Source organism: Agrobacterium albertimagni AOL15 (assembly GCF_000300855.1).
Classification (GTDB): domain Bacteria; phylum Pseudomonadota; class Alphaproteobacteria; order Rhizobiales; family Rhizobiaceae; genus Allorhizobium; species Allorhizobium albertimagni.
Genome location: NZ_ALJF01000019.1, coordinates 55,729 through 156,678, shown reverse-complemented (window position 1 = coordinate 156,678; position 100,950 = coordinate 55,729). Strand labels below are relative to the sequence as shown.

Below are 100,950 nucleotides of genomic sequence, written 5' to 3'. Positions count from 1 at the left end.
ATCCCATTCAGTCGCAAAACAAAGACGTGTTCACTTAAAGACAAACAGGCGAATGCCTGTGCCAGCTTCTCAACAACATTGCCCTTAGCCGACCTGGTGGTCATGGCGGGGTGGCTGCACCCGTTCCCATTCCGAACACGGCCGTGAAACGCCCCAGCGCCAATGGTACTTCGTCTCAAGACGCGGGAGAGTAGGTCGCTGCCAGGTCTGCTAAAGGCAATGTTGTCAGCTAAAAACGCTGAAAAACAATCTTCTCGACACAACATCGGCCCAAGCCGAAATCTTAGGGCCGCCAAAAGCGGCCCTTTCTGCTTGGTAACAACTCTCAAGCGCAACAAAGTTGCGCTCTTGGCGCGGGGTGGAGCAGCCCGGTAGCTCGTCAGGCTCATAACCTGAAGGCCGCAGGTTCAAATCCTGCCCCCGCAACCAAATCAGAGTGGTAACTAGCGCTATTCAAGTCGTTTCCCCGAAAGCTCCTCTGCGTAAGCCGCGAGGAGCTTTTGTTTTTTGCGCCCCATGTCGATGTCGCCGGACAACGGGCGCGCCAAAAAACCCTGATCAAGCATCATGCAGAGCAAAGCGTGAATAACCGAGCGGACGTTACATGCCGTCCTGAAGAATGATGCGCAATTCGTAGCAGGCCCCTTCAGAACGGCTTGAAGGGCTGCGTTTTGGTGGCGGTGCTGCATACGGCTGATCGGCTCTGGTGAATTTGTCGCCATCGTCGGTGCCTACTTGGCGGATGTTGTGCTCACCGTCATATCGGGGGCGAAATGCTGTCGATCTTCATACTATAACAGGAACGACAAGCAGCACATTCAATCGAGTTGGGACGTATGACATGGTAGATCCTGTTGAGGATGCGACAGAGTTGAAGGCAATTCTCAGCGATGTTGTCTCTCACGTGAGAACACGTGCGCCTGGAATTTACGACGAGGCCGTCGCGGAAGCCAAGGAGAAAGATAAGCCGACCCCGCGCAAGGCGGACTTTGAAAAGTTCGGCATCGCAGTGTTCACCAGGACCGGCGAGCTCGCATTCGCCGGCAATGCCAGCATCGGCTTTCCGATCCAATCCATATCCAAGGTCTTCGCCCTTGAGCTTGCGCTTGAAGCGCTCGGCGAGGCTTTGTGGAAACGGGTCGGGCGTGATCCATCGGGCGACCCCTTCAATTCCATCATCGATCTTGAACGCGCCAAGGGTGTTCCACGTAATCCGTTCATCAACGCCGGTGCATTGGTCGTATGCGATGTTCTCGCTGGTCTCGGAGGAAGCGCAGGTCCAAATCGTCACGTGGTTCGCTTTGTTGAAAGCATGCTCGATGGTGAGGCGGTGGCGCTCGACAAGGATGTTATGGCCAGCGACCGTACCGGCGGCGACCTCAATCGTTCGCTGATGTTCATGGCGAGACACCACGGCAATCTGAACCATGCGGTAGATAAGGTCATGGAAGCCTATATCCACCAATGCGCCATCACGCTGGATTGTCGCGGACTTGCCAAGGCAGGCCGCTTTCTCATCCTTGACGACCCCGAACAAGAGAATGATGTAACCCTGGCAGCGGCGCGGCGCGCTCGGCGGATCCTTTCGGTGATGATGCTGTGTGGCCAATATGATGGCTCAGGTGACTTCGCCTATCGGGTCGGATTGCCTGCCAAATCAGGCGTCGGCGGCGGAATTCTCGCCGTTGTACCCCATTGCGCCTCAATCGCCGTGTGGTCGCCAGCACTCGATTCAATGGGCAACAGTTGGCTCGGCACACTGGGGCTGGAGTTGGTCAGCTCCAAGACTGATTGGTCGGTCTTCGGCAGAGCGCGCCGGCGAATTGCCAGCTAACACGAATTTCTTTGAAAGAGCTCGCTCGTTTCGGTCGAAGAGCTTCGGGGGAGATCACCTCAGGAGCGCCGAGTTCAACGACAATGCTTGGCGTCCCCGCCACCGGCAGCGGAGAGGGGTGACCGCGTCTGCCAATGAGCCGGTCCAGCTGAGTGTCCCCTCTGAGGGCGCGGATTTCGTTGAAAGGCTCGAACCATCGTCCGGGCATCCGCACCGCATCCCACGGCAATCGTCCGAAGTGCGGCGATATAAAAGCCTTGATTAGCCCAAAACGGAAGTACTCGCGGGGCATGCAGCGGCGATGCACTTGAAAGTGCGAGGTTTCCGCGTCGGGCAGTTGGTCCTCCAACACGGACATACCGCGTGGAGCAGGGGTTGACGATGCGTTCCGAGGAGCCATTTCCCTCACTTGACGTTCCCAGCTGAAGGTATCCAATGGCTTTCCGTCGAAACTTCGCCAGCCTGCTGCTGCTCCTCGGCCTCCTTGTTTTTTCCTCTCAGGGCTTGGCGCAGGAGACGGGCGGGTCAGCGCCTTCGTCGGATTCGAGCATCAATGACCTGATCCGGATCCTCGAGAACGAGGATGCTCGAAATGCGCTGCTCACGCGGCTGAAAACCGCAGCCGCAGACCAACGCGACGAAGAAGCCGGGGAGGGCGATGCCACGATTGCGCGGCAGATTGCCGAGCAGACCAAATCGACGGCTGAGCGATTCATCGCGGGAGCCCAGGCGCTTTGGAACAGTTTGGCCGGGATCGCCTTGACGTTCACCGCATCCGGCACTGTCGACACGCAAGTCCTCCAGCCTCTGGTCTTGAACATCCTTCTGGTCGGCGCGGGGCTGTTCACCTCATTTTTCTTGCTGCGTCTGGCGGCCTATCCCGTCATGCGCGCTCTCGATCAGCGGGCCGCTCGTCACCATCGACTGGTACGGATCATATTCACCCTGTTCGCCACGCTTGTCGACTTGGTCGCCGTTCTGTTGGCCTGGGGCACCGGATATCTGATTGCGTTGCAGCTGGTCGGCGGAACGGGCGGAATGGACATCAATCAGACACTGCTTCTCAATGCTTTCCTTCTGGTCGAGATGCTGAAGGTGGTGATGCGGCTCGTCTTCCATCCACGCTTTGCGTCCTTGAGGCTCTTGCCTCTCTCCGACATGACAGCGGCCTATTGGTATTTCTGGTTGGCGCGTGCTGTATCGCTAGTCGGATACACCTTCATGTTCATCGCCCCCATTCTCGCGGCAAACATTTCTGAGGCTGCAGCACAGGCCGTCAGGGTGCTGGTGATGCTCACGGCACTGATCATCTCGATTGTTGTCATCCTTCAGAACCGCGATCGGGTTCGCCAGTTTCTGGCGGCACGCGCAGCGAGTGGTCGCTCCGATTTCATCGGCCGGAGCGGCGCGTTCCTTGCCGGGATCTGGCACCTGGTGGCGATCGCCTATCTCGTCGCCATTTTCGCGGTCTGGTTGGTCAATCCAACCGATGCTCTGCCGTTCATGCTGGCAGCAACGATCAGATCCGTCGTGGCAATAGTGGTCGGGGGATTGGTGATTGCATTCATCGGCCGGTTCGCCAATGCCGGCTTGCGACTGCCCGATGACGTTCGGGCGAGGTTGCCAGGCCTCGAGGCGAGGCTGCAAGCTTTCGTGCCGCGGGTCATGCAGATCGTTCGGACAGTGGTATCGGTCGGCGTGGTCATTGCCATTGCCCAGGCATGGGGGCTGATCGATTTTCTCGGCTGGCTGTCTTCTGAGGCCGGCCAGCAGGTGAGTGCGTCGGCCCTGGCCGCGCTCGTGATCCTCTTGCTCGGTTTTGTCGCCTATCTGACGATGTCGTCCTGGGTTGAATATCGCCTCAATCCGGCATTCGGCACGATCCCGACAAGTCGTGAAAAGACACTGCTCTCGCTGTTCTACAATGCGTTCACGATTGCACTGGTCGTGCTGGTGTCGATGCTGGCGCTGGCACAGATCGGTGTCAACATCGCCCCGTTGCTGGCCGGCGCCGGTGTTCTGGGCCTGGCTATCGGTTTTGGTGCCCAGAAACTGGTGCAGGATATCATCACGGGCGTCTTCATCCAGCTGGAAAACGTGATGAACGAGGGGGATGTCGTCAGCCTCGGGAGCGTCAGTGGCGTGGTGGAGAAACTGACGATCCGCTCGGTCTCGATCCGCTCTCTGGACGGCACGCTGCATCTCGTGCCGTTTTCCTCCGTCGACACTGTCTCCAACATGGTTAAGGGTTTCGGTTATCACGTCGCCGAAATCGGTGTTGCCTACCGCGAGAACATCGCCGAGGTGAAGGAGGCAATGCAGGAGGCCTTCGACCTTCTCATGCAGACAGAATGGGCCAGCACAATCATCGGTCCGCTCGACATGCATGGCGTTACCGCCTTCGGTGACAGTGCGATTATGGTGCGCGCCCGGATAAAGACCGCTCCCGGCGCACAGTGGGGAACGGGCCGCGCTTACAACGAATTCATCAAGCGGGTCTTCGACAGTCGAGGTATCGAGATCCCGTTTCCGCATGTCACGCTCTATATGGGCGAAGACAAGGCCGGGATGTCACCGCCACTTCGGGTCGAAGGCGGGTTGGCGTCGGGCTCGAGTGGCCAGGAGTGAGGCCAATCGTCAAGGGGCCGTGGTGTCGCCTCACTGTTCCGAGAAGGCACGCGACATGCTGTCTGTGACTGGTTTTGCGATATAGTTGAAGAAGGTTCTCTCGTTCGTCTGGATCATGACTTCGGCGGGCATGCCGGGCGTCGGGGCAAAGCCTTGTACCCGTGCCAGTTCCGACGGCGCTATGTTGATCCGGGCAAGATAGACGTCGTGAGGGGCGGAAGAGCCGCTGCTCGATTGCTGGAGCGCGTCGGCGGAGAGGTAAAAGACCTTTCCCATGATCACGGGTGTTGTTCTCTGATTGAGCGCCACCAGCCGGATCGTGGCTTGCTGGCCAAGCTTGACGCTGTCGATGTCGTTGCGCGAGATCTGCGCCTCGATAATTAGCGGCACGCCGGCCGGCAGGATTTCGAGGATTGCCTTGCCGCTTTCGATGACGCCGCCATTGGTGTGATAGTGTATGCGAACGACGGTGCCAGAGACCGGCGCATTGATCGTCGCGCGTTCGAGAATATTCGATGCCTCGCGCAGCTGCTCCCGCACCATGTCGCGCTCACCCTGAATGGCCTGCAGACGCTCCAGCGCATCTTCGCGATAGGCACTTTTTGCACGCAGAACTTCCTGCTCGCCCTTCGTGCGTTGAGTCTGGGTTTCGGCTATTTCCGCTTCCAGACGCCCGATCTGTCCTTCCGCCTCGGCTATGGCGCGCAAAAGTGCCTTGACCTCGTTGGCCCGGGCGACGCCCTTTTCCAGGAGCACCTTCTTTGCCGCATACTCGTCTCTTAAAAGGTCGAGTTGGCGGATCGAGGCATCGCGTTGCCGCGTGTATCCGATTTCGCGGAATTCGAGTGCGCGGATGTTCTGCTCGAGGAGGGACAGTTCACTCGACAGCTTTTGGCGTTGTGCCTTGAAGTTCAGTTGTTGCGTGACCAGAATTGCCCAGACATCGGCATCGCCCCGATGTTCGTCGATAAGGGCGGACAGATCGAGCTTTTCCATCGTCTCGAATTGCGCGGTCAGCCGGGCAGCCGTCACATCGAGGCGCATGCGGCGCAGGAATAGTTCCCGCTTTCTTGCCAGTGCCGCCGTCTTGTCCAACTGCACGAGCGCCTGTCCCTCGACAACCTGGTCTCCCTCGCTGACAAGGATCTGCTCGATGATACCGCCCTCCAGATGCTGGAGGATCTTGTTTTGTCCCGTCGCCACGAAGCTGCCCTGGGCGATGACCGCTGCAGCGAGTGGGGCTGTCGTCGCCCAGGTTCCGAACCCGCCGAATGCCACCACCAGCATGACCAGACCGATGATGGTCTGTTTGCCGATTGATCGGGGAACCTCGGAATACCATTCGATGTCTTGAACCCTGGCGATGTCTGCCATGTCAGTCGCCTCCTATTGCAACTGATGACCGAAGGATCCGCCTTCGATGTCGATTCCGCGGGTTTGCAGTGCCTTCAATACATCCATGCGCATGCCGAAAAGAGCGACAGTGCCATTCACCAGCAGGAGGATTTTGTCGACGCTCTGCAAGAGGGATGGGCGCTGGGTGACCGTGATCATGGTGATCTTCTGCTCTCGCGCGTGTTGCAAGGCACGCATCAGGGCAACGTCGCCGGCGCTGTCGAGGTTAGAATTTGGTTCGTCGAGGACGACGAGATGGGGATCGCCGAAAAAGGCGCGTGCCAGCGCGATCCGTTGTTTCTGGCCACCCGACAGCGGCGCACCGTCTGCGGCGACCATGGTTTCGTAGCCGTGCGGGAGGGTTGCGATCATTTCATGGACGTCGGCAAGCATGGCCGCGCGGTAGATCTGTTCGTCGTCCGCATCCAACCGCATGCGTGCGATATTGGCCTTGATCGTGCCCGGAAACAGTTGCACGTCCTGCGGCAGGTAGCCGATATTCTCGCCGAATTGCCGCTGGTCCCAATTGCGCAGGTCCATGAGGTCCAGACGCACATTTCCCGACGTGGGAAGGATGGAGCCGACCAGCATCTTGCCGAGGGTCGTCTTGCCGGCGCCGGAATTGCCGATCACGGCAAGGGACTCCCCCGGTTGGAGCGAAAAGGAAATGCCGTTCAGCACGACCCTCTTGGTGCCCTGCGGGACATAGAGCAGCCGTTCGACATCGAGGCGCCCTTCGGGTTTCGGCAGATTGAGGCGTTCAAAGTTGAGCGGCGAGGCTTTCAGTAAGGCTGAGATCCGGCCATAGGCGGCGCGGGACTGGCTGAACTGGTTCCAGCCCTCGATCGCACCTTCGATCGGCGCAAGCGCGCGGCCGGCGATGATGGAGGAGGCGATGACCATGCCGCCGGTCAATTCTCCCTTGAGCGCAAGATAGGCACCCCAGCCGAGCATTGTCACTTGGGTCAAGAGGCGCACGCCCTTGGACATGGCGGCGATTGCGATGTTCCGGTCCTGGGCGATGACCTGGGCTTTCAGCGAGGCGGCCGTGTCCTTGCCCCAGATCTGCACGGCCTCGGGGATCATGGCCAAGGCGTTGATGATCTGCGAATTGCGGGTCATCGAGTCGAGGTGAAGGTTCGCCTTTACCTGTGCCGCGTTCGCATCGGCGAATGGGACAGCCGTCATGCGTTGGTTGATCTGAGTGAAAATGAGCAACAGGATCGCCGTGACAACGACGATGTAGCCGAGATGGGGGTGAATGAGGAAGACCGCCAGCAGGAAGATCGGCGCGATCGGGGCATCGAGAAAGGCGAGGAGCGTTCGCGAGACGAGGAAGGAGCGAACCTGCTGCAGGTCGCCCAGCGTCTGGTATTCCCGACCGTTTCCCTGCAGCGACGCCCGCGCTGCAGCGCTGAGGATCGGCGCGCCGAGCTGCGCCGCGAACTCGACTGCTGTCCGCATCAGAATGAACCGGCGCAGTGCGTCGAAAGCCGCCTGAAGAATGATGGCACCGACGATCACAACCGTCAGCATGATCAGCGTATCCGTGGATCGGCTGGTGAGCACACGGTCGGAGATCTGGAACAGGTAGATCGGTATGGCCAGAACGAGCACGTTGCTCGCAACCGTGAACACCATGACGATCATGAGATTGCGTTTGACCGCATTGATGCCGGCCTTGAGGCTGGCATCGAAATCGACCTGTCCCAGACGCTTGTGAAACGTGCCGCCTCCGCCTCCGCCTTTTCCGCCACGACTGGTTTCCGACGTGCTGGATGCCGTTTTGTCGCTTCTGATGGGACCATAGTCCGCATCGATCACCTTCATGCCGTCGGCGACGCGCGATTCCGTCGGACGGTTCGCCGGTTCGTCAGAGGCCGGTGTTTGATCCTGGCGGACCTCCGCCACCGTTTCGCCTGGGGCCGCATCCGCAGTGGATGTCTGGCTGTAGGCGACCCGCAAGGGGTTGGGTGGACGGACCTGTTGAGCGGGGGCAACCAGTTGCGGCCTGACACTGGATCGGCCGGCCTTCAGATCTTCTTCCACGACGCGCTCGAGGTTCTTATAGGCGTCGTCGGTGTCGTTCGATGCCTCCAGGCGTGGTGCTCTGGGAGCCGGGGTCTGCGAAGGTTCGACCGGCTGTTCGAGATGCTTGCGGATTTCCGACATTGTTCTTCCCTTTAATGGCCAATGATGGAGTTCACACCATCACTTGCATGGCCGTCATAGTCGGAGGGCATGCAGGCGGCGCCAGATGCCGCCGAGTGGTCATCATGACCCAGCATGGAACCGTCCAGGAAAAGCACGGCCTCACTGACCAGTGCATCCGGATTCGGATTGCCGAAATCGGGGTGAGGCGAGATCAATTCAGCCTGGAAAAGCGTTTCCTGGGAGTATTGTTGTCCGCCGATGTAAGTCTTGCCGACGGAATCCAGATCGATGATCGTTGCATTGTTCACCAGCGTGTTCGATCCGGTTTCGAGCCTCCAGTCCGCCTGAAGGTTGGGTGCGATCGCATCCATGGCCAGCGCGATCTGATCGCTGTCACCGAGAATGTTCGTCTGGCGGATGTATTGCAGATTGATCAGGTCGCCGCTGACGTAGAGAACCCGCAGTCCTTGCAGGCCGGAAAAGGCTTCGTCGGAGAGAACGTCAGGCGCCAGACTACCCTCGCCACTGGCAAACAATGTCAGGGTGCTGATTTGCCCTTCAGACAAACTGTCGAAACGATCGGCATCGCCGACCGTGCCGATCCGCGCCTGGTTCCAGAGCAAATTCCCGGATGATGAATATGTCCCTTCGCCGAAGGTCTGAAAATCCGCTGTTGCGCCGATCACGTCATTGTCGAACAGGACATTCAACTGGTGAATGATGTTCGCGTCGAAGACAGAGCCACCGATGATGATCAGGTCATAGGTAAAGCCCAGTTCGAAGACCGAGGCATGGTTGATGCCGAAATTGTCGCCGGCGATCACGCGCGTGGTCACCCCTGAGGAGGAGAGAATGCCGACATCGTCGTCACTCATGAAAATGATCTGCTCAAGCCAGTTCAGGATCATGAGGTCACCCTCAATCTCCGTCACCGCCCAGAAAGCGGGGTAGCCTTCGCTGGCGCCACTGACTGGCTTGTTGCTACTCGACGTGTCCAAATGATCGAAGGTCGCTATGTTGAAGAGCTCGTTCGCGGCCGCCTGGTCTGTCCAGTTGCCGACCGCCGAGGAGATCGAGTCGGCGTCCCACAGAGCGTTGATCTGAACGATCGCGTTGACTTCGATGTGATCTCCGCCGACAAGCGTCACCGTCGCGCCAGTCCAGAAGTTCTGCAGCACGACGTTGTTGATCAGCGTGTTGCCGCCAGTCTCGACCGTTACCGAAACCTCGATGGCTGCCGATCCATCTTCTCTCATCCAGACATTGGAACCTGAAGCTTCTGTCGCCTCGTCCTCGGCATCGTCGAAGGAACGATAGTCCTCAAGTTGCGGTGCTTCGTCGACAAGCACGCCGTTGACATAGATGCCGTCGATCGATTCTGCGCGGATGTGAACCTGTACCGCTTCACCGTCTCCAGACGCCGTTTCCAGCTGGTCGATGACCGACTGGATGACGGCGATCATGTCGTTGCTTGAGCCCGGACGATCGAAGGTCCCGAGCGGCGATAACGCGGCTGCCGCTTCAAAGCCCTCCAGCACGGCAGAATCGTCGATCACTTGCGGATTGTATGCGAACCCATGTCCGCCAACACTGAAATAGTCATCGTCGGAAAGGGAGATCGCCTGGTTGAAATGATTGACCACGGATCCCGGCGCTTCGATCTCCGGGGAGATGTAGCGCACCGTGTTCGCAGGCGCGCTCGCATCGTCTTTGAACCCATCCGGGAGAGCGCGGCCATCGATGTAATAGCCGACTGATCTTGCAGCGATGATGATCTCGGGCGCGATCGCTTTCGCCGGGACGTACCAGTGATCAGGCGGTGATGCGCGATAGCCGAACCCTGGTTCGAAACCCAGCAGGTCGAAGGGCGCTGCGAAGTCGCTGGTGTGAACCGGTAACTTCTTGACGTCGATGTCGACCTTGGTGAAGGCGAACTCCGTATATGCGTCCCGAGCCCGCGCATTCTCGACGCTGATATGGAAGAAGCCGATAAAGTGACTGATCTCTTCGGTGAATTTATCCATCATCGTCAAGGCCGTAACTCCTTGTTGCCGAGCTGCCGACATGGACATGCGTCATGCGGCAAAAACGAACTGCGCAGGAAGCCTGCGCAGCTCCTTTTCGATTGATCTTGGTCGATGCGCCTCCCGGCTCAGATGCCGTCGTCGCCGTCCTCCCCGACGACCGTGCTGGTCAGGCTGCCGCCGACAATGGTCATGTCGATGGCGTTCTGTTGCAGGTTCGCACCCATCACGATGTGCTGGTTGAAGGCGCTGGTATCGATGCCGGCATCCGCACTCGCCGAGCTGTTGCCGGTGACAAAGCCGTCATCGCCATTGCCCGAGCCCCAGGAGCCGCCATCGCCTGCGCCCCCGAAGCCGTTTGTTGCGGTGCCGCCAGCGCCGCCGAATGCACCGTCGCCGCCATCGGCCCAGCCGCCGACCGCACCGCCACCGGTGCCGGTGGTCCAGGCGCCGCTAAGGGCTGCGCCACCATCACCGCCGCCTGCCCAGGCATGTCCGCCATAGGCATCACCGCTGATCGCACCGCCGGATACGCCACCCGCACCGCTGCCTGCACCGCCATCGCCACCATCGCCACCGGCGCCGAGGCCTGCTCCGTTGCCGGCTCCCGTGCCGATGCCCATGCCGCCGGCATCGCCACCGTCACCGCCATTGCCGGAATTGGTCGCACCACCGCTGGTGCCACCGGCCCCGCCGGGGCCACCGCCGTTCGCGCCGCCGCCAGTATTGCTGCCGCCTGTGCCACTGTTTCCGGCATTGCCCCCTTCATTGTCGATGAGGATCGGATTGATGAGCCCCAGCGAAAGGCCAAGACCATTGCCGCCGTCACCTCCGGTGGAGGAGCTGTTACCAGCATCATCGGCGTCGCCACCTTCAGCGTCACCGCCTGCACCGCCACTTCCGGTGCCCCCTGTGGTGCTGGCGCCACCAGCACCGTCGCCCGCCATTGCCAGGCCGGCGCCCAAGCCGAGACCAAGACCGAGGCCGAGGCCGATACCGGCAGCACCATTGCCACCAGTGCCGCCGACGCCGATGCCACCGAGAGCTGCTCCGGAGTCGGCCGAACCGCTATCCCCTTCTCCGCCTTCAGCCTCACCGCCATCGCCTTCGCCACCTTCGGCACCGCTCAAGGCAAGGCCACCAAGGCCGATACCCCCGAGGGCAGCACCGCCGAGCGCGAAGCCGCCATTGCCCCCGGCACCGCCGTCAGCGTCGGCATTGCTGCCGCCATTCCCGCCGCCGCCGCCGCCGCTGATGCCTTCTTCGGCCTCGGCCCTGCCTCCCGTGGCATTGGCATTCACCGTGAAGGCAGCATCGTTCTTGACCTCGGCATTATCCAGCCGGTCGTTGTCCTGGAGATTGGCGATCTGGTTGAAGACATTGCCGCTGTCATTGCCGGCGCCGTCGAGCGCATCGTTCATGATGTCCTTGAACTGGACGTTGAACAGGCCATCGACGGATGAGCCATTGGATACATCGATATCGGCGAAGTCATCATCCGATGGGAGATAGCCTTCCATTCCCGCATCGACCGTGACGCCGACGGTGACAGTGGTCGTGCTGATGTTCTCGTTGACGTTCAGATTGGCATTCAGGTTGCCGTTGCCATTCAGGTTCCCGTTACCATTGCCGTTCAGGTTCCCGTTTTCGTTGAGGCTTTCGGAGCTGCTGGACTGGTGTTGTCCTTGCCCCTGTCCTTGAGCTTGCGCCTCAAGCTGAGCCTGCGCCTGGGCCTGCAGCTCACTCTGCTGCTGCTCCTGTTCCTGCTCGTCGTGGTCGTAGTAATTGTGCTTCGATTTGCCTGACATAGTCGTATCCTCCGTGGTCGGAGTTCGCGACTGCTTGACCGCTATTCATCTTCTATACGGTCTTTACATGCGAATTCCGGACTTGTCTGCGGTTGAAGGTTGTTAATCCCGCGAAGGACCCTTCGATGTCGCCATCGCTGAAAGCGCGGATGCCGATGAAGTGTCCCCCTGGGAGTGGCTGTGAGGTGCGGATCTCTGTTCCAGGCGTTGACTGACAACAAGCTTGCCCGACGCGAACGACATGATCGCCGCCTCACCTCGAACTCTGTGCTTGTTGAGGGCCAAAGATAAGCTGATAGATGGAGCTAGTAGTGTGCAGCGCAGCAAGCGCAGACCGGGATCTAGACCATTGGTCGAAACATCATCCCAGGTGGGCGCCGACTGTCGTCCAGCATGCGGCTTCCTGTTTCGAAACGATGCAGCCCAGAGGCTCGCCTGCCTTCGAATTCTCCGTGCGAATTCTGTAAAGTGGAGGCGGGCATGGGTCAGATCGGGTCCGGATCGATCGGCTCCGGTTCCGGAATTTGACGTAGATCAGCATCGAAAGTTGTAGCGTTCCGCCCGGAAAACACCCAATTTGAGTAGGTCTCTCGTCTTGCGGGCGATAGATTCTTCCGCAGGAGCAGCCAGTTGCGATCTGCCGTTGCAAGGTACTGGCTCATGAAGTCTAGCCTGGCCTCAAGTAGATCGTTCGGACTATTCCAAACCGATGGCGTTTGGGTTACCGTTTTCTAAATAAGCGCAGATCGCATTTGTTTTTGCAATTTTTGGTTGCGTTTCCTCTGGGAGGCATGGCATGAGACAACTTGCGCCTCACGTCGCAGGTGATGGTGCGGTTTCGGCTGCCCCATTGCCAGTGTCGCCCAATCTTCGAACGTTGTTATATGTTGGGCCGCCGGAGGTCATCTCCGCCGCAATGGCGGCCGCGATAGAACGTGAATTCCCTTTCCTCACCGTTGCGCAAAGCATCAGTCTGAAATCGGCCCTCGAGGAATTTGAGGCGCCGCTGCGGCTCGTTCTCATCGATTTGCTGCAAGCCAGCGAGCTCAGCGAATGTGCGGCCGATCTGCTGGCGCAACATCCCTCAGCCTCGATCGCCATCGTCACTGACAGCGATCTGCGCGGCAGCGTCGAGCGGCTTCATCTGATCGATACCCGGAATGTCCAGGGTGTCTTGCCGCTCAACGTCAGCCTCGACGTCCTTCTCTCCATGCTGCGCATCATTTTGCGGGGCGGGACTTATTTCCCGTCCATCACTTCCCAAGGTCATGACGGCGTCAGCTGGCGAGCGGAGGCCGGCGGTCCGGAGGATCAGAAATCGCACCGCGTGCAAACAAACCAAGGCAAGATCATGCACCAGTTGACCAAACGTGAAAACGAGATCCTGGCCAGGATAGCCTTGGGCAACCAAAACAAGATCATCGCCGCGGCGCTCGGTCTGTCCGAGCATACGGTGAAGATCCACATCCACAACATCATCACCAAGCTTGGGGTGCACAATCGGACGGAAGCGGTCGCGCTATACTTCGAGCACCGAGATCGGGAAGGCAGGGGGGCGGACACCGGCTATGCGAACAGGCCTGGTGGCGATCCTGCCTCGGGCACCGATGCCTAGATTCCAAGATGTGCTGCTGCTGATCGGACAGCTGAACTATACCTGGACCAACACCGAAAGTCTTTTGATCCACATGATTGCGGGGCTCTCCCAGTCGGACAAGGAAACCGCAATTGTCATCTTTCTCACCCTCAACACGCCACGGGCACGCATCGATCTCGTCGAGCGTCTGGCCAAAATGCAGAAAACGCCCTCGGGTTGCCGCGCGGAGATCCTCGACACAACCAGGCGTCTCTCAGAGGAAGCCAAACTCCGCAACAAATACAACCACTGCATCTATTCCTTTGATCCCGACAGTGGGCGTGGACTGACCCAGTCGATGCGCATCTTTGAAGGAAGGGACGATATCAAATACGGCAAGATCGAGGAACTTGACGAGCAGGAGATCGCTCGGATCCGCGAAAGCATTCGCTCTCTCATCAAGATCAACCAGACGTTCTGGAGCATCACGGAAAAATACGGCTTTCCGAAATGATCGGGCTTCTAGTCATTAGGCCCCAACTACGGGATCGCAGCGGATAACGTTGGATCAAGCGAATGCAATAAGCGGCACAGCACCTCGAGTGCTGGCGCCCAACAAGAACGCCTCCCAAGGCATCCGAAAGCTTCGATGCTGTTAGGCTTCCGCTCCATCTCCCAGTCAGGACGCTATCGTGGCAATTCCAGCTATGACCGGTCCAATTGCGACTTCCTCACGGCATGACAGATTCTGGTTGATTGACGACTTGGAAGACGGATCGACGTGCGATTGGCCTCACCCACCTGCAGCACCGGGCGGCCCTGAAGGCCGCCCGGTGTCTTGGCTGGTTCGCAATCCTTACTTTGAAAGCGTGGCCTTGATCTCGGACACGGTCTCGGATTCCATCTGGCCCACGGTCGTCACCTCACCATCGGTGATCTTCCAGAGGCGGAAGGGGCCGGTGATGTCGCCGTATTGGTCGAAGCTGACGGGGCCAATGACGCCTTCATATTTGATCGGCTTGCCATCCTTGAGCAGTCCGAGGGCCTTTTCGAATTCCGCCTTGCCGGCATAGATCGGCGTGCCGCCGGGTGCTGTGACTTCCGAAATTGCCGTCTTGATCGCGTCCTTGTCAGCCTTGCCGGCCTTGGCGATGGCAAGGGCCGCGATCGCACCGGCATCATAGGATCGATCGGCCGCTGGCGCAGACGGCTCGATGCCACCGGAGAACTCGGCGTAATTGGCGTTGAAGTATTCGGTCGAGGTCGTCGGCGTTGTGCCCGACGATGTGCCATAGGCTTCGTTCAGATACTGCGCGCCAACGCTGGCGATGAAGTCCTTGGAGTTCATGCCGTCGTTGAACAGGAACTTCTGGACGCCGCCGCCGGAGATCCAGGCGCGGGCGATGGTTGCGCCGTCCACCGGCGTCGAGATGAGGTAAAGCGCATCCGGTTCGCCTTCCATGGCGACCGAAGCCTCGGAGGAATAGCTCGCCTGCTTCTCGTTATAGGGTGTCGTCGAGGTGATCGTTCCGCCGAGCTTGGTGTAGGCCGCCGTGAACTCTTGCTTCAGATTGTTGCCGAAGTCGTTGTTGACGTGGATGATGGCGATCTTCTTCATGCCCTGATCGAGCGCGTATTTTGCGGCCGCCGTGCCCTGCAGCGCGTCCGAGGTGATGGTGCGGAAGAAGACACCATTGGTCTTGCCCTCGCGTCCGAGTGCCGTCAGCGTCGGGGATGAGGATGCCGGAGAGACCTGTACGACACCGGCGGGCGCCGTGACGGAGGTGAGGATCGGGATCGAGACCGAGGAAATGATGCCGCCGATGATGACCGGCACCTTCTTGATGTTGACGAGCTGTGTGGCCTGGTCGACGGCGACATTGCCCTGGCTCTGGCTGTCGCGCGTGTCCATGACCAGCTTGCAGCCGTCGACGCCGCCCGCTTCGTTGAAGTCACGGAAGGCCATCTCGACGGATTTGGCGCCGGCCTTGCCGTATTCTCCGGCAGGGCCCGTCAGTTCCATGACCACGCCGACGGTGATGTCGCATTCTTGTGCCGAGGCAGGCGCTGCACCGATTGCGAAGCCCGCGAGCATGGTTGAAGCCAGGACGAGGCGTTTCAGATGATTTCCCTTGTTCATGTCATTCCCCTTTGTTGAGATTATATTTCATGATGCTGCCGTGACGCCCGGTGCGGTCCCGCTCGAGCGTATAGACGTCGCCTTCCAGTTCGCGGGCCCCGGCCATAGCGGCTTCGACCTCTGCGAGATCGGCGTCCGACAAAACGACATCGGCGATGGCGAGGTTGGAGGCGAGGTGATCGCGATTGCGCGCGCCGACAATGACTGCCGTCACACCCGGCCGACGGAGCATGGCCGCGCTCGCAATCGTTGCAATGTCGGTCGCGTGCCGGTCCGCCACTTTGCGAAGCGTCGACAGCAAGGACTGGAACAGATCCCAGCCACCGAGATCGTCGATGATCAGCTTGTATTTGGTCAGCGAGCGGTTTTCGAGCGGGTGCTCCGGTTCAGCCTTGCCGAGCCAGCGGTCGGACAGGAAGCCGCCGGCGACGGTGCCGTAGCAGAACAGCGCGAAGTCGTGGCGGGCGGCCAGGTCGACCATGCGCTTTTCCGGCCGGCGGTCGAGCAGCGAATATTGCAGCTGCAGCGAGGTCAGCGGGATCCCGCCATCGAGGATTGCCGTGACATGGTCGCTGTCGAAATTCGTGGCGCTGATCTTGTCGATCCGCCCATCCTGCTGCAGCTCTTTCAGCCAGCCGAGGGTGTCGAGCCAGGCCGGCATTTCGTAGTCCCACCAGTGAAACTGAACGAGATCCAGGCGCTCCATGGCGAGGCGCTTGCGCGACGTGTCGATCACGCCTTCGACATAGGCCTTGGTGATCGTCGGGAGCACGCCGAGATCGGGCACGAACTTCGTATGGACGCGGATGCGATCAAGCGCTGCCTGGCCCTGCAGATCGCGGTAGCGCAGCCGGAAGCGCCCGATCAGGTCTTCGACGCCGGTGTAGATGTCAGCGCAGTCGAAGGTGGTGATGCCGGCATCGGCGAAAGCCACCATGTCTTCGATGGCCATCTCTTCATCGATGGCACCATGGCCACCGGCAAGCTGCCATCCACCGCGGATGACGCGGGAGATCTCGTAACCGGGGGCGATGGAGATACGCTGCATATTACTCTTTTCCTTCGAGGGGCACGGCGGTCGTGGCGGCATGGCTGAAGCGGCGAAGGCCTGTGCGCTTAATTCGCAATCTGGTGGAGCAATTCGGGTCAGGGCAGGCGATGTCCGCATCCGTCGTCATCCAGTCATGCGCATGGGTCGGGCGCTGCTTGGCGGCGAGAAGCGGAAGCACGGAGGCCAGGGAGTAGATCGACAGTCCCTGTCCCGGCGGAAGATAGAGCATCTCACCCTGAAGCTCGAAATAATCACCGGGCTTGGCGCCGCAGTAGACCGCGCCGTTTTCGGGGATCACCACCTCGACGCGCAGGTCAAAGAGTTCGAATGTATCGTCCGTTCCGCTCATCTGTGCCTTCCCTCACGCCGCTTCTTCGCCGGCGTCGAGACGCCCTCGCACGAGATCGAACGAGCGACCGATATCATTGGAAAGCGCGTTAACGGCTGCGTCTTCATCGCGCGCTTCGAGTGCTTCGATGAGCGTCCAGTGGTGATTGGTGGCTGCAAGGCCGCCTTGTTCGTCGTGGATATGGGCGGCGGCGCGCACGACTGGACCGGACTGAAGCCAGAGGCTTTCGACCATCGGGATCAGCACGCGCGAGGAGGCGGCGCGATAGATATGGAAATGGAAACGATGGTTGATTTCAGAGGTCACCGGGCCAACGTCCTGGCCATGGCGCTCGAAAGCCGCCTCGCAATCCCGGTTGATCTGTTTCAGGCTTTCGATGTCTTCCGCCGTCAGCCTGTCACAGGCGAGCGCCACAAGACGCCCCTCGATCAGGATCCGCGCACGTTCCAGGTCATCCAGGCGTTCGCGGGTGATCAACGGCACGCGGATCGAGCGATTGGGCAAGGCTTCCAGGGCCTGTTCGGAGACAAGCCGGCCGAGCGCTTCCCTGACCGGCATGGTGCTCGTCTTCAGGCGATCCGCCATGTCGACGATCCGCAGCATGTCGCCTGCGGCAAAGCCGCCGTTGATCAAGGTGCGGCGCAGCTGGTCGTAGACGCGATCCTGTAGCGTCTCGCGGCCCACAGGCGTGAGGACGTCGTCCGACTGGCCTATCGTATCCGTCATGCCGCCTCCCAGAGCCTATCGGAAATATCGGTTGATTTTCGCGTCTGCGTAAAGTTTGATCAAACATCACCGATCAAATCAAGGCTCATTTTTGAAGATGAATGCCGCGCATTCCCCACCTTCTGCGTCGTTTCCGAAAGCCTCAGCAGCCGCCGCCATAGAGGCACGGCATCTGACGAAGCATTTCGATGGGCTGACCGTGGTCTCCGACATGTCGCTTCAGCTCGGCCAGGGCGAGATCCTGGGCCTGATCGGGCCGAATGGTGCTGGCAAGACCACCATGTTCAATCTGCTCGCGGGCAGCCTCAAGCCCAGTTCCGGCGAGATCTGGGTCGGAGGACGAGAAGTTTCCAGCGAAGCGCCGGAGAGGCGCATTGACCGCGGGGTCGCGCGAACGTTCCAGATCCCCCGCCCGTTTCTGGAGATGAGCGTGCTCGAAAATCTGCTGGTCGGCGCTCAGAGGCAGACGGGCGAAGGCCTGTTTGCCAATTTTCTGAAAGCCCGTCTGGTGCGGCGCGAAGAGAAGGCAGCACTTGAGAAAGCGCATGCGATCCTGGAGTTCGTCACGCTGTCTCGGCTGGTCCATGAGCCCGCACGCGTGCTGTCCGGTGGACAGCGCAAGCTTCTGGAACTCGCGCGCGTGCTCATGGCCGATCCGCAAGTGATCCTGCTCGATGAGCCAGCTGCAGGGGTGAACCCGGCTTTGCTCGAAGTGATTATGGAGCGGGTGGTGGCGTTGAACGCCGAGGGCAAGTCTATCCTGCTCATCGAGCACAACATGGACATGGTATCGAGGCTGTGCTCGAGGGTGGTGGCCATGGCGCTTGGCAAGCTGCTTGCCGAAGGTGCGCCAGCTGACGTGGCGGCTAATCCTGCAGTCGTCGAAGCCTATCTCGGCGGTGGCGCATGATCGATCCGGTTCTCACAACCTCGGCGCTGGTCGCGGGCTATGAGCCGGACCTTCCCATTGTTCGCGGCGTCGATTTTTCCGTCGCACAGGGCGAACTCGTGATCCTCTTGGGGCCGAACGGTGCTGGCAAATCCACTTTCGTCAAGGCGATCGCTGGCATGGTGCCGGTGCATTCGGGTCTGATACATCTGGCAGGCCGGGATATCACGGATGTCGCGCCGCACCGCAAATTGGCTGAGGGTCTCGCCTTCGTGCCGCAGACGGAGAATGTCTTTGCCAGCATGAGCATTTTGGAAAACCTCCAGATCGCGGTGTCGCTCCTGCCGAAATCGCAACGTAACCTCGCCATCGAGACGATGCTGACCCGCTTTCCGGATCTCGCCGTCAAGCCGAAACGGCTGGCGGGCGCGCTCTCCGGTGGTCAGCGGCAGATGCTGGCGGTGGCGCGCGCGCTGGCGCTCAATCCGCCCGTTCTTATCCTCGACGAGCCATCCGCTGGGCTCTCGCCAAAGATCGTCGGCGAGGTCTTTTCCATGCTCAAGCGCATCAATGGCGAGGGCGTGACGGTTGTTCTGGTCGAGCAGAACGTCAAGGCAGCCATGGCGATTGCCGATCGCGCCGTCATTCTGGCCGAAGGGCAGATCCGCCACGAGGGAACACCTGCCGATCTCGCCGATGATCCGCTCGTCGGACAGATCTATCTCGGCACGACGAGCCGCAGTGGCCTGGAGAGGACGCCATGAACCCGCAATTCCTGATGGACGGGCTGATTGCAGGGGCAATCATCGGGCTGGGCGCGGTCGGCGTCACGCTCACCTATTCGATCCTGCGCTTCTCCAATTTTGCCCATGGGGAACTTCTGTCCTGGGGTGCCTATCTCGCACTGGGCATCAGCAGTGCGCTTGGCGTGTTGGCAGCAGGGCTTACCACGCCGCTCGGGCCGTTCTCGTTCGGGTGGTCGCTTCCGATCGCAGCGGTGCTCGCCATCGCATTGACGGGGCTCCTGGCGCTTGCCTTGGATGCCGCGCTGTTTTCGAGCTTCCGGCGACGCGGCAGCGCCATCATCATCATGGTCATGGCAAGCTTTGGCGCGTCGCTGGCTTTGCGCAGTCTGCTCGAATTCCTGTTTACCTCGAAGCCCGCCTATTTCAGCCAGGCGCTGCAGATTGCCATGAAGCTCGGACTTGGTCTCAGAGCAACGCCGGACCAGTTGGCCATGCTGGCTGTGGCGCTGGTCTCTGTCATCATCGTGCATCTCGTCATGACGCGGACCGATATCGGCCGGGCCATGCGCGCGGTCAGCGAAAATCCCGGCCTTGCTGGTATCGCGGGCATCGATGTCCGCCGGGTTATCCGCACGGCCTGGTTTCTGGGCGCCGCACTCGCCTGTATCGCCGGCATTATGAGCGGGTTGATCATTCAGATCCGCCCCTATCTCGGGCACGACCTTCTGCTGCCCCTGTTTGCGGCCGCCATTCTCGGAGGGATCGGCTCGGTCCCGGGCGCCATGATTGCCGGCCTGTTCATCGGCCTTTCGGAAGCCTTTACGGTCCAGCTCATCGGGGCGGAATGGCGGGCGGCTGTGTCTTTTGCCATCCTGATTGCGGTTCTTCTCGTCCGCCCCCGCGGCCTGTTCGGAAAAGCGACATGAGCATCGATCTTATCGCCTATGGCGCCTTCTTCCTGACCATGGCTTTCACCTATGCGATCATCTGCCTGGGGCTGAATGTTCAGTGGGGCATGACGGGTTTGTTCAATGTCGGTATCGCCGCATTCGTCGCGGTCGGTGCCTATACCTCGGCCATTCTGACGACACCTGATACGGCAGAGCGCTTTGGCGGCTTCGGCATGCCGATCGCCGTTGGCTGGCTGGGGGCTGCCGTCGTTTCGGGAGCGCTTTCCTGGGCCGTCGGCGCGCTGACCATCCGTCTGAGAGCCGACTATCTGGCCATCGCAACCTTCGGGGTCGCTGTCACCGTCCAGCTCTGCATGCTCAACCTGCAGAGCGTCACCGGCGGATCCTTCGGGATCGGCTTCATTCCGCGGCCTTTTGCCGACCTGCAGGGCGACGCGCTGCTTTTCAGTCTGGCTAATTGTGGGCTCATGGCCCTTGTCGTGCTGGTGCTCTATCTCGGTCTGCAACATCTGTCGCGCAGCCCCTGGGGGCGCGTCTTGCGGGCGATCCGCGAAGATGAGACTGCCGCGCAGGCGCTCGGCAAGCGGCCTGTCCGCTTTCGCTTGCAGGCGTTTACCGTCGGCGGCGCCATCATGGGCCTTGCCGGGGCCGCCCAGGCACATTTCATCGGCTTCATCGCGCCCGACAATTACATGCCGGTTCTCACCTTTCAGGTCTGGGCCATGTTGATCGTTGGCGGCTCCGGCAACAATCGCGGTGCGATTGCCGGTGCCATTCTCGTCTGGGGGCTCTGGGCGCTGACGGCTGCTGCCGTCTCGGCCTTCGTGCCGCCAGAGGAACAGGCGCGGGCGGCCGCCTTGCAGATCGTCGCCATCGGCGTCGGGCTCTGCCTCATGCTTTTGCTGCGTCCGCGCGGCCTGTTCGGCGAGGTGAGCCCGCTCGCGCGCCTTAGCCGCAACAAACAATCCTGACCATCGAGGAATGATCTCCGTGTCCCAGCATCCCGAGCGCATCCATCTCACCCCGGACCTGTCGATCAGCCGGCTCGTCTGCGGCCTGTGGCAGGTTGCCGACATCGAAAAGAATGGTGCCACTGTCGATCCGGTGCAGGGGGCTGATGCACTTCAGGCCTATGCGGAGGCCGGGTTCGACAGTTTCGACATGGCCGATCACTATGGATCGGCGGAGATCATCACCGGCCATCTCCTGAAGCGCTATGCGGCTGGCGAGAAGCGTCCGGTTGCCTTCACCAAATGGTGCCCGGAGCCTGGTCCGATGACGCGCGATGTGGTGCGCCGGGGTGTGGAGGAGAGACTCGGCCGCCTTGGCGTCGACAAGGTCGATCTGTTGCAGTTTCATTGGTGGACTTTCGAACATCCGGCATGGCTCGATGCGCTGCATGAAATGCAGGCGATGAAGGAGGAGGGGCTGATCGGCGCCCTGGGCCTTACCAATTTCGATGCTGCGCATCTCAATCTCGCGCTGTCAGACGGGGTCGAGATCGCCAGTAACCAGGTCTCCTTCTCCCTGATCGACAGGCGCGCTGCCGGCAACTTGTCGGCGCTATGCCTCAGTCGCGGCGTGAAGCTTCTGGCCTATGGCACGCTCTGCGGCGGCTTCCTGTCGGAGAAGTGGCTTGGTAAGCCGGAGCCCGCGTCCATCCCCGACTGGAGCCGCTCGAAATACAAGCGTTTCATCGATACGGCCGGCGGATGGGCCGTCTATCAGGGTATTCTTCGGGCAGCATCGACGATCGCCCGCAAGCACGGGGTCTCGATCTCCAATGTGGCGAGCCGCTGGGTGCTCGAACATCCGGCCGTTGCCGCGACGATTATCGGTGCAAGATTGGGTGAGAACGAACATCGCAATGACAACCTGAAGGTCTTCAGTTTCGAACTGGATGTGGATGACAAGGCTCTGCTCGGCAGCGCCTTTGCAGAGAGCACCGCCATTCCGGGCGATTGCGGCGATGAGTATCGCAAGCCTCCGTTCCTCACGGCATCCGGCGACCTCAGCCATCATCTCGATGCGATCCCGTCCGTCTACAAGGCGGTTCCTGTGCCGGGGCGCGAGGATCGCATGCGGGTTTCCTCCGGCAGCATCTGGGAACCGCTGGCCGGCTACAGCCGGGCTGTGCGCATCGGTGACCGGATCCTGGTGTCGGGCACGACTGCGACCCACGGCAGTAACCGTTGTGTGGCACCCGGCGATCCGGGCGCCCAGGCAACCTATATTCTCGACAAGATCGCGGCTTCCATCTCCGCTCTCGGAGGCAAGATGGAGGATGTCGTCCGCACGCGCATCTATCTCAAAGATGCGTCACAATGGGAGCCCGTCTCTCGTGCCCATGGCCGCTTCTTCTCCGAGGTCCTTCCGGCGAACACCCTGATCGAAGCCGGTGCCCTTGTCGGTGACTATGAAGTCGAGATCGAAGCGGAAGCCGTGGTTTAGGTTCAATGGAAATCCGTTTCGCGCGGAAGTGGTTCTTCAATACTGCGGTCTCCGGCCCAGCGATCGGGCCGGAGACAGACGGTCCTATCTGATCAGACCGCCTTCGCCGTCGGAATAGTTCACGGGCATCCAGTCGAAGTGCCCGCCGTCCTGCAAGACATGGCCGATGCCGGGGAATGCGATATGGGCGCCGGCGACGAGATAGCCTTCAGCGACCGATTCCGTGAAGGCTTTACGGCGCGATTGCACGGCTGTCGGTCGATCGACGTCGAACTCGATCGTGACCTCCGGCTGCTCGAACTGGACGATGTCGCCATGGGTGATGTCGCCCCAGAAAACGAGCGTCCGTCCTCCGCCTTGGACCACGATAGAGCTATGGCCGGGGGTGTGTCCGGGTCGCAGGATCGAACGGAAGCCGGCAATGACCTCGCCGTCATCCGCAAAGGTTTCCAGTCGGCCCCGCTGCAGATAGGGGCGCAGGCACTCTTCTGCCTCCTTGAAGAGTTGCGGATTCAAGCCGTCCGGCCGCGCTTCCGGCTTGGTTTTCAGCCAGAACTGCAGCTCACGGTCGGGCACGTGCAGGACTGCATTTTCAAACAGGATCTCGCCGTCCTTGATCAGTCCGCCGGAGTGATCGGTATGCACATGGGTCAGGATGACATGATCGATCTGGGATGCGGTGTAGCCGGAGGCTTCGAGGTTTTTCAGAAGATGCCCGGCCTCCGGACCAAGATAGGCTCCCGTACCGGCGTCGATGAGGACGAGTTTTTCGCCGTCATTCACCAGGAATGCGTTCACGGAGGTGTCCGTCGGGATGTCGCGATGGGCGCCGCGCAGTAGCCGGGCAGCATCCTCGGCGATGACATCGCGGTACATCTCGGGAAGCGGCAGGGGCAGGGTGCCGTCGAGCAGGGCGGTGATCTCCAGATCACCCAACGCCGTCCTGTACAAGCCCGGCGCCTGGAAATGCTGCCTGGGAGCGGCCGCGAAGGCGAGGGAGGGCACAGTCGCCAGCGCTGCGACAGCCGCCAGTGTCGACGCGCCCTTGAGCACGTTTCGTCTTGTTATGTTGTTCATGGTTGTCCTTCATCCATCTGCACCGCGCTCGGACAGTCCGAGGCACGGCGCTTGCAAGGACGAAGGTAAGCAGATGGCCGCCATGCGATTAGGCCTCGAAACCGGATCGCGCCGTCAACGATCTGGCGACAATCAGTCCTATCTCGAATTGCTCCCGTCAGAGACCTGCAACACTTCGCCGAGGTGTTCGCTCAGGTAGTCGATGAAGGCTCTCACCTTGAGCGGCTGGACGCGTCCACCTGCTCTGACGGCGTACAAGGTTGCGCTCGGTCCGGACCATTCGGGCAGGATGCGGACCACCTCGCCGGAGGCAACCGCAGCATGGACAAGGTGGGGGTTGGTCAGTTGGATGCCCTGTCCGCGGACCAGGAATTCGAGCAGTGCGTCCGGGTCGGTGGAGACGACGGTCGGGTTGATCGGATAGTCCGTCACGTCGCTCTCTCTCGTCAGCGGCCATGCATGCTCCGGCCGGCCGTAGAACAGTTGCGTCACGAGGCTGGCATGGTCCTTCAATTGCGACGGGTGCTCCGGACGTCCATGTTTTCGAAGATACTGCCGAGAGGCATAAAGACCTGTCGGGATTTCTGCCAAGCGACGGGCAGCGAGATTGGAATCGGGCATCGGGCCGTTCCAGAGGCGGCAGGCCACATCGATATCCTCGTGCACGATGTTCTTGACATCGTGATCGAGCAGGAGCTGCAACTTGACCTCCGGATAGGCCTCGCGGAATCCGGCCAGGAGCGGCGCGAGGCATTTGGTGACGAGCCAGTGGGGTGCTGTCACCCGGAGCCAGCCGGACGGCTTTCCATGCACCTGTTCGACGGCGCTTTCGGCGTCGCCGATCAGCTTCGCGAGATCGCGGCATCGTTCGAAATAGATCGAGCCTGCCTCGGTCAATCGGATATTGCGCGTCGTTCGATGCAGCAGCTTGACGCCCAGTCGCTGCTCGAGCTCCTGGACCTTCTTGCTGACCCGAGCCTTCGACGTTCTCAAGGTCTCTGCAGCCGCCGTGAAACTTCCTCGCTGGACCACTTCGACAAAGGCCAGAGTGTCACTCATGTCTCGAAGCATCGGAACGGTTCCTCGGTTCTCTGGGCCGGCACATGGGCGATCGTGCCTGCTTTCGCCACGCCAAGTGGGATCAGCCGCCGGACATGTCCAGATAGGAAAGACACATCCTTATCAGTTGCTCGCGGATGGCCTCCTGCTCCGGCATGGGCAGGTTGCGCTCGAAGACGTTCTGGACAGTTCCGAAGATGACCGAGAGGAAGGTGATATTGACGAGAGCGATGTCGCCGTAACTGGCCGTCGGAGCGCTCTGCAGCATGGCCATGGTCGCCGCGTCCATGCGTCTGGCGAAAGCCTCGATCAGCGCCTCGTTGTCGAGCTCGACGGCAGAACTGTAGAGGGCCCGGGTGACGTCACGCCTTTCGATCTTTGCCTGCCAGTAGGCGGTCACCAGCGCTTCGATCATCTCCCTCGTCGATTTTCCATGCTGTGCGAGGCAGACCTGTTCCATCTTCTCGGCCAGGCGGTCGAGGTAGCGTTCGTTCAGTGCATAGAGCAGAGCCTGCTTGTGTGGGAAATACTGGTACATGGTGCCGACCGAAACACCGGCCCGCTCCGCTACTCGCGTGGTCGTCAAGCGGTGGGTTCCCTCCCGGATCAAAACCTGAATGGTCGCCTCGAATATGGCGTCGATCGTGGAGGCCGAACGGGCCTGCCGCGGCGTTTTCCGGGCTTTCAGGTGACGGGGCGGAGAGACATCCATATGCGAATCCCAAACGCGAATGATCCTTCATATATTTAGCGCTGCATGGTCCCTCTCTGCAAAGGTGAATTATGAAGGATATGAAAATCGCACTGGTGACCGGTGCCAACAAGGGCATCGGCTTCGAGATCGCAAAGCAGTTGGCGCAGGCCGGCGCTACGGTATTGCTGGGCGCCCGGGACAAGGCCCGCGGGCAGGCAGCCGTCGATGCCCTGACCGCTTCCGGGCTTGCCGTCGAGGCCGTGGTCATCGATCTGAACGACGAGATGACGATTGATGCCGCAGCGCGGGAGATTTCGGCCCGATATGGTCGGCTGGATATCCTCGTGAACAATGCGGGCATTGTCGATCCGGAAGATGGACCGCCCACGCGAGCAAGGATTGCGGCTGTCCGGAGGCTGATGGAGACCAATTTCCTCGGCGCGTTCTGCGTGACGCAAGCCATGCTGCCGCTGCTGCGTCACTCGAAGGCTGGCCGTATCGTCAACCTGTCCACGACACTGGGTTCGCTCTCCATCAACGGGGATCCGACATCGCCTTATTACGAGGCCCGGCTGATCGGCTACAACGCCTCCAAGGCGGCACTCAACATGCTGACGGTGCAGCTGGCGGCGGAGCTCAAAGGCACGTCGATCGCCGTCAACGCAGTGGCACCCGGCTATGTGAAGACGGATCTGACTGGCGGCAATGGCTATATGACGCCGACCGAGGGGGCCCGTCTTCCGGTGCAATACGCCTTGCTTGACGACAGTTCGGTGACCGGCCAGTTCGTCGCGCCGGAGGGGCCCGTTGCCTGGTGACGGCCGTCCAACCGAGCGGAGCATGCGGTCATGGCGAACGAGGATGGTTCTCTCTCCAGTTGCCTGCTTGCTGGAACATCTAGCCCCGACCGCGGCTTTGCACGGGTGTACCGCTTGACGAGCGGGAATGACAATTGCGGAGGTGTGCATGGAAAACCACCTGATCAACGAACAGGTTCTTGTGGATGGCCACCGGATTGCGGCAGGTGTTCAGGGGCATGGCGAACCTGTTGTCCTTCTCCATGGGACCCCTTCCTCGTCGCTGATCTGGCGTGATGTCGGGCGGCGTCTTGCGGAGGCCGGTTTGAAGATCCATGTGTTCGATCTCCTGGGCTTTGGCCTATCGGAGCGCCCGCATGACCCGCAGGTGGATACGTCGATCTCCGGTCAGGTGGCCATTCTTCAGGAAATGCTGAGGCATTGGGGCCTCGAACGCTTCCACCTGGTCGCCCACGATATCGGCGGGGGAGTGGCCCAGAGGTTTGCGGTCTTTCATCCGGACCGATTGAAGTCGCTGACAATGATCGATGTGGTCAGCTTCGACAGCTATCCTTCTGCGAGGACGAGGAAACAAATGGAGCAGGGCCTCGAAGCCCTGATCAAGGCATCGGATGCCGATCATCGTGCCCATTTCCGGAACTGGTTGCTGAGCGCCGTCCACTACACGCAGCGCTTCGAAGACGGTTCGCTCGAGACCTATCTCGATTATATTTCAGGGCCCATCGGCCAGGCGAGCCTCTTCCAGCATCAGGTCCGGCACTACGATTCCGTCCATACCCTCGAAACTGCCGACAAGCTTTCGGATTTGGGCCGGGTTCCGGTGCAATTGATCTGGGGCGCAGAGGATGCGTGGCAGGTTCCTGATTGGGCGCAGAAGCTTCAGGCGGCGATCCCGGGTGCAAAGCTGACCATCCTCGACGACTGCGGTCATTTTGCGCCGGAAGATCAACCAGAGTGGATTGCGGAGCTCATTCGGCAGTTTATCCAATCCGGTTGAGTTGAAGCGGATCCAGGGTCTGGCAGTCGGTGGCGGTCGTGTCGGCCGCCACCATTCTCCACGATCAGCCTGCCCAAGCGACTGCGTCAGCGCCGGCGGGCAGGAGCGGCGGGCAGTCGGTATCGGTCGCCGCCCGCCAGACGGCTTCTACGACGTCGGAAGTCTGGGTTTTCGGACCCTGGCTCTGCCGGTGTCCGTCGAGCACCCGGTTGACGAAGTCGGCGTAGGCCGGATGAAATCCGCCCATGGCCTCAATCTTCGCGCGTGCGGACGATCCGAAGCTGGTCGTCGGGGCTGACCCGGGCAGCACCGTCTTCACCCTGATCCCGAATGGCTCCAGTTCAATTGCGAGGGACGCGCCGAAGGCGTTCACGGCAGCCTTGGTCGCGGTGTAGACCGACAGGAGAGGGAGCGAGCGCAGGGTCACCGACGAACTGACGTTAACGACAACGCCGCCGCCGTTTTCGCGCATGTTCGGCAGGACCGCCTGCGTCACGCGCATCAGGCCAATTGTGTTCGTTTCAAACAGCTCCCTGGCGAGATCGATGGGCGTGCCTTCGAATGCGTTCATCCAGCCGATCCCGGCATTGTTGACGAGCACGTCGATCGGGCCGGCAGCCTCGACGGCGGCAGCGACGCTCTCGCCGTTCGTCACATCGAGCGGCAGGATACGGAGGTGTTCCGAATCGGGGAGCAGGGCCGGGTCCGGCTTTCGCATGGTGGCGACGACCTTCCAGCCGCGGTCGAGAAATTGCCGGGCGATCTCCAGCCCGAAGCCTGAAGATGAGCCGGTGATAAGAACAGTTTTCATGATCAATCCTTTTCAATGCACACCCAAACTCTATCCGTCACGCCAGAATTTTATATAATGTATTGTCTCAATATCGTTATCAGGAGTCCGGAATGGCCGACCCCTTGTCCGAAATGGTCGAGCTTCTGCAGCCGGAAGGGCTGCGGGCGAAGGTCGTCAGCGGCGCTGGCCGCTGGCGTGTCGAACGAGAAGACTATGGTCAGCCGTTCTACTGCGCGATGCTGGAAGGTTCGGCGCTTCTGGAGGTTCAGGGCCATGCGCCGATTACCCTGAGGACCGGTGACTTCGTCCTGATCCCTGCGGCTTTCGGCTTCACCATGTCGGATATGGCCGGGGACCAGGATGACGATGTGGACCCACTCACCGTCACGATGCTGCCCGGCGAAACACGGCACGGAAATCCGGAGGGTATCGTCAATGCCCGGCTTCTTGTCGGCCATTTCGGATTTGCCTCGCCGGATTCGGCATTGTTGATCCGCCTGCTGCCGCAACTTGTGCACCTGAGGAACGAGCGGCGGCTGACGACCCTCGTTCAGCTCGTGACGGAGGAGGCCTTGGCAGACAGGCCCGTGCGTGGGTCTATCCTTGCGCGACTGCTTGAAGTGATGCTCCTCGAAGCGCTGCGATCGGTGGCCGGGGAGGCGGCTCCGCTTGGCGTTTTGCGCGGTCTTGGCGACCCGCGGCTTTCGAGCACACTTCGCTTGTTGCATGCGGAGCCGACGAAAGACTGGACGGTTGACGAAATGGCCCGCGAAGCCGCGCTCTCCCGATCGGTTTTCTTCGATCGATTTCGCCGGACGATCGGCGTATCGCCCAGGGAATATCTGATCATCTGGCGCATGAGCCTTGCAAAACATCTGCTGATGCGTCGCGGCGATCTCGGGCTTCAGGAGGTTGCCGAGCGTGTTGGCTATCGCTCTGCGAGCGCCTTCAGCACGGCCTTCAGCCGCTTTGTCGGCATGGCGCCATCAGCCTATGCGGAAAATGCGACGCACCGGATGTCGCTTGCCGCAGTATCCGACTTCGGAACAGTGTGAAGAAGCAAGTTTACGATTACCCGCTCAGGCCCCGATCGGGGGCCGTCTTACTCCCGCAGTCCACTGCCAGAGCGGTGAGGCCTTCCGGCATCAACTGATCCAGCGTGACTTCACCAAATCGGTCCAGAAGCAGGGTTTCGGCGCGCTGCATGGCGCCCGCAAGTGTTGCGTTGACGGCTCTTTCGATCCTGCAGTCGGGGTGTTTGCTGCGAGAGCCGATGGCAAAGAGCGTCGGCTTGTCGAGAGCTTCATAAACGGCGAGCAAGGTGATCCTGTCGAGCGGGCGTGCAAGTTGCCAACCGCCGCCATGCCCCTTGCCAGATCTCACATGGCCGGCCCGGCGCAATCCAGCCATTGTCCTGCGCAGGACGGCCGGGTTTGTGCCCATGCTTCGCGCAAGAACCTCCGATGTCAGAGGGTCCTTCACCTGCGCCATGTGCAGCAGGACATGCAGCACGTCCGAGAGCCTCGTATCCCTGTTCATCGTCTTCTCTGCACTCCGCCGCCCAGCCTCTCTCATATCATGTATCACTAGTTGATACGTGATGCCATGACGTGTTATGCATCTTCAACTGATACATAATGGACAATCCATGACCGGCAATCACACTTCGTTCCAGGATCCTGCCGTCGCTGCCTACGTCCTGGAAACGCCGCGCAAGGTTCCGGGCCTGTCTGATCTCCACAAGATGACGACACAGCTCCTGTCTGAACAGGCGGCAGGGGCTGCGCGGGTTCTCGTCGTCGGTGCCGGGGGCGGCCTGGAGATCCAGGCCATGGCAGCGGCGCGACCGGACTGGCGATTTGCCGGCGTCGACCCTTCGGCGGCCATGCTCGACGTCGCCGGGCAGACGACCAGGGACTATGTCGATCGGACAGAGTTGATCGTTGGCACGGCGGTAGATGCACCAACCGGTCCGTTCGACGGGGCCGTGTGTCTCCTGACGCTGCATTTCCTGAACCGGTCTGAACGACTGCACACGCTGCAGCAGATCCGCGAAAGATTGAAGCCCGGCAGCCATTTCGTTGCGGCTCATCACGCGGCCGTTGGCAGACAAAAAGAGGTCTGGCTGGCGCGGTCCGCAGCCTTTGCAGGCGGGCCCGGCTGCACCGCCCCGCAAGCCGCAGCGTCGGCAAAAGCCATGGCAGAGCGGCTGCCGCTTTTCTCGATCGAGGAAGAGGTCGATTTGTACCGGCAGGCGGGTTTCAGAGAGCCGGCCCTATTCTATGCCGCCTTCTCATTTCGCGGCTGGGTCATGACTGCATGAAGGTCTCGACCTCACCCTTGAGAGGGTGGCCACTGATCTCTCCATTCCAGCGTGGCACTTGTCGCGCGCTTGTCGTTCCGACGAGCGGTGTTGAGGAGGCTCGAGCGAGGTGCACCCAGGCGCTGGGTGCGCGCCTGTTCCGAGACAGGTTTCAGACTCTGTTCCATGAGCCCGGAGTTGTTTGCCCGATCGCTGCCACTGGAACAAAGTAGGGCTGGGCGGCTTTTGCAGACTTGGGCCAGGCAAAAGCTGGTCGGGTTCGGCCCTATGGTGGCGGAAGGTCGGCCTCCTTTGTTTTCCAGTGCGCGGCATAGAATCAGCGGGTCGGATGGCCCAAACCGGTCCCTGCGGCAGGGCTCGACAACGAGGTGAGTTGATGAATGAGAGTAGCAAGGTTCGCCTGACTGTGAACCGGACATCGCGCGAGATCCACGTCGACAACCGGACAACGCTGCTCGATGCATTGCGGGAACACCTGAAGCTCACGGGAACGAAGAAGGGCTGCGACCATGGCCAGTGCGGCGCCTGCACCGTCATCGTTGACGGACGTCGGGTCAATTCATGCCTGACACTCGCCGTCATGAACGAGGGTGCTGAAGTCACCACGATCGAGGGGCTGGGCGCACCCGGCGATCTGCACCCGATGCAGGCCGCTTTCGTGAAGCATGACGGTTTCCAGTGTGGTTACTGCACGCCCGGCCAGATCTGTTCCTCCGTCGCGATGCTCGAAGAGATCGCGGCCGACATCCCCAGCCACGTTACCGATGACCTGATGAACAAGGCACGACCGACCGCCGAGGAGATCCGCGAGCGGATGAGTGGAAACATCTGTCGCTGCGGTGCCTATTCCAACATCGTCGATGCCATTACCGAGGTCGCGGAAACACGCTCATGAAAGCTTTCACTTACGAACGCGCGGCCTCGGCCGAAGCGGCAGCGCAGATTGCCGCCTCCAATCCTGACGCCAAGTTCATCGCCGGCGGCACCAATCTTCTGGATCTGATGAAGCTCGAAATCGAGACGCCGACGCATCTGATCGATGTCAACGGGCTTGAGTTTAACGAGATCGAACCGACGGCCGAAGGAGGTCTGCGGATCGGCGCCATGGTGCGCAATACCGATCTGGCCGCCCATGAGATTGTCCGTCGAGACTATCCGCTGCTGGCACGAGCGCTGCTTTCCGGAGCGTCCGGACAATTGCGCAATCGCGCCACGACCGGCGGAAACCTGCTGCAGCGGACCCGCTGTCCCTACTTCTACGACACCAATCAACCCTGCAACAAGCGGCAGCCGGGCAGCGGATGTTCCGCCATTGGCGGTTTCAGTCGGCAGCATGCGGTCCTCGGGGTGAGCGACGCCTGCATCGCGACCCATCCCAGCGACATGGCGGTTGCGATGCGCGCGCTTGATGCGGTCGTCGAGACTGTGAAGGCCGATGGCAGCCGCCGGGCCATTCCGCTGACCGATTTCCACCGTCTGCCGGGAGACACGCCGCATGTCGAAACGGTCCTGAAGCAGGGCGAGATCATCACGGCAGTCTGTCTGCCGCCACCGATTGGCGGCACCCAGATCTACCGCAAGGTCCGCGACCGCGCATCCTATGCCTTCGCGCTCGTGTCTGTCGCTGCCGTGGTCCAGCCCGATGGTACGGGCCGGATCGCTGTGGGGGGCGTCGCGCACAAACCGTGGCGGATCGAAGATGCGGAGGCAGAACTGCCGAACGGTGCTCGAGCAACGGCGGCAGTCTTGCTCGCTGACGCCCGACCGACTGATCAGAACCGTTTCAAGCTCGCTCTGGTGGAGCGCTTGCTGAGCGCTGTCATTGCGCAAGCCAAGGATAAAAGCTCATGAAGTTCGACAGGCCAGAAACGACCAACCCCATCGACAATCTGACGGTGGTCGGCCGACCCACCCGACGGATCGACGGCGAGCTCAAGACGACGGGTCGCGCCAACTATGCCTATGAGCATTGGGATCTCGGCTTTGACGTCGCCTATGGCTATCCGGTGGCGGCCGGCATTGCCAAGGGGCGTATCCTCTCCATCGACAGCGAGAGCGCCCGGCAGGCACCCGGCGTTCTTGCGGTGGTCACCACACTTGATGTCGGGGAGCACGAGAAGGGTGACCACAATACGGCGACGCTCTTCGGCGGAGATGTCGTGCAGCATTATCATCAGGCAATCGCGCTTGTCGTTGCCGAGACATTCGAACAGGCGCGGGCGGCGGCTTCGCTGATCGATGTGTCGTACGAGCGCGAGGAAGGGTCTTTCGATCTGGCCGAGGCCATCAAAACGGCAGAAAAGCCTTCGGAAGATGAGAAGTCGGACACTGCCTTCGGCGACTTCGATGACGCCTATGCTCGGGCGTCTGTGACGCTCGATGCCGACTACAGCACGCCAGACCAGTCGCATGCGGCGATGGAGCCGCATGCCTCGATGGCGGTCTGGGACGGCGACGAACTGAAGATCTGGACCTCGAGCCAGATGATCGACTGGTGGCGGACGGATCTTGCGACCTTCCTTGGCATGGACAAGGACAAGATCCGGCTGATGTCGCCCTTCATCGGCGGTGGCTTCGGCGGCAAGCTGTTTCTCAGGGCGGATGCGGTGCTTGCCGCGCTGGGTGCCAAGGCTGCCCGGTGCGCGGTCAAGGTTTCCCTGCCGAGGCCGTTGATCATGAACAACACCACCCACCGACCGGCGACGATCCAGCGCATCCGGATCGGTGCCGACACCGACGGCAAGATCGAGGCGATCGCGCATCAGAGCTGGTCCGGCAACCTGCCGGAGGGAAGTCTCGAAACGGCGGTCAACCAGACGCGACTTCTTTATGCGGGCGAAAACCGCATGACCGCCATGCGTCTGGCCTCGCTCGACCTGCCCGAGGGCAATGCGATGCGCGCGCCGGGCGAAGCGCCGGGTCTGATGGCGCTCGAAATTGCCATGGACGAGATGGCCGAAAAGCTCGGCATCGATCCTATCGACTTCAGGGTCATCAACGACACACAGGTCGATCCGGAAAACCCGGATCGTCCCTTCTCGAAACGCGATCTGATCGGCTGTTTGCGCCTCGGTGCGGAACGCTTCGGATGGAGCGATCGTGGCCAGCCGGGAGCCCGACGTGACGGTAACTGGCTTGTCGGAACCGGGGTTGCCGCAGCCTATCGCGACAATCTGCTGGTTGATTCCGGTGCCCGGGTTCGGCTCGAAAGCGATGGCCGGATTACCGTCGAGACCGACATGACCGACATCGGCACAGGCAGCTACACCATCATCGCGCAGACCGCTGCCGAAATGATGGGGGTGACGGTGGAGGACGTCGACGTCCGGCTCGGCGATTCCAGTTTTCCGGTATCCGCCGGCTCCGGCGGTCAGTTCGGTGCCAATTGTTCGACGGCCGGCGTCTATGCCGCCTGCGTCGAGCTGCGCGAGGCCGTTATCCAGAAACTCGGTCTCAATGCTCAGGACGTTCGATTCGAGGGTGGGCAGGTTCGCTCGGGCAATCATGCGATCCCGCTCTCGGACGCTGCCGGTCCGGATGGTCTCGTCGGCGAGGATACGATTGAATGGGGTGACCTCTCCAAGACCCATCAGCAATCGACCTTCGGCGCGCATTTCGTCGAGGTTGGGGTCGATGTCGTCACCGGGGAATGCCGCATTCGGCGCATGTTGGCCGTTTGCGCCGCCGGCCGCATTCTCAACCCGATCACGGCGCGGAGCCAGGTCATTGGTGCGATGACCATGGGCATTGGCGCCGCTCTTTCCGAGGAGCTTTTCGTCGATACGAAGAAGGGCTTTTTCGTCAATCACGATCTCGCCGGATATGAAGTGCCCGTGCATGCGGACATTCCGAGCCAAGAGGTGATCTTCCTCGACGAAACCGATCCAATGTCCTCGCCGATGAAGGCTAAGGGTGTCGGCGAACTGGGCTTGTGCGGCGTATCGGCGGCGATTGCGAACGCCATCTACAACGCTACGGGTGCCCGGGTTCGCGACTATCCGGTCACGCTGGACAAGTTGATCGGACATTTGCCCGCCGATTTCTGATCTTGGACTATCAAGGGACGCGTGGGGCATCGATGCCGGCCATGTATTTTCGAGCGTGCCTAATGAGGCGCCATTCACCAGGTCGCAAGGCTTGGTGAATGGCGTCGCTGCACGATGACGTTGCGTCCATCACTTCCGATTGTCGCCTCCTCGGTCTCCATTTTCCCAGCGGCAAACACTGTCATCACGCCTCCGTGAGAAAATGTCGTTTTATGGCCTCGTCCGGCAAGCTTAAGGCTTGCCGGAAATGCGGCTCTGAAAGGGGCGCGCAGCCAAAACCCAGTGCGGTGGGATTTCGCGCGAAGCGTTTCATATCGCCATCGCCAGATCGCCCCGCAGACAAGGACCGATAAGTAGATGAGTTTTCTTGACGTGATGCCGGCAGTCCGGATCCTGAAAAGCCTATGCGCGGCAGCGGGCCTTGCACTGTTGCTGACCGCCTGCTCGCAAACGACAGGTGTGCAGCGACAGCCGGCTGCGCCGCCGGTCGACCCCGCACTGCAGGCTATGTATGCCGAATTGCAGGACGGTGGACAGATCATTCCCGCGGTCGATGTGTCGAAGATGGATCCCCGCAATGTTCGTCAGGTCGTCAATTATCGCACATCCTATCTGCCCGGTACGATCGTGGTCGATCCGCATGCTCGCTTCCTCTATCTCGTTATGGAGGGCGACAAGGCGATGCGCTACGGCATCGGTGTCGCCAAGGCCGGTCTCGAATTCCAGGGCGTAGGCGATATCAAGCGCAAGGCCCGCTGGCCGGGTTGGGTGCCGACGCAGAACATGATTGCTCGCGAGCCGGATCGCTACGGCCCGCTCGCCCAGGGTCTGCCGGGTGGTATCGACAATCCGCTCGGTGCGCGCGCTCTCTATCTCTACCAGAACGGACGGGACACGCTTTACCGGATCCATGGGACCAACGAGGCATGGTCGATCGGTCAATCCGTGTCGTCTGGATGTATTCGCCTGCTTAATCAGGACATCATCGATCTCCACTCCCGTGTTCCGGTCGGATCGCAGATGGTGGTCCTGCCTCTCGAAGAATCCGGTAGAGGGGAGTTCTGATCAGCTAAGACCTTCTCCGTCCTGGGGCGTGATCTGTGACAGACAGAGCGTTGCGACCAGACGGAGTTTGGCGGTAGCATCGCAGCCTCAGAACCGGCGTGCCTAGCGGGACGCCGGCAAGAGGCGATGTCGACGTGGCGGAATCGCTATGTCGGGAAAGGCTTCGAGAGGGCCGGGTGCATGATCGAACGACCGGAAGTCTTCCTGCGGCAGCTGTTCGACCGTGCCGTCGAGGTGGCGGATCCCATGCGGTCGCTCAAGGATTTTCTGCCTGAAAAGCCGAAGGGGCGGGTGATCGTCGTCGGCGCGGGCAAGGCGAGCGCGCGGATGGCGGAAGCGGTCGAGGCGGTCTGGGGTCCTTGCGAAGGTCTCGTCATCACGCGCTATGGATATGGCCGGCCGGGTCGCGGCATCGAGATCGTCGAGGCGGCCCATCCGGTTCCAGACGAGGCGGGCCTCGATGCGACGGCGCGTCTGCTGGCTCTGGTTGAAAGTGCCGGCGAAGGCGATTTCGTGCTGGCGCTGATCTCGGGCGGTGCGTCGGCGCTGCTGGTTCAGCCGGTGCCGGGCGTTTCGCTTGCCGAAAAGCAGGCGGTCAACCAGGCGCTGCTCACGTCAGGGGCGCCGATCGACCGGATGAATACGGTCCGCAAGCATCTGAGCCGGGTGAAGGGCGGACAATTGGCCGCCGCAGCCTGGCCGGCGAACCTGCTTGCCTTGATGATCTCGGATGTGCCGGGAGACGATCCGGCCTTCATCGGCTCCGGTCCGACCGTTGGCGATCCATCGCGCCCGGATGACGCTCTTGCGGTCGTCGATCAATGGAAGGTCGCGCTTCCAGGCGGGGTTCGCGAGGCATTGGCGCGCGGCTCCGGGGTCGTCAGGCCCGACGATCCGCGCCTTGCCCGCGTGCAGAACGTCATCTACGCCGCCCCCCGGCAATCGCTGGAGGCGGCTGCGGAACTCGCCCGAGAGGCGGGTTGCGATGTTCGCATTCTCGGCGATGCCCTGGAAGGGGAGGCGAGGCTGGTGGCCGAGGTCCAGGCGAAAGAGGCTCTAACCTTGCAGCACTCCCTGCGTGCCGGGGATCCGCCGATCCTTCTCCTCTCCGGCGGCGAGTTGACGGTTACCCGAGGCGGCGATGGCATTGGCGGACCCAATGCGGAGTTCTGTCTGGCGCTTGCACTGGCTCTGGATGGCGCTGCAGGTATCCATGCGCTCGCTTGCGACACGGATGGCGTCGATGGTGCCGCCGAAGTCGCCGGCGCCGTCATCGGTCCCGAACTTCTGAAGAAGGCTGCCGAACTGCATTGCGACCCAGAGGTCGCTCTGCAACGAAATGACGCCCATTCGTTCTTCGCAGCGTTGGACGCGCAGGTTGTCACCGGCCCCACCCTGACCAACGTCAACGATTTCCGCGCGATCCTCGTGCAGCCGCGGCCGACCGCATAAGGGCTTAGGCCGAAATTTCCATTCACTGACGAAATCCGACGCGTGATGGTGGTCGCTGCATCGGTATGCTTGCGAGAACCCTGCGGTTGATATCTATCATGATAAATTATTGCAATTGGATTATCTATGTGAATTAATAGCGCGCATACAGGATGCCAAATCGAAAGGATTTCCCCATGAAGAGGCTGTTCCGGAGCGCATTTGCCGCTGCCGCCTTGAGTGCCGCCATGATTTCCGCCCAGCCGGCGAGCGCGCAGACCCCGCCCGATGTCCTCGTCGTCGGGCAGATTGCCGAGCCGAAATCTCTCGATCCGCACACGGTCACTGCCACCAATGATTTCCGCATTCTGGTGAATGTCTATGAGGGCCTGGTGCGCTTCAAGGACGGGACGCTGGAGATCGAGCCGGCACTTGCCGAGAGCTGGGATATCTCGGAGGACGGCAAGACCTATACGTTCAAGCTGCGTCAGGGCGTGAAGTTTCACGACGGTTCCGACTTCACCGCCGAGGCCGTCAAGTTCAACTTCGACCGGATGCTGAAAGAGGACCATCCCTTCTACAACACCGGTCCATTTCCCCTGTCGTTCAACTTTGCCTCCGTCGAGTCCGTCAACGTGATCGACGGCCAGACGGTCGAATTCAAGCTGAGTGAAGCCTTTGCACCCTTCCTGTCCAATCTCGCTTATCCCACAGGGCTGATCGTTTCTCCGGCTGCCGTGGAGCAGCATGGCGCCGATTATGGCCGGAACCCCTCGGGTACCGGACCTTTCAAGTTTGCCGAATGGCTGTCGAACCAGCGTGTCGTCGTCGAGCGCAATCCGGACTACTGGGGCGAGGCTGCGGCCCTCGAAGCCGTCGTCTTTCGGCCCGTGACGGATGCAAACACGCGTGTTGCCGAAATGCTTTCCGGAGGCATCGACGTGATGGTCGAGGTGCCGCCGGACAACCTCACCACCTTCCAGCAGGATGCCGCGTTCTCCGTCGCTGAGCAGGCGGGGCCGCATGTCTGGTTCGGCATCCTGAACACGAAGAGCGGTCCCTTCGCCGATAAGCGCGTTCGTCAGGCCGCCAACTACGCCGTCAACAAGGAGACGCTGGTCAACGATGTGCTCCAGGGCACGGCAACCGTGGCCGCTGGTCCCATTCCGCCTGCCTTCAACTGGGTGGAAAGCTCGGTCGAGCCCTATGCCTACGATCCAGAGAAGGCCAAGGCCTTGCTGGCCGAGGCGGGTGTCGAGACGCCGGAACTGACGTTCTATGTCACTGAAGGCGGCTCTGGCATGCTCGATCCAGTGACGATGGGCGCGGCCATCCAGGCCGATCTGCAGGCCGTCGGCTTTAATGTGAAGATCGAGACCTATGAGTGGAATACCTTCCTCGGCCGCGTCAATCAGGGTCTCGACGGTCAGGCTGACATGGCCGAAATGGCCTGGATGACGAATGATCCCGACACCGTTCCCTATCTCACGCTGCGCAGCGATGCGATGCCGGACAAGGGTGGCTTCAACTCGGGCTATTATTCGAACCCTGAGGTCGACGACTTGCTGGAGAAGGCGCGCACATCGACAGATCAGGCCGAACGCGGCAGGCTTTACGCCCAGGTCCAGGAGATCGTGCATGACGATGCCCCCTGGTTGTTCGTCGCCAACTGGAAGCAGAACGCGGTCACGACCGCTAATGTCCAGGGCTTCAAGCTGCAGCCCTCGTTCCTTCTCAACCTACACGGTGTGACGAAGCAGTAATCCTCCTGTGGCTGATGCCGGCGGGCATACTGCTCGCCGGCATCAGCCTGGGACACTCCCGGAGGTTGCCATGCCGGCCTATATTCTCAAACGTCTGATCGCAGTCGTGCCCGTCCTTTTCGGCCTGTCGATCATCGTCTTCCTGGTGATGGCTCTCATTCCCGGGGATACGGCGACAGCCATTCTCGGCGCCTATGCGACGCCCGAAAACGTCGAGCGCATCAATCGCGACCTCGGGCTCGACAAGCTTCTGGTTCAGCAATACCTGGTCTGGATCGGCAATGTGCTGCAGGGCGATTTCGGCCGCTCCTATGCGCTGAACCGGCCCGTGCTGGACGAGGTCCTCGAGCGTTTCGGCGCCACCCTCATCCTTGCCGGCGTCTCTCTCCTTCTGTGCACGGTCATCGGCCTCCTTGCCGGCGTCGTTTCGGCTGTCCGGCAGTTCGGATGGGCGGACCGTGCGATCACTTTCTTCGTGCTGGCCGGGATCTCCATGCCGTCCTTCTGGCTGGGTCTGCTGCTCATCTACCTCTTCGCCGTCAAGTGGCGCATGCTTCCGGCCTCGGGCATGTATGCCGTTTATGGGGGAGGGGACCTCAAGGACCTTCTGCTCCATCTGGTGCTGCCCGCCGTCACGCTGTCGGTCGTCGCGGCAGGCGTGATCGCACGCCTTACGCGGGGCGCCATGCTCGAAGTGCTGCGGCAGGACTTTGTCCGCACGGCCCGTGCCAAGGGACTTTCGGAACGGCGGGTCATCTATGGTCACGCGTTTCGGTCGGCACTGGTCAGCATCATTCCGGTGATCGGCATCCAGTCCGGCTTTGTGCTCGGCGGCGCCGTCTATATCGAGACTGTGTTCCAGTGGCCGGGCGTCGGGGCCATGCTGGTCAAGGCCATCTCCAGCCGCGACATCCTGCTGGTCCAAGGTGGAGTGCTCGTGGTTGCCGCGAGCTACGTGCTCTTCAACCTCGTCGCTGATGTTCTCCAATCCATGCTCGATCCGAGGATCCGCACGTGAGTACCGTTTCTGCTGTTACCCCGCCCAAGGTCGCTTCGGGACGGATCACGTCCTGGCGGCTTCTACTCAACAATCGTCTCGCGGCAGCGGGGCTCGTGCTCATCGGGCTGATCGCTCTCCTGATCCTGCTCGTGCCGATCCTCCCTCTGCCCGATCCCGATGCCACCGCGCCGGCAGAGCGGCTAAAGCCCGTGCTGACGGCCGGGCATATTCTCGGCACGGATCAACTCGGCCGCGATATCCTCAGCCGACTCTTGTGGGGCGCCCGTTTGTCCGTCACGGTCGGCTTCACGGCCACGCTGATCGCCGCGCTGATCGGGTCGGTGATCGGCATTGTCGCTGGCTATGTCGGTGGGCGCACGGATAATGCCATCATGCGTGGCATCGACATGCTGATGGCCTTTCCCTACATCCTTTTGGCGCTGGCGATCGTTGCTGCCTTGGGGCCGGGCCTGATGAACGCGCTCTATGCCATTGCCATCGTCAACATCCCCTTCTTCGCGCGTAATGTGCGCGGCGTGACGCTCGGATACGCCCATCGCGAATTCGTCGATGCTGCGCGCCTTTCCGGCAAGGGGCACCTGTCCGTCATGTTTACCGAGGTTTTGCCAAACGTGGCGCCGGTCATCGTCATCACCATGTCGACGACAGCCGGCTGGATGATCCTGGAGACGGCGGGCCTCAGCTTCCTCGGTCTCGGCGCACAGCCGCCGCAGGCCGATCTCGGGTCGATGCTGGGCGAGGGACGGGCGCAGCTCTTCACCGCTCCGCATGTGTCGATCGTGCCGGGCGTCATGATCTTTCTCATGGTCATCAGCCTAAATGTGCTGGGTGACGGCATTCGCGACGTTCTCGATCCGCGCCTGCGCTCCGGGGCGCTTGCGCGTCCGGGGCCTGTCACGGAAATTGCGACGGATCGAAACGTTCCGGAGAACTCTGCCCCGGATGCTGCTCTTTCCATCGAAGGTCTGGAGACCGGTTTCCGTAGCGGAGACGACATCATTCCGGCCGTGCGTGGAATTTCATTGCATGTGAAGCGCGGCGAATGCCTCGGGCTGATCGGCGAAAGCGGGTCGGGGAAGAGCGTTACGGCATTGTCGGTGATGGGACTGGTGGCGTCCCCACCGGGCATCATCCAGAGCGGTGCGATCTATGTGGACAATGAAGACGTGCTGGCGATGTCGCAGACACGGCTGATCTCCCTGCGTGGCAGCCGTGTCTCCTATGTGTTTCAGGATCCACTGACGACACTACACCCCATGTATCCCGTTGGACGGCAAGTCGAGGAAGCGATCGCCGCGCATCAGTCGCTCGGTGCAAATGAGCGCCGTGAAAGGGCGGTTGCATTGCTTGAGAAGGTTGGCATACCGGAGGCCCGGGAAAGGGCGAAACACTATCCGCATCAGCTTTCGGGTGGTCAGCGCCAGCGTATCGGCATTGCCATGGCGCTTGCCAACGATCCCGATGTGATCATTGCCGATGAGCCGACGACCGCTCTCGACGTCACCGTGCAGGCCCGTATCCTGGAGCTCTTGCGCGATCTGCAGCGCGAACGCGGGATGGCACTTCTCTTCATCACCCACGACTTCGGTGTCGTGTCGGAGATCTGTGACCGCGTCGCGGTGATGAAGGACGGCGAGATTGTCGAGACCGGAGAAACGCGCGCGGTTCTCGCCAACCCGCAGCATGATTACACGAAGCGGCTGATCGCCTGCGTGCCCGAGCTCGGGACTGGGGCGCAGTTCCTCAAGCGCGTCGCCGGGCTCTTCCCGAAGCAGCAAACGGAGGCGTCATGACGAAGTCTGCGATCCAGGTTCGTGAACTGACCAAGTCGTTCGGCGGCGGGCGGAGCCTGTTCGGCAAGGCGCGACACGAGGTCAAGGCCGTGAAGTCGGTGTCGCTGGATCTGATGCGCGGCGAAACGCTTGCCGTCGTCGGCGAAAGCGGATCTGGAAAGAGCACGCTTGCCCGCATGCTGGTCGGGCTCGAGACGCCGACCTCCGGCAGCATGCTGATCGGGGGCAAGGATGCCGACGCGCTGCGGCGCGAGGGACCGCGGGCCTTTGGCAAGACGGTTCAGTATGTCTTTCAGGACCCGGTTGCTTCGTTGAACCCGCGCAAGACAATCAGCAGCATCCTTGAGACCCCGCTCAAGCTGCTGTGCGGATACGAGGCGCCCAGGCGGCGCGAGCGGATGAACGAACTGCTGGACGCGGTCCAGATGCCGGCAAACACGCTCTCGCGCTATCCGCACGAATTTTCTGGCGGCCAGGCACAACGGATTGCGATCGCCCGGGCTCTGGCAGCGGAAGCGGAGATCCTGGTCTTCGACGAGCCGGTGAGCGCGCTCGACGTCGGCGTACAGGCGCAGGTCCTCTTGCTTCTCAGCGATCTGAAAACGCGTTTCGACTTGTCCTATCTGTTCATCAGTCATGACCTTGCCGTTGTCGAGGCAATCTGTGACCGCGTGGCCGTCATGTATTTCGGTGAGATTGTCGAGCTGGCACCCGCGGCAAGGCTTTTTGCCGATCCTGAACACGCTTATACAAGGCGGCTCGTGGCCAGTGCGCCCCGTATCAGGAGAGAATGACGCGCGATGACCTATACCGAGGAGAGGGCGAAACCAGGCAGTGAAGACGGCAAGCGGTTGTTCACCCCTGCCGGGAAGCCGAAGCGCCGGCCCGATGCCATTGCCGATCTGATGAAGGATTTCATCCGTTCGCAAGGGCTTCAGCCAGGCGATCGCCTGCCGCAGGAGCGCGATCTGATGGACCGCTTCAAGGCTGCCAAGGGCACGGTGCGCGAAGCGATGAAGGCCCTGGAAACCCAAGGCCTGATCTTCACGCGTAGCGGCCCCGGGGGCGGTGCGTTCGTCGCCGCTCCCTCCGCTCGGCACGCCATGGAGTTGTTGTCCACCCACTTCTTCTTCAATCCGCCGACCCTCTCCAACATCTATGCGATCCGCAAGGCGCTGGAGCCTGAAGTCGCCGCCTCGCTCTCAGGCAGGGTATCGGCCCAGCAACTGGCTTTGCTCGAGCGGACGATCCGGCTCTATGATCACCCGCCGGTCGATCCGGACGAACAGTATCGTCAACGCGTTGCGGAACTCGATTTTCACTCGCAGCTGGCTCAGTTCTGTCCCAACCCGCTGCTCGGGTTTCTCTGTGGGCTGATGCACAATCTGTTGCGCGATCTGCCACTGGCGAGGCAGATCTATGCTGATCCTGCGCCCAGCTCGCGGGAGGAGGGGCTCTCCTACCAGTACCGGCTCATGGCGGCGCTGAAGGATGGACGGACAGAGGATGCGCGCGCGATTGCGGCCGAGCACATGGCATTTGCCGAGGCCTATATGCTGGCGCGGGCAGGCGCGATCGGATAATTAGGACGGCACAATCGGTCGTCCTTTACGAGGTCGGCATTGCCGCCTCTGTCGATGTCGGACAGTTGCGAGCATAAGAGGAGGTCGGGCTATGGTTTGCGCGCGCCGCATGCAGAGTGTAGTGAGCTCCCGCTCCCTCGACATTTTTGCGAGCCGGTGGAGCCAGATCGCGTGTCGCGCGTTTCTTCACGCGATCAGTCGGGGGCTTGACGAAAAAAGATGATGCAATTCTTCTCGGGCTACGAGGCTCAGATCGCTCTGGGTCTGGTGATCGTGCTGTTTGGGCTGTTCGTCTGGGAGAAATATCCCGCCGAGGTGATCGCATCCGCGGGTGCTGCGCTCTTCATCGTGCTCGGCTTCGTGCCAACCGACAAGGCGATGGCGGTGTTCTCGAATTCCGCGCCGCTGACGATCGGCGCGATGTTCGTCCTGACCGGTGCTTTGGTGCGCACGGGTGTCCTCGAACGGGTCGCGGCCGTGGTTCTGGAGAGGTCGAAGAAGCGACCGCAGATGGCGCTTGCCGTGTTCCTGCTGACGGCGCTTGTCGCGTCGGCTTTCATGAACAACACGCCGGTGGTCCTTGTCCTGATCCCGATCGTGATCCGCCTTGCCGCCTCGCTCGACATTGCTGCGACACGGCTTCTGATCCCTGTGTCCTATGCCGCCATTCTGGGTGGAACCTTGACCTTGATCGGCACGTCGACAAACCTGCTCGTCGATGGCGTCGCGCGCGGGCAGGGCCTCGAGCCCTTCTCGCTTTTCGAAATCACGCCGATCGGTCTTGCTGCCGTCGTTACGGGCGGGCTCACCATGCTGGTGCTCGGCAAGTTTCTTTTGCCGGATCGCCGTGACGAAGGCGGCGAACTGGACGATCAGGACGATGCCGAGTTTCTTTCGGAAATCACCGTGCTTGCGGATGGTCCCTTCACCGAAAAGCCGGTCGGCGAAATTGCGGAATTCAAGCAGCCTGGGCTGCGCATCGTCGGGCTGCACACCAATGGCGAGGTGATCCGCAAGGATATCGAGACCATGACCCTGAAAAAGGGCGATGGTCTGATCATCCTTGCCAAGTCGGCCGAACTCCTGACCCTGAATGAAAAGGACGGCTTGCGCGTCGGTCAACGACGCGGAGCAGCCCCGAAAGGCGACGTCATCGTGGTCGAGGCAGTCGTTGCGCCCGGGCGCTACGGTTATCGCACGCGTCTTTCCAGTCTGACGCTCGGGCGCCGCTTCGGCGTGCGCATCATCGGTGCCCATCGACACCGGCATGTGCCGGGTCCGGACCTCGCCAATGTCCGCCTTCGGCCAGCAGACAAGCTGCTCATCGAGGGGACTGCGGAGGCGCTCGACGAACTGTCGCAGCAGAACGAGCTGATATCGGTCACCCGTTCCACCGCCCGTGCCTTCAGGCCGACCAAGGCGCCTTTGGCCTTGCTCGCCCTCGGTCTCGTCGTCCTTCTCGCGGCGTTCAACGTGATGGACATCGGCATTCTGGCGATGATCGCGGTTCCGGCCATTCTCATCTTGCGCTGCATCGACGCCGATGAAGCCTGGGGCTCGATCGAAGGCGGCATTCTGATCCTGATCTTCGCCATGCTGATCGTCGGGCAGGGATTGCAGGAAACCGGCGCCGTTGCACTCGTCGTGGACACGGCCATGCCCTTGATGTCGACGGTCTCGCCCTTGGTGCTTCTGCTCTTGGTCTACACACTGTCATCGACGCTCACAGAATGCGTGACCAACAATGCGGTGGCGGTCATCCTGACACCGATCGTCATCGGCCTCGGTCAGCAATTGGGTATCGATCCGAGAGCTCTTGTGGTGGCGGTAATGTTCGGAGCAAGTGCAAGTTTTGCGACGCCGATCGGCTATCAGACGAATACGCTGGTCTATGGTGCCGGCAACTACCGCTTCAGCGATTTCGTCAAGATCGGCTTGCCGATGAACGTTATTGTGGGCTTGGCGTCCTGCTACGCTATCTATCTTTATTATGGTCTTTGAGGAGAGTTGACGCATGGATATCATCACCGGCTTTTTCGGACTGGTCGAGGATCTCACATGGGGATGGGCGCTCATTCCCATGCTCGTCGTCTTCGGCGTGTTCATCACGGTGATGAGCGGTTTCGTTCAGATCAGGTTCTTCAAGCGGATGTTCCGCGTGCTGTTCTCCAAGAACCAGACCGGCGATCCGAATGCGATCAGCGCGCGCGAGGCCTTGCTCGTGTCCGTTGGTGGGCGCGTCGGTGGCGGTAACATCGCAGGCGTCGCAGTCGCGATCACGCTCGGTGGGCCAGGCGCCGTCTTCTGGATGTGGGCGATCGCAATCATCGGCATGGCAACGAGCCTCGTCGAATCAACACTCGCCCAGCTCTACAAGCGGTCCAACGGCGACGGCACCTATCAGGGCGGGCCTGCCGGCTACATCATCTATGGGCTTGGTGCGAAGCACAAATGGCTGGCCGTGGTCTATGCCGTCTGCCTGATGCTGGCGTTTGCTTTTGGCTTCAACGCTTTCCAGGGCAATACCTTTGCCGGAGCCGTCTATGACAGCCTCGGCGTCGATCGCGTCTGGAGCGGCATCGGTCTTGCGATCATCACGGGCCTCATCGTCTACGGCGGCATTCGCCGGATCGCGAAGGTCGCGGACGTGATCATTCCTGTCATGGCCTTCATCTATATCGGTCTGGCACTTCTGGTCATCCTGTCCAACATCACCGCGCTCCCGGGCGTCATCTGGTCGATCATCGCCAATGCGTTCGGCCTGGAAGAAGTGGTTGGCGGCGGCTTTGGCGCTGCGCTGGCCCAGGGGCTTCGCCGCGGGCTGTTCTCCAACGAGGCAGGCCTGGGTTCCACGCCGAACGTTGCGGCGACAGCCGATGTCCGCCATCCGATCAGCCAGGGCATCACCCAGTCCTTCTCGGTGTTCATCGACACCATCGTGATCTGCACCTGCACGGCCTTCATCATCCTGCTCAGCCCTGTCTATCAGCCGGGCGTGGAAGGTATCGACGGCATCGTGCTCACCCAGCAATCGCTGGTCAGCCAGGTCGGCACGTGGTCGCAGTATTTCCTGACCTTCGCCATCCTGCTTTTTGCCTTCAGTTCCATCATCTACAACTACTATCTCGGGGAAACCGCGCTGAAGGTCATGACCTCACGGCCGGGCGCCTTGCATGTGCTGAGGTTTGCCATTGTCATCGTCGTCTTCCTGGGCGCGACGGCTCCGGGTGCAACGGCGGTCTTCTTCTTCTCCGACCCGTTGATGGGCGTGCTTGCGGTGGTCAACCTCAGCGTAATCCTGATGCTCTTCCCCGTTGCCTTGCGAATTCTTGACGATTTCCGCTCACAGCTGAAGGCCGGTGTGGAGCGTCCGGTCTTTGAACCGACGGCGTTTCCCGATCTCGATCTCGATCACTCCGCCTGGCCCCATGCGCAAGGGGTGGCTGGGTCGACCAGGGTCGATTTCGCCAAGGCTTGAGCATCGTTGTGGGGCTGCGCTGACGCGGCCCTGTTGATGGCGGTGTCAAGCGATCAGATACATTGCCGGCTGATTGAAGCCGCCTCAGTTTCCGGGGCGGCTTCCTGCTGCTGGTATCCGTTCCATGTTTCTCGTTGACACACTGGAGCCGCATGCCTAGCCTATGTGGAAACGTTACCACATAGGGAGGAGAAAACGATGAAACAGGCGCGGTTGAACCGCCTCTTCGGTACGTCTGGAAACTGCTTCGACGTGGCCATCGATCATGGCATGTTCAATGAACGCACGTTCCTGGCCGGTATCGAGAATATGCAGAAAGCCATCGAGGTCATCGCTGCAGCAGGACCCGATGCGATCCAGTTGCCGCCTGGCACGGCTCCCATGCTGCAGTCGATTCCGGGCAAGGCTCGTCCAGCCCTCGTGCTGCGCACCGACATTGCCAACATCTACGGCAACCCGCTGCCGAGTGCCCTATTCTCGGAGGTGATCGATCGTCCGGTCGAACAGGCGATCGCGCTCGATGCCGCCTGTGTCGTGGTCAATCTGCTGATGCTGCCGAACCAGCCCGAGGTCTATCGGGCCTGCGTGCGCAACGTGAACAGCCTGAAGCGCGAATGCGAGATCTACGGCATGCCGCTCATGGTCGAGCCGCTGGTCATGCAGGACAATTCCAAGGGCGCCTATATGGTTGACGGCGCAATCGACAAGATCCTGCCGCTGGTCCGGCAGGCCGCGGAACTCGGAGCCGATATCATCAAGGCGGACCCCTGCGACCACGTCACCGAATATCATCGGGTGATCGAGATCGCTCAAGGGCTGCCGGTGCTCGTGCGTGGCGGCGGCAGGGTTTCCGATGAGGAAATTCTATCGCGTACTAACGTGCTTATGGAACAGGGCGCGCGCGGCATCGTCTACGGCCGCAATGTCATCCAGCATGCCAATCCGGGCGGCATGACGCGGGCACTGATGGCCATCGTTCATGACGGCGCAACGGCGGAGGAAGCGTCGCGCCATCTCGCCTGAGATTGCGTGACGGGAGGAGGAGCATCATGAAGACCTTTCGTTTCGGTGTCATCGGCTGCGGCCTGATGGGTCGAGAATTTGCCAGCACCGCAGCCCGCTGGATGCATCTCACCGACGCCAAGGCGCGCCCGGAGATCGTTGCCGTCTGCGATACCAACACGGAGCTGATGGCGTGGTTTCAGACCCACGTTCCCTCGGTTCGACAGGCCACGACTGACTACCGCGAACTTCTCGCCAATCCTGAGGTCGACGCCATCTACTGCGCCGTACCTCATGTGCTGCACGCCGAGTTCTATACGGACATCATCAAGGCCGGAAAACATCTGCTGGGTGAAAAGCCCTTCGGTATGGACCTTTCGCAGAACAAGGCGATCATGGCTGTTCTTGCCGAGCATCCGGACCTGATTGTCCGCTGCTCGTCGGAAATGCCTTTCTTCCCCGGCGCGCAGAAGGTCGTTGCCATGGCGGCAAGCGGTGAGATGGGCGACATTCTCGAAGTCGAAGCCGGCTTTCTGCATTCCTCCGACATCGACCCTGACAAGCCGATCAACTGGAAGCGCATGGAGCACGTCAACGGCGCCTATGGCTGCATGGGAGATCTGGGCATGCATGTGCTGCATGTTCCCTTGCGGCTCGGCTGGCGGCCTGACACGTTGCATGCGAACCTCGTCAAGCGGATCACCGAGCGCCCGGATGGCAAGGGCAACAGAGTGCCTTGCACGACCTGGGACAATGCGACGATCAGCAGCCGCGTGCGCACCGCCGACCAGGATTTCCCCTTGGTTCTCAAGACCTGGCGCATCGCACCGGGGGAATCGAACACCTGGTACATCCGCATTCTCGGCATGAAGAAGAGCGCCTTCTTCTCGACCAAGCAGCCGCGCCAGTGGCAGTGGATGGATTACCAGGGCAGCACCCAGTCCTGGAACACGGAAGACCTTGGCTATGGCTCGGTCTTTCCCGCCATCACCGGCAAGATCTTCGAATTCGGTTTCGCCGATGCGATCCAGCAGATGTGGGCGGCCTTTGTCGACGAACTGGCGGGCGGCACGGCGAACGGCTTCCCCTGTGCAAGCCCCGCGGAAGCGGCTGCCCACCACGCCGTGCTGACGGCGGCACTTCAATCCGGTTTGGAAAACCGGGTCGTTTCTGTCGACTACGATTGAGGCGGGACCATGAGACGCTCCGAGATCAACGAAGCCCTGCGGTTTGCTATCGGACTGCTCGAGACCTGGCGCTGGTCCCTACCGGTCTGGGGGCAGTGGAGTGCCGCCGAGTTTGCGGCCCATCCCGAGGCCTCGCGCTATCTGGTCAGCCGGCAGCTCGGCTGGGACGTTACCGACTTTGGCTCCGGTCGCTTTGCCGAACAGGGGCTCGTGCTGTTTTGCCTCCGCAACGGCATCCTCGGCGTGGAGGGCGAGCGCAGCTATGCGGAAAAGCTGCTCTTTATCCAGGAAGGCCAGTTGACCCCGGCCCATCTGCACAAGGCAAAGCAGGAGGACATCATCAACAGGGCAGGCGGCGATCTGGTCATCGAATTTTCCGCAGCTGACGCCGCGGGCAAGGTCAACGGCTCCGATGTTTCCGTCCTCGTCGACGGCATCGAGCAGCGTCTCCAGACCTGGGAGCCTCTGGTCCTGCATCCAGGCCAGAGCGTCACAATTCCCACGGGTCTCTGTCACCGCTTCTACGGCGCGAAGGGCGAGGGCCCGGTGCTGGTCGGCGAGGTCAGCCAGGTCAACGACGACCGGACCGATAACTATTTCCTCGAACCCATCGGGCGTTTCGCCGAGATCGAGGAGGATGAGCCGCCGCTTAGACCTCTCTGGAACGAGGGGGCTGTCTGATGAGAGCCGGGGAGGAGGTTCGAACCAGACAGGAGGCAGGAACGGCAGGTGGTATCGTCTGCGTCGGCAACTTCATCGTCGATCGCATCCACACCCTGTCCTACTGGCCGGAACAGGGCAGCCTCGCGCATATTTTGCATCAGGACATGGGCGTCGGCGGCGGTGCGGCCAATGTGGTGACCGACCTTGCCTCGCTTGGGTTCAAAGGCCGGCTTTCGGTGGCGGGTGCCGTGGGGGGTGATCGGGACGGCGTCTATGTCCGGCATTGTCACGCAGCCCTCGGCATCGATGTCTCAGGCCTTCGTATCCTTGATGGCCAGGCGACGGCACATACCCATGTCATGAACGTGCCGGGGCAAAGCCGCACCTTCTTCTATCACGGTGGCTCCAACGACCTGCTGACGGTCGATCTCATCGACCCTGCTGCCTTCGCAGCCAACGGACACAGGATCTTCTATCTCGGCTATCTCATGCTTTTGCCGGCTCTCGACCGGAAGGATGCAAGCGGCACGTCCGGGGCGGCCCGGCTCTTGGAGGCGGCACGCGAGGCGGGGCTGACGACCTGCGTCGATTTCGTCTCCAGCGAGGACCCCGCCTTTGCCGACCAGGTCGCCGTTGCACTGCCCCATTGCGATTATGTGATCGTCAACGAGACCGAAGCCGGACGCGCAACGGGAGTGGTCGTTCGCGACAAGTCGGGCACTCTGCTGCTGTCAGCTGTGGAAGAGGCCGGTCGGCGGCTTCTCGACGGGGGCGTGGCAAAAGGCGTCGTCATTCATGCGCCGGAGCTCTCCATCTGGCTTTCGCCCGACAAGGTCCCGGTCGTCACGCCTGCCATCGCCGTCGACCCGGCCGCGATCGTCAGCCCCGTCGGGGCCGGAGATGCCTTCTGCGCGGCAGTCCTTTACGGCCTGCACGAGGGCTGGCCGGTCCAGACCATTTCCGCTGTCGCGCATCGCGCGGCGGTCCATTGTCTAGGCGGCGCGACAGCCACCGACGGCATACCCGACATGTCGGTTCTGCTCTCCGAAATCTGAACGCCTGCAATCAGCTGTCTGCGGGGGCTGGCCCGGTCGATTCCCGGATGATGAGCTCAACGGGCATGCGCGTGAGCGAGGCTGGCTGCCGTTCGAGATCCTGCCTATGATCCTGCAGACGTTCTTCCAGCCTGCGTGTCGCTTCGAGTGCGACGGCGCGGATCGGCTGGGCGACTGTCGTCAGTCGCGGCAGGACATAGGCGGCCTCCGGCAAGTCGTCGAAGCCTATGACGGAGCAATCGTCCGGTACGCTGCGCCCGCTGTCCCGAACGGCATGGATTGCTGCAATGGCTGCGATGTCCGTGGTACCGATGATCGCGGTGATGTCGGTGTGATCTTGCAGAACGGATTGCGCCAGCGCGTAGGTGGCAGAGAAGCTGTGATCCTCGCCGATTGCCTCGATGGCCGGCGAAAGTCCATGTTCGCGTAGCACGGCCCGAATGCCTTCCATGCGAAGCCGGATCGGCTGGCTGTGTCCCGGCGCCCCGACAACGGCGATCCTATGATGACCGAGATCCAGGAGGTGTCGGGTCATTAGGCGTCCACCCTCGACGTGATCGGCCATCACGGTATCGTCGGATATGCCGACGAGTTCACGGTCGATTGCGATGACCGGGATCCCGGAACCGACCAGCGGCTGCAGATGTGCCGTGCCGCCATAGGCACTGGCGACGATGACGCCTTCGACCCTTTGGGCCCGCAACATCGCGACATAGCGGGCCTCGTGGTCCTCGTTTTCCGCCGAACTGCAGATCAGAGTGTGATAACCGCGCTCGAACAGTTCGCGCTCGATGGTGTTTGCAAGGATGCCGAAGAAGGGCACATCGATGGACGGCAGCATGAGGCCGATCATCCGGCTCGCTTCGCCGCGCAGCATGCGAGCGCCCTTGCTGGGCGCATAGTTGAGGTCCCTGATCGCGGCTTCGACGCGCTGGCGCACCTCTGGCGAGACATAGCCACTGTTGTTGAGCACGCGCGAGACTGAAGATACCGACGTTTCGGCAACCTTCGCGATCGTCCTGATACTGGCCGTCATCCGCGTATTCCCGCATCCGTTACGGGGACCGGAGTACGCAGAATCGCCGGCCTCGGCAAGTCGCGATTGTGTAGAGCGCGTGTCGGAGACCAAGGCTTTTCGAAGCACCTCAGCGCTGCCCGGCGGAGGCGCCCGCCAAGCATCGTCTAAAGGTGAGCGCCGGCCCTGTTCAAGGAAATGCTTGTATCCCTCCCGAGCCTAGCCTAGTAAATATTTTCCTGAGGTTTACCAATTTCCTCGGGAAACAGGTGGGGAGGGACAGGCCGCCGTGGTGACGATCAAGGAAATCGCGAAGGCCGTCGGCGTTTCGTCGGGGACCGTCTCCCGTGTCTTGAACTACGACCAGACGCTGTCGGTCTCCGAGGCCAAGCGGCAGGCGATCATCGAAACGGCCGAAGCGCTGAACTATGCGACGCCACGCGCGCGCAAGAATGCCCTGCTTCCTCCGCTCAACATTCCGATGGCCAGCCATGCGGATGTGTCGGCGCATGTCGCCATCGTCCACTTCCTGGCGCCTCAGGAGGAGCTGGTCGATCCCTATTATGTCGGCGTGCGGCTTGGCATCGAGGCCCGCTGCCGCGAGTACAAGATCGAGATCGCAAGGGTGTTCAATCCCGATGTGCCCGTCGATCTTGCGATGTTGACGGGCATTTCCGCGACGATCGTGGTCGGGCATCATCCCAAGGTCGAGATCGAGGCGATGGCCAAGGTCTGTCCGCATCTGATCATGGCTGATTTCAATCCGCGCATGCCGCAATTCGACTGTGTTCGTGCGGATCTGGGCGAGGCCACGACAACCATTCTCGACAGTCTGGAACAGGCTGGATACCGGCGGATCGGCTTTGTCGGCGGCTATGAGCTGATGGACAATGATGCGCTGATGCATGGGGAGCAGCGCTGCAAAGCCTTCATCGAATGGCATGAGGCGCGCGGGAGCTACCGGCCCGAGCTCATGGCGCTTGGCCAGAGCGAACGCTTCGGACAGAACCTCCGGCTGGAGACCGGCTATCAGCAAGCGAAATCGCTGCTGGCGCTCGATACGCCTCCCGATGCCATCGTTGCGGCGAACGACAATATGGCGATCGGTGCCTACAGGGCCATCCAGGAGGCTGGGATGTCCATACCAGATGATGTCGCGGTGGTGGCCTTCAACGACATTCCTGTTGCGCAGTTTCTCAACCCGCCTCTTTCGACCATGCGGATTCCCGGCGAGCTGATCGGGGAAGTGGCCGTAGATCTCCTGGTCGAGCGGCTGAACGGGCGCGACTATTCCAAACACGTCACCCTGCCGACAGAAATGGTCTGGCGTGGCAGTGCGAAGAAGCCCCCGCTCACCTAGGCCTTCGTGGAAAGGTTGTGAGATCCTCGTGGCTTACCGCAGCGCACAAAATATTTAGTAAAAATTTTCTTGGCTGTCTTCCGATTTTCAGGAATAGTGACCGTGAGGCAGGGGATGGAGCTGCCGCGTTCAACGACATAATGGGAGGAAGACATGGATTATTCTCGCGCCTTCAAGCGTTCGATTTCGGCCACCGTTGCTGGCGCCGCACTTCTCTGCAGCACCGCCGCCCTTGCCGGTGAAGTCACCATCTGGTGCTGGGACCCGAACTTCAACGTCGCGATCATGAAGGAAGCGGCGGCGCGCTATACCGCAAAGAACCCCGACACGACCTTCAACATTGTCGACTTCGCCAAGGCCGATGTCGAGCAGAAGCTGCAGACGGGTCTCGCGTCCGGCATGACCGACACGCTGCCGGATATCGTTCTCATCGAGGATTACGGCGCGCAGAAATATCTCCAGTCCTTCCCAGGCTCCTTTGCTGCGCTGACCGACAAGATCGATTACTCCGGCTTTGCCAAATACAAGGTCGACCTGATGACGCTCGAAGGCGAGGTCTATGGCGTGCCCTTCGATTCTGGCGTGACCGGTCTCTACTATCGCACCGATTATCTGGAGCAGGCAGGCTACAAGGCCTCCGATATGGAGAACCTGACCTGGGACCGCTTCATCGAGATCGGCAAGGATGTGAAGGCCAAAACCGGCCATGAGATGATGGCGCTCGACAGCAATGACGGCGGCCTGATCCGCATCATGATGCAGTCCGGCGGCCAGTGGTATTTCAACGAGGACGGCAGCCTCAACATCACCGGAAATGCTGCATTGAAGGCGGCGCTGGAAACCCAGGCCCGGATCGTCAACGAAGGTGTGGCCAAGCCGACCAGCGGCTGGAACGACGGGATCAGCGCGCTGACCTCGGGCGATGTCGCCTCGGTCCTCATGGGGGTCTGGATCACCGGTACCGTCAAGTCACAGGCCGACCAGTCCGGCAAGTGGGCGCTGACGGCAATTCCGAAACTCGATGTCGAGGGTGCGACGGCTGCATCCAATCTCGGCGGTTCGAGCTGGTATGTATTGGACGCTTCCGCCGAGAAGGATGAAGCGATCGACTTCCTCAATGAAGTCTATGCCAAGGATCTGGACTTCTATCAGAAGATCCTGACAGAGCGCGGCGCCGTCGGTTCGCTGCTGGCCGCCCGCACCGGTGAAGCCTATCAGAAGCCGGATGATTTCTTCAGCGGCCAGACCGTCTGGCAGAACTTTGCGGATTGGCTCGAGCAGGTGCCGGCAGTGAATTACGGTATCTTCACCAACGAGCTCGATACGGCCGTGACGGCCAACTTCCCGGCATTGCTGAAGGGCACGCCTGTGGATGATGTCCTGAAGGCGATCGAAAGCCAGGCCGCCGGCCAGATCCAGTAAGCCCATCCCGCAGGGGCCTTGGTCTTGCTGCCAGGCCCCTGTCCTCCCGGAGACGTGCGGCGGAAACGCCGCGCGGCTTCCGGTCGCAAAACAAGGTTCAGTGAGCACTGATCGGGTTCGGGGATACCGCATGGCCACCACATCCAGATCCAGCTTGAAACGCTACTACGACGTCAACGGATGGCTGTTCGTTGCGCCTGCCGTCGCGCTAATTTCGCTGTTCATGCTCTACCCGATCGTTCGCTCGCTCATTCTCTCCCTGTATTCGGGACGCGGAATGATGCTGAAGTTTTCGGGCACGGGTAACCTCGTGCGTCTCTGGAATGATCCGGTCTTCTGGCAGGCGCTGCAAAACACCGTCATCTTCTTCATCGTGCAGGTGCCGATCATGATAACCATGGCGCTGATTCTGGCCGCCATGCTGAACAATCCGAAGCTGCGTTATTCCGGCCTCTTCCGGACGATGATCTTCCTGCCCTGCGTCTCGTCGCTGGTCGCTTATTCCATCCTGTTCAAGAGCATGTTTTCGCTCGACGGCGTGGTGAACAACACGCTGCTTGCCATCGGCATCATCGGCGAACCGATCGGCTGGCTGACCGACCCCTTCTGGGCAAAGGTCCTGATCATCATCGCCATCACCTGGCGGTGGACCGGCTACAACATGATCTTCTACCTGGCCGCGCTTCAGAACATCGACCGCTCGATCTATGAGGCGGCGAAGATCGACGGAGTGCCGTCCTGGGGGCGTTTCGCCTTCCTAACAATCCCGATGCTGAAGCCGGTGATCCTGTTCACCACGATCACTTCGACGATCGGCACGCTGCAGCTGTTCGACGAGGTCTATAACTTCACCGAAGGCACGGGCGGACCGGCCAATTCGACGCTGACCCTGTCGCTCTACATCTACAATCTGACCTTCCGCTACATGCCGAGCTTCGGTTATGCGGCGACCGTCTCCTACGTGATCGTGCTGATGGTGGCGGTGCTCTCCTTTCTGCAATTCTATGCCGCGAGGGAACGTCGATGATGACGACACTTCGTCGCCGCCTGCCCGACATCGTGCAGTATATCGTACTGTCGCTTGCCGCCTTTCTCTCGATCTTCCCCTTCATCTGGATGGTGATCGGGGCGACGAATACGACCAGCCAGATCATTCGCGGAAAGGTCACCTTCGGCACAGCACTCTTCGATAACATCGCGTCTTTCTTTGCGCAGGTGGATGTGCCGCTGGTCTTCTGGAATTCGGTGAAGATCGCGCTGGTCGGCACCGCATTGACGCTGCTCGTCTCGTCGCTTGCCGGCTACGGATTCGAGATGTTCCGGTCGAAGCTTCGGGAGCGGGTCTATACCGTGATCCTGCTGACGCTGATGGTGCCATTTGCAGCCCTGATGATCCCGCTCTTCATGCTGATGGGCAGAGCGGGGCTGCTGAACACTCACATCGCGATCATGCTGCCGATGATCGCGTCCGCCTTCATCATCTTTTACTTCCGCCAGGCCTCGAAGGCCTTCCCCACCGAGCTTCGCGATGCGGCCAAGGTCGATGGTCTGAAGGAGTGGCAGATCTTCTTCTACATCTACGTTCCGGTCATGCGCTCCACCTATGCGGCGGCCTTCGTCATCGTCTTCATGCTGAACTGGAACAACTATCTCTGGCCGCTGATCGTGCTGCAGTCGAACGACATGAAGACGATCACGCTCGTCGTGTCATCACTCGCCTCCGCCTATTCGCCCGAATACGGCACTGTGATGATCGGCACCATTCTTGCCACCCTTCCAACCCTTCTCGTCTTCTTCGCCATGCAACGCCAGTTCGTGCAGGGCATGCTCGGCTCCGTGAAATAGGACTTTGAAATGCGCATTATCGAGAATTTCAACCGGGACTGGACCTTCCGCGCAGGCTTCGAGCCGGCTTTTGCCTCGGCGTCCCAGCCGGGCGAGACGGTTCAGCTCCCTCACACGGCGGTCGAGCTGCCCTACAATTATTTCGACGAGAAGAGCTATCAGGAGGCCTTTACCTATCAGAAGGTCATTGCCTGGGATCCGCGTTTCGAAGGTCGTGAAGTTTCGCTGGTTTTCGATGCGGCCATGGCAGACAGCGTGGTCTATCTGAATGGCACCGAGATCACCGCGCACAAGGATGGATACACGCCCTTCGAAGCCCGGCTCACTCCGCATCTGAAGGCCGGCGACAACCTGCTGACGGTCAAGATCGACGGTTCCGAGAACCCCGAGATCCCGCCCTTCGGTGGCGTCATCGACTATCTCACCTATGCCGGGATCTACCGAGATGTCTGGCTGAAGATCACGGCGCCGGTTTCGATCAAGAACGTCAAGATCGAGACGCCGGATGTTCTGGCTGAAGCCAAACAGGTGACGGCGAAGGTCTGGATTTCCAATCCGAACGTTCAGTCGCTTTCCGGCAACGTCACGGCTGTTCTCAAGGACGGTGCAGGTCTGGAGGTAGCGCGGACCGAAGCGACTGTCTCTGGCGCGGAGGTTTTGCTCGGCCTTTCCGGGCTTCAGGGCATTACGCTCTGGGATATCGACAATCCCGCTCTCTATTACCTCACGGTGACGCTGGAGACAGCAGCCGGTGCCGACGCCGTTACCAGCCGTTTCGGCTTCCGCTCTGCCGAATACACGATCGAGGGCTTCAAGCTGAATGGACGCGTCGTCAAGCTGCGCGGCCTCAATCGCCATCAGGCCTGGCCGCATCTCGGCTATGCCATGGGCCGGCGCGGTCAGGAGAAGGATGCGGACATCCTGAAATTCGATCTTGCCTGCAACATTGCCCGCACCTCGCATTATCCGCAGTCGAAATACTTCCTCGACCGCTGCGACGAGATCGGCCTGGTGGTCTTCGAAGAGATCCCGGGCTGGCAGCATATCGGCGGCGACGCCTGGAAGGCCGAGTCCGTCCAGAACGTGCGCCTGATGATCGAGCGCGATTGGAACCATCCGTCAATCATCATATGGGGTGTCCGCATCAACGAAAGCCAGGATTCTCACGACTTCTATGTCGAGACGAATGCAATGGCACGCTCGCTCGATACGACACGGCAGACCGGCGGCGTGCGCTACATCACCGACAGCGAGCTGCTCGAAGACGTCTACACGATGAACGACTTCATTCTCGGCATGGAAGAGCTGCCGGGCCACAATCGCGAGCGGCTGGTTCTGCGAGACCAGCGCGAGGTCACCGGGCTCGACCGCAAGGTTCCCTACATGATTACCGAATATGGCGGTCACATGTATCCGACCAAGCGCTTCGATCAGGAGCAGCGGCAGGCGGAGCATGTCGGCCGGCATCTGGCGATTCTGAATGCAGCCGCTGGCGACCCTTCGATCTCGGGCTCCACCGGCTGGTGCATGTTCGACTACAACACCCACAAGGATTTCGGCTCCGGCGACCGCATCTGCTATCACGGTGTCACCGATATGTATCGCGAGCCGAAATTTGCGGCCTATGCCTATGCTTCGCAGGGCGATCCAGCGGACAAGGTGGTGATGCAGCCGGTCAGCTTCTGGGCGCGCGGCGAGCGCAATATCGGCGGCGTGTTGCCGCTGATCGTGCTCACCAATTGCGACTATGTCGAAATCCGCATGGGCCATATCGTCAAGCGGATCGAGCCGGATACCAAGACCTATCCGCACCTGCCGCATCCGCCCTGCATCCTCGACCACAGCATGGTGACGCCCGAGGAATTCGGCGAATGGGGCATGACCTGGCGGGATGGCGAACTCGTCGGCTTTATCAATGGCGAGGAAGTGGTGCGCCGCCATCTGCCAGCCGATCCGCTGCCGACAACTCTGGACATCGCGGCTGACGACACTGAGCTTCGATCTGGCGAGAAGGATACGGTTCGCGTGATCCTGCGTGCGCTCGATCAGGGTGGCAATGTCCTGGGCTTCTTCGATGATCCGGTCGAGGTGTCGCTCGAAGGCCCGGGCCGTATCGTCGGTCCCTCGCTTCTCTCCTTCAAGGGCGGGGTCGTTGGCGTCTATGTCGAAGCTGGAAACGAGGCCGGTCACTTGACGCTATCTGCGACCTGCCGGCCTTTCGGGACGCAGCACATCACCTTCAACGTCACCTGATCGAGGATTAAATGGCAGAGGTTCGGCTCACCGATATCCGCAAATCCTACGGCTCGCTCGAGGTCATCAAGGGGGTGAATCTCGAGGTTTCCTCGGGGGAATTCGTTGTCTTCGTCGGTCCCTCCGGCTGCGGCAAGTCCACGCTGCTGCGGATGATCGCGGGGCTTGAGGATATTTCCGCAGGCATGCTTGAGATCGGCGGCAGCGTGATGAATGATGTCGATCCCTCCAAGCGCGGGATTGCCATGGTGTTTCAGACCTATGCGCTCTACCCGCATATGACCGTGCGCGAGAACATGGGGTTTGCGCTTCGGTTTGCCGGCATGGCGAAGGACGAGATCGAACGGCGGGTGAATGCTGCGGCTAAGATCCTCGAGCTCGACGCGCTGATGGATCGCAAGCCCAAGGCGCTTTCCGGTGGTCAGCGCCAGCGCGTCGCCATCGGCCGCGCCATCGTGCGCCAGCCTGACGTTTTCCTGTTCGACGAGCCACTGTCGAACCTCGATGCGGAGCTGCGCGTGCACATGCGTGTCGAGATCGCCCGGCTGCACAAGGAGCTGAACGCCACCATCGTTTATGTCACGCATGACCAGGTCGAGGCGATGACGCTCGCCGACAAGATCGTCGTGATGCGGGCTGGTATTGTCGAGCAGGTCGGGGCGCCGCTCGCCCTTTACGATGATCCCGACAACATGTTCGTTGCCGGCTTCATCGGCTCGCCGCGGATGAACTTTCTGCCCGCAGCGGTCGTCGCTCAGGCGGAGGGCGGGCAGGTCACTGTGGCGCTGAAAGCGCGGCCGGACACGCAGCTGACGGTTTCCTGCGCGAACCCGCCAAAGGTCGGCGATGCCGTGACGGTCGGGGTGCGCCCCGAGCATTTCCTGCCTGATGGCAGCGGGGATACGCAGATGGTCGCGCATGTCGATGTTGTCGAGCATCTCGGCAATACCAGCTATGTCTATGCGCATACCATGCCCGGCGAGCAGATCATCATCGAGCAGGAAGAGCGCCGTCATGCGGGGCGCTATGGCGACGAGATCGCGGTGGGACTTGCTGCCAAGACAAGCTTTCTCTTCGATGCCTCGGGGCAGCGCATTCGCTAGACGAAGGGGCCGGATTTGTAGGGTCAAAAGGCGTGTCAAGGCACGCTTTGCCCTTTCGCACACGGGCTCGCCGCGCTAGGCTCGAACCCATGAAAAAGGTCTTCAATCCTCCTTCCGTCCGCCGTCCCTTCGGGCACTACAATCACGGTCTGCTCGTGCCGCCGGGTGCGAGCCTACTCGTCACTTCAGGTCAACTCGGCATCAGCCCCGATGACACGATCCCGCCTGGTGTCACCGGCCAAGCCGAGCTTTGCTTCGAGGCGATCAAGGCGATCCTGGAAGAGGCTGAAATGACGTTCGCGGATGTGATCCGCGTCTCTGGCTTCGTGACGCGGCGGGAGGATTTTGCTGAGTATATGGCGGTGCGTGATCGCTACACGCTCGATCCGAAGCCGGTCTCGACGCTGCTGGTGGTGGGGGGCTTCACACGACCGGAATTCCTCGTCGAAGTCGAGGTGACGGCGGCCAAGGTGGTTTGACCGCCAGCCTTTTTCTCAGAAATTCTCCATCTCGCGGCGCACCTTTGCCATGAACGCTGCACGGGTTTCTTCCGTGCAATTATTCATGTCGTAATGGGCGAGATATTTGACCGGTGCGCCGATCTTGATCTGGGCGCGGATGACGCGTTTTACGATCTTCTTTGGCGGATCGCCGGCGAGGAAGGCGCGCATTGGAGTTGCGCCATAGGTCATGACGGCGGCGAGTTTCCTGATGTGGCGAAGCGTCGGTGTGAGCTTGCCGTCCACCAGGTCGAAGGAGACGCCGGGCAGCCAGACGCGGTCGAAATAGCCCTTCAGCATGGCCGGAAAGCCGAAGTTCCAGACGGGTGTGACAATGACGAGCGCTTCGGCTTTCAGCAGCCGGTCGACATAGGGTTGGACCAGCGACAGGTTGTCGGGAATGTCATGATAGACGCGCCGGTCATGGGCCGAAAGCACCGGGTCGAAACCCTCCTCATAGAGGTTGCAGCCGTCGACTTCGTGGCCGGCCTTTTCCAGGCTCTCGCAGGTGAGCTTGTAGAGCGCCCTTCCGAAGCTTTCGTCGAGGGGATGGGAGTGCAGGACAAGTACGCGCATTTCAAAAGCTCCAAGTCGTTGCCCGCCGCTTTCGCGGTCGGGGTCCAGTTGAAAACTTCCGCGCCGTTTGTCCCAGCATCCCGATCCTTCGCCGCCTGATGCCGAGGGATTGGGGATGCCATGTCTGGTTTTGCATGGGCCGGAGGGCCGGCCGGGAGTACCTTCGGAATGGGGTTGGGTGGCGGTAGGGTAGTTCCTTGTTGTTGTCTGTAGTTGCGCACGGGGTACCCCCTCTGTCCTGCCGGACATCTCCCCTACACGGGGGGAGAGTGGATGGGGGTGCCGGCTTCCTTCCTTCAATCGTTGCGAATGTCGAAATCCTGAGCGAAGTTTGTCATGTCTAAATGCCGTAGCCGCATCTTCAACGGTGGCGTCCGTGCAAGGCACTGGCCCCGTCCCGCTCTCCCCCGTGTGGGGGAGATGCCCGCCCTTCGACAAGCTCAGGAGGGCAGAGGGGGGTATCAAACGCACGAAGCCTGGCCGCCGAACCGCTACTCCCCCGCCTCGGCAAACACCTCCAGGCCCGGGAACAGGTAATTCTTGCCGGCGGAGAAATCGAAATCTGGGTTTTCCCAGGCGATCATCTTGCCGGGGTTCAGCAGACCCTTCGGATCGGTTTCTTTCTTGAAGGCAAGTTGAACCTGGTCGGTCTGCTTCATGCCGCCTTCTTCCAGCGTGTAGCGGTGCGGGTTGAAGATCGGGCAGCCGTTTTCCTCATGGATGCTAATGATCTCCTCCAGCCGCTCCTTGGTCGTGTAGCGCACCAGCGGCAGGCCGGCGCACTGGATCTGGCCGTCGAACTTGATGAATTCGAGATGGCCGATGACCTCGTCGGGGAAGAGTTCGGTCATAACGCGGACCTTCTCGACATGGTCTGGGCCGGGATACTGGACCTGGAGATAGGTTATGTTGGTGTCGAGCTTGAGCGCCCGCAGTGTCGTGTGGTTCCAGGTCAGCTCATAGGCATGCGGGATGCCCTTCATGCTTTCGACCTGATCGGAGCGGAAACGCACATCGCCCTTCATCCGCTCGGCGAGCGCGAGGAAGGGCTCCATGGAATGCGGCGCCACCATCAGCACGACGACCGACTGGCCTTCCTTCAGCCAGGGCTTATGGCGTGTGAAATAGTCGAATGGGATCGGCGCTGCAATCGGCGCGACTTCCTTCAAGAGGATGCCGTTCTTGTGGGAGAGCGCGTCGGCGAATTTCACGGCGTCCATGAACTCGTCATAACCGACGATGACATCGACCCAGTCGTAAGCAGGCGCCAGCGGCATCTCGACCTCGGTAATGATGCCGTTGGTGCCATAGGCGTGGGAGACCTTCTGCAGGTCCCAGGCGGAGAGTTCAAGCACGCGGGGCTCGGCTTCCATGGTGACGACGCGCAGGCGCAGGATGTTGCCGAGGTCGCGCAGGCCGCCCCAGGTGATCGAGCCGACGCCGCCGGAGCCGCCGGCGATGAAGCCGGCCACGCTTGCCGTCTGCTTGGTTGACGGATGGAAGCGCAGTTCCTGGCCGGAATGTACCTTGGTCTGGCGGTCAAGCTCGGAGATGATGATGCCCGGTTCGCAGATGACCCGGCCGGGAAGGATCTCCTTCACCTTGTTCATGTTGATCAGGTTCAAGACGATGCCGCCCGAGAGCGGCATGGCCTGGCCGTAATTGCCGGTGCCGCCGCCACGCGGGGTGACCGGCACGCCATGGGCATAGGCGACCTTCAGAACCCGGATCACCTCTTCTTCCGTGGTCGGCGAGACCACGAGGTCACCGACGACGTTGTCGAGTTCTTCCTTCAGGATCGGCGAATACCAGTAGAAATCGCGGCTCTTCTGTTTGACGAGCGCCGGATTGTCCTCGACGGCGATGCCTTCCAGCTCTTCGATGATTTTGGCGTAATCGGCCATGTCTATACTCCAAGCAACGGGTCAAGTTCGCGGTAATCCGGCAGGCTGCGGTCGATGCCCATGCCATTCCGCATCACGATGCGGTCGGCCTGCGGACGGGACAAAAATTCGCTCCAGCGGCGGGCGCTGAAGAGGACGAGATCCGCCTTGCCGCCGACGGCGATGCGGCCATGGTCGGGGCGCTTGAGGATGTCGGCCGGCGTGCGGGTCACGACCCTCGCGGCAGTATCCAGCGGATGGTCGAGATGGATGATACGCACCGCTTCGCGGAAAACCTCGACGGGGTCGAGATCGCCATAGGCATAGAAGGGGTCGCGGGTGTTGTCGGAGGAGACGGCAGTGGCGACGCCCGCTGATGTCAGTTCGTGGAAAAGGGTGACGCCGCGCTGGCGGGGCGTGCGGCCGGGGTGACGGTCCTGCAGATACATATTGCACATCGGCAGCGATACGACCGAGATGCCGGCCTCCGCCACCAGATCGATTGTGCGTTTGGCCATATCCTCGTCCTGGCGCGCGAGCGAGCAGCAGTGGCCGACGGTGACTGCGCCCTCGAAGCGGTTGCGGAGCTTGGCTTCCGCAATGGTCTTCAGCGTCAAGGTTTCCTTGTCCTGCGTCTCGTCGACATGCAGGTCGATGTCGAGGTTGTTCTCGCTCGCTGTGCGGAAGAGGATGTCGAGCTTTTCGTCGAGGCCCGGCATCAGATAGGTGACGCCGCCGAGCAGGCCCTTATGGGCGACGATGACCTCGACGAGATCCTTGAAGAAGGCTTCGTCGGTGATCTGGTCGAAGGGGAAGAGGGCGGCGGCCTGCAGGTCGATCTTGCCGGCCCAGGCGTCGCGGATTTCGGCGAAGACCTCGAAGGAGATGCGGTGCTGGGGCGCCAGGCTGTCGAGATGGGTACGGATCAGGCTGGTGCCATGGGAATACGCCGTCTTCAGCGAGAATTCCATGCGGGCCTTGACGTCTTCCGCCGACCAGCGTGCCTCGCGATCGGTTTTCACGGCTTCGAGCGCGCCTACGAAATCGCCTGATGGGTTCGGCCGGCGGTCCCAGATATGGCCCTTGTCGAGATGGGTGTGCATGTCGACGAAGGTCGGCCAGACCATGCCGTTGCGCAGATCCGTCGAGGGCAGGCCTGATGGTGCCTCACTGGGCTTCAGGATCGCCTCGACCTTGCCGTCGGCAACGACGATGTCTGCGCTGATCAGGCCCTCGCAGGCGGGCGCCTCTACGCCATCCACGCAGATCTGCGGTAACGTCGCATTGGCAAGGACGAAACGCTTGGCAGCGGGGAGGGCGGTGACCGGGCTCGACATCAGTTTTCTCGTTTCAGGCTGCTCTCGTGCCAGCGATGCAGCGCCAGCCAGGAAATGAAGGAGGTAATGGCAAAAATCACCACACCGAGGCAGGAGAGCAGGAAGAGGGCAGCAAACAGGCGCGGAATGTTCAGACGGAACTGGGCCTCGAGCAGACGGAAGGCAAGGCCGGAGCCTGCACCGGCAGAACCGGCAGCAAATTCGGCGACCACGGCAGCGATGAGGGCGAGGCCGCCGCCGATGCGCAAGCCGGTCATGAAATAGGGGAGCGAGGCCGGAAGCTTCAGGTAAAGCAGGGTCTGCCAGCGCGAGGCGCCGTAGAGATCAAAGAGATTGAGCAGGTTATGATCGACGCTTTTCAGGCCCTGGACCATATTGGAGAGGATGGGGAAGAAGGCGACGAGGAAGGCGCAGATCAAGAGCGCCACCTGCGTCGAGGGCGAATAGATCAGGATCAGCGGGGCGATGGCGACGATCGGTGTCACCTGCAGGATGACGGTGATCGGGTAGAAAGCGATCTCGATCCATTTCGACTGTACGAGGGCAACGGCGATGCCGACGCCACCGAGAAGCGCCAGCCCTAAGGACATCAGCGTGATCTTGGTGGTGACCCAGAGCGCGGGCGACAGCGTGCCCCAGTCCTTGAAGAGAGCGCCCGAGACTGCGATCGGGCCGGGCAGGATGTATTGTGGCACGCCGGAGACCCAGACTCCGACCTGCCAGACGATAATCAGCAGACAGACAACGAGGATGGGAACGAGGATCTTGAGGAGCGTTTCGCCATAGAGCGATGCGAAACCGGATTTCACCGGATGGAGTGGCGCGGGACTGCTCATCAGTGAAGCTCCATGCCATCGGCGAGGGGAAATCCGATAGCCTCGATCAGCGAACGCGAGACCTTGTCGCAGGTTGCCCGATATTCCTCGGAGGTGCGGTATTGCAGGCCGCGCTCCTCGCTGGTCACCAAGGGGAAATCGTCATGGACGCGGCCGGGGCGTGCCTTCATGACGATGATGCGGTTCGACAGATAGGCGCTTTCGAACACCGAATGGGTGACGAAAATCACCGTGATGCCGGTTTCGCGCCAGAGCCGCAGCACGTCGTCATTGAGCTTCTGCCGGGTGATCTCATCGAGGGCGGCGAAAGGCTCGTCCATCAAGAGCAGTTTCGGCTTGGTGACGAGCGCGCGGGCGATCGAGACGCGCATCTTCATGCCGCCGGAGAGTTCGCGCGGATAGGCGTCGACGAAATCCTTGAGGCCGACGCGGTCGAGGGCTGCGAGGATGTCGGCCTTCGCCGCAGACTTGGAGATGCCTCGGAGCTTGAGCGGCAGGTAGACATTGCCGAAGACGGTGGCCCAGGGCATCAGCGTCGGCTCCTGGAAGACGAAGGAGATGTCGCCGTCGGGCAGGCCCTTGGAGTTGATGCGGGAGCTCGGCCAATCGATCGTGCCTGATGTGGTGTCGCCGAGGCCAGCGATGATCCTGAGGGCTGTCGACTTGCCACAGCCGGAGGGGCCGAGCAGCGATACGAACTCGCCGCCATTGACGGTGAGCGACATGTCGGTCAGCGCTACCGTTCCGCTGGAGAAGACCTTGGATACGTCCTTCATCACCACCAGCGCCCGGCGCTGTTCGGGAGGGGGCGGGGTGATGGGGTCTTCCGTGGCTGGTAAACTGGTCATTCTGTCTCGCGTTACATCCGCGTTGCATTCTGGTGTTGCGGCAGGGTTGAGGTTGCTAGGTGGGATACCCCCCTCTGTCACTACGTGACATCTCCCCCACAAGGGGGGAGAGCGGGGCGCCGCGTTTGCCGCGCTGTTCGACACTCCAAAAGCGGAGGCAGGGCCTGCCGCTCAGGCAGTCTCCCCCTTGTGGGGAGATGCCCGGCAGGGCAGAGGGGGGTAAGCCCCTCCGCCCTATTTCGCATCACTTTTTCAGCGCCATGCCGACGCCCTTGCAGACGAACTGGGTGGTGTAGGCCTTCTTGTAGTCGAGGTCGGCCGGCTGGACGCTGATCTGGACCATGGCGTCGAAGAAGGCCTTGTACTTCTCGTCGGTCATGCAACCGATGCCCTTGTCCATCGCTTCGGCGGATTCGACGATGCCGTATTCCTTCATCTTGGCGATCGAATACTCGATCTGGCCATCCGTCATTTCCGGATTGTCCTTCTTGATCAGGTCGTTGGCGGCCTTGTTGTCGCCGTAGAGGTAGTTGTACCAACCCTCGATCGAGGCATCGACGAAGCGCTGGACCAGATCGGGCTTGCTCTCGACCATGGTCGTCGTGGTCGTGATCATCGTCGAATAAGGGTTGTAGCCGTTGTCGGCGAGCAGGAAGACCTTCGGTGCCCAGCCGGCCTGCTTCTCGATCTCGTAGGGTTCCGATGTCAGGTAGCCCTGCTGGGCCGACCTGGGATCGGCGATGAAGGGAGCGGGGTTGAAGGTGTAGGGCTTGTACTTCTCGTCGGTGAAGCCCTCGAAGTTCTTCTTCATCCATTCGTAATAGGTGACGTAGCCGTCCTTGCCCATGAAGATGCTGTCGAGCTTGGCGAGGTCGGCGAAGGTTTCGATGCCCTGGTCGGGATGGGCGAGCAGGACCTGCGGATCCTTCTGAAAGATGGCCGCCACGTCGATCAGCGGGATGCCTTCTTTCACGGCGTCCATCTCGCCGAGCGGGCTACCCATGTAGAAATCAACCCTGCCGGCGATCAGAAGCGCGCGGTTGGCGGCCTGCGGACCACCCTGTACGACGGTGACCTTCAGGCCGTATTTCTCGTAGGTGCCATCGGCCACGGCCTGGTAAAAGCCACCATGTTCTGCCTGGGCCAGCCAGTTTGTGCCGTAGGTTACTTCGTCGAGGGCAAGAGCCGCCGAGGTGGAGCTCAGCGAGGCCGCAAGGCCCATCAGGGCAAAGAGGCTGGTCTTGGTGAGCATGTCGCGCATTGATCGTTCCCCTGTTCGTTGCAGGACCCGTTTTCGGGCTCCCTTTTCGGTCATTTGATCGGTCGGATTGCGTCTTGAAAAGCATCAAATTTCGTCCGCATCGATGCTTTTTTTGCACTGCTCTCGAGATTGATGCATAGTGATGCGGCATGACTAATTTTTACGCAGCGGAGGCCTCGTGCTGCACTCCAGAAAGCTCGTCTATATCAACGAAATCGTCCGTTGCGGCTCGATCCGAAAGGCGGCCCAGCGCCTCAATGTCGCATCATCTGCGGTCAACCGCCAGATCCTGGCGCTGGAGGAGGAACTGGGCGCGCCGCTTTTCGAGCGTTTGCCGAAAGGGCTGAGGCTGACCGCCGCCGGAGAGCTCTGTGTCGAGCATATCCGCGACGTTTTGAAGAATTACGAGCGGCTCGAGGGCCGGATCCGCGGCTTGAAGACGCCGCAGGCTGGCAAGGTGTCGCTGGTGACGACGGTCGGTCTTGCCTCCGGGCCACTGCCGGAAATCCTGGCTGGCTTCGTTGCTGCGCATCCCCGTGTTCAGATCAAGCTGCGCAATGATGGCGGCTCGACGACGATCAATCCGGTTCTGACCGGTGAGGTCGATCTCGGCCTTGGCTTCAACATCCCGGCGACCCCTGGCATTCGCACCCTTGCGAATATCGATGTGCCTGTCGGTGTCGTGCTGCCGCCCGGGCATCGGCTGGCGCGTGAGGAGGGGCCGGTCGACCTGGTGGAGGTGGTTCAGGAGCCATTGATCCTGGCGCAATCGGGCACCAGCCTGCGCAACATCATCGATCTGGCGCTGGCACCGCTGCCGCTGCTCGTCGAGCCAGTTGTCGAGACGAATTCCTCGGAACTGATGAAGCAGTTGGTCAAGGCGGGCACGGGGCTTACCATGCTCAATCCGCTCGATGCGGTTGCCGAATGTCGACGCGGCGAGCTGATCTTCCGGCCGCTGACCGAGGCCCATATCCGTCATCAGCCGATGAAGCTTTTCGCCCGTGCAAGGGCACCGCTCGATTCCGCGACAAGCCTCTTCGTCGAATATCTGATGCAGGAGCTTCTGGCGCTGGTTCAGGACCTCAAGGCGCGGGGGCATATCCCCGAGACCATTCGCGGCCAGAACTGAGGGGCGAGTGTCCGGTCAGCCGAGCGTGTAGAGGTTCGAGAGCGGATAGGCGGCAACGTCGCGCAAGAGTTCGATGAAGCCTGCCACCTGGTGTCGGCAGATCGCGGCACCCTTTTCGGCGGTGCCTTTCGAGGCATCGCCGACCACGCCATGCGGGTTGAGGTCATGGGCGATCCAGGCCAGCGAATGCGGCGGCAGCGGGGTGAGGAATTTCGAGCTGGCCCGCATTTCTTCGGCCTTCGAGATAAAGTTCTGTGCCTTGTCCATACGCACCAGTTCCGGCCGGAAATGCAGCATCAGCGAGGTCTCGACCTCACCGCCATGAATGCCGTAGCGGCTTTCATGTTCGGAGATCGTGCCCTCCGGGTTGCCGAAACGGCCCCATTGGGTCGAGACGACGACCATCTGGTGGCGGACGCGCAATTCGCGGGCGACGATGCTCATGACGTCGACATTGCCGCCATGGGAGTTAACGATCACCAGCTTGCGGATGCCGGCTTCGGCGACCTTGCTGCCGATGGCCGTCCAGGCCGGGATCAAGATCTCCGGGCCGAAGGATAGGCTGCCTGGGCCATACACATGCTCGTTGGCCTTGCCGATCTCCTGGGTGGGAAGAACGAGGAAGTCGAGATCGTCGGGGCGCTGGTTCTTCAGTTCGGCCAGCATGCCATTGGCGATAGCGACGTCAGTCGCGATGGGCAGGTGAGGGCCGTGCTGTTCTGTCGAGGCGATCGGCAGGATGGCGATCGTCGTATCCGGCGAGAGCCCTGCAAAATCCGTCGTCGTCAGTTCGCTCCAGAAAAATGGTCTGGTCATTGTCCTCTGCCTTCGCGTCTCTGTTCACCTCGTTCGATAGGGCAAAAGCGCGGGGTGCGAAAAGCATCATATTCCGCTCGCGCCGATGCCTTAATGTGCTCGCACGGCTTATGGCTTCCGCCATTCGGTGGAGATCGATCCCGGCGTCTGCGGTTCGTATCCGAGGCGGCAGGCAGCATCGAAGCTAGCTTCTCTGAAAAAATATTTTCATTTTGTGTTTGGGCTAAAAATCGGTTTGATATGGAGGTGATGCCATTCGGAGTCTCTATTTTTCAGGGTTTAATCCGAATTTTGCCGCCTTTGAGGAGAGGCTTGCGGTGACGAAGAAAAGAAAAATATTCATTGTCGATTCGGCGCAAGGCGCGCAATCCCTGCAGCAAGCGTTGGACACAGCGGCCCGACAGGGCCTTGTCTTGCATGTGCCAAGGGGCGTCTATCTCTGCGGTCCCTTGCGCCTTCCCAGCGGCACGGATCTCTGCCTGGAAGAGGGGGCCGTACTGCGCTTCGATCCCGACTATACCCGGTACGCGTCGAATACGGTGGATGTCATCGCCGAGGATTCCGACCGCGCGCTGATCATCGCGCAGGATGCGCGATCGATCCGCATTCATGGCGCAGGAACGATCGAGGCCCCCGGTGAGGCCTATGTCGAGGGCCTGCTGGAAGAGATGGGGACCTACATTCCGTCGCGGCATCGGCCGAGAACTTTGGTCATCGACCGCTGCAAGGACGTGCATATCGAAGGCATCAAAATCGGCCTCTCGGCCATGTGGACTGTGCATCTGATCCACAGCGACGATGTGGTGCTCGAAGGGATCAGCATCATCAATGATCGCAAGATGCCGAACACCGACGGTGTCGTGGTGGATGCTTGCCGCCGTGTTTCGATCGCGGACTGCGTCATCGATACGGCCGATGACGGCGTCGTGCTGAAGACAAGCCGAGGTGGAGATGGTGCGCCGATCGGTGAGTGCCGTGAGATCCGCGTTCGAGGCTGCAAGATCATCAGCGAGAGCTGCGCGCTCAAGCTCGGCACCGAGAGTTTTGCCGATATGACCGAGATCCTCTTCGAGGATTGTGAAATCGCCCACAGCAACAGGGCGCTGGGTCTCTTCTCGCGCGATGGAGGGCGTCTCGCGAACGTGACCTTCCGCCGACTGAAACTTGAATGCCGGGAAACACCGGAGGGTTTCTGGGGTTCGGGCGAAGCGATCACGGCAACGGCTCTCGACCGCCGCGGAACGCAGGCGGCTGGCATCATCGAGAATGTACTCTTCGAGGATATCGATGGCCTGATGGAGGGGGCGATTAATCTCTATGCCGATCGACCCGGCATGATCCGCAATGTCACGCTGCGCCGTGTCGACATCCGCCAGCAGCCGGGCCGGTTCAATGCCTGCCGTTGCGACGTGCGTCCGACCAAGTTCGATCTCGCGCCGTCGCCGGATGCGGCCGGCCGAGCCAATGCTTGGGTGCGGGGGGAGGATGGAAAGGTGATTGGTCTGGTGCCCTATCCCGGCGGTATGCCGGGCGTCTTTGCCTCCAATGTCGAAAACCTCTTGCTGGAGGATGTGCATGTGAGCCGTCCGGACCCAGTGCCGGCTGGCTTTCATCCAGAGCCTATTGTGATCCTGCAAGATCAGACTTCGGTCTGGTCCTGATGTCGTTGCGGGAGGAATATCGATGAAGACCATCCGCAAGCTCGACAAGCTGCTCTCGGTTCTCGCCGAGCAGATCTTTCAGCCGATCGGCGTTCAGGTGCCGCTGGTCTATCGCCAGGCGGCATCCGGTGAGCGGGCGGAGATGGTTCGCTCCGACAGATCGGACTGGATGGCGGTCGGACGCGATCACATCTGGGGCGAGCCGGACGGTTATTACTGGTTCGGCGGGCAGGTGGTCGTGCCCGAAGGCGTCGAGGGCGCCCGGCTCTTTGGCCGGATCGAGGCCGCCTTCGGCAATGTTATGGGACGGAGCGATCCGCAGTGCCTGGTGCGGGTCGATGGGCGGATCGTCCAGGGTGGCGATGCGAACCACCGTGAATTCCCACTCACTCTGAATGCCGTTGCGGGTCAGATCCATGACCTCCTGATCGAGGCCGGCACGATCGAGGATCGGCGCCAGATCGGATTCGGGGTTACGCTGCATCGCCATGACCCTGATGTGGAAGAGGTCTACTATGATCTGCGCGTGCCGCTCGACGTGGCGCGACTGCTCGACGAGAACGATCCGCGACGACATTTCATTCTGCGGGTGGTGGAACAGGCGGTCGATGTGATTGACCTTCGGCCGGGTAATCCGGAGCGGTTTGCAACATCGCTTGAAAAGGCGAGGGCAATTGCGGCGGCCATCTACGAGGCCGGTGATTTTGAGATAAAGCCGGTGGTCGTCGCCACCGGGCACACCCATATCGATGTCGCCTGGCTCTGGCGGGTGCGCGAAACGCGGCAGAAAATGGCGCGCTCCATGGCGACCATGCTCTCGCTGATGGACGAGTTCCCCGACTACCGCTTCATGTACAATCAGTGCGTCCTGCTCGACTATCTGCGGGAGGACTATCCCGAACTCTTGGATGGCATTCGCAGTCAGTTCTCGGCCGGGCGGTTCGAAATCGAGGGCGCTTTGTGGCTCGAGCCGGACGTCAACATTGCCGGAGGCGAGGCGCTGGTCCGGCACATTCTCTATGGTGTGCGGTATCACCAGGAGACCTTCGGTATCCGGCCACGCATGGTCTGGCTGCCGGATACCTTCGGCTATACGGCAGCCTTGCCGCAGCTGATGGCCAAATCCGGGCTCGACAGCTTCGTCACCCACAAGCTTTCCTGGAACGATACAAATCGCATGCCGGAGGAAAAGCTCTTCTGGCAGGGCATCGACGGAAGTCAGGTCGTCGCTTATTTCCTCACCACGCAGCCCTATGACACCAAGAGCATCGGGACGACCTACTGCCCGAACCTGAAGCCGACACATGTCATGGGGACATGGAAGCGCTACGGTCAGCAGCGCATCGGCGGCGAGCTTTTCCTCGTCTACGGCCATGGCGATGGCGGCGGCGGGCCGACGCGCGAGATGCTGCACAATATCCGGCGGATGGAGCGCGGCATTCCCGGCTGTCCGAAGGTCGAGCATGGGGCGATGCGGCCCTTTTTCGAGCGGCTGATCGCCGAGATGAAGGCGAACCCGCAGCGCTATCCGACCTGGGTCGGCGAGTTCTATCTGGAGTTCCACCGGGGCACGCTGACCTCCGTCGCCAAGAACAAGCGCTTCAACCGACTGGCGGAAATCGCTCTTCGCGAACTCGAGCTGATGGCGGTCCTCGCGACAAGGTCGAGCGGTCATGCCTATCCGCATGCGCGGCTGCGGCGGCTCTGGGATATCGTGATGCTTAACCAGTTCCACGACATCCTGCCGGGTTCCTCGATCGGTGCGGTCTATGAAGACAGCGACCGGGACTACGAGACGTTCTTCAACGAGGCGGAAGCGCTGGCCGGCGAATTGGCCTCGATGCTAGATGTCGACCAGGGTGTGCTCAACGCCACCGGGCGTCATCGTGGTGGGTTGCTCACATCACCCCGTCTCCAAGGGGAGGTACAGCAGATCGTGGTGCGGGCCGATGGCGTGAGAGAATATGCCGTCTGGCTTGATCCCGTTGGCCCGCTCTCGATCATGCCGTTTAACGGCTTGTGTGTGGCGCCGACTGATAGCGAGGCGCTGGAGGTCTCGGAGCGCCGCCTGGCAAATCGCCATCTAGAGGTTCTGTTCGACGGTGCAGGCCGGATCGAGCGTTTGCTCGACCGGGTTAGCGGCCGTGTGATCCTCAAGCCGGACGCCAAGGGGAATCGTCTGCAGGCATTTCGAGACCGTCCCGCCGAATATGATGCCTGGGACATCGACTCCGACTTCGAAGACCAGGTCTTCGAGATCGATGATGTCGTAGGTGTCGAGGTGGTCGAACAGGGTCCGCTGCGGGCCGCGATCCGGTTCGAATGGCGCTACGAGAATTCCCGCATTGTGCAGGTCGTCTCACTGCAGGCCAATGCCCGTCAGATCGAGTTCGACACCTTCGTAGACTGGCATGAGCACAACACGTTGGTGAAGGCGGCGTTTCCGCTCGATCTCCATGCCGCTGCCGTCGATGCGGAGATCCAGTTCGGTCACGTACGCCGCGCGACCCATCGCAACACGTCGTGGGACAAGGCGCGTTTCGAATGCGTCATGCAGCGCTGGGTCGATGTGACCGAACCTGATTTCGGCGTCGCTTTCCTCAATGACAGCAAGTACGGCTACGACGCGCGGGGAACGGATATCCGGCTGACGCTCCTGCGGTCCCCGACCTATCCCTGGCCGGAGGCCGATCAGGGCGAACATCGCTTCCGCTATTCCCTGATGGTGCATGGCGGCGACAAGGATGCGGTGCATCGCGCGGCGGAAGACTTCAACATGCCGCTTCGGATCGTCGAGGGTGGATCGGACGTGAACCGTGCTGGACTGACCGCCCCAGTCTCTCTGCTCGCTGTTTCGACGGATGGCATTGCCGTCGAAGCCGTGAAAGCGGCGGAGGATGGTGCCGGTGTGATCGTGCGTCTCTGGGAGACGACAGGGCGGCATCGCGCGGGCAAGATCGAACTTGCGCCCGACATCATCGACGTCGCGGTGGTCGATCTGCTCGAAGAGGTCGTCGAAGCGCTCATCATCGAGCAGGGAACATTGCGCCTCAGCTTCAAGCCCTTCGAAATCATCAGCCTGAAATTGGGGAGGAGTGCCGGGTGAGCGTCGACCAGGAAATCAACGTCACCATCGACAACTTTCCGGAGGGGGAGAAGTCCTTCGTCGAGATCCCCTTCGAGGTCGGGTCGGATATCGAGCGCATCGAAGTTGCCTATCACTTTCCTTTCGGCGGCGGCGGCAGCGTCATCGACCTTGGGGTCGCCCGGAATGGCCGCATGCGCGGCTGGAGCGGGTCGGAGCGTGGCTTCATCACGATCGAGGAGGATCGCGCGACGCCAGGTTATGATTGCGGGCCTCTTTCGGGCGCCTGGCATGTCGTGCTCGGGATCGTCAAGATTGGCCCGGCCTGCAAGGTCGATCTGAAGATCCGTCTGATCCGCAAGCGGCAACGCTGGCTGGTCGGGGAGCTGCACAGTCATTCGGAACATTCCGATGGTGGGGTGACGGTTCTCGATGCCATTCACCGGGCGCGTTCCGGCCGGTTGGATTTCCTTGCCATCACCGATCACAACACCATTTCGCAGAACACGATCCGCCCCGACGATCCCGGTATCCTCGTCATCCCCGCCATGGAGCTCACTTCCTTCTGGGGCCACAGCAACTTCCTCGGTCTGGCGCAGCCTGTTGCGGACTGGCGCTGCCGTGGACCGCATGAGGTGGTCGACCGCATGGTCGAGGCGCGGTCAAACGGCGCAACGATCGTCATCAACCATCCCTTCCAGAACTCCGCTGGCGGCAAATGGCAATCTGGTTTTGACGGGCCATTCGATGCTCTGGAGATCTGGAACGGGCTGTGGACGCCGATGAATGCGCAGGCGCTGGCCTTCTGGCAGGAGCTTCTGGTGATGGGTCGCCAGATCCCGATCACAGGCGGCAGCGACTTCCATCTGAAGAACCGCCGCCGTCATGGTCATCCGAGCAATCGCCTGAGGGTCACCGGAAGTTCGATCGGCGATATCCTGGCAGCGGTGCGGGCTGGCCGGAATGTCGTATCCTTCTCTCCGCATGATCTGACGGCCGAGCCTGTCGAGGCGGAGCATCCGGACTTTGGTGCCCGTGTCGCATCGGGCACGACAATTGCGATCTCCTTTGGCGGATTGGCCAATGGCGACGAAATTCGGGTGGTCGACGAAGCCGGGTATCGAGATACGATCCGGCCGGAGACCAGCCAGTTCGCCACGGAGATCAAGTTTTCCAGCCGCTTCCTGCGGTTCGAGGTGTGGCATGGCGACGAGGCGCGCCTGTTCACCAATCCCTTCTACGCCGAATGAGGCTCAAGCCATGGACACGACAGACAGGCCGAAAGTCGGAATCAAGGATGTGTCGCGCGAGGCCGGGGTGGCTCTCAGCACTGTCTCGCACGTCCTAAACGGTACGGCATCTATTTCTCCGGAGGTTCGAAGCCGGGTGCTGGAGGCGGCAAGACGCCTAGGGTATCTCGCAAAGCGGCAGCAGAAGGGCTCGATCGCCTCACTGTCGACCATCTATCTGGCGGTGCCGCCCGGCAACGTGCCGCATGTCGACACCAATCTCTTTTCCTGGACCCTGCTTACGGCGCTTACCCGGGAGTGCGAGCGGCGTGGTGTCAGGGTCGTTGCACATTCGGGCGGGGATGCGCTCAATGCGCAGGAGATTATCGAGGGAGCCAAGGCGGTCTATGCCGATGGCATCATTCTCGTCTATGACGACAATCCGAAACTGCTGCGCGCGCTCGCCTCCTCGGGGATCGCGGTGGTGCTGCTCAACGGGGAAGATCCGTCGATGTCGGTCGACACGGTCACGCCCGGAAACCGCTATGCGGCAAGGCTTGCCACAGAGTGGCTGCTGTCGCGGGGGCACCGGAACATCCTGCATTTGACTTGGCGCGGTCGCGGGACGATCACCCGACGTGTCGATGGTTTCCTCGATGCCTATCGAGAACGGCAACTGCCAGTCGATCTCGGCCGGGTCCACATCGCCCAAGGCTACAATCCCGGTGATGGTGAAGCAGCTATAGCGTCCCTGTTGAAAGAGAAGGACGGGCTGAAGGGTGCCACGGCGATTTTCTGCGCCTCCGACAACCTCGCAGTGGGCGCGCTTGCCGCTCTCCAAGCCCATGGTGTGAGAGTGCCCGAGGATGTCACCGTGGTGGGGTTCGACGGCGTGGCATTGGGCGACCTTACGCGACCGCCGCTCACCACCGTGCGTGTGCCTCTGCAGGAAATGGCCGTATTGGCACTCCAGGCGCTTGAAAACAGACTTTCAGTCTTCGGCCCAGACCACCCGCCCTGCCGCATCGAACTTGGCTGCAAACTCATAGAGCGCGACAGCGCCAAGGCTATCTAACCCAAGTATAAATGAAAATATTTTTATCTTGATTTTGCCTTTTTGCTGTATAAACCTTTCGAAATCGCAGGCATTGACGGGAAAATGCGCGAAATTATTTTCGCTATCTGGGAGGATACGATGATGCGTAATGAAAAAATTTCAAAGACAATGGTCTCGCTGCTGATGAGCTGCTGCCTGGCCGGTTCGGCTTGGGCCTTCAACGAGGCGCCGATGCTTCAGGAGCAGGTCAAGGCAGGCACGCTGCCGCCGGTCGAACAGCGCCTTCCGGAGACGCCGACCGTGGTCAATGCCGTCGAAGTCGGCCAGTATGGCGGCAACTGGCAGCGCGCCTACAAGGGGCCGGGCGACCGCTGGGGCCCGACCAAGCTGATGGAAGAACGCGTCGTCAAGTGGTCGCAGGGACCGGACGGCCAGCTGTCGCTGGTACCAGGCTATGTGGAATCCTACTCCGTCAGCGAAGATTCCCGTACCTTTACCTTCACCCTCCTGAAGGGGCTGAAATGGTCCGATGGTCATCCGGTGACGACCGAGGACGTCGAGTTCTGGTACAATGACGTCTTTCTGAACAAGGATCTGCTCGCCTCCATCGACCAGACGCTTGCGCCGGGCGGCGAACCGATGAAGCTTGATGTCGTGGACGACCGGACTTTCAAGGTCAGCTTCAAGGATCCCTATGTCTATTTCCTCGAAATTCTGGCGAAGGATTCGACCGGAGAGCCGAGCCTTGATCGTCCGAGCTTCATCTTCCCGAAGCACTATCTGAAGCAGTTCAACAACAAACACGCGTCGGAAGACGAGCTTCAGGCGGCCGTTCGGAAGTTTGGCGTGGAGAAATGGCAGGACCTCTGGGGCTCCAAGGGGGCGGCGACCGCCTGGTGGCAGAACCCTGACCTGCCGGTCGTCACCGCCTGGAAGATCGAGACGCCCGCCCCGGCGGAAGTGGTCACGATGGTGCGCAACCCCTACTACTACGCGGTGGATCAGGCCGGCAATCAGCTGCCCTATATCGACCGCATCTCGCACCGCCTGTTCAGTGAGCAGGAGGCCTTCAACCTGATGATCGTGCAGGGGCAGATCGACATGCAGATGCGCTATGTCGAGCCGCAGGACTACACTTTCTACAAGGAAAACGAGACCAAGGGCGACTACAAGGTCTATCGCTGGAACCAGGCGCAGACGTGGTCGCTGGTGCCGAACCTCAATGTCAAGGACGAGGTCCTGCGCGGTCTCTACGAAAACGCTGACTTCCGTCAGGCGTTGAGCATCGCGATCGACCGCGAGACGATCAACGAGCTTGTCTTCACCGGTCTCGCCGAGCCGCGCCAGGCCTCGCCGGTGACCGGTTCGCCGAACTTCAGCGAAGAGCTTGAAACCCACTGGGCCGAGTTCGATCCGGACAAGGCGAATGAACTGCTCGATGGCATCGGTCTCGACAAGATGGACGGCGACGGTTTCCGTCTTCGGCCCGACGGCAGGCGTCTGTCCATCGTGGTCGAAATGCAGCATGCCAATGGCCCGAAGACCATGGAAATCGTCGCCGACAATTACAGGCAGATCGGGATCGAACTGCTGCCGCGCCTGATCGACCGTACCCAGTGGGATTCGAGCCGCGACAACAACGATTTCCAGATGCAGTGGTATCCCTTCGACCGACTTTCTGTCGTGGCAGCCGATCCGCGCATCATGATGGGCAATGATTCCTACGCCCATCAGTATTACATCTGGTATTCGACCAAGGGCGCCTCCGGCATCGAGCCCCCAGCAGACCATCCGATCCGAAAGGTGTTCACCAGCTGGGATGCCGCTGCCAAGGCTCCGAACCGTGAAGCTGCGGATGCGGCTCTGAACGAGCTGATCGGAACCTTCGTCAAGCAGGGTTGGGTCATCGGGATTGTCGGCGAATCTCCGGCGATCTCGATTGCGAAGAACAACTTCAAGAACATGCGCGACGGCTTGATCGAGGACGATATCACGCGCGGCATCGGGCTGGGCGGAACCCAGCAGATGTGGATGATGCAATAGTCTTTGCGAAGGGAGCCCCGCGCCGCCAACACAGTTTCGCGGGGCTTTCGATCTCACTTGATATGCATGGATTTTGCCGTACGGCGCGGGCTTTGCCCTCTCCGATGGTGCCCCGGCGCCCGGCAAGACAGAGGAAAAGCGCATGCTCGGCTATGCTGTCCGGCGGTTGCTGTGGGCCATCCCCACACTGATCTTCGTCTCCTTCATCGCCTTCGTGATCATCCAGCTGCCGCCGGGTGACTTCGTGACGGCCTATGCGGCACAGCTGCGCAGTGGCGGCGAGTACATCACCGAGCTGCAGGAAGAGCTTATGCGCCAGCAATATGGTCTGAACGACCCGATCCTGGTGCAATACTGGCGTTGGATCTCGAACATCATCTTCTACGGAGACTTCGGTCGTTCGCTGGAATGGAACGCCCCGGTCAGCGATCTCATCTGGGATCGCCTCGGATTGACGCTGGCGATATCGACGCTCAGCATGATCTTCACCTGGATGATCGCCATTCCGGTCGGCGTCTATTCGGCAACCCGCCAGTATTCCGTCTTCGACTATGTATTCACGGTCTTCGGCTTCCTGGGCAAGGGCATACCCGACTTCCTGCTGGCGCTGGTTCTCATGTGGATGACCTTCGTCTGGCTCAACATGGATGTCGGAGGACTGGTGTCGCCCGAGTTTCAAGGCAAGCCGTGGGATTTCGACAAATTCGTCAACATGCTTTCGCACATCTGGATCCCGCTCGTGGTGCTGGCGACCGGCGGTGCGGCCGGCCTGATCCGCGTCATGCGCGCCAACATGCTGGACGAGCTGCGCAAGCCCTATGTCGAGACCGCTTATGCGCAAGGGTTCAGCGAGCGCACGGTCGTCTGGCGTTATCCGGTCCGGGTGGCCCTCAACCCGTTCATCTCGACGGTCGGCTGGGCCTTGCCGGCGCTCTTCTCCGGTGACGTCATCACCGCCGTCGTGCTCAATCTGCCGACCACCGGTCCGCTTCTGCTGCAGGCGCTCAAGATGCAGGACATGTATCTCGCCGGCAGCTTCATTCTCATTCTCAGCGTCTTCACCGTCATCGGCACGGTGCTCTCGGACATCCTGCTCGCGCTGTCCGATCCGCGCATCCGGTTTTCGTGAGGCTCCATGACCGACCTTCAGAAACTCTCACCGATCTTCCATACGCTGCGCGTGCCGCCTCTGGCGCCCAAGGAAGAGTTCCGCGACGAAAGCCTTTACACGGCAAAGCCCTGGACGCTGGTGTGGTGGCGCTTTCGCAAGCACAAACTCGCGGTCGTCTCGTTGATCTTCATGATCATCCTCTCGACGCTGGCGATCTTCGCGCATTTCTTCACGCCCTATGCGCCCTTCACCATCAATCGCCTGAATACGTTCGCGCCGCCCAGCACCGTGCGCATCCTGCATGACGGCGAACTGCACCGCCCCTTCGTCTATCCGATGAAACGGACACGCGATCCTGAAACGGCGCGCGTGATCTACGAGGAGGACACCAGCAAGCCGCTGCCGATACAGTTCTTCGTGCAGGGGGAAGCATACCGGTTCTTCGGCTTGGTGGACACCCGCCTGAGGTTGTTCGGTATCGACGACCGTCGCCAGCAGATCAACCTTCTTGGCACGGATTCGCTCGGTCGCGACCTCTACAGCCGTCTGATCCATGGGGCACGCGTGACGCTGTCGGCCGGTCTGGTCGGTGTCGCCTTCGCCTTCGTTTTGGGTCTGACTCTGGGGGCAATCTCCGGCTACTACGGCGGCCGCATCGATTCCGCGATCCAGCGGCTGATGGAGTTCATCCGGTCAATCCCGACAATTCCATTGTGGATGGGTCTGGCTGCCGCGTTGCCGATCGCCTGGGACCCGATCTTTGTCTATGTCCTGATCACGCTCATCCTCTCGCTGATCGGCTGGACCCATCTTGCGCGCGTCGTGCGAGGTCGCTTCCTGTCCCTTAAGACCGAAGACTATGTTCTTGCGGCTCGGCTGGCCGGCGCTTCCGAATACCGGATCGTCACGCGCCACATGCTGCCGGCAATGACGAGTTACATCATCGCGGCACTGACGCTCGCCGTGCCGGAAATGATCCTCGGTGAAACGGCGCTGAGCTTCCTCGGCCTCGGTCTGCGCCCGCCGGTCGTCAGCTGGGGTGTGCTGCTGCAGGATGCACAGAACTTGCGCTCGATCTCCATGGCGCCGTGGCTGCTCGCGCCCGGCGTGGCTGTGGTGCTCGTTGTCCTCGCGTTCAACTTCATCGGTGATGGCCTGCGCGATGCGGCCGATCCCTATGGTCAATGAGGGAGTGGGACCGATGCAGTCCATAAACAAGGCCAGCCAGATGCCCATGCCGTCTGAGAGGCTGCTCGAACTCGACAATGTCGGCGTGCATTTTCCCACCCGCGACGGGTTGGTGAGGGCGGTGAACGGCGTGTCCTATCACGTCAACCGCGGCGAAGTACTCGGAATCGTCGGGGAAAGCGGGTCGGGCAAGTCGGTCACGGCGCGTTCGATCATGCGTCTTCAGCCGCGCAGCGCGATCAATGCGCATGGCAGCATTCGTTTCCGTCGTGGCAATGGCCAGGAAGTCCGGATCTCCGACCTCGACTGGCAAGGCCGTGAGATGCGCGACATCCGTGGCGGCGAGATCGGCATGGTCTTCCAGGAGCCGATGACGGCGCTGTCGCCAGTCCACACCATCGGAACGCAGATCATGCGCACCGTGATGCTGCATCGAAAGGTTTCCAAGGCTGAAGCCCGCAACCAGGCGATCGAGCTTCTGACGCGTGTTCAGATGCCGCGACCCAACGACATCGTCGACCGCTATCCCCATCACCTGTCGGGCGGCATGCGGCAGCGTGCCATGATCGCGCTGGCGCTTTCTTGTGATCCGACACTGTTGATCGCCGATGAGCCGACCACGGCGCTCGACGTGACGACGGAGGCGCAAATCCTCGAGCTGCTGAAATCGCTGCAGCAGGAGTTCGGCATGGCGATCGTCTTCATCACCCACAACTTCGGCGTGGTGGCCGATATCGCCGACCGTGTCGCCGTCATGTATCTGGGGCGCGTCGTCGAGACCGGCACGGTGGATGAAATCTTCTACGAGCCGAAGCACCCCTATACCCAGGCGCTGCTGCAATCGATCCCGCGGCTGGGACGGAGCCATGGCAGCCGTCTGCGGACCATCGCGGGCGTGGTGCCCGACCCTTACAATGTCCCGACCGGCTGTTCCTTCCACCCGCGTTGCCTGCATGGCGTCGCCGGGATTTGTGACTCGGCACTGCCGGATGACGTCCAATTCGCCAGCGGCCAGCGGGCCCGCTGTCATTTCGCCGGCCAGATCGTGCCCGCGGCGGAGTTCGCATGATGATCGCGCCTCTTCAAGACGCCCTCGACAAGGATACGCTGATCTCCGTTCGCGGAGTGAAGAAATTCTTCCCCATCTACGAAGGCTGGAAGCGCCGCGAGGTCGCGACCATCAAAGCGGTCGATGATATCAGCTTCGACATTCGCAAGGGCGAAACCTTCGGTCTGGTCGGGGAAAGCGGCTCGGGCAAGTCGTCGATCGCCAGGCTCATTTTGCGCGCCTATGACCTGACGGCGGGCGAGATCCTTTTTCGCCGGGAAAGCGGCGAAGTTGTCGACATCACCCGGCTCGGTGACCGGGACATGCGGTCGATCCGCCGCGAAATGCAAATGATCTTCCAAGACCCCTATTCGTCGCTCAACCCGCGTATGCGGCTGCTCGATCTCGTCGGTGAGCCGCTGCTCATTCACGGTATGGGCACGCCGGCGGAGATCAAGGATCGCGTCGCGGAACTGCTGGGGCTGGTGGGGCTCCGTCCGGAATATGTCATGCGGTATCCGCACGCCTTCTCCGGTGGCCAGCGCCAGCGGATCGGCATCGCGCGGGCATTGGCCCTCAATCCGAGCTTCATTGCCGCCGACGAAGCCGTCTCGGCACTCGACGTGTCGGTGGCAGCGCAGAACATCAACCTGATGCAGGATCTCCAGGAGAAGCTCGGGCTCACCTATCTCTTCATCACCCATGATCTGGGCATGGTAGAGCATATCTCCGACCGGGTGGGCGTGATGTATCTCGGGCGCCTGATGGAGGTCGGCCCGACGGACGCGATGTTCGAAAAGCCATTGCATCCCTACACTGAGGCCTTGCTGGCGGCTGTGCCGCAGCCGGACCCGCGGGGCAATCGCGCCCGAAAACGCGTGCCGCTGAAGGGCGAGATCGCGGACGCGATGAATGTACCGAGCGGTTGTCCTTTCCATCCGCGCTGCCCTTATGCGGATGAGGCTTGCCGCAAGGAAACACCGGAACTGAGGACTGTTGCCAGCGGCAGACAGGTGCGTTGCCACTATGCGGAAACTCTCGATCTCGTGGGGGTGAGCGGCTGATGAACGCACGCGCTCTTTTCCCGGTCGAGTTTCCTGCGCCCCAGATTCTGCAAGCTGACCATTTGCTGGCGACACGGCACAGGCCCGTCTTCCATCTCGATGCGAAGGAGCCCTTCTCACCGGTCGCCATGGGCTACACGCTTTATCGTGCGCCGGCTAAGTCCGTGTCGTCCAAGTTCCGGATCCGGCCGGGGCGCGGGACCGTGATCGAGTATGCCGTCTGGTATGACTGGGATATCCAGCATCTCTATGACCTCGAACATGTTTGGGTTCATCTCGATGCAGATGGTGATGTCCTCAAGGTCGAGGCATCGCGTCATGGTGCGCGACTGACGATGCGGCGACCGGATGGTTCGATGCCGCTCCAGGGTCCCCGACCCGTACTGTTCGTCGAGCCGGGCAAACATGCGCATTGGGCCGACCCTGACATCATGCGGCATGAGGCCGGCGTTTTTGTCGATGCCATGTGCGGAGTTTTAGCCGGAGAGGAAGGCATTCATCTCTCGAACCTGTTTTCGGACGCCGGGCTTATTTCGGCGTCACGCTATGAAATACGTCTTGCGCGTCTCTTCCTGAAACGGTCTGGCTTCCAGCCAGCCTGGAGGTTTGCCGAGGTGCCGGGCCTGGAGCCTGAACTTCTGCCCTGGGCCGCGCTCGAAGCGTGGATTCCGCAAAGGTTCGCAGCCTTGACGGCTCGCCTGCCCATCACCGTACCGCATCTCGCTGCGGTGTTTCTGGACTGCGGTGATACGCTTGTCGACGAGTCGACTGAAGTGAAGCTGCCGGGATCCGATGTCGTGGTGTCCGGCAAGCTTATCCCCGGCGCGGATGCCATGCTGCAGGAACTGGCGACGGCCGGTCATCGCCTGGCGCTCGTGGCGGATGGCCCTCGTGCCACGTTCGAGAACCTCCTTGGCCAGCATGGGCTGTGGTCCTGCTTCGAGGCCCACGTCATTTCGGGGGATGTCGGGGAGTTGAAGCCGTCGCCCCGAATGTTTTCCACCGCGTTCGATGCGCTCGGACTTAGCGAGAGCGACCGGGCCCGCACTGTCATGGTCGGCAACAATCTGGAGCGCGACATTCTCGGGGCCAACCGGTTCGGCCTGATCAGCATCTTCCTCGCCTGGTCGCTCCGACGAACTCACAAGCCAAAGCATCGGCATGAGCGGCCGCGGCTGACTATCAAACAGATCACGCAGCTTCCGGCATTGCTGGAAAAGATCGAATTGGCGCTTCCGGAAACGGCTGTCGAGATGGGGGAGGGCGCCGCATGAGCGAGGTCTCTGCCGCTAAACGGCTCCGCGAGCGCGGTTTTCCAGTCGACACTGGCGGCTCCGTGACCGCCTGGGCGATGGGCGACATCGTGCAGACCTACTATCCCGGTGAGCCTGCGCTGGCGGAAGATCGGGTGAACTACCGCTTCATCAACGGCTTCGTCGATGTCGGCGACCTTCCATGCCGTGTTGCACTCTGGAAGGAGGTCGGATCGAGGACGGTCGAGTTGCAAAGCGATTTTGCCGTGACCGGTCTCTATCTGCCCGGCTTCAATCGGCGGGTCGAGTTCTCCGATTTCTGGCACCGTCCGACGCGCTTGTCGCGCTGGCTCCGGACCCGGCTCGTGCCTACGGTTCCAGGTTCACACCATTTCCGACTGTCGACCTGCGGCGGCGTGCATGTCTGGGTCGATGGTGTGCTCGCCGCCAGGTTCGAGCCCTTCCAGCGCAACAAGGAGAGCGTCACCGAGATCGCGCTTCCGCTGGCCGATCACGGAAGCGAAATCGTCGTGTTGACCGAGGAGCTGGCGGAGCGGGATGCACTCTGGTTTTTCGAACTCACACTTCTCGACACCACACCGCTTCGCGCCGAACTGCCGGTTGATGTGTCGCCCGATATCATCGGTCTCCTCAAGGCTCTGGCGACCGATGTCAGGCCAGATCCGATGCATGTCTGCGACGGGCGGGTGGTCCTCGAATTCGGTGTGCCCGTCGAGATGGACGTCGAAGTCACGGCACAGGTGCTGCCCAGCGTGCATATGCGGGGCAAGCCGCCGCTTCTCGATACGCGCGGGACGCTGAAGGCCGGCGAACGCAGACTGACGCTGGATGGGGCGCAATTCCTGCCGGATGGATATCATGCGCTCAATCTCACCTTCTCGGTCGGCGAAACCCGTGTCGCACGACACATCGCCTTCGCGACTTTCAAGGAGGCGCCGAGAGACATGCGCCGGCTGTCGCTCGATGAGCGCAAGGCTGTCGCCCTTGACTACATGGCAAGCCATGGCGAATTGCGGGCCGGGCGAGCGATTGCGGCACTCGCTGCCGGTCGTTCGGTGGATGACGCCTTCTACGAAGTCATAGGCAACACGCTGGCTGCGATCGATGAGCGGCGCGACTGCTCTGATTTCGTTCTCGTGCCCCTGCTTTGGGTCGCCGCCTGCTACCGTGATGGCGTGCCGACTGATTTGATGACGGCGATCGATCGGAGCATCCTCAATTATCGCTATTGGGTGGATGAGCCCGGCAATGACGTGATGTGGTTCTGGAGCGAGAACCATGTGCTGTGCTTCCATGTCTCCCAGTATCTGGCTGGTCGCCTTTACCCGGACCGGCGGTTCGAATGCTCCGGCCGCTGGGGTCACGAGCAGACCGCGCTGGCTGAAAACCGGCTGATGCGGTGGTTCGATTCCGTCGAGGTTCATGGCCTCGCCGAATGGAATTCAGCCGCCTATTACCCGATCGATTTCATCGGGCTTCTGGCGCTCGAACACCTTGCGGAAGGGGAAATCCGGGATCGGGCGCGAAACCTGCTCGATCGGCTTTTCCTGATGATCGGGTTCCATACGCTGGCCGGCGTGCCAGCCGGCACCATGGGGCGGGCCTATGACAAGGAATTGCGTGCAGGGCCGCTGACCGAGCTTGCACCATTTGCGACCGTCGCCTTTGGTCAGGGCTGGTTGAACGACGGCGTTGCCGCTCTCCCGATGTTTGCTGCGGCGTCCTACTCGCCGCCTGCCGAAGCCCGTGATGTCGTTGATCCGCCTGTCGGCAAGGCCGTGACAGCCCACTACGTCCAGGGCCACGACGAAGCGGCAAGGCTCGTCCTCTACAAGACCGCTGCCGTTCAGTTGTCCTCTACCATGGACGGAAAGCCCGGTGGACGCGGCCATCAGCAGCATATTCTCGACATCCGCTTTGCCGCCAATCCGCTGGCCAAAGCCTGGGTCAACCATCCCGGCGAGGACGATCCGTGGGGACACCAACGGCCATCCTACTGGGCAGGCAACGGCTCCATGCCGCGGGCCGCGCAGTATGGCAATGCGGCCCTGTTGCTCTATGACCTCGGCGCGGATGCGCGGCTTCCTTTCACGCATGCCTATGTTGAGCGCAGCGCCTTCGACGAGGTGATCCTCGAAGACAACTGGATCATCGTGAAAAGCGGCCGTGGCTTCGCTGCATTGACAGCTACCCGTCCAATTGTGCCGGTCGAAACTGGCCCTGGCGCTGGCATCGAGTTTCGCGCCGAGGGGACGAATGTCGCCTGGTACGGGTTGGTGGGCGACGGCACGGATGCCGACAGTCTGCAGCGGTTTCGGTTGCAGCTATTGAAAACGCAGCTCGAGCTGTCTGCGGACGGCCGGCGGGCGGTTTTGCAGCAATCCGACGGACCGCTTCTCAGCCTCGACTGGACCGAAGGCCTTTCAGTCGATGGTCAACCTTATGTTTTCCCGAACCGAAGCATCGATCCCCTGATCCGGTGGGCCGATGCAGTTTCCTTCTAGTCGTCAAAGCCAGGATTTTCGCGCATGTTGTTTCCCGCTCCCGAAGTTCTTTCAGAAGCCCTTTCCCGTGTCGCCATTGGTCTTGCCAGACTGAAGGGGATCAACGAAACCGCCGATCTGTCAGACGGCGGCTATGATCTCCAGTTCGATGAATGGGACTGGGAAGTGGGTGTGGGTATCTATGGTCTCCTGCGCCATGCAGAGGCTGTCAACGACCGGTCCCTGATCGAAGCGATCGCGCGCTGGTATGACTGGCAGATCGGTCGTGGCCTGCCGCCGCGCCAGGTCAATTCCAGCTCGCCGATGCTTCCGCTCTGCGTGTTGATCGATCACGTCGATCGCCCGGATTGGGAAGAGCTCGTTTGCGACTGGGCACAATGGCTGGTCACGTCGCTTGCGAAGACCGAGGACGGCGGGTTTCAGCATGTCGTCAAGGAGCGGATGAACGATGGCGAGCTCTGGGACGACACCCTGTTCATGACCTGCCTGTTTCTCGCCAGGGCTGGGCAGCGTTTCGGCCGCCAGGACTGGATCGAGGAGGCCTTTTACCAGTTCATGGTGCATGAGCGTTATCTCGCCGACCCCGTGACCGGATTGTGGTATCACGGCTGGACCTTCAACGGTCGGCATAACTTCGCGAAGGCCTTCTGGGCGCGGGGCAATTCCTGGATCACGGTTGCCATACCCGAACTCCTCGGTCTGGTAGATCAGGTGCCCGAACACCTGAAGCGTCATCTGGTCTGCATCCTCGGTTCGCAGTTGAAAACACTTGCCGCGCAGCAGCGGGAGAACGGGATGTTCAACACGCTGGTCTGCGATCCGACCTCGCCGGAAGAAACCTCGGCCACGGCAGCCATCGCCTATGGCATCCTGCGTGGCATCGATCTCGGGATTGTCGAGGAGAGTTACCGGCCAATCGCGGAACGAGCCCTGGATGCGGTTCTCACCAGAATCGACGCCAGCGGCATCGTCCTTGAAGTTTCGGACGGTACGCCGATGGGCCACACCCTGGAATTTTACCGGCAGATCCCGAATGTTCCTGCCCCGTATGGCCAGGCGCTGGTGATGCTGCTTCTGGCTCGCGCCATGAACGATGCGACGTCCGCGAGCGACCGGGCCCGACCGCTCTAGAGAAGACGCTGTCTAAGGCGACGAAAATGAGGCAGCGGCGCGACGCCGCATTGCCGGAGGGCAGTTTTGGTCCCAGTTATGGGGGATAGAAGCTCTTCAGGTGAAAGGCGACCATGTCTCCTCAGGTGACCGTCTGGTACGACAGCAGCTGTCCTCTCTGCCAGCGAGAGATCGCCTTGATGCGCCGTCTCGACAGTCGCGGTGCGATCAACTTCATCGATGCCTGCGACCCTCAAGGCAGCTGTCCGATCGATCGAGTCGAGCTCTTGGCGCGCTTCCATGCAGAAGAGGGGGGAAAACTCTTGTCGGGTGCAGCTGCTTTTGCGGCGATGTGGCGTGCGATTCCGTTGTTGCGACCGCTCGGTCTCCTGGCCGGTTGGAAGCCGATGACGCCCATCTTCGAAGCCGGCTATCGGCGTTTTTTGCGCATTCGTCCGCGCCTGCAACGTCTGGTCCGCTCCTCCTCAACTCAATGATTTCGTTGCCGTAAGGCGCAGTTGGATGTGGCCTGTCGCGAGACGGCTCTCGGATTGCCTGCGGCCGTGACTGGAGGGTGTCGGATCCCCGGATATATTGCTGCCTCCCTGTACCAATTCTTGCTGCGATGCAGCAAATCCTCCCGCAATACAGTGCCTCCTGCGACTAACGGAGAATGTACGATCTCCAGCGGATTCGTTACTCCTAGACAATTGTCTATTCCGCCTTGGGACAAGGATTGGCGGAATCGACGTGGAGGCAAGAGACGTCCCGGGGACGTCTCATCGAGGAAAGGGAGGAGTACTCGTGACGGATAAATCTTCGTCTAACGCTTACTGGGCAGCAAACGTTCGCATCATCTACATCTGCTTGGCGATCTGGGCCATCGTATCCTACGGATTCGGTATCCTGCTTCGTCCGGCTTTGTCCGGCATCGCCGTCGGCGGAACCGACCTCGGCTTCTGGTTCGCCCAGCAAGGCTCGATCGTCGTCTTCATCGCGCTGATCTTCGGCTACTCGGTGTACATGAACAAGATCGACCGCGAATTCGGCGTCGACGAGCAGTAAGGCGGACCCACAATGGATCAGTATACACTCAATCTGCTGATCGTAGGCGCGTCCTTTGCGCTTTACGTCGGTATCGCCATCTGGGCTCGTGCCGGAACCACGGCCGAGTTCTACGCCGCCAACCGCGGCGTCAACCCGGTCCTGAACGGCATGGCAACTGCGGCCGACTGGATGTCGGCAGCTTCCTTCATCTCCATGGCCGGCCTCATCGCCACCGTTGGTTATGGCAACTCCACCTACCTCATGGGCTGGACCGGCGGCTACGTGCTGCTCGCACTCCTGCTCGCTCCCTACCTGCGCAAATTCGGCAAATACACCGTGCCGCAGTTCATCGGTGACCGCTTCTACAGCCAGGGCGCGCGCCTGACGGCTGTCGTCTGCCTGATCATCATCTCGGTCACCTACGTTATCGGTCAGATGACCGGTGCCGGCGTCGCGTTCTCGCGCTTCCTGGAAGTCAACGTCTCGACCGGTCTCTGGATCGCGTCTGCCGTCGTGTTCTGCTACGCCGTTCTCGGCGGCATGAAGGGCATCACCTACACGCAGGTCGCCCAGTACATCGTTCTGATCATCGCCTACACCATTCCGGCGATCTTCATCTCGCTGCAGCTGACCGGCAATCCGATCCCGTGGTTCGGCCTCTTTGGCACGCATACGGAATCTGCACTGCCTCTGCTGCAGAAGCTTGACCAGGTCGTCACCGACCTCGGCTTCAATGCCTACACCGCTCAAGGCTCCATGCTGAACATGACCCTGTTCACGCTGTCGCTGATGATCGGTACCGCCGGTCTGCCGCACGTCATCATCCGCTTCTTCACCGTTCCGAAGGTGTCTGATGCGCGTTGGTCTGCCGGTTGGGCGCTCGTCTTCATCGCGCTTCTCTATCTGACGGCTCCGGCTGTCGGCGCCATGGCACGCCTCAACATCATCAACACCATCTTCCCGGCTGGCACTGAGCAGGAAGCCGTCCTTTACGATGAGCGTCCGGACTGGATGCGCACCTGGGAAGTCACGGGTCTCCTGAAGTTCGAGGACAAGAATGGCGATGGCCGCATCCAGTATTACAACGATGCTGCCGCCGGCTTCACCGAAACCGCCACTCAGCGTGGTTGGGCAGGCAACGAACTGACGATCAACAACGACATCCTCGTTCTTGCCAACCCGGAAATCGCACAGCTGCCGGGCTGGGTTATCGCCCTGATCGCTGCCGGTGGTCTCGCAGCCGCTCTGTCGACCGCTGCCGGCCTCCTGCTCGCCATCTCGTCTGCGATCAGCCACGATCTGATCAAGGACTTCCTGAAGCCGGATATTTCGGAAAAGGGAGAACTCATGGCGGCACGTATTGCCATGGCAGGCGCAATCCTGGTCGCAACCCTGCTGGGCCTCAACCCGCCAGGCTTTGCTGCCCAGACCGTTGCTCTGGCCTTCGGTCTTGCGGCTGCAACGATCTTCCCGGCTCTGATGATGGGCATCTTCTCGAAGCGCATCAACTCCGTCGGCGCCACCCTCGGCATGATCGTCGGCCTCGTGGTTACCTGCTTGTACCTGTTCACCTATCTGGGCTGGTTCTTCATCGCAGGTACCAACATGATGGAGAACGTTCCGGCCAACTACCTGTTCGGCATCCCGCCGACGGCATTCGGCCCGATCGGCGCGCTGCTCAACTTCGCCACGGCCTACATCGTGTCGATGATGACCCAGGCTCCGCCGAAGCATGTCCAGGATCTCGTCGAATCCATCCGCGTTCCGCGCGGTGCGGGTCAGGCGACCGGTCACTGATTAAGACCAGCGGGAGGGGCGAGCAGATCGCCCCTCCTGTCCCTCAAACAGCCAGGGCACCTTCGTGCCGCATGAGGGCAAATCCGATGATCCAGGCACAATCCGACGTGCTGGCCTTTCTCGAGACCGTCCATCCCTATGACAGTCTTCCGAGAGACGAGATCGAACGGGTCTCGACCCGCTTCCAGGAACTTTCCTTTTCGGCTGGTGCCGAAATCTATCACCGCGGCTCGCCGCTGCCCGGCATCTTCCTGATCATGGACGGGGCGGTGGAAATCATGGATGCCACCAATACGGTGGTCTCCGAGCTTGCGCCTCGCAACTCCTTCGGTGAACGCGGTCTTCTGGCCGATGGTTTCGCGGCGACGACGGCAACGGCTCGCAGCAACTGCACGCTGCTGATGCTGCCGAAGGACGAGTTCCGCCGCCTGATGCAGGAGCAGGCGGTGTTTGCCCGCTTCTTCACCCGCGGCCGGTTTGCCGATAGCCGGCGTGGCGACATGGCAATCCAGAAGGTCAGCGAGTTGATGTCGCGCCCCCCCATCGTCTGCGCGCCCACCGATACCGTGCGCTCGGCTGCCACGCTCATGCGGGAACGGCATGTCTCGAGCCTCGGCGTCGTGGATGGCGGACGTTTTCTTGGTATTCTCACCACCCGTGACCTCGCGGGGCGCGTGCTCGCCGAGGGGCTCGACCCCGACGCGACGGCAGTGTCTGCCGTGATGACCGCCGATCCGGTCGGATTGCCCGGAGAGGCGCTGGGGTCCGACATCCTGCATCTGATGCTGGAGCGGCGTGTCGGGCATCTGCCCGTGGTCGAGGGCGATCGGCTTGTCGGAATGATCACCCAGACCGATCTCATCCGCTTTCATGCGATCAGCTCGGCGCAGCTGATCCGGGACATAGCAACGGCAGAAACGCCGGAGGCGATGCGGGCGATCAGCACGCGCATCCCGCAACTGCTTGTCCAGCTTGTCGGCAGCAACAATGCCCATGAGGTGGTCACGCGGCTGATTACCGATATCGCCGATAGCGTCACCCGCCGGCTGATCATGCTGGCGGAGCGGGAGCTCGGGCCGCCGCCCGTTCCCTATGTCTGGCTCGCCTGCGGCAGTCAGGGCCGGCAGGAGCAGAGCGGCGTCAGCGATCAAGACAATTGCATCTTCATCGAAGACGGCGTCGAGCCCGAGGAAATGCCGTGGTTCCAGCAGCTGGCCGCCAAGGTCAGCCGCGGTCTCGACATCTGTGGATATTTCTACTGCCCGGGCGACATGATGGCGACCAATCCACGCTGGTGCCAGCCGGTCTCGGTTTGGCGGAGCTATTTCCGTGACTGGATCTACAGGCCCGATCCGACCGCACAGATGCTGGCCAGCGTGATGTTCGATCTGCGGCCCATCTGTGGTGCATCGTCGCTTTATCAGGATCTGCAGGCCGAAACTCTCGAAGAGGCGAGCCGCAACTCGATCTTCACCGCCCACATGATCAGCAACTCGTTGAAGCACGCGCCCCCGCTCGGGCTGTTGAGGGGGTTTGCCACGATCCGCAGCGGTGAACATCGCAACCAGATCGACATGAAGCACAACGGGGTGGTGCCGGTTGTCGATCTCGGACGGGTCTATGCCCTGATGGGCAGGCTCTCGCCCGTGAATACGCGGGCGCGACTGCTTGCGGCGGAGGAGGCAGGGATCATCTCCGGTGCCGGAGCCCGGGATCTGATTGCAGCTTACGATCTCATTGCCGACATGCGCCTGCGCAACCAGGTTCGGCAGGTGCGTGACGGTCGCAAGCCCGACAACTTTCTGGCACCCTACGATTTCGGCGATTTCGAGCGTTCGCATCTTCGCGATGCCTTCGTCGTCGTCAGAACCATGCAATCGGCGCTCGCCAATGGCGGACGAGCGCCCGTCTGAAGGAATGAAGAATGCTGTTTGAGTTGATCGCCGCGGTGGTTGCCGGTGTTGCTCTGGCGGGGGTGGCGATGCTGCTGCGCTGGATGAGCCGAGGTTTGCTGCCGAAGTGGATCGTCCCGGCCATGGCCGGCCTCGGTATGTTGAGCTATTCGATCTGGAGCGAGTACAGCTGGTTCGATCGTATGAACATCGCCTTGCCCGGCATCGCGGTCTCCTGGAAAAACGAGCAGACGGCGTTCTGGCGCCCCTGGTCCTATATCGAGCCTGTGACCACCCGATTCATCGCGCTTGATGTGAGGGGGGCGAAGCGGCATCCGAACCAGCCGGGCCTCGTCATGGTCGACGTCCTGCTCGTCTCTCGCTGGCAACCGGTGACGCCGGTCAAGGTGGTCTATGACTGCCAGAATGCACAGCGGGCGGATCTGGTTACCCCGGATATCAATATTGCCGATGACGGCAGCCTTCAGGGTGCCGAGTGGAGCAAGGTCGCGCCTGATGATGCCGCATTGAAAATCGCGTGTTCGACAGGGTGAGGGACAAATGACCAGGATCAGCCTGCGCGGACGTATCCTGCTGTTCTTCGTGGCGCTGGCGGCCGGTGCCGTGGCGGCCTTGGCTGTCGGTCTGTGGTTCGGTTACCACCGCGAGGGTAGCCCGGACATGCTGAACGCCTTCATGCAGAGTGCTATCGCTGCCGGCTTTCTGATCCTCGCTCTGATCACCTGGGTCTGGTTTCTCTTCGACACGCATCTCGCCCGCCCGATCGACAAGGTCGCATCGGCCATGCGTGCCCGGGCGCATGCCGATGTGGCCAATGACTTCCAGGCAGAAGAGGCACGCTATCTCGGGGATCTTGCCGATGCCGCATCCGCAACCGCGGCGACCCTTGCACAAACGCGAGGCGCGCTCGCGGAACAGGTGCAGCGGGAGACTACGCGCCTGTCGTCCGACAAGAACAAACTCGAACAGCTGCTCGCCGACGTGCCACCCGCCGTTCTTCTCTGCACAGGCAGACATCATCTCGTCTTCTACAACGGTGTGGCACAGCAGATGCTTGCGGGCTTACAGCGCCCCGTTTGCCTTGATCGCAACATCTTCGACTATCTGAGTGAAGGGCCGATCCGCGACGCGCATCACCGGCTTCTTGAAAGCTCGGATCCGGACGCGGTGGTTGAATTCATCTGTCTCAGCACCTGCGGTCGGCGCAGGCTCGCCGGGCGCATGAGGCTCGCCAGCGACAATGGCGGCGATCCGGCGGCCTATGTCATGACCCTGCGCGATGTGACGACCGAAGTTGCGGCCTATGCCCGGCGTGACGCTCTTCTCGGTGACGTGTTCCTGCAGGTCCGGCCCATCGTCTCGGATCTGCGCCATGCACTTGTCTCGCATGGCCCCGGTACGGGAGCCGATGCCCCTGTTTCGGCGCAGCTGCAGGCGCTGGATGCGACGCTCGCGGATCTCGAGGCCCGCTTTGAAAGCTGTCGGTCCGATGGTTGGCCAATGGCGCCGACGGATGTGCGGGAGCTTGCCGGCCAACTCCGCCGCGACCTCGAGGGCCAGAAGCTCACGCTCGACGTCGAGGTCGCAGAAATTGCAGTCCGCTGCAATGCCTTCGATATCGTCAGTCTCCTCGGACACCTCGTTTCCCGTGTCAGCACGGCGACTGCTGCTGCCCATTTTCATCTCACGATCAGCGAGGTCCAGGGTGCTGCCGACCTGACCTTGTCCTGGAAGGGCGGCGCTATGTCGCCCGAAAGCGTGGATCACTGGCTGGAAGAGCCGGTCTTTGACGGCGGTGTGACCTGCGAGACGATCCTCAAGACCCATGGCATCGTCCTTGTCGTCGGGGGGGATGAGGACGCTCCGTCGATTTCGACCCGGCTGCGGCCAATCGAGCGGCTGCGACCGACTGGAGCGGACATGTCGCGGCATGTCGTCTACGACTTCGATCTGCTGTCGCGGCTGCATTACGAGAAGATCTCCGACGCTAGGCTCGATGGGCTGACCTATGTGGTCTTCGACACGGAAACGACGGGCTTGCTGCCGGAACAGGGCGACGAAATCGTCCAGATCGCTGCTGTCCGCATCGTCAATGGAAAGCGCGTCAAGAACGAGGTGTTCGACTTGCTCGTCAATCCGGGGCGGCCGATACCTCCGTCCTCATCCGCAATCCATGGCGTGACGGACGCGATGGTCGCAGATGCGGTGAGCGTTCAGGAGGCCGTGCGGCAGTTTCACCGCTTTGCGGAAGGGGCTGTGCTCGTGGCACACAATGCGCCGTTCGACATGGAGTTTCTCACGCGACGGGAGAAGGAAGTCGGGCTGCGCTTCATGAACCCGATCCTGGATACGGTGCTGGTGTCAGCCGCCGCCTTCGGCCGCGCCGAAACACATACGCTCGATGCGCTCGCCGACAGGCTCGGTGTGCATATCGACGAGAAAGATCGCCACACGGCACTCGGCGATGCGATTGCGACCGCCGACGTCTTCATCAAGCTGAAGGACATGCTGGCGGGGCGCGGCCTGGTACGGTTCGGTGAAGTGCTGACCGAATTGCGCGGTCATCAGCGGCTCGTTCGCGATCTCAACGATCAGGCCCGCGTGTCCTGAGTGTAAGTCAGTCCTGACGCATTTCTCCGCCGACAACCACTTCAATGCCCTCAGTCAAGGTCCAGCGCGATGACAGGTGCGTGACAGGTTTCGCTGCTAGGTCTATTGTCACATCTTCCCGTGGAGGCGGGACCAGATGGGACTGGGAGGAGCAGGTCACGGCCTGAAGCGGCGTCGTCCGCATGATGCACAACCGCGCTCTCCCCACAGATCATTCGCAAGCGGCAATGACCGCATTGATGGTGGAGGACTATCTTGAAACACTTTTTCCTGGCTTCGTTCCTTGCAGGCGCTCTCGCTCTTCCGGCTGCGGCTGCCGACTACACGATCATCGCTCCGGCTGCGCCTGGCGGCGGCTGGGACCAGACGGCTCGCTCTCTGCAGCAGGTGATGCAGGCTGAAGGCATTTCCGGCAATGTTCAGGTTGTGAACGTGCCGGGCGCTGGCGGCACCATCGGACTTGCCCAGTTCGCCAGCCAGCAGAAGGGCAACCCGAACGCCCTGATCGTCGGTGGCTATGTCATGGTCGGTGCGATCCTGACCAACCAGTCGCCGGTGACGCTGGCGGATGTTACGCCGATCGCCCGCCTGACGGGTGAATATGAAGCGATCGTCGTCCCCGCCAATTCCGATATCGAGAACATCGGCCAGCTCGTTGAAAAGCTGAAGGCCGATCCGGGTTCCGTGTCCTGGGCTGGCGGCTCGGCTGGTGGTACCGACCACATCGGTGCTGGCCTGATCGCCAAGGCTGCTGGCGTCGACCCGACCAAGATCAACTACATCGCCTATTCTGGCGGCGGTGAAGCGCTTGCTGCCATCCTCGGCAGTCAGGTGACCGTCGGCATCTCCAGCTATGGCGAATTCCAGGCGCAGGTTGAGGCGGGTACGCTTCGTCTGCTCGCTGTTTCCAGCGCCGAGCGTATCGAAGGTGCCGATGCTCCGACGCTCAAGGAAAGCGGTCTCGATGTCGTGCTGCAGAACTGGCGTATGGTTGCGGCCGCTCCAGGCCTGACCGACGAACAGAAGGCCGCCGTCACGGCTGATATCGAAAAGCTCGCGAAGTCGGCTGGCTGGCAGGAAACGTTGAAGACCAAGAACTGGCAGGACACCTACCTTGCCGGCGCTGCCTTTGAAGAGCAGCTCGCCAAGGACATCGCTGCCACCGAGGCCATTCTCAAAGACATCGGTCTGGTGAAATGAGCACGGAAGGTCATTCTTCCGGACATCGTACGCGTCGCCCAGATTGGGCGGCGCTGGTCATCGCCGCGGTGCTGGTCGCCGTGGCGGGCCTGATCTTTTACGATGTCGTCGCCCGTCTGCAAGGCGGTAACAGCTATTCCGGGATCGGTCCTGCGACGGTGCCGAAGGGCATTGCCATCGGTCTGATCGGCCTTGGCATCTGGACGGTGTTCGCTGCGATGCGCCGAGATCTTCCGGAGCGCGAGCATCAGGAGCTACCGCCTGTGCTTTTCATCGTGGCCGGGCTCGCAGCGCAGATGCTGCTCCTGAAAACGCTGGGCTTCTCGCTTGCAACAGGTGTTCTGTTCGCCATGACCGCGGCCGGCTTCGGGAAAAGGAAGTTCTGGATCTCGCTGCCCGCAGGCATAGCTCTCTCGTTCGTCGTGTGGATCCTCTTCGCGCGTTTCCTGCAACTGTCATTGCCGGCGGGTCCACTCGAACGGCTGTTCTTCTGAGGGGAACCCCGTGAATACGTTTGATTTCCTTCTCCAGGGGCTGGCGATCGCCGCTCAGCCGATCAACCTATTCTACGCGCTGATCGGCGTTACGCTCGGCACGCTCGTCGGCGTCCTACCGGGCATCGGTCCTGCGCTGACCGTCGCACTCCTGCTGCCGGTGACCTACCAGCTCGATCCCGCCGGTTCGCTGATCATGTTTGCCGGCATTTACTATGGCGGGATGTATGGCGGCTCGACGACGTCGATCCTGCTCAACACGCCAGGCGAGAGCGCGTCGATCGTGACCGCGCTCGAAGGCAACAAGATGGCCCGCGCCGGGCGTGGCGGGCCGGCGCTCGCCACGGCCGCGATCGGCTCCTTCGTTGCCGGCCTTCTGGCAACCATCGCGCTTGCTTTCATTGCGCCCTATGTCGTGAAATTCGCCCTGTCCTTCGGTCCGCGCGAATACTTCGCGCTGATGATGCTCGCCTTCGTTACCGTCTCCGCAGCCTTCGGCGACTCGACCCTGCGCGGCCTGACAGCACTCTTTGTCGGCCTCGCCTTCTCGATCGTCGGCATCGATCAGCTGACCGGCCAGACACGACTGAGTTTCGGCGTGCCGGATCTGCTCGATGGCCTCGAAGTCACCACGCTTGCGGTTGCGATGTTCGCCATCGGCGAGACGCTCTATGTCGCGGCCCAAGGAGCCCGGGCTCCGGAAAAGGTCGAAGCCGTGCGTGGTTCGCTCTGGATGAACAAGTCCGATTGGAGCCGCTCCTGGAAGCCCTGGCTTCGTGGTACGGCGATCGGTTTCCCGATCGGCGCCATGCCTGCCGGTGGTGCCGACGTGTCGAGCTTTCTGTCCTATTCAGCGGAGAAGCAGTTCTCGAAGCATCCGGAAGAGTTCGGGAAAGGTGCGATCGAGGGTGTCGCCGGGCCAGAGGCGGCCAACAATGCCTCTGCTGCCGGAACGCTGGTTCCGCTGCTGACGCTCGGCCTGCCGACCACGGCGACCGCTGCGATCATGCTTGCGGGTTTCCAGCAGTTTGGCCTGCAGCCAGGCCCACTGTTGTTTGCGACCAATCCGCAGCTCGTCTGGGGTCTGATTGCCTCGCTGCTGATCGCCAACTTCATGCTGCTCGTCCTCAACCTGCCGCTGATCGGTCTCTGGGTTCGGCTCCTGACCATTCCCAAGCCGTGGCTCTATGCCGGCATTCTGGTGTTTGCGACGCTCGGCACGATTGGCGCCAATCCGTCGGTGTTCGAACTCGGACTGCTCCTGACCTTCGGTGTGCTCGGCTATGTCATGCGCGTCTTCGGCTATCCGATCGCCCCTGTGATCGTCGGCCTGATCCTCGGGCCGATGGCCGAGCAGCAGCTGCGCCGTGCCTTGTCAATCAGCCAGGGCGACCCGACAGTTCTGGTGACGTCGCCAATTGCAGCAATCCTGTTGGCGCTGGCCGCCATTGCCCTGATCGTGCCGATGATCCTTCGGGCGCGGGGCAAGGGCCAGGTTCTGGCTCAGGTCGCCGGCAGCGAGGACTGATGCCTCAATTGCCATGTCCCGATGCAGTGTCCGATTAACCCGGCCTGCATCGGTTGCATGGCTGTCGTGACTTTCCGTCCATTGTATTTCGGTCGTTGGAGTATCATCTTCTGCTTGCAAACAAGAAAGCGAGCAAAGAAATGTCTAGCCTCCGCAAGTCCATCCAGCAGGGTTTCCTCGGTCGTGCCATCGCCGTATTCGGCGCTGCAAGCTCTGCCGCTGCCGCTGTCGAAGGGCATCGTCGTCCGAAGGATCACCACCTGAAGACGCTCGGAATCAACCCCGCGGATTTCCCGCGCTACTGATTCGACATACAGGGATGGGCGCTATTGTCGCCGCCTGGCGCATCGAGCGCCAACGTCCCCAGCTGATCCTGCGAGCGCCCTATCCGGGCGCTCTTTGCATTTTGGCGCCACAAAAAACACGCGTGCTTCAAGCTGCGCTCACTTGGCAAGCCGATCTTCGGCTGCTTTGAGGGCAATGCTGACACCGCCCGGCAGCCACTCAAAATCGATGCTTCCGCCGAGGTGATGAATTGCGCTGGTGCGCGCGAGCTTGCTGCCGAAGCCCTCCTGGCTTGGAGCCTTGATCTCGGGCTTGGTGACATTTTCTTGCCATTCCAGATGCAGCGCATCCTGGTCCATCCGCCAGCGCACATCGAGCCTCCCATCCGCGTCGCGGAAGGGGCCATACTTTGCCGCATTGGTCGCAAGTTCATGAAAGATCAGGGCAAAGCTCGTCGATGCATGCGGGCCGAGACGGATTTCCGGGCCTTTTAGGGTGACTTGCCTGTCACGATCCGCCAGATGGGGGGAGAGGATCTCTTCCAGAAGTGCGTGGAAGGCAACGGTTTCTGCAGCTGAGGATCCGGCGCTGATTGCCGGCTGGATCAGGTGATGGGCCTTCGCCAGGGCCTGCAGGCGACCGTGCAGGGATTGTGCCATCACGCTCACCGACGGCGAGGACCGTGCAGTCATGTTGATCATGCCGGCGGTGATCGCAAAGAGGTTCTTGACGCGGTGGTTGAGCTCCCGCAGCAGAAGCTGACGTGCTTCTTCGGCCACCTTGAGATCGTGAATATCTGTGCAGGTCCCATACCAGCGGGTGATTTCGCCGTTCTCGTCACGCACGCACTGGGCGCGTCCGATGACCCAGCGATAGACACCGCTGCGATGTCGAAGACGGTATTCCACGTGATACGGTTCGCCGGTCTCCAGGCTGTGCTGCCACTTTGCCCGGGTTTCCGCCCGATCATCGGGATGAAAGACATTTTCCCATTCCGAGCCGTCGGTAAAGCCCTTGCTCACGCCGGTATATTCGTACCAACGCTGATTGAAGTAGTCGTGATAGCCATCCGGCCGGGTCGACCAGATCATCTGGTCGATCGAGTTCACGATGGCTTCGAAGCGCTGCTCACTTTCCCGCAGAGCCGCCATGGCCGTTGTCGCCTCGGTGACGTCGGAAGCCTGGATGAAGATGCCGGAGGGCTGGCCCGCCGTGTCGGTGATCGGCTGGAAGACGAAATCCACATACCGTCCCTGGCGCTCCCCATCGGCGCGCATGAATTCCACAGGCACCGCCTTACCCTGATAGGGTTCGTTGCTTGCATAGACGGTATCGAGCAGGTGGATAAAGCCCTGATCCTTGACCTCCGGCAGGGCCTCTTCAACCGATCGTCCCAGCAAGTTGCTTCGCTGCACGAGGTCTTCATAGGCCGGGTTGACCAGCTTGAACGTATGCGACGGGCCCTCCAGAATGGCGATCGCGGCCGGTGCCTGCGCAAAAAGCCGCCCCAGCCGGGCGATCTCTTCCTGGGTCTGGCGCCTCGCGAGGACGGCAGCCGTGGTTTCGTTGCCCTGGTTGAATATGCCGACGATGTTGCCGTGTTCGTCGCGAATGCTGGACAGGCTATAGTTCCAGTAGCCTTCCGTCGGAACGCCGTTGCGGTCCATGATCAGCAACTGGTCATAGGTTGTCACGCCTTCGCCGGTGGTCATCACCTGGCGGAATTGTGGCCCGACGACGTCCCAGATGTCCGACCAGACTTCGGCCGCCGGTTTGCCCAGAGCCCAGGGATGGCGTTCTGCCGGAATGGGTGCCCAGCTGTCGTTGTAGAGCAGCCGCATTTCCGGCCCCCAGTAGATGGCGGTCGGAAAGCTGGAGTTGAGACAGATCGAGAGGGCCGAGCGCAGGGCGGCTGGCCACTCCTCGATGGAGCCGAGACTGTCCGACCAATCGCGTTTCAGGATGAGCTCGGCCATCTGGCCACCATTCCTGAGAAAGCCGGGTATGACGTTAGGTTGCTCGTCGTTGGACATATATCCGGGTGCCTTGAGCTTCGCGTTACGGCTTCAAGTCTTGTCAGATAAGACAAACACGTTTGCGTGTCTATTGCCTGATATGGCTGGTCTCTGGCGGTCTTCGCATTTCAAAATTGCCATTCGTCAAAATTTTTTTAAATGGCCGCGGAACTTTTTCGTTGGGGCGCTGTTGTCGAGGGTGGCCTGTTCCAGGACTAGGTATGAATGTCTGATCAAAACTCCTCGCGGCGCGACGCACGAGACGCCGGCGACCGTCTTCTCGCCTCCCATCCCTCCGAGGATCCGTTCGCGGCAGCCTTCAAGGCTACCCGCATGCCGATGCTGATCACGGATCCGCGCCAGCCCGACAATCCGATCATTTTCTGCAATCAGGCGTTTTCGAACCTCACTGGTTACAGCATCGATGAACTTATCGGGCGCAATTGCCGTCTGCTGCAGGGACCGGAAACGGACAGCAATGCGGTCGCACGTCTGCGCGAGGCGATTGCGGCAGAGCAGGACCTTGCGATCGACATCCTCAACTACCGCAAGGACGGTAGCCAGTTCTGGAATGCGCTTTTCGTCAGCCCCGTCAGGGATGCCGACGGCGAAGTGGTCTACTTCTTTGCATCGCAGCTCGATTTCACCACGATCAAGAGCAAGGAGCTCGATCTGGCCGAAGCGCGGCATTCGGCCGAGCGTGAGGTCGCACGGCGAACGCATGATCTGTCGGAAGCGCTGAAGGCCCAGACGCTTCTGGTGCATGAGGTCGACCACCGTGTGAAGAACAACCTCCTGACCATCGCCTCGATCGTCAAGCTGCAGGCGCGGATGTCCGAAAACGATCTGGTGAAACGAACCCTGTTTTCGGTGCTCAATCGTGTCGAGGCGCTCAGCACGGTACAGCGAAAGCTGTTCACAAGCGCTGACCTTGGGCGTTTCGACGTGTCGGATTTTGCAAAGGATCTGA

Annotated in this window: 82 protein-coding genes, 1 tRNA gene and 1 rRNA gene (1 of these 84 only partly in view); 62 read left to right on the top strand and 22 right to left on the bottom strand. The window is 61.1% G+C overall.

The features are described 5' to 3' along the window. Window positions 1–92 precede the first annotated feature (92 nt). The 4 genes from rrf to QWE_RS21455 all read left to right on the top strand — a co-directional run bounded on the left by rrf (window position 93) and on the right by QWE_RS21455 (window position 4,462). Window positions 93–207: ribosomal RNA gene (rrf, locus tag QWE_RS21475) — 5S ribosomal RNA — on the top strand. A 145-nt stretch (window positions 208–352) separates the two neighbouring features. After that, window positions 353–429 (top strand) — tRNA-Met (locus QWE_RS21470). 412 nt (window positions 430–841) lie between these two features. Continuing rightward, on the top strand, window positions 842–1,834 hold the full coding sequence (glsA, locus tag QWE_RS21460) for a glutaminase A (RefSeq protein ID WP_052018248.1): 993 nt from the start codon (window positions 842–844) through the stop codon (window positions 1,832–1,834). A gap of 435 nt (window positions 1,835–2,269) precedes the next feature. After that, window positions 2,270–4,462: a mechanosensitive ion channel domain-containing protein gene (locus QWE_RS21455; RefSeq protein ID WP_006728281.1), complete on the top strand. Its 2,193-nt coding sequence runs from the start codon at window positions 2,270–2,272 to the stop codon at window positions 4,460–4,462. A gap of 30 nt (window positions 4,463–4,492) precedes the next feature. Here QWE_RS21455 and QWE_RS21450 read toward each other — a convergent pair whose 3' ends face one another. The 4 genes from QWE_RS21450 to QWE_RS21435 form a co-directional block, all read right to left on the bottom strand. Next, window positions 4,493–5,836, bottom strand: coding sequence for an HlyD family type I secretion periplasmic adaptor subunit (locus QWE_RS21450; RefSeq protein ID WP_006728280.1), 1,344 nt, complete (start codon window positions 5,834–5,836; stop codon window positions 4,493–4,495). 12 nt (window positions 5,837–5,848) lie between these two features. Next, the gene (locus QWE_RS21445) at window positions 5,849–8,029 is read right to left on the bottom strand and encodes a type I secretion system permease/ATPase (protein ID WP_006728279.1); all 2,181 of its coding nucleotides are present in this window, start codon (window positions 8,027–8,029) and stop codon (window positions 5,849–5,851) included. 11 nt (window positions 8,030–8,040) lie between these two features. After that, a complete protein-coding gene (locus QWE_RS21440) occupies window positions 8,041–10,038 on the bottom strand; it encodes a hypothetical protein (protein ID WP_240532597.1) in 1,998 nt (665 codons plus the stop codon). Window positions 10,039–10,163: 125 nt separating this feature from the next. Next, window positions 10,164–11,843: a hypothetical protein gene (locus QWE_RS21435; protein WP_006728277.1), complete on the bottom strand. Its 1,680-nt coding sequence runs from the start codon at window positions 11,841–11,843 to the stop codon at window positions 10,164–10,166. 796 nt (window positions 11,844–12,639) lie between these two features. Between QWE_RS21435 and QWE_RS21430 the strand changes: the two genes are divergently transcribed. Both QWE_RS21430 and QWE_RS21425 read left to right on the top strand, forming a co-directional pair. Next, window positions 12,640–13,458, top strand: coding sequence for a response regulator transcription factor (locus tag QWE_RS21430; RefSeq protein ID WP_052018247.1), 819 nt, complete (start codon window positions 12,640–12,642; stop codon window positions 13,456–13,458). Beyond that, entirely contained in the window at window positions 13,451–13,933 is a 483-nt protein-coding gene (locus tag QWE_RS21425) for a hypothetical protein (RefSeq protein ID WP_052018246.1), read from the top strand. The genes QWE_RS21430 and QWE_RS21425 overlap by 8 nt, the downstream gene beginning before the upstream one ends. 342 nt (window positions 13,934–14,275) lie before the next feature. Here the strand turns inward: QWE_RS21425 and QWE_RS21420 are convergent, their stop codons facing one another. The 4 genes from QWE_RS21420 to QWE_RS21405 are packed head-to-tail and all read right to left on the bottom strand — an operon-like array spanning window position 14,276 to window position 17,685. Then, window positions 14,276–15,514 carry an ABC transporter substrate-binding protein gene (locus QWE_RS21420; protein ID WP_040300851.1) on the bottom strand — a complete coding sequence of 413 codons (1,239 nt, stop codon included), beginning with the start codon at window positions 15,512–15,514 and terminating at the stop codon, window positions 14,276–14,278. 46 nt (window positions 15,515–15,560) lie between these two features. After that, window positions 15,561–16,607 (bottom strand): aldo/keto reductase, encoded by a 1,047-nt coding sequence (locus QWE_RS21415; RefSeq protein WP_006728273.1) that lies wholly within the window; start codon window positions 16,605–16,607, stop codon window positions 15,561–15,563. Between the two features lies 1 nt (window position 16,608). Further along, entirely contained in the window at window positions 16,609–16,959 is a 351-nt protein-coding gene (locus tag QWE_RS21410; RefSeq protein ID WP_006728272.1) for a TIGR04076 family protein, read from the bottom strand. A 12-nt stretch (window positions 16,960–16,971) separates the two neighbouring features. Further along, the gene (locus QWE_RS21405) at window positions 16,972–17,685 is read right to left on the bottom strand and encodes a GntR family transcriptional regulator (RefSeq protein ID WP_006728271.1); all 714 of its coding nucleotides are present in this window, start codon (window positions 17,683–17,685) and stop codon (window positions 16,972–16,974) included. A 97-nt stretch (window positions 17,686–17,782) separates the two neighbouring features. On the opposite strand from QWE_RS21405, the gene QWE_RS21400 reads away from it, so the two are divergent. Genes QWE_RS21400 through QWE_RS21380 form a run of 5 tightly spaced genes read left to right on the top strand, consistent with a single transcriptional unit; the run spans window position 17,783 to window position 22,682 of the window. Further along, window positions 17,783–18,595, top strand: a complete 813-nt coding sequence (locus QWE_RS21400; protein ID WP_006728270.1) for an ABC transporter ATP-binding protein — start codon at window positions 17,783–17,785, stop codon at window positions 18,593–18,595. Further along, entirely contained in the window at window positions 18,592–19,338 is a 747-nt protein-coding gene (locus QWE_RS21395; protein ID WP_006728269.1) for an ABC transporter ATP-binding protein, read from the top strand. The genes QWE_RS21400 and QWE_RS21395 overlap by 4 nt, the downstream gene beginning before the upstream one ends. Continuing rightward, the gene (locus tag QWE_RS21390) at window positions 19,335–20,246 is read left to right on the top strand and encodes a branched-chain amino acid ABC transporter permease (RefSeq protein ID WP_006728268.1); all 912 of its coding nucleotides are present in this window, start codon (window positions 19,335–19,337) and stop codon (window positions 20,244–20,246) included. Before QWE_RS21395 ends, QWE_RS21390 begins: the two co-directional genes overlap by 4 nt. Further along, window positions 20,243–21,202: a branched-chain amino acid ABC transporter permease gene (locus QWE_RS21385; protein WP_006728267.1), complete on the top strand. Its 960-nt coding sequence runs from the start codon at window positions 20,243–20,245 to the stop codon at window positions 21,200–21,202. Before QWE_RS21390 ends, QWE_RS21385 begins: the two co-directional genes overlap by 4 nt. 10 nt (window positions 21,203–21,212) lie before the next feature. Next, a complete protein-coding gene (locus QWE_RS21380; RefSeq protein ID WP_006728266.1) occupies window positions 21,213–22,682 on the top strand; it encodes an aldo/keto reductase in 1,470 nt (489 codons plus the stop codon). 84 nt (window positions 22,683–22,766) lie between these two features. Here QWE_RS21380 and QWE_RS21375 read toward each other — a convergent pair whose 3' ends face one another. From QWE_RS21375 to QWE_RS21365, 3 genes are all read right to left on the bottom strand, one after another. Continuing rightward, window positions 22,767–23,759: an MBL fold metallo-hydrolase gene (locus QWE_RS21375; protein ID WP_006728265.1), complete on the bottom strand. Its 993-nt coding sequence runs from the start codon at window positions 23,757–23,759 to the stop codon at window positions 22,767–22,769. Window positions 23,760–23,897: 138 nt separating this feature from the next. Beyond that, window positions 23,898–24,818 carry a LysR family transcriptional regulator gene (locus QWE_RS21370; protein ID WP_240532595.1) on the bottom strand — a complete coding sequence of 307 codons (921 nt, stop codon included), beginning with the start codon at window positions 24,816–24,818 and terminating at the stop codon, window positions 23,898–23,900. Between the two features lie 82 nt (window positions 24,819–24,900). After that, complete coding sequence (locus QWE_RS21365; protein WP_006728263.1) at window positions 24,901–25,530, bottom strand: TetR/AcrR family transcriptional regulator; 630 nt, start codon at window positions 25,528–25,530, stop codon at window positions 24,901–24,903. A 71-nt stretch (window positions 25,531–25,601) separates the two neighbouring features. Here QWE_RS21365 and QWE_RS21360 point away from each other — a divergent pair, with 71 nt between their 5' ends. Continuing rightward, the gene (locus tag QWE_RS21360; RefSeq protein WP_006728262.1) at window positions 25,602–26,330 is read left to right on the top strand and encodes an SDR family oxidoreductase; all 729 of its coding nucleotides are present in this window, start codon (window positions 25,602–25,604) and stop codon (window positions 26,328–26,330) included. 148 nt (window positions 26,331–26,478) lie between these two features. After that, window positions 26,479–27,327 carry an alpha/beta fold hydrolase gene (locus QWE_RS21355; RefSeq protein ID WP_006728261.1) on the top strand — a complete coding sequence of 283 codons (849 nt, stop codon included), beginning with the start codon at window positions 26,479–26,481 and terminating at the stop codon, window positions 27,325–27,327. A 64-nt stretch (window positions 27,328–27,391) separates the two neighbouring features. On the opposite strand, the gene QWE_RS21350 is transcribed toward QWE_RS21355, so the two are convergent. Continuing rightward, window positions 27,392–28,138, bottom strand: coding sequence for an SDR family NAD(P)-dependent oxidoreductase (locus QWE_RS21350; protein WP_006728260.1), 747 nt, complete (start codon window positions 28,136–28,138; stop codon window positions 27,392–27,394). A 92-nt stretch (window positions 28,139–28,230) separates the two neighbouring features. Here QWE_RS21350 and QWE_RS21345 point away from each other — a divergent pair, with 92 nt between their 5' ends. After that, window positions 28,231–29,175 (top strand): AraC family transcriptional regulator, encoded by a 945-nt coding sequence (locus QWE_RS21345; protein WP_006728259.1) that lies wholly within the window; start codon window positions 28,231–28,233, stop codon window positions 29,173–29,175. A gap of 16 nt (window positions 29,176–29,191) precedes the next feature. Here QWE_RS21345 and QWE_RS21340 read toward each other — a convergent pair whose 3' ends face one another. Beyond that, window positions 29,192–29,659 carry an Rrf2 family transcriptional regulator gene (locus tag QWE_RS21340; RefSeq protein ID WP_040300850.1) on the bottom strand — a complete coding sequence of 156 codons (468 nt, stop codon included), beginning with the start codon at window positions 29,657–29,659 and terminating at the stop codon, window positions 29,192–29,194. Between the two features lie 109 nt (window positions 29,660–29,768). On the opposite strand from QWE_RS21340, the gene QWE_RS21335 reads away from it, so the two are divergent. The 17 genes from QWE_RS21335 to QWE_RS21255 all read left to right on the top strand — a co-directional run bounded on the left by QWE_RS21335 (window position 29,769) and on the right by QWE_RS21255 (window position 50,530). Continuing rightward, entirely contained in the window at window positions 29,769–30,443 is a 675-nt protein-coding gene (locus tag QWE_RS21335; RefSeq protein ID WP_006728257.1) for a class I SAM-dependent methyltransferase, read from the top strand. Window positions 30,444–30,771: 328 nt separating this feature from the next. Beyond that, window positions 30,772–31,338 carry an aldehyde dehydrogenase iron-sulfur subunit PaoA gene (gene paoA / locus QWE_RS21330; protein ID WP_083872977.1) on the top strand — a complete coding sequence of 189 codons (567 nt, stop codon included), beginning with the start codon at window positions 30,772–30,774 and terminating at the stop codon, window positions 31,336–31,338. Then, window positions 31,335–32,294 (top strand): FAD binding domain-containing protein, encoded by a 960-nt coding sequence (locus QWE_RS21325; RefSeq protein WP_006728255.1) that lies wholly within the window; start codon window positions 31,335–31,337, stop codon window positions 32,292–32,294. Before paoA ends, QWE_RS21325 begins: the two co-directional genes overlap by 4 nt. After that, a complete protein-coding gene (gene paoC, locus QWE_RS21320; RefSeq protein WP_006728254.1) occupies window positions 32,291–34,489 on the top strand; it encodes an aldehyde oxidoreductase molybdenum-binding subunit PaoC in 2,199 nt (732 codons plus the stop codon). Before QWE_RS21325 ends, paoC begins: the two co-directional genes overlap by 4 nt. A 357-nt stretch (window positions 34,490–34,846) precedes the next feature. Further along, window positions 34,847–35,554: a L,D-transpeptidase gene (locus QWE_RS21315; protein ID WP_006728253.1), complete on the top strand. Its 708-nt coding sequence runs from the start codon at window positions 34,847–34,849 to the stop codon at window positions 35,552–35,554. 180 nt (window positions 35,555–35,734) lie between these two features. Beyond that, complete coding sequence (locus QWE_RS21310; protein WP_040300833.1) at window positions 35,735–37,006, top strand: glycerate kinase type-2 family protein; 1,272 nt, start codon at window positions 35,735–35,737, stop codon at window positions 37,004–37,006. Between the two features lie 176 nt (window positions 37,007–37,182). Continuing rightward, window positions 37,183–38,748: an ABC transporter substrate-binding protein gene (locus tag QWE_RS21305; RefSeq protein WP_006728251.1), complete on the top strand. Its 1,566-nt coding sequence runs from the start codon at window positions 37,183–37,185 to the stop codon at window positions 38,746–38,748. Between the two features lie 70 nt (window positions 38,749–38,818). Beyond that, on the top strand, window positions 38,819–39,766 hold the full coding sequence (locus QWE_RS21300) for an ABC transporter permease (RefSeq protein ID WP_006728250.1): 948 nt from the start codon (window positions 38,819–38,821) through the stop codon (window positions 39,764–39,766). Then, complete coding sequence (locus tag QWE_RS21295; RefSeq protein ID WP_006728249.1) at window positions 39,763–41,562, top strand: dipeptide/oligopeptide/nickel ABC transporter permease/ATP-binding protein; 1,800 nt, start codon at window positions 39,763–39,765, stop codon at window positions 41,560–41,562. Before QWE_RS21300 ends, QWE_RS21295 begins: the two co-directional genes overlap by 4 nt. After that, window positions 41,559–42,356, top strand: a complete 798-nt coding sequence (locus QWE_RS21290) for an ATP-binding cassette domain-containing protein (protein ID WP_006728248.1) — start codon at window positions 41,559–41,561, stop codon at window positions 42,354–42,356. The genes QWE_RS21295 and QWE_RS21290 overlap by 4 nt, the downstream gene beginning before the upstream one ends. Window positions 42,357–42,362: 6 nt before the next feature. Further along, window positions 42,363–43,145: a FadR/GntR family transcriptional regulator gene (locus QWE_RS21285; protein ID WP_006728247.1), complete on the top strand. Its 783-nt coding sequence runs from the start codon at window positions 42,363–42,365 to the stop codon at window positions 43,143–43,145. Window positions 43,146–43,364: 219 nt separating this feature from the next. Then, window positions 43,365–45,146, top strand: coding sequence for an SLC13 family permease (locus QWE_RS21280; protein WP_006728246.1), 1,782 nt, complete (start codon window positions 43,365–43,367; stop codon window positions 45,144–45,146). A 13-nt stretch (window positions 45,147–45,159) separates the two neighbouring features. After that, entirely contained in the window at window positions 45,160–46,623 is a 1,464-nt protein-coding gene (locus QWE_RS21275; protein WP_006728245.1) for an alanine/glycine:cation symporter family protein, read from the top strand. Window positions 46,624–46,821: 198 nt separating this feature from the next. After that, a complete protein-coding gene (locus QWE_RS21270; RefSeq protein ID WP_006728244.1) occupies window positions 46,822–47,646 on the top strand; it encodes a class I fructose-bisphosphate aldolase in 825 nt (274 codons plus the stop codon). Window positions 47,647–47,669: 23 nt separating this feature from the next. Next, window positions 47,670–48,812, top strand: coding sequence for a Gfo/Idh/MocA family protein (locus tag QWE_RS21265; protein ID WP_040300846.1), 1,143 nt, complete (start codon window positions 47,670–47,672; stop codon window positions 48,810–48,812). A gap of 9 nt (window positions 48,813–48,821) precedes the next feature. After that, window positions 48,822–49,493 carry a D-lyxose/D-mannose family sugar isomerase gene (locus QWE_RS21260; RefSeq protein WP_006728242.1) on the top strand — a complete coding sequence of 224 codons (672 nt, stop codon included), beginning with the start codon at window positions 48,822–48,824 and terminating at the stop codon, window positions 49,491–49,493. Next, window positions 49,493–50,530 carry a carbohydrate kinase family protein gene (locus QWE_RS21255; RefSeq protein ID WP_006728241.1) on the top strand — a complete coding sequence of 346 codons (1,038 nt, stop codon included), beginning with the start codon at window positions 49,493–49,495 and terminating at the stop codon, window positions 50,528–50,530. Before QWE_RS21260 ends, QWE_RS21255 begins: the two co-directional genes overlap by 1 nt. A 10-nt stretch (window positions 50,531–50,540) precedes the next feature. Here the strand turns inward: QWE_RS21255 and QWE_RS21250 are convergent, their stop codons facing one another. After that, on the bottom strand, window positions 50,541–51,566 hold the full coding sequence (locus QWE_RS21250; RefSeq protein WP_006728240.1) for a LacI family DNA-binding transcriptional regulator: 1,026 nt from the start codon (window positions 51,564–51,566) through the stop codon (window positions 50,541–50,543). Between the two features lie 268 nt (window positions 51,567–51,834). On the opposite strand from QWE_RS21250, the gene QWE_RS21245 reads away from it, so the two are divergent. The 7 genes from QWE_RS21245 (at window position 51,835) to QWE_RS21215 (ending at window position 60,007) form a co-directional block, all read left to right on the top strand. Further along, a complete protein-coding gene (locus QWE_RS21245) occupies window positions 51,835–52,905 on the top strand; it encodes a LacI family DNA-binding transcriptional regulator (RefSeq protein WP_006728239.1) in 1,071 nt (356 codons plus the stop codon). 153 nt (window positions 52,906–53,058) lie between these two features. Continuing rightward, the gene (locus tag QWE_RS21240; protein ID WP_006728238.1) at window positions 53,059–54,327 is read left to right on the top strand and encodes an ABC transporter substrate-binding protein; all 1,269 of its coding nucleotides are present in this window, start codon (window positions 53,059–53,061) and stop codon (window positions 54,325–54,327) included. Window positions 54,328–54,457: 130 nt separating this feature from the next. Beyond that, a complete protein-coding gene (locus QWE_RS21235; RefSeq protein ID WP_006728237.1) occupies window positions 54,458–55,354 on the top strand; it encodes a carbohydrate ABC transporter permease in 897 nt (298 codons plus the stop codon). Further along, window positions 55,351–56,172 (top strand): carbohydrate ABC transporter permease, encoded by an 822-nt coding sequence (locus QWE_RS21230; RefSeq protein WP_006728236.1) that lies wholly within the window; start codon window positions 55,351–55,353, stop codon window positions 56,170–56,172. The genes QWE_RS21235 and QWE_RS21230 overlap by 4 nt, the downstream gene beginning before the upstream one ends. A gap of 9 nt (window positions 56,173–56,181) precedes the next feature. Beyond that, window positions 56,182–58,425: a glycoside hydrolase family 2 protein gene (locus tag QWE_RS21225; protein WP_006728235.1), complete on the top strand. Its 2,244-nt coding sequence runs from the start codon at window positions 56,182–56,184 to the stop codon at window positions 58,423–58,425. 11 nt (window positions 58,426–58,436) lie between these two features. Further along, entirely contained in the window at window positions 58,437–59,528 is a 1,092-nt protein-coding gene (locus QWE_RS21220; RefSeq protein ID WP_006728234.1) for an ABC transporter ATP-binding protein, read from the top strand. Window positions 59,529–59,617: 89 nt separating this feature from the next. Next, window positions 59,618–60,007 carry a RidA family protein gene (locus QWE_RS21215; protein ID WP_006728233.1) on the top strand — a complete coding sequence of 130 codons (390 nt, stop codon included), beginning with the start codon at window positions 59,618–59,620 and terminating at the stop codon, window positions 60,005–60,007. A 15-nt stretch (window positions 60,008–60,022) separates the two neighbouring features. On the opposite strand, the gene QWE_RS21210 is transcribed toward QWE_RS21215, so the two are convergent. The 6 genes from QWE_RS21210 to QWE_RS21185 all read right to left on the bottom strand — a co-directional run bounded on the left by QWE_RS21210 (window position 60,023) and on the right by QWE_RS21185 (window position 66,769). After that, the gene (locus tag QWE_RS21210) at window positions 60,023–60,604 is read right to left on the bottom strand and encodes an NAD(P)H-dependent oxidoreductase (RefSeq protein ID WP_006728232.1); all 582 of its coding nucleotides are present in this window, start codon (window positions 60,602–60,604) and stop codon (window positions 60,023–60,025) included. 491 nt (window positions 60,605–61,095) lie between these two features. Continuing rightward, the gene (locus tag QWE_RS21205; protein ID WP_006728231.1) at window positions 61,096–62,508 is read right to left on the bottom strand and encodes an FAD-binding oxidoreductase; all 1,413 of its coding nucleotides are present in this window, start codon (window positions 62,506–62,508) and stop codon (window positions 61,096–61,098) included. A 2-nt stretch (window positions 62,509–62,510) separates the two neighbouring features. Then, on the bottom strand, window positions 62,511–63,824 hold the full coding sequence (locus QWE_RS21200) for a cytosine deaminase (RefSeq protein WP_006728230.1): 1,314 nt from the start codon (window positions 63,822–63,824) through the stop codon (window positions 62,511–62,513). Beyond that, window positions 63,824–64,660 carry an ABC transporter permease gene (locus QWE_RS21195; RefSeq protein ID WP_006728229.1) on the bottom strand — a complete coding sequence of 279 codons (837 nt, stop codon included), beginning with the start codon at window positions 64,658–64,660 and terminating at the stop codon, window positions 63,824–63,826. Before QWE_RS21195 ends, QWE_RS21200 begins: the two co-directional genes overlap by 1 nt. Beyond that, window positions 64,660–65,508: an ABC transporter ATP-binding protein gene (locus QWE_RS21190; RefSeq protein WP_040300832.1), complete on the bottom strand. Its 849-nt coding sequence runs from the start codon at window positions 65,506–65,508 to the stop codon at window positions 64,660–64,662. The genes QWE_RS21195 and QWE_RS21190 overlap by 1 nt, the downstream gene beginning before the upstream one ends. 244 nt (window positions 65,509–65,752) lie before the next feature. After that, on the bottom strand, window positions 65,753–66,769 hold the full coding sequence (locus tag QWE_RS21185) for an ABC transporter substrate-binding protein (RefSeq protein WP_006728227.1): 1,017 nt from the start codon (window positions 66,767–66,769) through the stop codon (window positions 65,753–65,755). 178 nt (window positions 66,770–66,947) lie between these two features. On the opposite strand from QWE_RS21185, the gene QWE_RS21180 reads away from it, so the two are divergent. Next, window positions 66,948–67,901 (top strand): LysR family transcriptional regulator, encoded by a 954-nt coding sequence (locus tag QWE_RS21180; protein WP_006728226.1) that lies wholly within the window; start codon window positions 66,948–66,950, stop codon window positions 67,899–67,901. Between the two features lie 15 nt (window positions 67,902–67,916). Here the strand turns inward: QWE_RS21180 and QWE_RS21175 are convergent, their stop codons facing one another. After that, window positions 67,917–68,717 carry a creatininase family protein gene (locus QWE_RS21175; protein ID WP_006728225.1) on the bottom strand — a complete coding sequence of 267 codons (801 nt, stop codon included), beginning with the start codon at window positions 68,715–68,717 and terminating at the stop codon, window positions 67,917–67,919. Between the two features lie 317 nt (window positions 68,718–69,034). Between QWE_RS21175 and pglB the strand changes: the two genes are divergently transcribed. The 22 genes from pglB (at window position 69,035) to QWE_RS25515 (ending at window position 97,985) form a co-directional block, all read left to right on the top strand. After that, window positions 69,035–70,378, top strand: coding sequence for a polygalacturonase PglB (pglB, locus tag QWE_RS21170; protein WP_006728224.1), 1,344 nt, complete (start codon window positions 69,035–69,037; stop codon window positions 70,376–70,378). 22 nt (window positions 70,379–70,400) lie between these two features. Beyond that, the gene (locus QWE_RS21165) at window positions 70,401–73,484 is read left to right on the top strand and encodes an alpha-mannosidase (RefSeq protein WP_006728223.1); all 3,084 of its coding nucleotides are present in this window, start codon (window positions 70,401–70,403) and stop codon (window positions 73,482–73,484) included. Next, entirely contained in the window at window positions 73,481–74,713 is a 1,233-nt protein-coding gene (locus tag QWE_RS21160; RefSeq protein WP_006728222.1) for a CehA/McbA family metallohydrolase, read from the top strand. The genes QWE_RS21165 and QWE_RS21160 overlap by 4 nt, the downstream gene beginning before the upstream one ends. Before the next feature lie 10 nt (window positions 74,714–74,723). Further along, window positions 74,724–75,767: a LacI family DNA-binding transcriptional regulator gene (locus QWE_RS21155; RefSeq protein ID WP_006728221.1), complete on the top strand. Its 1,044-nt coding sequence runs from the start codon at window positions 74,724–74,726 to the stop codon at window positions 75,765–75,767. A 123-nt stretch (window positions 75,768–75,890) separates the two neighbouring features. After that, window positions 75,891–77,792, top strand: a complete 1,902-nt coding sequence (locus tag QWE_RS21150; protein ID WP_040300843.1) for an ABC transporter substrate-binding protein — start codon at window positions 75,891–75,893, stop codon at window positions 77,790–77,792. A gap of 142 nt (window positions 77,793–77,934) precedes the next feature. Then, the gene (locus tag QWE_RS21145) at window positions 77,935–78,921 is read left to right on the top strand and encodes an ABC transporter permease (RefSeq protein ID WP_040300831.1); all 987 of its coding nucleotides are present in this window, start codon (window positions 77,935–77,937) and stop codon (window positions 78,919–78,921) included. 6 nt (window positions 78,922–78,927) lie between these two features. Next, a complete protein-coding gene (locus tag QWE_RS21140; RefSeq protein ID WP_006728218.1) occupies window positions 78,928–80,091 on the top strand; it encodes an ABC transporter permease in 1,164 nt (387 codons plus the stop codon). A gap of 13 nt (window positions 80,092–80,104) precedes the next feature. After that, entirely contained in the window at window positions 80,105–81,160 is a 1,056-nt protein-coding gene (locus tag QWE_RS21135) for an ABC transporter ATP-binding protein (RefSeq protein ID WP_006728217.1), read from the top strand. Further along, window positions 81,157–82,203, top strand: coding sequence for an ABC transporter ATP-binding protein (locus QWE_RS21130; protein ID WP_006728216.1), 1,047 nt, complete (start codon window positions 81,157–81,159; stop codon window positions 82,201–82,203). The genes QWE_RS21135 and QWE_RS21130 overlap by 4 nt, the downstream gene beginning before the upstream one ends. Then, window positions 82,203–83,477 carry an HAD family hydrolase gene (locus tag QWE_RS21125; RefSeq protein WP_006728215.1) on the top strand — a complete coding sequence of 425 codons (1,275 nt, stop codon included), beginning with the start codon at window positions 82,203–82,205 and terminating at the stop codon, window positions 83,475–83,477. The genes QWE_RS21130 and QWE_RS21125 overlap by 1 nt, the downstream gene beginning before the upstream one ends. Continuing rightward, entirely contained in the window at window positions 83,474–85,981 is a 2,508-nt protein-coding gene (locus tag QWE_RS21120; protein WP_006728214.1) for a hypothetical protein, read from the top strand. The genes QWE_RS21125 and QWE_RS21120 overlap by 4 nt, the downstream gene beginning before the upstream one ends. Window positions 85,982–86,005: 24 nt before the next feature. After that, a complete protein-coding gene (bglB, locus tag QWE_RS21115) occupies window positions 86,006–87,112 on the top strand; it encodes a beta-galactosidase BglB (RefSeq protein ID WP_006728213.1) in 1,107 nt (368 codons plus the stop codon). 113 nt (window positions 87,113–87,225) lie between these two features. Next, the gene (locus tag QWE_RS21110; protein WP_040300830.1) at window positions 87,226–87,588 is read left to right on the top strand and encodes a thiol-disulfide oxidoreductase DCC family protein; all 363 of its coding nucleotides are present in this window, start codon (window positions 87,226–87,228) and stop codon (window positions 87,586–87,588) included. Window positions 87,589–87,895: 307 nt separating this feature from the next. Next, window positions 87,896–88,156: a DUF4212 domain-containing protein gene (locus QWE_RS21105; RefSeq protein ID WP_006728211.1), complete on the top strand. Its 261-nt coding sequence runs from the start codon at window positions 87,896–87,898 to the stop codon at window positions 88,154–88,156. A 12-nt stretch (window positions 88,157–88,168) separates the two neighbouring features. Then, a complete protein-coding gene (locus QWE_RS21100) occupies window positions 88,169–89,935 on the top strand; it encodes a sodium:solute symporter family protein (protein WP_006728210.1) in 1,767 nt (588 codons plus the stop codon). A gap of 86 nt (window positions 89,936–90,021) precedes the next feature. After that, window positions 90,022–91,848 (top strand): DUF294 nucleotidyltransferase-like domain-containing protein, encoded by a 1,827-nt coding sequence (locus QWE_RS21095; RefSeq protein ID WP_006728209.1) that lies wholly within the window; start codon window positions 90,022–90,024, stop codon window positions 91,846–91,848. Window positions 91,849–91,859: 11 nt separating this feature from the next. Beyond that, on the top strand, window positions 91,860–92,381 hold the full coding sequence (locus QWE_RS21090) for a hypothetical protein (RefSeq protein ID WP_006728208.1): 522 nt from the start codon (window positions 91,860–91,862) through the stop codon (window positions 92,379–92,381). 7 nt (window positions 92,382–92,388) lie between these two features. Then, on the top strand, window positions 92,389–94,458 hold the full coding sequence (locus QWE_RS21085; protein ID WP_006728207.1) for a 3'-5' exonuclease: 2,070 nt from the start codon (window positions 92,389–92,391) through the stop codon (window positions 94,456–94,458). Window positions 94,459–94,713: 255 nt separating this feature from the next. Next, window positions 94,714–95,658 carry a Bug family tripartite tricarboxylate transporter substrate binding protein gene (locus QWE_RS21080; RefSeq protein ID WP_006728206.1) on the top strand — a complete coding sequence of 315 codons (945 nt, stop codon included), beginning with the start codon at window positions 94,714–94,716 and terminating at the stop codon, window positions 95,656–95,658. Next, window positions 95,655–96,152, top strand: a complete 498-nt coding sequence (locus tag QWE_RS21075) for a tripartite tricarboxylate transporter TctB family protein (protein ID WP_006728205.1) — start codon at window positions 95,655–95,657, stop codon at window positions 96,150–96,152. The genes QWE_RS21080 and QWE_RS21075 overlap by 4 nt, the downstream gene beginning before the upstream one ends. Before the next feature lie 10 nt (window positions 96,153–96,162). Then, window positions 96,163–97,680: a tripartite tricarboxylate transporter permease gene (locus QWE_RS21070; RefSeq protein ID WP_006728204.1), complete on the top strand. Its 1,518-nt coding sequence runs from the start codon at window positions 96,163–96,165 to the stop codon at window positions 97,678–97,680. 140 nt (window positions 97,681–97,820) lie between these two features. After that, entirely contained in the window at window positions 97,821–97,985 is a 165-nt protein-coding gene (locus QWE_RS25515; protein ID WP_006728203.1) for a hypothetical protein, read from the top strand. 138 nt (window positions 97,986–98,123) lie between these two features. Here QWE_RS25515 and QWE_RS21065 read toward each other — a convergent pair whose 3' ends face one another. Further along, window positions 98,124–99,941 carry a sensor histidine kinase gene (locus tag QWE_RS21065; protein WP_006728202.1) on the bottom strand — a complete coding sequence of 606 codons (1,818 nt, stop codon included), beginning with the start codon at window positions 99,939–99,941 and terminating at the stop codon, window positions 98,124–98,126. A 264-nt stretch (window positions 99,942–100,205) separates the two neighbouring features. Between QWE_RS21065 and QWE_RS21060 the strand changes: the two genes are divergently transcribed. Beyond that, window positions 100,206–100,950, top strand: the 5' portion of a protein-coding gene (locus tag QWE_RS21060) for a PAS domain-containing protein (RefSeq protein ID WP_006728201.1). The gene runs 383 nt beyond the window's last position; 745 of the gene's 1,128 nt are visible here — the first part of the coding sequence; its start codon is at window positions 100,206–100,208; its stop codon lies off the right edge, out of view.

Excerpts from the sequence above, each read along its gene's own strand:
- glsA (WP_052018248.1), top strand. The coding sequence starts at position 842 with ATGGTAGATCCTGTTGAGGATGCGACAGAGTTGAAGGCAATTCTCAGC.
- QWE_RS21455 (WP_006728281.1), top strand. The coding sequence starts at position 2,270 with ATGGCTTTCCGTCGAAACTTCGCCAGCCTGCTGCTGCTCCTCGGCCTC.
- QWE_RS21450 (WP_006728280.1), bottom strand. The coding sequence starts at position 5,836 with ATGGCAGACATCGCCAGGGTTCAAGACATCGAATGGTATTCCGAGGTT.
- QWE_RS21445 (WP_006728279.1), bottom strand. The coding sequence starts at position 8,029 with ATGTCGGAAATCCGCAAGCATCTCGAACAGCCGGTCGAACCTTCGCAG.
- QWE_RS21440 (WP_240532597.1), bottom strand. The coding sequence starts at position 10,038 with ATGATGGATAAATTCACCGAAGAGATCAGTCACTTTATCGGCTTCTTC.
- QWE_RS21435 (WP_006728277.1), bottom strand. The coding sequence starts at position 11,843 with ATGTCAGGCAAATCGAAGCACAATTACTACGACCACGACGAGCAGGAA.
- QWE_RS21430 (WP_052018247.1), top strand. The coding sequence starts at position 12,640 with ATGAGACAACTTGCGCCTCACGTCGCAGGTGATGGTGCGGTTTCGGCT.
- QWE_RS21425 (WP_052018246.1), top strand. The coding sequence starts at position 13,451 with ATGCCTAGATTCCAAGATGTGCTGCTGCTGATCGGACAGCTGAACTAT.
- QWE_RS21420 (WP_040300851.1), bottom strand. The coding sequence starts at position 15,514 with ATGCTCGCGGGCTTCGCAATCGGTGCAGCGCCTGCCTCGGCACAAGAA.
- QWE_RS21415 (WP_006728273.1), bottom strand. The coding sequence starts at position 16,607 with ATGCAGCGTATCTCCATCGCCCCCGGTTACGAGATCTCCCGCGTCATC.
- QWE_RS21410 (WP_006728272.1), bottom strand. The coding sequence starts at position 16,959 with ATGAGCGGAACGGACGATACATTCGAACTCTTTGACCTGCGCGTCGAG.
- QWE_RS21405 (WP_006728271.1), bottom strand. The coding sequence starts at position 17,685 with ATGACGGATACGATAGGCCAGTCGGACGACGTCCTCACGCCTGTGGGC.
- QWE_RS21400 (WP_006728270.1), top strand. The coding sequence starts at position 17,783 with ATGAATGCCGCGCATTCCCCACCTTCTGCGTCGTTTCCGAAAGCCTCA.
- QWE_RS21395 (WP_006728269.1), top strand. The coding sequence starts at position 18,592 with ATGATCGATCCGGTTCTCACAACCTCGGCGCTGGTCGCGGGCTATGAG.
- QWE_RS21390 (WP_006728268.1), top strand. The coding sequence starts at position 19,335 with ATGAACCCGCAATTCCTGATGGACGGGCTGATTGCAGGGGCAATCATC.
- QWE_RS21385 (WP_006728267.1), top strand. The coding sequence starts at position 20,243 with ATGAGCATCGATCTTATCGCCTATGGCGCCTTCTTCCTGACCATGGCT.
- QWE_RS21380 (WP_006728266.1), top strand. The coding sequence starts at position 21,213 with ATGATCTCCGTGTCCCAGCATCCCGAGCGCATCCATCTCACCCCGGAC.
- QWE_RS21375 (WP_006728265.1), bottom strand. The coding sequence starts at position 23,759 with ATGAACAACATAACAAGACGAAACGTGCTCAAGGGCGCGTCGACACTG.
- QWE_RS21370 (WP_240532595.1), bottom strand. The coding sequence starts at position 24,818 with ATGAGTGACACTCTGGCCTTTGTCGAAGTGGTCCAGCGAGGAAGTTTC.
- QWE_RS21365 (WP_006728263.1), bottom strand. The coding sequence starts at position 25,530 with ATGGATGTCTCTCCGCCCCGTCACCTGAAAGCCCGGAAAACGCCGCGG.
- QWE_RS21360 (WP_006728262.1), top strand. The coding sequence starts at position 25,602 with ATGAAGGATATGAAAATCGCACTGGTGACCGGTGCCAACAAGGGCATC.
- QWE_RS21355 (WP_006728261.1), top strand. The coding sequence starts at position 26,479 with ATGGAAAACCACCTGATCAACGAACAGGTTCTTGTGGATGGCCACCGG.
- QWE_RS21350 (WP_006728260.1), bottom strand. The coding sequence starts at position 28,138 with ATGAAAACTGTTCTTATCACCGGCTCATCTTCAGGCTTCGGGCTGGAG.
- QWE_RS21345 (WP_006728259.1), top strand. The coding sequence starts at position 28,231 with ATGGCCGACCCCTTGTCCGAAATGGTCGAGCTTCTGCAGCCGGAAGGG.
- QWE_RS21340 (WP_040300850.1), bottom strand. The coding sequence starts at position 29,659 with ATGAACAGGGATACGAGGCTCTCGGACGTGCTGCATGTCCTGCTGCAC.
- QWE_RS21335 (WP_006728257.1), top strand. The coding sequence starts at position 29,769 with ATGACCGGCAATCACACTTCGTTCCAGGATCCTGCCGTCGCTGCCTAC.
- paoA (WP_083872977.1), top strand. The coding sequence starts at position 30,772 with ATGGCCCAAACCGGTCCCTGCGGCAGGGCTCGACAACGAGGTGAGTTG.
- QWE_RS21325 (WP_006728255.1), top strand. The coding sequence starts at position 31,335 with ATGAAAGCTTTCACTTACGAACGCGCGGCCTCGGCCGAAGCGGCAGCG.
- paoC (WP_006728254.1), top strand. The coding sequence starts at position 32,291 with ATGAAGTTCGACAGGCCAGAAACGACCAACCCCATCGACAATCTGACG.
- QWE_RS21315 (WP_006728253.1), top strand. The coding sequence starts at position 34,847 with ATGAGTTTTCTTGACGTGATGCCGGCAGTCCGGATCCTGAAAAGCCTA.
- QWE_RS21310 (WP_040300833.1), top strand. The coding sequence starts at position 35,735 with ATGATCGAACGACCGGAAGTCTTCCTGCGGCAGCTGTTCGACCGTGCC.
- QWE_RS21305 (WP_006728251.1), top strand. The coding sequence starts at position 37,183 with ATGAAGAGGCTGTTCCGGAGCGCATTTGCCGCTGCCGCCTTGAGTGCC.
- QWE_RS21300 (WP_006728250.1), top strand. The coding sequence starts at position 38,819 with ATGCCGGCCTATATTCTCAAACGTCTGATCGCAGTCGTGCCCGTCCTT.
- QWE_RS21290 (WP_006728248.1), top strand. The coding sequence starts at position 41,559 with ATGACGAAGTCTGCGATCCAGGTTCGTGAACTGACCAAGTCGTTCGGC.
- QWE_RS21285 (WP_006728247.1), top strand. The coding sequence starts at position 42,363 with ATGACCTATACCGAGGAGAGGGCGAAACCAGGCAGTGAAGACGGCAAG.
- QWE_RS21280 (WP_006728246.1), top strand. The coding sequence starts at position 43,365 with ATGATGCAATTCTTCTCGGGCTACGAGGCTCAGATCGCTCTGGGTCTG.
- QWE_RS21275 (WP_006728245.1), top strand. The coding sequence starts at position 45,160 with ATGGATATCATCACCGGCTTTTTCGGACTGGTCGAGGATCTCACATGG.
- QWE_RS21270 (WP_006728244.1), top strand. The coding sequence starts at position 46,822 with ATGAAACAGGCGCGGTTGAACCGCCTCTTCGGTACGTCTGGAAACTGC.
- QWE_RS21260 (WP_006728242.1), top strand. The coding sequence starts at position 48,822 with ATGAGACGCTCCGAGATCAACGAAGCCCTGCGGTTTGCTATCGGACTG.
- QWE_RS21255 (WP_006728241.1), top strand. The coding sequence starts at position 49,493 with ATGAGAGCCGGGGAGGAGGTTCGAACCAGACAGGAGGCAGGAACGGCA.
- QWE_RS21250 (WP_006728240.1), bottom strand. The coding sequence starts at position 51,566 with ATGACGGCCAGTATCAGGACGATCGCGAAGGTTGCCGAAACGTCGGTA.
- QWE_RS21240 (WP_006728238.1), top strand. The coding sequence starts at position 53,059 with ATGGATTATTCTCGCGCCTTCAAGCGTTCGATTTCGGCCACCGTTGCT.
- QWE_RS21235 (WP_006728237.1), top strand. The coding sequence starts at position 54,458 with ATGGCCACCACATCCAGATCCAGCTTGAAACGCTACTACGACGTCAAC.
- QWE_RS21230 (WP_006728236.1), top strand. The coding sequence starts at position 55,351 with ATGATGACGACACTTCGTCGCCGCCTGCCCGACATCGTGCAGTATATC.
- QWE_RS21225 (WP_006728235.1), top strand. The coding sequence starts at position 56,182 with ATGCGCATTATCGAGAATTTCAACCGGGACTGGACCTTCCGCGCAGGC.
- QWE_RS21220 (WP_006728234.1), top strand. The coding sequence starts at position 58,437 with ATGGCAGAGGTTCGGCTCACCGATATCCGCAAATCCTACGGCTCGCTC.
- QWE_RS21215 (WP_006728233.1), top strand. The coding sequence starts at position 59,618 with ATGAAAAAGGTCTTCAATCCTCCTTCCGTCCGCCGTCCCTTCGGGCAC.
- QWE_RS21210 (WP_006728232.1), bottom strand. The coding sequence starts at position 60,604 with ATGCGCGTACTTGTCCTGCACTCCCATCCCCTCGACGAAAGCTTCGGA.
- QWE_RS21205 (WP_006728231.1), bottom strand. The coding sequence starts at position 62,508 with ATGGCCGATTACGCCAAAATCATCGAAGAGCTGGAAGGCATCGCCGTC.
- QWE_RS21200 (WP_006728230.1), bottom strand. The coding sequence starts at position 63,824 with ATGTCGAGCCCGGTCACCGCCCTCCCCGCTGCCAAGCGTTTCGTCCTT.
- QWE_RS21195 (WP_006728229.1), bottom strand. The coding sequence starts at position 64,660 with ATGAGCAGTCCCGCGCCACTCCATCCGGTGAAATCCGGTTTCGCATCG.
- QWE_RS21190 (WP_040300832.1), bottom strand. The coding sequence starts at position 65,508 with ATGACCAGTTTACCAGCCACGGAAGACCCCATCACCCCGCCCCCTCCC.
- QWE_RS21185 (WP_006728227.1), bottom strand. The coding sequence starts at position 66,769 with ATGCGCGACATGCTCACCAAGACCAGCCTCTTTGCCCTGATGGGCCTT.
- QWE_RS21175 (WP_006728225.1), bottom strand. The coding sequence starts at position 68,717 with ATGACCAGACCATTTTTCTGGAGCGAACTGACGACGACGGATTTTGCA.
- QWE_RS21165 (WP_006728223.1), top strand. The coding sequence starts at position 70,401 with ATGAAGACCATCCGCAAGCTCGACAAGCTGCTCTCGGTTCTCGCCGAG.
- QWE_RS21155 (WP_006728221.1), top strand. The coding sequence starts at position 74,724 with ATGGACACGACAGACAGGCCGAAAGTCGGAATCAAGGATGTGTCGCGC.
- QWE_RS21150 (WP_040300843.1), top strand. The coding sequence starts at position 75,891 with ATGCGTAATGAAAAAATTTCAAAGACAATGGTCTCGCTGCTGATGAGC.
- QWE_RS21145 (WP_040300831.1), top strand. The coding sequence starts at position 77,935 with ATGCTCGGCTATGCTGTCCGGCGGTTGCTGTGGGCCATCCCCACACTG.
- QWE_RS21140 (WP_006728218.1), top strand. The coding sequence starts at position 78,928 with ATGACCGACCTTCAGAAACTCTCACCGATCTTCCATACGCTGCGCGTG.
- QWE_RS21135 (WP_006728217.1), top strand. The coding sequence starts at position 80,105 with ATGCAGTCCATAAACAAGGCCAGCCAGATGCCCATGCCGTCTGAGAGG.
- QWE_RS21130 (WP_006728216.1), top strand. The coding sequence starts at position 81,157 with ATGATGATCGCGCCTCTTCAAGACGCCCTCGACAAGGATACGCTGATC.
- QWE_RS21125 (WP_006728215.1), top strand. The coding sequence starts at position 82,203 with ATGAACGCACGCGCTCTTTTCCCGGTCGAGTTTCCTGCGCCCCAGATT.
- QWE_RS21120 (WP_006728214.1), top strand. The coding sequence starts at position 83,474 with ATGAGCGAGGTCTCTGCCGCTAAACGGCTCCGCGAGCGCGGTTTTCCA.
- bglB (WP_006728213.1), top strand. The coding sequence starts at position 86,006 with ATGTTGTTTCCCGCTCCCGAAGTTCTTTCAGAAGCCCTTTCCCGTGTC.
- QWE_RS21110 (WP_040300830.1), top strand. The coding sequence starts at position 87,226 with ATGTCTCCTCAGGTGACCGTCTGGTACGACAGCAGCTGTCCTCTCTGC.
- QWE_RS21100 (WP_006728210.1), top strand. The coding sequence starts at position 88,169 with ATGGATCAGTATACACTCAATCTGCTGATCGTAGGCGCGTCCTTTGCG.
- QWE_RS21095 (WP_006728209.1), top strand. The coding sequence starts at position 90,022 with ATGATCCAGGCACAATCCGACGTGCTGGCCTTTCTCGAGACCGTCCAT.
- QWE_RS21090 (WP_006728208.1), top strand. The coding sequence starts at position 91,860 with ATGCTGTTTGAGTTGATCGCCGCGGTGGTTGCCGGTGTTGCTCTGGCG.
- QWE_RS21085 (WP_006728207.1), top strand. The coding sequence starts at position 92,389 with ATGACCAGGATCAGCCTGCGCGGACGTATCCTGCTGTTCTTCGTGGCG.
- QWE_RS21075 (WP_006728205.1), top strand. The coding sequence starts at position 95,655 with ATGAGCACGGAAGGTCATTCTTCCGGACATCGTACGCGTCGCCCAGAT.
- QWE_RS25515 (WP_006728203.1), top strand. The coding sequence starts at position 97,821 with ATGTCTAGCCTCCGCAAGTCCATCCAGCAGGGTTTCCTCGGTCGTGCC.
- QWE_RS21065 (WP_006728202.1), bottom strand. The coding sequence starts at position 99,941 with ATGGCCGAGCTCATCCTGAAACGCGATTGGTCGGACAGTCTCGGCTCC.